Origin of the sequence: Bacillus tequilensis KCTC 13622 (genome assembly GCF_000507145.1) — a bacterium.
GTDB classification, from domain to species: domain Bacteria; phylum Bacillota; class Bacilli; order Bacillales; family Bacillaceae; genus Bacillus; species Bacillus tequilensis.
Genome location: NZ_AYTO01000039.1, coordinates 56,659 through 172,001, shown reverse-complemented (window position 1 = coordinate 172,001; position 115,343 = coordinate 56,659). Strand labels below are relative to the sequence as shown.

Sequence of the window (115,343 nt, the reverse complement as noted above, 5' to 3'; positions counted from 1 at the left end):
ATAGTTTTCATTTTTTTCATAGACATTCCGATGTAATATTCACAGGCGGATAACAGCAGCGCTTCTTTTGATTTAAAGTGCAAATAAAAAGCGCCCTTTGAGATACCGCATTCGCTGGCGATTTCCTGGATCGTCGTGGCAGCGAATCCTTTTTTCGCAAACAAATGAATGCTGGTTTTTATGATTCTTTCTTTTTTTTCATTCATGACGTGCTTCCCCTTAACCCTTGAAAAATTTAGTAAAATTTTCTGATATATGAGTTGACGTTGTTGCATTATAACGTTTAGTATTATATAGAATGACCAGTCAGTCAATAAAAAATGTAATGGAGGATATGATGAATCACGTTATTAATTTTGTTCTGAAAAACAAATTCGCTGTATGGCTGATGACGATTATTGTAACGGCAGCCGGCTTGTATGCGGGTATGAATATGAAGCAAGAATCCATTCCTGACGTGAACATGCCTTACCTGACAATCAGCACGACATATCCGGGCGCGACTCCAAGCCAAGTGGCTGATGAGGTGACCAAACCGGTTGAACAAGCGGTGCAGAATTTGGACGGGGTCAGTGTAGTGACTTCAACGTCCTATGAAAACGCATCGTCTGTCATGATTGAATATGACTATGAGAAAGATATGGACAAAGCGAAAACAGAAGCGGCTGAAGCATTAGATAATGTCAGCCTTCCTGATGACGCGAAGGATCCGGAAATTTCACGCTACAGCTTGAACTCCTTCCCGATTCTGACGCTAAGCGTGTCCAGCGATAAAGGCAACCTGCAAGACCTGACAAAACAAGTGGAAGACAGCCTCGTTCCTAAGCTTGAAGGCTTAGAAGGCGTTGCCTCCGTCCAAGTATCAGGCCAGCAGGTGGAAGAGGTTGAATTCTCTTTCAAAGAAGACAAACTGAAAGAATACGGCCTTGATGAAGATACGGTCAAGCAAGTGATTCAAGGTTCAGATGTGACAACTCCGCTTGGATTGTACACATTCGGAAATAAAGAAAAATCTGTCGTTGTCAGCGGCGATATTGAAACCATTAAAGATTTGAAGAATATGAGAATCCCGACGGCATCTGCTTCAAGTGCAGGCGGCAATGCAGCATCTCAAGCAGCGGCGCAAAGTGCACAAGCTGCTGCGGCCGCACAGGCGCAGCAAAGCGCAAGCACAGATGTGCCGACGGTCAAGCTTTCTGACATTGCCACATTGAAAGATGTGAAAAAAGCTGAATCTGTTTCACGCACAAATGGCAAAGACAGCATCGGTATTAACATCGTCAAAGCAAACGATGCGAATACAGTAGAGGTTGCCGATAATGTCAAAGCCGAGCTGAAGCAGTTCAAAGCAGACCATAAAGGCTTCAACTACAGCGCAACACTCGACATGGCTGAGCCGATCACACAGTCAGTTGAAACGATGTTAAGCAAAGCCATTTTTGGCGCGATTTTTGCGATTGTGATCATTCTCTTATTCTTAAGAGATATCAAATCAACATTAATTTCGATTGTTTCTATTCCATTATCACTGCTCATCGCACTTCTTGTGCTGCAGCAGCTTGATATCACACTGAATATCATGACGCTTGGCGCAATGACTGTTGCGATTGGACGGGTTGTCGATGATTCCATTGTTGTGATCGAGAACATTTACCGCCGCATGAGACTCAAGGATGAGCCGCTCCGCGGAAAAGCCTTGGTGCGTGAAGCGACGAAGGAAATGTTCAAACCGATCATGTCATCGACGATCGTAACAATCGCGGTATTCCTGCCGCTCGCACTTGTAGGCGGACAAATCGGTGAATTGTTTATCCCGTTTGCCTTAACGATTGTATTTGCGCTTGCCGCATCCCTGTTGATTTCGATCACGCTTGTGCCGATGCTCGCACACAGCCTGTTCAAAAAATCTTTAACAGGCGCGCCGATTAAAGCGAAAGAGCACAAACCTGGAAGACTTGCAAACATCTATAAAAAAGTATTGAACTGGGCGCTGAGCCATAAATGGATCACGTCTATCATCGCTGTTCTGATGCTCCTTGGAAGCTTGTTCCTTGTACCATTAATCGGTGCCAGCTACCTGCCGTCCCAAGAAGAAAAAACGGTACAGCTTACTTACAGCCCAGAGCCTGGAGAAACGAAAAAAGAAGCTGAAGATGAAGCTGAAAAAGCGGAAAAAATCCTGCTTGACCGCAAGCATGTCGATACCGTTCAGTATTCATTAGGCTCTGGCAGCCCGCTTGCCGGGGGAGATTCAAACGGTGCGTTATTCTATATCAAATATGAAAGCGACACGCCTGATTTTGATAAAGAAAAAGACAACGTGCTGAAGGAAATCCAAAAGCAATCTGACCGCGGAGAATGGAAGTCACAAAACTTCAGCTCTTCAGGCAATAACAACGAATTAACATACTATGTGTATGGCGATTCAGAAAACGACATTAAAGACACGGTCAACGACATTGAAAAAATCATGAAAGATGAAAAGGATCTGAAGAACGTAAACTCAGGCCTTTCAAGCACATATGATGAGTACACATTTGTCGCTGACCAAGAAAAATTAAGCAAACTCGGTTTAACGGCGTCTCAAATTTCTCAGGCCTTAATGACACAAACATCACAAAAACCGCTCACAACCGTGAAAAAAGACGGCAAAGAGCTTGATGTGAACATTAAGACTGAAAAAGACCAGTATAAGAGTGTGAAAGATTTAGAGAATAAAAAGATCACATCTGCGACTGGCCAGGAAGTCAAAATCGGCGATGTTGCAAAAGTGAAAGAAGGATCAACATCAGATACTGTTTCAAAACGTGACGGAAAAGTCTATGCAGATGTCACAGGTGAGGTTGCATCTGACAACGTCACAGCCGTATCAGCTGAGGTTCAGAAGAAAGTGGATAAGCTTAACCCTCCTGATAATGTATCGATTGACACAGGAGGCGTATCAGCAGATATTGCTGATTCCTTCACGAAGCTCGGTTTAGCGATGCTGGCAGCAATAGCGATCGTGTACCTTGTGCTCGTAATTACATTCGGCGGAGCACTCGCGCCATTTGCGATCCTGTTCTCATTGCCGTTCACAATCATCGGTGCCCTTGTCGGACTTTATGTATCAGGTGAAACGATCAGTCTGAACGCCATGATCGGTATGCTCATGCTGATCGGTATCGTTGTCACGAATGCGATTGTCTTGATTGACCGCGTGATTCATAAGGAAGCGGAAGGCCTGTCTACGAGAGAAGCGCTCCTGGAAGCCGGCTCTACACGACTCCGTCCGATCCTGATGACAGCCATCGCGACAATCGGCGCCTTGATTCCATTAGCGCTCGGCTTCGAAGGCGGAAGCCAGGTCATTTCTAAAGGACTCGGCGTAACGGTTATCGGCGGTTTGATCAGTTCAACGCTTCTGACACTCTTAATCGTGCCAATCGTATACGAAGTATTGGCGAAGTTCCGCAAGAAAAAACCGGGAACCGAAGAAGAGTAAGATGATATAACATATACCTCTTAGAATGGACGATGAATAATGCTCCATTCTAAGAGGTTTTTTCTTTCAAAGGAAAAAAGGTTCAGAATGGTTAAATCTTCTTCATCATAAAGAAAAGCGGACTTACCGAGTTATTACTGAACAATACAGAAAGGACATTCTCTAAATTCCCCCTTACAATAAATTGTTATACAAGATTGTCTTTTTAAGGAACTAGGTGTAAAACCATTGGATTTAAATATCTATATTTAGGGATTGCACTCAGATACCTTATATACACATAAGTTTGATGCCTGGCTGTTACTAAGAAGCTCTTGTGGTAACAGGAAATTCTACAGCTGCTTGTTGGATATTTGAAAACATTAATGCTTTTTCATTAGTTGAGACTATGGCTGCTGTTTAACAAAAATATCCTATGTTACACTTTGTTAAAGATAGAGATCTTTTGCATAATTAGGAGGTAATTATGAAACCTGAAGGAAATAGTGAGCAAAACCCTAAGGTAATAAAATGGCTAACCTGGATCATACCGATAGTAATTATAGGATTAATATTTCTTCTTAAAAATATTGAAAATCCCATCACTAATTTCTTATTTTATATTGTGTGTGCAGGTGTCATTATCTTAGTACTTTTCAGCATCATTAAAGAGAAAAAAGCAAAAAACAAATAAAAGCAGATTTTTACTTGCTCAGCTTGTCGATAATGGTTATGTCATCGGCAAGTATTTTTATGTCTGACTATAGAGGTTTACCGTGTTGTCGAAGTACCCAATCTGACTTGAGGGAATGTCCTCAAATGATCTCTTTGACTGGTACATGTGAAGGCAGTAAGGATTTTCCGCGTAAATTCATTTTCAATGTTGTTCGTTTCGGCTGACTAGTTCATGAATCCTTCACTCTTAATCATGCCGATCGCATATGAAGTATTGGCGAAGTTCCGCAAGAAACGGGAACGGAGCAAAAAAACAAAATCCTCGTATTTGTTGCCATACCTGCGCGTCTGTGCTCACGTAAAAAGACCTCCTGCTCAAACGCCGCTGTCACCGCATCGGTGGAACTCTGCTCTTCATAGACTACAAGGGTTTTCAATCAAGCTGAAAGGATGGAAAGAATGACAAAAGTACAAAACAAGAATCAGTTTTATGCGTTTTTACCTGTAAGATTATGTACATTTTGTTGCGATTTTTTTAACTCATAGTATAATTAAAGGTTGTTAGTGTAAAAATTGATCGGATACTCTTAAGTAGGATGATGAGATAATGAAACGTGCACGCATAATATACAATCCGACTTCGGGACGGGAGATTTTTAAAAAGCATCTTGCCCAGGTCCTGCAAAAATTTGAACAAGCCGGCTATGAAACCTCCACCCATGCGACAACATGCGCGGGAGACGCAACACACGCCGCCAAGGATGCGGCATTGCGTGAGTTTGACCTGATCATTGCGGCAGGCGGGGACGGAACGATCAACGAGGTCGTCAATGGGCTTGCGCCTTTAGACAACCGTCCGACAATCGGTGTGATTCCTGTCGGCACAACGAACGACTTCGCCAGAGCGCTCGGCATTCCGCGTGAGGATATTTTAAAAGCGGCAGATACGGTCATTAACGGCGTTTCCCGCCCGATTGATATCGGACAGGTGAACGGCCAGTATTTTATCAATATCGCCGGAGGAGGCCGTCTGACGGAGCTGACGTACGACGTGCCAAGCAAACTGAAAACGATGCTCGGCCAGCTTGCTTATTATTTAAAGGGAATGGAAATGCTGCCTTCACTTCGTCCGACAGAAGTCGAGATTGAATATGACGGCAAGCTGTTTCAAGGTGAAATCATGCTGTTTTTGGTCACGCTGACAAACTCCGTCGGCGGGTTCGAAAAACTCGCGCCGGATTCCAGCCTGAATGACGGCATGTTTGATTTGATGATACTCAAGAAAGCAAACCTTGCTGAATTTATCAGGGTCGCCACGATGGCGCTCCGCGGCGAACACATCAACGACCAGCACATTATTTATACAAAAGCGAACCGCGTGAAAGTCAATGTATCAGAAAAGATGCAGCTGAACCTGGACGGCGAGTATGGCGGCATGCTGCCCGGCGAATTCGTGAATTTGTATCGGCACATTCACGTCATCATGCCGAAGGAGAAAGCGGAACAGCTGGATGACTAAAACTTGGCTTGAATAGGCCAAGTTTTTCTTTCGCTTAAAACAAGAGGTGAACATACATGAAAATGAAACCCCCAGTAGAAAAAAATGAATACTACGACGTGACATTTGAGGATTTGACTCATGAAGGAGCGGGCGTCGCAAAGGTGCAGGGCTTCCCGATCTTCGTGCCGAACGCCCTGCCTGAGGAAAAAGCGCAAATCAAAGTGACACGCGTCAAAAAAGGCTTCGCTTTCGGCCGCTTAATCGAGCTGAAGGAAGAAAGCCCGCACAGAACGGATGCCCCGTGCCCGATCTACAAGCAATGCGGCGGCTGCCAGCTTCAGCACATGACCTATGAAGGCCAGCTCTTGTTTAAACAGAAACAAGTCAAAGACGTCTTAGAACGGATCGGCAAGCTGGATCTGTCCAACGTCACCGTGCACCCGACGCTCGGCATGGAAGACCCGTGGAACTACAGAAACAAAGCACAGGTGCCTGTCGGTGAAAGAGAAGGCGGACTCGTCGCCGGATTCTATCAGCAAAGAAGCCATGACATCATTGACATGAGCGCCTGCCTGATCCAGCAATCCAAAAACGACGAAGCCGTCCAAGCCGTCAAAGACATCTGTGCAAATTACGGCATCAAAGCCTACAACGAAGAACGCCACAAAGGCTGGCTCCGCCACATCATGGTCAGATACGGCGTCGTTACAGGCGAAATGATGATCGTCTTCATCACAAGAACAAACGACTTCCCGCACAAAGCGAGGATCATTGAAGACATCACAGCGCAATTCCCGCACGTGAAATCCATCGTGCAAAACATCAACCCAAACAAAACAAACGTGATCTTTGGAAACGAAACAAACGTCATCTGGGGCGAAGAGTACATCTATGACCTCATCGGAGACGTCAAATTCGCCATCTCCGCCAGATCGTTTTATCAGGTTAACCCAGAGCAGACAAAAGTGCTGTACGACAAAGCGCTTGAGTACGCGGAGCTTCAAGGGGAAGAAACCGTCATCGACGCCTACTGCGGCATCGGAACGATTTCTCTCTTCTTGGCGAAGCAGGCGAAAAAAGTGTACGGCGTCGAAATCGTGCCGGAAGCGATTGAAGACGCCAAACGAAATGCCGAATTAAACGGCATCACAAACGCTGAGTTCGCGGTCGGTGAAGCGGAAACCGTCATTCCAAAGTGGTACGAAGAAGGCATCACGGCCGATACGCTAGTCGTAGACCCGCCAAGAAAAGGCTGCGACGAAGCCCTCCTGCGCACGATTGTGGAGATGAAACCGAAGCGGGTGGTGTATGTGTCGTGTAATCCTGGCACGCTTGCGAGAGATTTGCGGGTGCTTGAGGATGGCGGGTATCAGACGCTTGAAGTGCAGCCTGTGGATATGTTCCCGCATACGAATCATGTGGAGTGTGTGGCAGTGCTAAAACTTAAAGAAGGCAACTAACCTCTATAGGGTGTTGCCTTTTTTTATAATTCAAGAAAAGCCTCAAGTTTCCATGTTTTTTTAAAGTCATTAATTTTGGATACGGGCTATTCAAGTGAGGTCATCATTTTGTGGATTTCGAACAGGGGTTGATCAGCATCATTGTTAAGATCAATGCGTTCACTCTTTTTTTAGAAGTTTATCCATATCGTTTATTATTGTAGACAAGTCATTTAGATTGTTTTGTTGTTCTTCGATTCTTTCAACAAAAAGTATATTTGTTTGATCGTGGCTATTTATTTTTTCTAAGAGGCTTACAATTTCTCTTGTTATGTAAGGCTTTTGTCTGGTCTGCATATAGAGTTTGAACATAATATTCTATCACCTTGTCACCTATTTCTTCAGAAAAAGAGACGCAGCCTAAGCTGCGTCTTGTCCTTAACCAAGCGTTCCGTTTTCTGCAATCGTTATTTCTTTGTCAAAGATGGCTTTGTCTGTTAGGGAGTTCGTTGAATCGTTTGCAGCTTTGCTTGTCATGTTTCTGGATGCCACATTTACTTCATTTCCTAAGGAAGAACTGATAAAGCTTACACCGATCAAAGCAACTACAGCGCACAACGTCAGTTTAAATTTCATACAAACAATCCCCTCTCTGAATTTGTTTGCGGGCATGAACCATCTTTTTGAAACAAATAACAGAATCATCCATCTGCCCAATTTCAGTATAAAACTTTGCGGCTAATAATGCCAACTCTTCCATATAAGGATATCCTTGGGATGTCTCTAATTTGTTGAAAACATTTAATAAAATGGACGCTTCTCCTTTTTTGATAAACAGCGCCTGCAACCCTTCAAACATAATTTTAAATAGGCCATCGCCGAATTTACATGCGAAGCGTACGCCTTTCCTGAAACAATCCATTGCCTGGTCTTGTTTACGTTGTAGAAAATAAATTAAGGCTAAATCGTGGTAAGCTTGTGTCAAGTTGTTGAAATTTGATTTTTTGAATTGGAGTATCGATTTCTCCATGTATTTGGCGGCTTTCGTCAATTCGCCCATTTTAAGATAACAATTTCCGATATTGAATAAAGCTTGGCCGTAAATCCGCTTGTTTTTGCTTTCAAGCAGCCGTGCGCCTTTGAGTGCCTGTTCAAGGTGAGGGAGCGCCTTTTCATGACTTTCTAGGTCATCGTAGTTTCCTGCGATCACAAAATGGCATTGTATGCGGCGGACTGAGTAAAGGTCGTGCGTTTTATAAATGTTATACGCCTGAGAAGAATAGTGCATGGATACGTGTGTTTGTTTCATATGATAAAACACTTCAGCCATTTTAAAATAAAATTCTGCCCGCTCAATTTCATCTGAAATATAGGGAATTGTGTTTTCCGCTTTTTGATAAAATGAAATGGCACTTAAGAAATTGCCCTCTTTGAATTCATACATTCCTTGAAAAAAGTAATAGTAGTATTCAACGAGTTTCTCCATTTTTCTGTTGCTGCCTTCAATTCTCTTCAAATAATCTGATAACTCCATTTGGTTTCCTTCAGATGGAATCACATAGTCAATCATAAGCTGATGACGGAATGTAATGAGCTGATAGTAAATCAGGAGGTCTTGGTCTTCCTCCATGATGTCAATGTCCCGTTCGATCTCAGCTATAAGCATTTCAGCATCTGTTACATTAAACTTTTGAATATGCCGGTTCCACTCATTAATTTTCATCCCAACGTGCGGAGACGAAATCGTGCCCAAACTCCTCACCCTTCCTCTTCTCACTAATTATGTAAATTTTATCAATACAGAAATTTAATAGGAAGGGGTTGAGAGACCGCAAAAAAATTTTCGGTGTGATCCGCAAAAGGCAGTTTGGGTGTTTCGCGTTATATTTGGTGTTGTGGAGGTTAGAGTGATCTCAATTTCTGAATTTTGGATTGCGGTTATTACGACTGAGCAGTTTTGTCATACTCTTTTAGCAGTTTTTCTGTCTTATGCATTTCTTTGAGCATTGGATTCATGTAGTCGTTAGCTGATTCAAGATATGCTCTTGTCAGAGTATCTAGTTTATTTTTAACTATAGAGAGGTCTTCTTCGAATTGTTCCTCTGTTGAATGTTGGATACATTCTTTTGTCTCTTCGTATCTTTTCAATATGTTTTTCACCATTGGAGCTGGATTCTTTTGATTGTTTGTTTTTATTGCTGTGATTGTTAAATTAATTTGTTTTATTAATTTTTTTCTTACTGTCAAAATGTTGCTCCTTTTATAAAGAGATATGAGATAAATATAAAACCTTAATATCCTCTGTATTAAAGAAAAGTCTAGAATCATCTAAAATCTCGTCGTATAGAAAACTTTAACCCATTCAGAAGCAATCAATTTATTTGTTGATCGGTTAACAAATTTTATAATAGGATTTGTTTTTTCGGTTTCCATAAAAGCCAACCTGAGAATATAAAATAGCCCAGCAGTAAAAAGCTGAGCTATTTTTGAATTATAAACCGAAGTAGTTTATTACAAACTGTTTATCATCCTCATCTTCAGGCAATATTCCTAAATTTTTATATTCCCACACTACTTGTCGTTGAGTACCGTTTAAGTCTGAGGCAATAACATCGGTGTAATCATAATCTATTGAAAACTTCCCGCTTCGTTCTAGATGCAAAGTGAGGTTTGTCCATAAGTCCTCATTGTTTGTTTTAAATTCATTTCGTAACTCTTCGAAATAATCATGCAATTCATATAGAAGTTCGTCATATATATCTTCATCAACATTAAAGTGCTCAGGAATATCGTGTGAATATATATATTCCTGATTTTGTGGAGTAGTAAAGAAGAAGTAAACTTCTGAAGAATCATCTAAAATTTCGGCATAAAGAGCAACCTTCTCCCACTCAGAGGGGATAATTTCATTTATTTGCTCAGCGATTTTTTGATATAGTACTCCCATCTTTTCAGTTTCCACAATATCAGCCTCCTGCTTGATTTTTTATTCTAACATTTTTAAATCTTTTATTTCCGATCTTATATTTGACCTTAAATAAATTAGGTCTTAAAGAGTCTCCACTATAAATAGGCTTAATTTCAATTGTTACTAATTTGGGAGGTTCTTCTTTAAGAGCCTTTGCCCATTCTTGCTCCATTTCATACCATTTCCCGCCGCTCCTATTAATCTGAGAATTCATCGGCACGATATTGTCAAACTGGCCTGAGCCTTTGAATTGGGTGGCGATTAAATGGCCTCCGTCATCGTCAGTCTTTCGGTCTTGGGGCTTTCCAGCATTCGACTGTGCATATTGGTTGCGTTTTGCTTCTCCCAGCTGCAAGTCTGCTTTGACACTTGTAATTCTACCATAGTTGTCAGTCGTGTACGTGTAGCCTTCTTTTGTTTTATAAACGATATTCGGCTTCAGCACTTTCTTTCTGCTCCATCTTGCGTAATGCTCGCCGTATTTGACGGTTACCGGCGGAACATGTGGCGCTGGAGTTCTTCTTCCGCTTGAAGAAGTTCCGTACGGTTTCGGCAGGATGACCTTGGCGAATTTTTGCAGTCCTTCTTTAAGCGTGACACCGTTGACTGCGTTGTAAGGAACGCCTGCCGGCACTAAATCGTGACGGGGATGATACGGGAGAATATCCGCAAGTGTGAGATCTCCGATTTGATTTAATTTGGTTTTGACGTGTTTTTTTGATACTTCTACGCCTGTGTTTACTTTTTGTTTGATGTGATCAACTGTTTGTTTTGAGACCGTTATGGCTTTTTGAGCTGTTGCTGATTTGCTTGCCGCTGTTTTGACTTTGGCCGTCACTTTGGCGGCTGTGCCAGTTTTTGAGACGGCTCCTACGCCTTTTGTGCCGACAATTGATGTGACAACAGTGCCAACCGCATATGACACCCATCTTGCTCTTGAGTAGGTGTCACCATTCACCATGTCTTTTTGATACGATTCTTCGATTGCCGCTGAAATGGCTTCATACGTTTTAATCGGGTGAGCCACAGCTCCTGTAATGGCTTCAACGGTTCCGCCCGGATCTGTGACCATATCCCACAGGCCTGTGACCGCATCCTTTCCGGAATCATAAAGACCGACGGCAACCCCTTTGAAGCCTGCTTCAAGTTCACGCGTGTTTTCAATTTGGGTGAAGTATCTTTGCTGTTCTGCTGTGAGATTTTTGTAGCCGATCGTTTTTGCCATTTCGTAGAATTCATCGGCATCCGCATAATCGTAGTTTTTCAGTCTTTCTTTTAATTTTTCAATCTCGCGTTCCTTCGCTTCCTCTTTCTTAACCTTCAAGTAAGCCTCAGTCCGCTTTTCAATGTCGCCTTTTTTCTTATGTATATCGCTCTCACGGTACGCTTTGGCGTTGTAGTGGATGGGTGTGGCGTTTTTGCCTTTGCCCGTTGCTTCTTGGAGCTTTTGGAAGTCGGATTTGATGAATTGTTCGTTTGGTTCTGACAGGGCGTATTCTGTCTTTAGGTCTTCGTCTAAGGCGTCCAATTTTTCCAGTGTTTTTTTGCGTTTGTCGTTGGCATCGGCCAGCTCGTCTTTGAAGGTTTCTGTTGAAAACAGGTCGAGCGGGAGGATGTCGTCGATATCGTTCAGGATGTCTTTCATTGCTTTTTTCTGTTCGGACATGATGGATTTTGATTTTTGATGGGCATTTGCCAGTTCGTGCTCCAGGAAGGATTCTTCGATGTATGCGTCTGAGAGGCCTTTGTCCTCGGCAGCTCCGGCGATGCTGTTGAAGAATGCGATTTTCATGTCAATGTAGTCGATCCATTGGTCGGTGACGCCTACATGGTCGTGGTAGAAGGCTTTGATGTTGCTGGCGCCTTTTCCTGAGAATTCGCTGTCACTGAGATCAGCGACGCTTTTTAACGCTTTTTTCAAGTTGACCATTTGCGTTCTTAGTTCTTTATACTCTTTTGCACGGTCTGTCGCTTCCGAAAGCAGTGTCTTCGCTTCAAATACTTTCATGACCATTTCCCTTCTTTTGTTCGCTCGATATCAAAATTTTACCACGGTGCGGGATGAGGGTGGGGGTGAGAACGTGTTTTGGTGGAAAAATGAGTCATTTGGCATATGTCTAAGTTTTGATATGATGATAGAGGATCATGGCTATAGCTATCAAATGTGGGATGCCTTGCTGAACGAGATATACGGCGTGCTGCAAAAGCAGCTTTCTGCTTCAGACATGGCGGCTTTAAAAATTCAACAGCGTCAATGGATAAAGGATAGGGATGCTGCGGCCCAGAAACGATATGATGAGGAGGGCGGGGGTTCATTATCCCGAGTCGTCCAAACGGAAGAGCTTGCTAAACAGACGAAAGAGCGCTGTTACGGGCTGGTGAATTCGTATATGAAATAGAATGTCATGGGACCCTTGCGTAAAGGGTCTTTTTTGCGGAGAAAAACAAATTGACAGGATGAAAAAGCAATTTCTTCCTTTTGTATTGTTTTCAAAATTTGGGATTGATAGAATATGACATATCTTATAGAAAAGGAGGGAAGCCGTTGAGTCAAGCTATACCGTCTTCGCGTGTTGGTGTTAAGATTAATGAATGGTACAAGATGATTCATCAATTCAGTGTTCCGGATGCTGAGATTCTGAAAGCGGAGGTGGAGCAGGACATTCAGCAAATGGAAGAGGATCAGGATTTGCTGATCTATTATTCTCTGATGTGTTTTCGGCACCAGCTGATGCTGGATTATTTAGAGCCGGGACAAACATACGGGAATCGCCCTACAGTGACAGAGCTTCTGGAAACGATTGAAACTCCTCAGAAAAAACTCACAGGCCTTTTGAAATATTACTCTTTGTTTTTCCGCGGCATGTATGAATTTGAACAGAAAGAATATGTGGAAGCGATCAGGTTTTATCGCGAGGCGGAGAAAGAGCTGCCGTTTGTGTCAGATGAAATCGAGAAAGCGGAATTCCATTTTAAAGTGGCGGAAGCGTATTACCATATGAAGCAAAACCATGTGTCGATGTATCATATTCTTCAAGCCTTAGACATTTATCAAAAACATCCCCTATACTGCATTAGAACCATACAAAGCTTGTTTGTGATCGCCGGCAACTATGATGATTTCAAGCATTATGAAAAAGCGCGCCCGCATTTAGAAACTGCGCTGGAATTGGCAAAGGACATTCAAAACGACCGGTTTACCGCCATTTCCTTGTTGAACATTGCGAATAGTTATGACCGATCAGGAAATGATCAAATGGCTATACAATACTTCCAAAAAGCGGTGAAACTAAGCAGAGAAACGGTCACTGATCTGCTTCCGAAAGTCTTGTTTGGCTTAAGCTGGACCTTATGTAAAGCAGGCCAAACGCAAAAGGCGTTTCAGTTTATAGAAGAAGGATTAGGCTGTATTAGAACATATCCAAAAACGGGGTCTCGCCATTTTTATAAAAAATTGTATCTGTTCTTGCAGGCCGTCTATAAAGAGAGTATTGATGAATCCAAAATCTTTGATATGTTGGCCTATTTCGAAAAAAAGAACCTGCACGCTTACATTGAAGCGTGTGCCCGCAGTGCTGCCGCTGTTTTTGAAAGCCGCTGTCATTTTGAATACGCCGCTGTGTTTTATCGAAAAGTGCTGAAAGCCCAAGAAGATATTCAAAAAGGAGAGTGTTTATATGCTTATTAAGAAAAAAGTGATGATGGGTCTTGCTGTTGCTCTGCTGTTCGGAAGCATTTCGTTTCCATTCCTGACAAACTCCGGCGGCTTTAAGGAATCAACGGATCGAAACACGACGTATATTGATCATTCCCCTCACAAACTGAGTGATCAGAAAAAAGCCCTTAGCTAGGGCTTTTTTCTTGCTTTACGGAAGATGCAGCAATTCCTTCTATTTCTAACGCAAGACACTCGAAACAACTAAACCATTTAAGGTATAATGGATAAAGTGAATCACAATATACAGATTGATATATATGAAAGAGAGTGGAACATCATGGGCCGTAAGTGGAACAATATTAAAGAGAAGAAGGCGTCTAAGGACGCAAATACGAGTCGGATTTATGCGAAGTTTGGCCGTGAGATTTATGTGGCGGCGAAGCAGGGCGAGCCTGATCCGGAATCTAACCAGGCACTGAAGGTTGTGCTTGAGCGCGCGAAGACGTACAGTGTGCCGAAAAACATCATTGAACGTGCGATTGAGAAGGCGAAGGGCGGCGCGGAAGAGAATTTCGATGAACTCCGTTATGAGGGCTTCGGTCCGAACGGATCAATGATCATCGTTGATGCGCTGACGAATAATGTAAACCGTACGGCGCCGGAAGTGCGTGCGGCGTTCGGGAAAAACGGCGGAAACATGGGTGTGAGCGGATCAGTTGCTTACATGTTTGATGCGACGGCTGTTATCGGTGTGGATGGCAAAACAGCTGACGAAGCGCTTGAAATTCTGATGGAAGCGGATGTCGATGTCCGTGACATTTTAGAAGAGGATGACAGTGTGATCGTATATGCCGAGCCGGATCAATTCCACGCGGTGCAGGAGGCGTTTAAAAACGCAGGCGTTGAGGAATTCTCGGTTGCCGAGCTGACGATGCTTGCGCAAAGTGAAGTGACGCTTCCAGATGATGCGAAGGAACAGTTTGAAAAGCTGATTGACGCGTTAGAGGATTTGGAAGACGTTCAGCAGGTATACCACAACGTTGATTTAGGTGAATAAGAAATGAGCAGGCTGTTTTTACGGCCTGCTTTTTTTGTCCTTGAAATTGTATGAGCTTTATATGGGCAGCCGTCTATACGATCTGACAGTTATTTTCATATTCTGGACTGTAACCTACGTGAAGGAGAGAGTGAATATGACTGATACTGATACAAGACAGATCTACGGCGGACCTGGCTTTGGCGCTTTTCCGGGCTATGGCATCGGCCGTCCTGGATTTGGCATGTACGGAGGGCTAGGCTATCCGGGATCCGGCATGTATGGGGGTTTCCCAGGATCCGGCATGTATGGGGGTTACCCAGGATCCGGCATGTATGGGGGTTTCCCAGGATCCGGCATGTATGGGGGTTACCCGGGATCCGGCATGTATGGGGGTTTCCCAGGATCCGGCATGTATGGGGGTTTCCCGGGATCCGGCATGTATGGAGGTTTCCCGGGATCCGGCGGTTATCCAAGCGGCTATGCGGGCTCGCCGGGAACTGTAAGTTATCCGAGCATGCATCATGAGAACGTTGGACATCACCATCATCATCATGACGGCAAAGATAATTATCATCACCATCATCATGATGGCAACTACGGCCACCATCATCAGCATCACCACGACGGCAACTACGGCCATCACCACCATCATCATGACGGCAATTATGGGCATCACCACCATCATCATGACGGCAACTACGGCCACCATCACCACCATATGGGTCACTGGGGAAAAGACGGCCATAAATAAAAGCTGTTTAAAAAGGAACACTCTTGGTGACCAAGGGTGTTTTTTCTAATTATTATTGACTGATCAGTCTGGAAAGTAGTAATCTTTGTTTAAGGAGGTGATGATCATTTGGGAAGGAATAAAGAATTTGATACAGCGCTTGTTCTGCACAGAGCGATAGAGGTTTTTGGGAAATATGGCTACGAAGGCACGTCGCTTCAGGAGCTGCTTTCTCATTTAGGCATTGCGCGCCAAAGTTTGTATGATACGTATGGAACGAAGCGTGATTTGTTTCTTTTAGCTGTGAAAACGTATCTTGAGGGAAAAAATGCTGCCGTGATCGAAAGGCTTGAGGCGCCTGGATCTGTAAAGGAAGCCATTCATGCTATTTTTCAGGAAGGTGTCAATGTCCTTAAAGATCCGGAACGTGCGAAGGCGTGCTACATCATCAACAGCGCGATTGAACAGATCCCGCATGATCCTGAGCTTGCCCGGTATTTTGAAGGACAGTCCAAGCAGCTTGAGGACGCTTTTTATCAGGCGCTTTTAAGAGCGAGGGATCAAGGAGAATTGACTGGAGAAGGCACTGATATATCAGCGCTTGCCCGTTATTTGAATCAGAGCAGGCTGTCTCTGACGTTTGTCGCTAAAGTGACGGCTGATCTGGACCGGCTTCAGGAGCATGTTGACGTGAGCTTATCTGTACTTGACTAACTATTTTTGGGTAAAGAATGCTTTGCCCATCTATGCACTTTTCGGACTGAATGGTCTAAAATAAAATATGAGGTGATGATGAATGCAGATGAATGAATTTGAAAAGGCATGTGACACATTGGGAAAGTTTATGGCGTATATGCTTGAGAAGGACATGAAGAGCTGGACGGAGCTTTGGGATGAGAATGCCGTATTTGAGTTTCCGTATGCGCCGGAGGGGTCACCGAAAAGAATAGAAGGAAAAGCGGCCATTTATGATTATATTAAAGATTATCCTAAGCAGATTCATCTTTCTTCGTTTACGGCTCCGACAGTGTACCGGTCAGCAGATACGAATACGATCATTGCGGAGTTTCAATGTGACGGGCATGTGATTGAGACTGGTCTTCCTTATCGTCAAAGCTATATCAGTGTTATCGAAACAAAAGACGGCCGCATTATGCATTATAAGGATTATTGGAATCCGCTTGTTGTAAAAGAAGCATTTGGAGGATCATTTTTACAAACAGAGGAGAGTGGAAAATGATGAAACAGAATCCGATTTTAATCACGGGCGGGACCGGTACAGTCGGCAGCCGAATCGCCAGCCGTTTACTAGAGCTCGGGTACAGGGTGCGGATTGCGAGCCGGAAAAAGGGAGAGCTTGCTGATGCTGAATATGTGTATTTTGATTGGAAAGACGCCTCCAGTTTTACGACAGCTTTGGAACAGATAAAACAGATCTATCTCGTTGCCCCGGTTGGTGTGCTTGACCCGGCTCCTTATGTGCTTCCCTTTTTAAAGGAGGCAAAGCGTCTCGGTGCAACGCGTGTCGTGATGCAAAGTGCGTCTGTTGTCTGTAAGAATGGCCCTGTGTTTGGCGCGCTTCATCAGGCGGTGTGCGAGTTTCCAGAATGGACGGTGCTGCGGCCTTCATACTTTATGCAAAATTTCATCAATGTCCAGCATCGCATGTCGATTCAAACGGAGGGGCGCATCACCACGGCTTCGGGTGAAGGAAAGCTTGGGTTTATCGACGCTGATGACATCGCAGAAACTGCTGTGCGAGCTTTGATTGATGATGTTCCTCATCAAACACATCATATTCTGACAGGGCCAGAGGCGCTGAGCTATGCCGAAGCGGCGGAGATCATTGGAGCTGCGGCGGGACGCCGGGTGGAGCATGTCAACATTTCTCGTTCCGAGCTGCAGCATAAAATGGAGGCAGGAGGTTTGCCGGCGGATTATGCCCATTTTATGGCGGATCTGGATGAAGCGATCAGGTATGGTGCAGAGCATCGGGTAACAGATACTGTGAAGCGTGTGACAAGAAAAGAACCTCGTTCACTGACTGAGTTTGCGGCTGCTCATGCTGCATACTGGCAACGTTGATTTTATTTTGGACTGATTGATCTAGAAAGACCTTCGGCTTTGCCGAAGGTCTTCTTTTTATTGATTGAATTGAAAAAGCTTAGCCGCATTTTCAGTGCCGATTTTATATCGGTCTGTTTCACTGATTGGACATTGGTCAAACCAAGATGAGATTTCTTCCATCGTTTCATACGGGTAGTCGACTGAAAATAAGATGCGGTCTGAGCCGACTTCTAACAATGTATCAATTAAGGCTTGTGTTCTGAACACGCCGCTGGTCGTGAGATAAAAGTTGTTGCGAAGGTATTCAGTCGGCGCTTTCTTATGGTTTCTATGGGTTTCAGGACGCTGATGGCGGAGTCTGTGTTCAACCCGCGGCAATGTAAACGGCAGGCCCTCTCCCAAATGTCCGAGAATCACAGTCAAATCAGGATATTCGTCGAAAAGGCCGCTGAGCATCAGGCGGATGGCATGTGTAGCTGTTTCAAAACCGAAGCCCCATGCTGAGCCGAGGAGACCTTCGTAGCCTTCATAGATGCGCTGCTGATGCGGCAGCGGGATACGCGGATGCAGATAGACGGGAACCTGCAGCTGTGCGGCTTTTTCCCAGAAAGGGCGCACTTGAGGCTCGTCTAAATATTGGGCGGTGTGTTCGTCGCCGATGTTGCTGTATCCGTTGACCAAGGCACCCAAAAAGCCGAGCTCGTTTACTGCCCGTTCGAGTTCCTTCGCGGCTTCTTCAGGATCTTGAAGCGGTACTGACGCAAATGCCTTAAAGCGGTCAGGATGCTTAGAAATGAAGAATTCCGAAGCGTGATCATTCATTTGCTTTGCAAGTTTCACCGCTCTGTCAGGATCAGTAATGCCTTCGATACCAGGCTGTGTCAATGAGAGAATTGACGTTTGGATGCCGTTTCGATCCATGTCTTCAATCCGTTTCTCGAATTCCTGCAATCGTGTTTGAACAGCGCTGAAATACTCATCGTCAGTAAAATTGTGGCTTCCTGTAGCCGGAAAGTCAGGAGATTCCCAATGCTCTTCTAATGCGATTTTTCCTTTCATGCAAAAGACTCCTCTCTTTATATAGCTTGTGAGCTCAGATGGAGTGCACTCATTTTAAGGAACGAAGCTTCGTTTAGGTCATTATTGAACATTATGTTCATTACTTTACATCATGTACAAGATGTACGTTCATGGTACAGTAGATTTTGAGAATAGGTCAATAAACAGAGAGCGCCCAAATGTATAGAAATAGACACATACGAATGATTTGTCCATAAGAAAATGAAAGTTAGACAGGGAGGAAAAAAATGTCTAAAAAGCATAAAGTTGATCCGAGAATCAGACGAACAAACAAATATTTAAGAGATGCTTTAATCACCCTTCTGAAAGAAAAAGATGCCAACTCGATAACGATTCAGGAAATTACGGAAAAAGCGGATCTGACCCGCGGCACCTTTTATTTGCATTACCAGGATAAACAGGATTTTCTGTTTCAAAGCATGACCGAGGTTCTCGATGATTTGATTCGGCAGGTAAAGCCGGAAACACCGGCCGAACCGGTCAGTATTGATGAGGATCATCCGCCTGTATCTTTTGTAAAGCTTTTTGAGTACATCCATGAACATGCAGAATACTTCCAAGTCATGCTGAGCGACAGAGGGCTGCCGCAATTCAGAAGCCTTATGACGGAGTTCGTTCAAAAACGAATTTACGAGGAATTGCTCTCATCGATTGAGGAATCTGAGAGCATGCTCCAGGTGCCGAAAGAGATACTCGTCAGCTATATCACGTCCGCTCATATCGGTGTGATTTGTTCCTGGCTGGAGAGCGGCATGAAGTACAGCCCGTTGTTTATGGCGAATCAATTAACACGTTTAACGCTGCTGGGCCCGCTCCGTATCGCGGGGATCGAGGAACAGGTGAAGCTTCCTTATTAAAGTTTCATTCATAATCATGGTTCCGGCTTCATACCTATTAAGGTCATTGCTTTTGAGAAAGGAGGAGCCGGAATGAAGGATATGCAGCCGTTTACGCCTGTCAAATCATACACACCCTTTCACAGCCGTTTTGATCCCTGCCCGCCCATAGGAAAGAAATTTTACAGAACGCCGCCCAATCTCTATATGACCTTTCAGCCTGAGCATATGGAGCAGTTTTCGCCGATGGAGGCTTTGAGGAAAGGCACCCTTTGGAAGGATCTCTATGATTTTTATGAAAACCCTTATCGAGGGGGAGACGTATATGGCAAAAAAGGTTGATGACGAATATTACCGACAGCTTGAACAAATCCAGGCCGCTGATTTTGTGCTTGTTGAGCTGAGCCTTTATTTAAATACACATCCTCATGATGAAGATGCGCTGAAGCAATTCAATCAATATTCCGGCTATTCAAGGCACTTAAAAAGACAGTTCGAATCCTCTTACGGGCCGCTTTTTCAGTTCGGCACAAGTCCTGCGGGAGAGGATTGGAATTGGGGTAAAGGGCCTTGGCCGTGGCAAGTATAAGGAGGTATGCCTGAATGTGGGTGTATGAAAAGAAGCTGCAATACCCTGTCAAAGTCAGTACGTGCAATCCGACGCTGGCGAAGTATTTGATTGAGCAGTATGGCGGAGCGGACGGCGAGCTGGCCGCGGCGCTCCGGTATTTGAACCAGCGTTATACGATTCCTGATAAGGTCATCGGACTTTTAACGGATATCGGCACGGAGGAATTCGCCCATTTGGAAATGATTGCGACTATGGTCTATAAGTTAACGAAAGACGCCACGCCTGAGCAGCTGCGTGAAGCGGGGCTTGGCGATCACTACGCCAATCATGATGGCGCGCTTTTTTATCACAACGCGGCTGGGGTTCCGTTTACTGCGAGCTATATTCAGGCGAAGGGCGACCCGATTGCTGATTTATACGAAGACATTGCGGCAGAAGAAAAAGCGCGGGCGACGTATCAATGGCTGATTGATATCTCGGATGACCCTGACTTGAACGATTCTCTGCGCTTTTTGCGTGAGCGTGAAATTGTGCACTCCATGCGCTTCAGAGAAGCGGTTGAGATTTTAAAAGAAGAGCGGGATAAAAAGAAAATTTTCTAATAGGCAGATTGGCCTCTCTTTCATACACCCTTTTACATACAGAGAAAATGGTCTGTTTTTGCGGTTTGGTCTGCATTATAATCAAGGTGTGTGCAAGCTTATTTTTGATTGGGAGGCCTTTATGTCATCTTTTACGATTACGAATGAAATGCTGACTGACGGAATTCGCGCGTGTCCGGCCGTGTATGAGGATGCAGAAGCGATTACGGGATTGCTTGTCCGAACAGCTGAATGGCTTCGGTACCGAGGTTCAACACAATGGAGCGGACTGCTGGAAGGCCAGGATACACATGATATAACGGGTTCGATTGAAAGCGGACAAGTGTTTGTGTTTAAAAAAGACGAAGAGCTTGCGGCTGTCGTGATGCTCTTGACGGAACCGAGCGAGTGGGACCGAAAGCTTTGGGGAGAGGATGGACATGGGGAGTCCATGTATTTGCACCGTCTCGCGGTCAGCCGCCGGTTTGCTGGGCAGGGGCTTGGCGCGCGCGTTCTTCAATGGGCAGAGACGGGTATACACTTTCCGGAGAAAACACGGATCCGGCTTGACTGTGTCGCTGATAATGACGCGTTGCACTCCTTTTATCGGCGTATGGGATATGAATTTATGGGTGCTGATGCATCCGGATATCATTTGTTTGAGAAGGAGATTTCGGCAGAATAAGCGTCCTTTGCAGGAGGCTTTTTTGTCTTTTTTAGAAAAGGGAGGGCTGGCGATGTGGCCAATTATTTTTGCAACAGGGATCGTCACGGCTTGTCTGTTCGCTGGCGTATCTGTTTTTTTACGGAAGAAGCTTCCTAGCAGGAGATGGCCGGAATGGATGTTGGCCGGGCTGGTTGTCCTTGGTATGCTTGCGATCTGGTACAGCCTCGTGTATGTACGCGGCTGGGAGGGGGCTGGGCTCGGAATGCTCGGATTCAATGTTATTTGCGGAGCGGCTGCGGGATATTTGATCGGAAGGGCCATTCTGCCATACATAAAAAAGTAAGGCGTGAGGCTGTCTCTCAGGATGTCGAATGTTTCACAGAGCGGCAGGGATTTTCTTTTGAAAGGAGAAGTACATAATACTTTTAAAAAAGAAAGCGATTTCCCTGATGGTTCCGTTTGTCACAGTGATGCAGAGCGGCTTTTTATGTGTCAAAGGACAATACAACGTTGAACGTACTGCTTGTTTCAGCAGGGGAGCTTTTCCGGTTTAGAAAAGCGATCGTTGACCATACTGATAGTATTATCAAGAAGTAGGTGCTATCAATATGGGTAATTATTTAAGTGTTGCGGTGGAACTGATATGCGGTTTAGGCATTTTATTTATCATTTTGAAACTTCTGGGAAAAACCCAATTTTCTCAAATTACACCGTTTGACTTTATTTCTGCTTTAATTTTAGGGGAATTGGTCGGAAATGCCGTCTACGATCATGAAATCAAGATCAAAGAAATTATTTTTGCTTCGCTGCTGTGGGGTGTGCTGATTTATATTATTGAATTTATTACGCAAAAAATGAAATCGTCACGAAAGTTCTTGGAGGGTGAGCCGAATATTGTCATTCGCAAAGGGGAACTTCAATATAAAGTATTGAAGAAAAACAAGATGGACATTAACCAGCTCCAAAGCCTTCTGAGGCAAGCGGGGAGCTTCTCGATTCAAGAGGTAGAATATGCGATTCTCGAAACAAACGGGATGATCAGCGTGCTCCCAAAATCCGACTTTGACAAACCGACAAATAAGGATTTGCAGATTCCTCAGAAGTCCGTCTCACTGCCGATCACTTTGATCATAGACGGAGAAATCGTCCAGGATAATCTGAAGGAAGCGGGTGTGGATGAACAGTGGCTGAAGCAGGAATTGAACAAGAAGAACATTGATAAGACGGAGGACGTGTTATTTGCAGAATGGCACAAAAATAAACCGCTGTATACCGTAACATACGAACAAAGCAGATCAACATGACGCTCATAAAAAAAGCTTGCGGCAAGGCGCAAGCTTTTTATTGATTGTATGTCCCTTGTTTGACAGCACGTACATGATACATGCTGACTTCAGTGCTGATCAGATAGTCAGGCTTTGGTTTGCCTTTGTTCGCTTTATGTCCGGCGATATGCGCATCGCTTTTTTCCCATTGCTTCCAGTGATCTTCAGATTCCCAGCGAATCATGACTACCACTTCCTCCTCACCGCGGCGGACGTTCTTTTCAAGGACTGTCACATCAATTAAGCCTTCTTGTTTTTCGATGATTCCTTCAGCGCTGAAACGTTCAATGACTTTATCTGCATGGCCTTCTTTTACCGTCATTTTTCTCAACTGAACAAACATTTGTCTCTCTCCAATCATTCTCATATATGAATAATTGTAAATGAAATTCATTCTCAGTGTCAAAGGGAGTGCAGGGCGAATCGAATCGCCGTGCGCAACAGTTTATTCCTTTAATAAAAACACATTCCCATCTTCGTCCTTAAATTGAACGAAAGTGCCCCAGTCCATTTGATTGGGCTCACCGAGAAATTCCACACCGTTTGCTTTCATGTTCTCGTATGTACCAAAGATGTCTTCACATTCAAACACGATCGAAGCCTTCATTTGCTCAGAGCCTTTCATCATGGCTTTCGGGTAAATAACTAAACGGGTCTCGGCTCCTTTTGGCGCAACCTCAAGCCAGCTTGCCCCAGGTCCCATCGGGTGGTCTGCCGCAATATCAAAGCCAACCTTCTCCGCCCAAAATTGCTTCGCTTTCTGCTGGTCTTCTACATATACAGCAACAGTGCCAATTTGTTTGATCATAGAGAAACCTCCAATTTGAAAGATAGTTATAATATAACCTGTTTACGGCAAAAGCAACATAAAAAATCAGCCGGGAAACCGGCTGATTTTCGATTAAAATGAGCAGCTCACAACATCGATCCGATTTGTGTCTAAGGCGAAATAAACCCAGCGGCGCCGTGAAGCATCCCAATAAAAGCCGCCGACGGATCTTCTGCCAAGGGTAATCGGGTAGAACCAAAATGAGCGTCCGTTGGTTAGCCAAACATAGGTAAACCGGAAGAGGCAGGGCCGAATGGTGACGGGTTCCACCAATAAAACGGCTCCTTGAGGGCCCAACGGTTTTTGGGGTTTCGCTGGGATTTGGGAAGGAGGAGGTCCCTGCGGCGCACTGACGCTGCCCGGAGAAGCGCCGCTGCCCATGCCGGGAGCAGGGCCGCCGCCCATCCCTGGCACCACGCTGCCGCCCATCCCTGGTACCACGCCGCCGCCCATCCCCGGCACCACGCTGCCGCCAGGCCATGGAGAACCAAAACCATTTGGATAACGGTATTCATATTCAAAAACAGGCCACGGCTCATAGAACTGACTGTCAAACATATAAGGATCAACATAATACATGTGATAACGTCCTTTCTCATTGTAAACTATACATTTGCAGTTTATGCGAAGGGACTTTATTTGTGCGTTGGCCTATGGGTGAAATTGGAATGCGCTCTGAGAGCAGAATCATTCGATTTTTCCCTAGTCTTATTCACAATTTCGATTTATCATTTTATAATGAAAGTGCTTCTATTACAAAAAAGGAGACAGACCGTGAATATCGATCAATTATTATATCAATATATCATAGACAACACTGCGGATATTACTGAGAAATGGTTCAGTTTGCGCTGCCAGCTAAAAGGAGAGCTATATTCCGCCGACCAATTAAGTGAAGAAACGAAAACGCTTTTAACCGAGCAACATACATTTACCAATATAACAATCGCAAGCGCATTTCTGGAGGATCAAACTGATTTTGAAGAAAACATGACAAAATGGGCGCAAAACGTTGCGAAAAACAGGGTAGAGCAGGATGTTCAAGTTCATGAGGTCGTGGAAGCCATATCAAATTCCAGAATCTCCTTCTGGGATGCGGTCGTTTCGTTTATCAAAGAGAATCAGGAGATTGTCACAAATGAGGATGCCGACCGATGGAACCGCATTGTCAATCAGTCGTTCGATAAGCTGATTATTGAGTTTTCCGAGCAGTATCAAAAATTTATGCTGCTGAGGCTCACATCTCAGCAGGAACTGATTTCGGAGCTTGGCTGCCCGGTGATTTCCGTTGCAGATGGAATCGGGATATTACCGCTTATCGGCTCCATTGATACAAAACGGGCACGGGTCATTTTGGAAACAGTGCCGGTCCGCTGTATCGAGAGAAAAATCACAAGCCTTGTCGTTGATCTTTCGGGTGTTCCAATTGTGGATACCATGGTGGCGCAGCAATTGTACAACCTGTCAAAAACGCTTTTCTTGCTAGGCATCAAAGCTGTATTTTCAGGGATTCGACCGGATGTGGCTCAGACATCCATTCAATTGGGACTTGATTTCAGTGAATATGAAACGTACGGCACGCTGAAGCAGGCATTAGAAAACATGGGTGTCCGCTGTATTGTTGAAGAATTGGAAGGAAACAAATAGGAAGTTTTCAGGCATATGATTGTCCGCCAACGGGTGATCATATGCCTTTTTGATTTAAACAGAAATCATCATTGATTTATCGAAAAAAACATAATATTATAATTCTTATAAGAATACTGTGAATTAAAACATATTCAACGAGGGGGAAGGTCTTTTGGTTTCAAAATCAACTATCGATCCGGAAGTGATTGAAAAAATAATCAGTTCGCTGGAAACGCTCGATTTCGGTACCGTTCAGATTACAGTTCATGATTCTCAGGTGACCCAGATTGAAAAAATAGAAAAGCACCGTTTTTCGCTGAAAAGGAAAGAATCAAAGTGATCGCATATGGGTGCTTGTTTTCATTAAATTCTCCTTAAAACATATACATATTTCATCCAATTTTTATATAATAGACCTTTAAGATCATTTTTTAGGAGGATTTTTGATATGCAAGCTACAGTTCACGAGAATAAGCAATCGATCATGCAGCGCATCTTGACAGTTTTTGTCTTCACACTGCTGATCGCGACTGTCGGTCTTTTTATCGGCCAATTTGTTCCTGTCGCTTTGATGCTGCCTCTTTCTATTCTAGAAGTGGGGATGATTATTCTGGCCTTCTGGATGCGCAGAAGAAAAGCGGTCGGGTACGCGTTTGTATATACATTCGCCTTAGTTTCCGGCATTACGTTATTTCCGATCGTCAGCCACTACGCCTCCATCGCCGGCGCCTATGTCGTGCTTGAAGCGTTTGGTTCTACATTTGTCATTTTTGCCGTTCTCGGTACAATCGGCGCAAAGATGAAGAAGGATTTATCCTTCCTGTGGTCATTTCTGCTGGTCGCGGTGATCGCGCTGGCAGTGGTTGGAATCTTCAACATTTTCAGCCCGTTAAACTCGGCGGCGATGATGGCGTATTCCGTGATCGGAACCATCGTCTTTTCCCTTTACATTTTGTATGATTTGAATCAAATCAAACACCGCCATATTACGGAAGACTTAATTCCGGTTATGGCATTATCGCTGTACCTTGACTTTATCAACTTGTTCATCAACCTGCTTCGCTTCTTCGGCATTTTGAACAGTGATGATTAATGAAAAAGCGCCTGTCTTTGGATAGGCGCTTTTTGCAGGTGGAGAGTTATTGGGAGTGCTGGGCGGTGTTGAGAGAAGGAGATTAAATAGGAAAAGTTCAGAAGGGATTCTGGACTTTTCTTATTTTGTATATTTAAGGAATTAAAATGATGATTTATTAGGTTATACTATAATCAAATTTATGGTTATTATCGGTGATATAGTTATAAAGAAGATATTAGTCTATTAAGTAATTAAACAGGTTCGCTTAATGTCGAAAAAATTGTTAAGAATGAGGGGGAAATATGGAAAAGCATAAAGATGTATTATTAGAGCAGGTTCAGGAATTTGAACTAGTATTTGAGAAATATTTTAAGGCATTTATGGAGTATTTAAAGGGAGGAATACTAAAAGATAGTGAGTATGTATTTAATCATCCTACTTTATTTCAACTTTCCAATAAGCTTCAAGTAGTTTATTTAAAACTACCTGCATATTTGAGAAAGCGGCTAATGGAACTTGAGTTCGAAGTTTTTCTGCATTGTAATAATATGGTCGATTTTTATTCGTTTAGAATTTTCTTATTAGAGAATCAGCGTTTTCAAAGAACGTCTACAATTGCCGAAAGAGTGACTTCTGAAATTGATTTAGCAAAACTACTGATAGAAAATGGCACATTTGAGACATACATAAAGTTACCAAAAAGAAATTTTGAATTTTATAGAGAGCAAGCTCAATATAAGATAATGAATGAATTATATGAAAAGAGACTTGAGTCAGAAAAAAATAAAGAAATATCAGCTCAGAATTATGCAGTTAATGAATCTGGAAATGGTTTAGAGAATGATAAAGAGCTTCCAAAAAAAGATGACTTTTTTGATACCGCAATGGAAAAAGTCGGAAGGGCAGGAACTATACTTGATTCAGCTGATAATATAGTTGGAAAGACATTTAATCTAATAAAAGCTTTAACCAATATAGGGAAACTTTTCTGATGATAACTACATTAACAGATATTGGATGAAATAAGTGTAAATAATTTGATGTGCATATTAAAATCTTTAATATGGTCTTACTAACTGAACTACATTTCTATAAACAAGAGAGAAGTACTTAGTACTCCTCTCACATCCCTTTATTCCGTATCCGCTCAATCACTTCATGCAGCCCCTCAGGCTTATAAAACTCCACCGGCGAACTGCCCTTCTCAAACGAAATCGTCTCGGCTTCAATCAGCGCGACATAGCGTCCGTTTACTTTTGCGAGATGAATTGAGTCGCCAAAATCCGCTAGCAACCCTTTAATCTCTGTTTCTCCGACTTTCATTTTCAGCTGGGCCTCTGGCGTGTGCTCGATGATTTGGGCGGAGGCTTCGATGACCTGATGGGTGTCGAGGCGTTCTTGGATTTCCCGTTTTTCGCTTGCTTCCCATATTTCGATATCGTGCTCAAACTGCTTGAGTTCTTCGCTGTTGTCTTCAAATGTCTCGTAGACGTGTTCCTGCACCATATTCATGACCTGGTTTTTCATGATTTCCGGCATCGATTCTCCGTACTCGACAAATTTCAGAAAGTCCTCAAAATAGCGTGCGTGCGAGGCCTGGTGGATTTTCAGCTCGCCTTCCTCAACCATTCCTTCCTCCGGCATGTACGGGTATTGAATGCTTTTCATATTTTTTGTCGTGATCGCCATTTCGACTTTTTTAATGAGAGAAGATCTGTCTGAAATGCGGGCGACCTTCGGCTCAAAATCACATTTCATAATGAAGACAAATGACTCGTCGAAGTATTTTCTCGGCACGGCTGAGGCGACGAGAAACACGCCGCCGCGGACGGCGCTCGTGTCGAGATATGTGCGGACGAACTGCTCGCTCAGCTCGTTAAAGTCTTCTTTTGTTTCCGCCAGACGCGCGCGGTTAAACATGTTGTAATTCGGGTTGGAATCGAGCTCGTGGCCGGGTTCGACGATAAAATGGCCGATTTTTGTCGGCACTTGCTCAGACTGCGGATGGCGCTCGGCTTTCCGTTTGACGATTTTTTTCAGCTCTCCGTCGAGAAAATCCTTCAGCTCGCTTTCTTCAAATTCAGCCGTATCAAGGGTTTGAAAATGCTTGAACTGCTTATTCGCCTGCTCATCCTTGCCTTCCACCTGTATGACATAAAAGGATAAAAACCGAATTTCAAAATCCATATATGAACTCACCTTATTCACGTATTGTACAGCTTCTCAAGTATAGAAAAAACGATGATTGTACGTCAATCAGGGAATAAGTGGACAAAGCCATGCCCTTTTTAAAAAATGGTGATCACACTAAACATCCGCGCATACAATAACCACAGTCCGCCCAACTGTCTGCAAAACCTATTTTTCGTTTTTGCTAGTTTATGTTATTCTTATACTCAGTATCTATTTCTTTTTTCCCCTGCACACACGACAAAAGAAATTCTTTTTTTATTTTCCGAGAAAAAATGTGAAACGAAACGAAGGGTTCTTTCGTCCAGTGTTTGGTTTGAAATGGATGTAATACAAATGGTATGGTGCAAAACATAAATATTCCGGCTTGCCCGGTGTATTTATTTGTTGTGTGATGCCTTGATTTTTTTTTGAAAGAAGGAATTGGAAGGCAGGATAAAGAGCAGGTAAATATGAATAAAGACTTAAAGTGATTTAAGAAAGTAGAGGTTGCCATGAAGAAACTTTTTTCTTACAAACTTAGCTTTTTTGTGCTGGCTGTTATACTGTTTTGGGCAAAAACGTATTTATCCTACAAGACTGAATTTAATCTTGGGGTAAAAGGCACAACTCAGGAGATCCTCCTGATATTTAACCCATTCTCAAGCGCCGTTTTCTTTTTAGGACTGGCTTTGCTTGCGAAAGGGCGTAAATCAGCCATTATCATGCTGATTATCGATTTCATCATGACATTTGTGTTATACGCAAATATTTTATTCTATCGTTTCTTTGACGATTTCTTGACATTCCCGAACATTAAACAGTCCGGCAACGTCGGAAACATGGGAGACGGGATTTTCAGTATCATGGCCGGACATGATATTTTCTATTTCTTAGATATCATTATTTTAATTGCGGTATTGATCTGGAGACCAGAATTAAAAGAATTCAAAATGAAAAAACGTTTTGCATCTTTAGTGATCCTTTCCGGGATCGCACTGTTTTTCATTAACCTGCACTTTGCGGAAAAAGACCGTCCGGAGCTGCTGACAAGAACGTTTGACCGCAATTATATTGTCAAATATATAGGTCTTTACAATTACACCATTTATGACGGCGTGCAGACGGCTCAAGCGGAAACGCAAAGAGCCTATGCGAGCAGTGATGACTTAACAAGCGTCGAGAATTATACGACGTCTCATTATGCGAAACCGAATGCCGAGTATTTCGGCTCTGCCAAAGGCAAAAACATCATTAAGATTCACCTGGAGAGCTTCCAGTCATTCCTGATTAATTACAAGCTGAACGGTGAAGAGGTGACGCCGTTCTTGAATAAACTCGCACACGGCGGGGAAGATGTGACGTATTTTGATAACTTCTTCCATCAGACAGGCCAGGGAAAAACATCTGATGCCGAGCTGACAATGGATAACTCGATCTTCGGGCTTCCAGAAGGTTCCGCGTTTGTGACAAAAGGCGAAAACACATACCAGTCGCTTCCTGCAATTTTAGACCAGAAGGAAGGCTACACAAGCGCTGTCCTGCATGGTGACTACAAATCGTTCTGGAACCGTGACCAGATATACAAACATATCGGTTATGACAAGTTCTTTGACGCAAGCACGTATGATATGTCAGATGAAAATGTCATTAACATGGGACTTAAGGATAAACCGTTCTTTACAGAATCGATTCCAAAACTTGAGTCTCTGAAACAGCCGTTTTACGCGCATTTGATTACATTGACAAACCATTATCCGTTTAATCTGGATGAAAAAGATGCGTCTCTTAAAAAAGCGACAACCGGTGATGACACAGTCGACAGCTACTTCCAGACAGCCCGTTACCTTGACGAGGCCTTAGAGCAATTCTTCAAAGAGCTGAAGAAAGCCGGCTTATATGACAACTCAGTGATCATGATTTACGGTGACCATAACGGTATTTCTGAAAACCATAACCGTGCGATGAAAGAGATTCTTGGAAAAGAGATCACAGGTTATCAAAATGCGCAGAACCAGCGCGTGCCGCTGATGATCCGAGTACCTGGCAAAAAAGGCGGAGTGAACCATACGTATGGCGGCGAGGTTGACGTCACGCCGACACTTCTGCATTTAGAAGGAATTGATTCTCAGAAATATATCAATTTCGGTACTGATTTATTCTCTAAAGACCACGATGATACAGTGGCATTCAGAAACGGTGACTTTGTGACGCCGAAGTATACATCTGTCGATAATATCATTTACGATACGAAGACTGGTGAAAAACTGAAAGCGAATGAAGAAACGAAGAATCTGAAAGCAAGAGTGAGCCAGCAGCTGAGTCTTTCAGACAGTGTCCTGTACAAAGACTTGCTGAGATTCCACAAACTCAGCGATTTCAAAGCTGTTGATCCATCTGATTATCATTACGGCAGGGAAAAAGAAATCAAATAAGACGAGAAAGAGCCTTGAGCGGGCGCAATGCCTTCGCTCAAGGCTCTTTTTTTTGGTTACATAACCAACTTGAAAAAATAGATTTCATTTGGTCACCAAGACCGCTTTTCTCTCATATCATTACAGTAGATTTTGAAACCGGTATTGAAGTCGGACAAATTATCGGGGAAACGTCTTGATAGATTGTAAAGATGTACCAGGTTTCGAACTCAATATTCATAGAGATGAGGGGTAGAGATGAAAGCGGTCATTCTCTGCGGCGGAAAAGGAACGAGAATGAGTGAAGTTACGAATGACATTCCTAAGCCGCTCGCCATGATAGGCGGCAAACCGATTCTATGGCATATTATGAAAATCTATCAGTACTACGGAGTAAACGAGTTTATTCTGCTTTTAGGCTATAAAGGAGAAAAAATCAAAGAATACTTTCTCGACTATGAATGGAAGCACAACAGCCTGACTCTTGACAGTTCTACGGGAGAGGTGCAGATGCTGGAGCAGCCTGAAACGTGGAAAATCACGTTTTTGGAGACAGGGGAAGACACGCTGACAGCCGGAAGAATCTTGCAGGCAAAAGACTATATCGGCGATGAAACGTTTCTGCTTACCTATGGGGACGGGCTGGCCAATATTAATCTTTTCCATCTCATCAGCTATCATCAGGAAAAAGGTGCTGCCGCGACGGTCACCGGCATTGACAAAGTCTCGCAGTTCGGCACCTTGACGGTGAAGGACGGCATGGCGAAAACATTTTCTGAAAAGACATCGAGTGACGGAATCATCAACGGCGGATTCTTCGTTCTCAGTCCCAAGGTTTTCGATTATTTGCCGAAGAACGGGAACACAATGTTCGAAGATGAACCGCTGAAGAACCTTGCCAAAGACGGAGAGCTTGCCGTGTACCGCCATTACGGATTTTGGACGGCTATCGATACGTATAAAAACCTTTTAGAAGTCAACAAGATGTGGGATCAAGGACAACAAGTATGGAAGGTATGGTGAACTGATTTGAGTTTCTGGAAAAATAAAAATGTATTTGTTACGGGGTGTACAGGTCTCTTAGGAAGTTACTTAGTGAAAGAGCTGATCGAACAGGGCGCAAACGTGACGGGACTTGTCAGGGATCATGTGCCTCAATCCAACCTTTATCAGGGGGAACATATCAAGAAAATGAATGTCGTGCGAGGGTCTCTTGAAGACTTGCCTGTCATTGAACGCGCGCTTGGCGAGTATGAAATTGATACTGTCTTTCATCTCGCTGCACAAGCGATTGTCGGCGTGGCAAACCGCAACCCGATTTCCACCTTTGAAGCGAATATTCTCGGCACGTGGAATGTTCTTGAAGCCTGCCGGAAGCATCCGTTAATCAAGCGCGTGATTGTCGCTTCAAGTGATAAAGCTTACGGCGATCAAGAAAACCTTCCGTACGATGAGAATATGCCGCTGCAAGGCAAGCATCCGTACGACGTCTCAAAAAGCTGCGCAGACCTGATCAGCCACACGTATTTTCACACATACGGGCTTCCGGTCTGCATCACGCGCTGCGGGAACCTGTATGGCGGCGGGGATTTGAATTTCAACCGTATCATTCCGCAGACGATTCAGCTTGTGCTGAACGGAGAAGCGCCTGAAATCCGCAGCGACGGCACCTTTGTCCGAGACTACTTCTATATTGAAGATGCCGTTCAGGCTTATTTGCTTCTGGCAGAAAAAATGGAAGAAAACAATCTTGCCGGAGAGGCCTTTAACTTCAGCAATGAAATTCAGCTGACCGTACTTGAACTGGTAGAAAAAATCTTGAAGAAAATGAACAGTGATCTGGAGCCGAAAGTGCTGAATCAGGGAAGCAATGAAATCAAACATCAATATTTATCCGCGGAAAAAGCAAGAAAGCTGCTGAATTGGACCCCGGCCTACACCATTGATGAAGGACTTGAAAAAACGATCGAATGGTATACGGAATTCTTCAACAAGTAATGTGAAACGAGGTGAACATCACTGTGGCCAGCGCGTATTGCACCGTTTTATCAAAAGGGAGATTATATCAGGCAGTCGCCTTATTTAAGTCGTTAGAGCAAGTTGATCAGGACAGTCCGATTTTTACGCTGTGCATGGATGAGGATACGCACCGCGTTTTACAGAAGCTTGCGATGAAGCAGCTGAACCTTGTGCCTGTGGCCGCCCTTGAAAATGAAATGCTCTTGAAGCTCAAGGAAACGAGAGATCAAAGCGAGTACTGCTGGACGATGAAGCCGATCTTTCTGCAAGCGGTGCTGAACAGCAATCCCGAGCTGGATCGTGTGACATATATTGACGGGGATCTCTTTTTCTATGCAGATCCATCACCAATTTTTGAAAACCAGCCGGACTGCTCGGTACTGCTTTCACGGGGGGATATCGTCATCCCTTCCTTTGAGAAAGAGCAGATTGACATGCTGCAGCGGCTTTTAGGCAAATATAACTCCGGCTTTATCAGCTTTAAGCATGATGATGCGGGTACGGATTGCTTGGAGTGGTGGAAGAATCGCTGTCTTGAGGAATGTAAAAATGCCCCGGGTGAAGGGAAATTCGGCGATCAGGGCTATTTGGATTATATGTCTGAGCTGTTTCCGAATGTGTGCGACATTACGACACCCGGTGTGAACATCGGCCACTGGAACTACGGTCAGCACACGTTTTCCTGGAAGGATGGCCGGATCGTTCTGGAGGATGGCAGCCCGCTGATCTTTTACCATTTCAGCGGATATCGAATCGTCAGCATGAATGAAATCAAACAGATTCATGAAACAACCCGCACAGACCTGCCGTTTGTGCATGAGCTGTACCAAGAGACACTGCCGCATATCATTCAGCATATCAAAACGTTAGACCCTGAATTTAACGGTTTTGCTTCAAAAGATGACAACAAATAAATGAGTAAATACAGGAAGTGAAATGAAGTGAAAGCAAGCGTTATTATTCCTGCATATAATTCAAAGGAACGTCTCTATAACAGCCTTCTGTCGTTAAACCAGCAGGAGTGCGATGAGGAATTTGAAGTCATTGTAGCGGACAATGGCTCTGAAGACGGGACGCTCTCGATGCTTGAGTCGTTTCAAGCGGATTTTCCGCTGATTTTTATACGGATTAAAGAAAACAGAGGCATCGCGTACGGGCGAAATCAGGCGCTTCGCAATGCCAGAGGAGATATCCTGATTTTCCATGACAGCGATATGCTTGCGGCAAAGGACCTTGTGGCAAAGCATATCAAAGCGCATGAGAATGAAGAGGATCTCGTCGTGTGCGGTTTGTTTTGGAAACGGATCTACAGTTTTTATTATGAACGGTTTGAAGACGAACATAAGGAACAGCTCGCAAAGCTCGTAGACGAAATGCCGAAGAAAGACAAACAAAAGCTGCTGAATGAAGCGGATATCAAGAACGGAAGCTTCCTGGACAAAAGCTTTGACCTCGATACCGACTTTATCCACGTGCTCAAACGGATTTTAGATGAGTACGGAGATGATTTGAAAGGCTATCATATGCCATGGCGTTTTTTTATCACGAATAATTCCTCTGTTAAACGCAAGCATGTGGTTGGCCTCGGTTTATTTGATGAAGGCATTGTACGGTACGGGTTTGAGGATTATGACCTCGGGATCAGGCTTCATCAGGCCGGACTGACGTTCAGGCTGCATCGAGACATTGTCAGTGTTCACCAGGAGCACCCGAGCAATTGTAAGTCTGTAGACGATATTCGGGCAAACATTGCCTATATGTGCGATAAATACAACAACATCAACTCCTTAGACGTTCATCTCGCTTTTAACGGGCCGTTCCCGCCTGACATGACAAACGGCATCATGACTGATATTCATAAGCTTTTGGAATCTCAGAAATACGACATGCTGCTGAATCTGTTTCTTGAGCTTCTCCATGTTGTCAAAGAGCGCAACATTGATCCGGATTGGCAAAAGAAAGCCCCAAGGGTGACGGCGAAAAACTTTGATTTGCAATCTGTCCGCAAGCTTCTGCCAAAAGCGAAGAAGAAGCTTGGCGTGAACGATTTTGCTAACGCGCTGTATGCGCTTGTCAACGATTTGCTGCACGTGGATCTTAGATAATTGGATGTGGTATGGTGAGTACATTTCATTTTTCAACGATAGTGTCAAGGACGCATATCTTTAAGCTTATGCCCATGATTCATTCTCTCCATGAGCATTGCGATGATTTTCATTTGTATGTGCTGTGTGTCGACCAGAAAGCGTATGAATTGCTTCAGCACGTGCCATGGGAGCATGTGACCTTTGTGCGGCTGCATGAAATGGAAGACCCGGAGCTGCTGAAAGCGAAAAGCAATCGAACGTTTCATGAATATTGCTGGACATTGAAGCCCGCTTTTTTGTTCCATGTCATGAGCAAGTGGAAGGACGCAGAATACTTTGCCCATATGGATACCGATCTGTTTTTCTTTTCTGATCCGGCACATCTTTTTGCAGAAAACCCGACGGCTTCTCTGTATTTGACTGATCACCGCAACTCGCCGCGGTTCATGTCCTATTATGAACGGACCGGCCGTTATAACACGGGCTTTGTCGGTGCCGGGAATACCGATGAAGCCTATGAAGCGGTGTGGCAGTGGAGACAGGACTGCATTGCCTTTTGTACGGTAGAGATGGATACGGAACGAAAGACGTACGGCGATCAAAGATATGTGGAGACATGGCCGGCGCAGTACAAGGGTGTGCATGTTGTCAAATCAATCGGAGCCAATACGGCGCTTTGGAATATCGAAAACTATAAGGTCGGGCAAAAGGACGGGCGCGTGTATCTAGATGAAACGCCGCTGATTTTCTATCATTTCTCGGGGTTTACACTGGTGACGGAAAAAGAGTTTAATCTTTGCTGGTACTACCGGATTGAAGATGAAGCGACAATTGAGATGATTTATATGCCGTATATTTTAAGTCTGAAGAGATGGATTGACGAAATACAGTCGGCGTTCCCCGGCTTTGCGGATGGCTTTATCCCGAAGCATGCAGTGCCTGACACTCATTTTATACAGCTGGATTAAAAAATCCCTGCCAAGCGGCAGGGATTTTTTAGCTATGCCATTCTCTCAGCTTCTGATCACTCGGCAATAGGAAGGCAAGGATGCCGAGAACAGGGAGAAAGGCGATGGCGAGCATTGTCGGGGTCAGTCCTGCGGCGTCAATCAGAGCGCCCAGGGCTACAGCGCCGATCGCGCCCATTCCGAAGGCGAGCCCGACGGTCAAACCGGACATTGTGCCGATTTTTCCAGGGACAAGCTCCTGTGCGTAGACAACCGTTACGGAAAAGCTCGACATCAGAACCAAGCCGATCAATGCGAGCACGCCATAGGCGAGCACCGGGCCTGCGAACGGAAGCAAAATCGCCAGCGGCGCCGAGCAGAGCAGCGAACCGAGAATCACGAAGCGTTTTCCGAATCGGTCTGCAAGCGGGCCGCCCAGAAACGTGCCGACAGCGCCGAACAGCAAAAAGACAAAAATATAGCTCTGCGCCTGCTGAATGCTTACGTGATATGTATCCATCGCGTAAAATGTGTAAAAGTTGCCGATCGCACTCGTATACCAAGAACGAGCAAAAATGAGAAAAATAATAATGATAAGAGCAGATACAACAGACTTGGTGATAGCCGTGTTGTCGGCCGTTTTCTTTTGTTTGCCGGACTTCTGGGCAAAATTTCCGAGACGTGCGGCGTACCATTTCGCGATATACAGCAGAAACATAACAGCGAGCGCGGCGACAAGCGTGAACCAAACGGCGCCGAATTGTCCGAGCGGTACAAGGATCAGCGCGGTGATCAGAGGCGCCATCGCCTGACCTGAGTTTCCGCCCACCTGATAGATCGACTGGGCGAGACCGCGTTTTGTGCCAGCGGCCATATACGCCACACGGGAGCCTTCCGGATGGAAAATGGCCGAGCCTAATCCGATGAAAAACACACAGCATAAGATCGTGACAAATGACGGGGCAAATGCAAGGCCCAAAATGCCGAGCATGCTCGCAGTCAGGCCGATTGGCAGCGCGTAAGGCCGGGGCTGTTTATCGGTATACCAGCCGACGACAGGCTGCATCACAGATGACACCATGTTTAATGTAAAAGCGATGATGCCGAGCTGTGTAAACGTCAGGCTCATGGAGCGCTCCAAAATGGGGAACATGGCTGGAATCACGGCTTGCAGCGAATCGTTGAGCATGTGGCAGATTCCGATGATAATCAAAATCGGATACACGGTGGTGCCGGGTTTTTGAACTGTTTTTTCTTTTAGCGGGGCGGCGATAGCCAAATGAGTTTCCTCCTTACACATATAGTCAAAGCATACCACCATATTATTCATAAGGTGAAGAATTTATCAAGAGGGAAAAAGACTCTTTGAAAAGAAACACCGTCAGCCTGATTAGCAGCTGACGGAATGTTCGATATTCAAAATGCGGTACAGCTCTTCAAGCTCGCGAATCTCATATGTTGGCATGATCTCTAATTCATTTTGCTTCAAGTCAGGGTTAAACCAGCAAGTATCAAGCCCGGCGAGCTGTCCGCCTTTCACATCAGCAGTGAGTGAATCGCCAATGATTAATGTGTGCTCCGCTGAAAATTGGGGTATCCGTGCAAACACGTAATCGAAATATTCCTTCATTGGCTTTTGGCACCCTGTGTCTTCAGATACGAAAATATCCTTGAAGAACGGGAACAATCCTGAATCACGGAGACGCTTATATTGCGTCTTAGACACGCCGTTTGTCACGATATACAAATCAAACTGAAGCTGCAGATTTGAGATGAGATCGAAGGCGCCGTCCATTAGCTGATGCCCTTTTTCAAGAAAACGGCGGTATTTTTGCTCAAGCAAAGCGCCGTCCGCCTCATAACCGTATTCCTTGAACAAAGCGGAAAAACGGGTGTTCACGACTTCATCTCGTGTAATCTTTCCTTCTTCAAAAGCTCTCCATAGGTTTTGATTGATTGTTTTATACTGCGTCTTCATTTCATCTGTTAAAGGAATATTTTAATCTTCAAACAGCAAACGCAGCGCCAATGCTTCTGCCGCCTTAAAATCAAGGATGGTATCATCTACATCAAATAATAGAGTGCGGTATTGTTTCATCAGTTGTCTCCCTTTCTGCATATGTACTGAAAGTATAGCACATAAAAAAAGGAAAAAGCCGGCGGGTGAGGCACCGCCGGCTGAAAAGGTTATTGATTTAGTAAGCTGTGTTTTCGTGAATACAGGAAATAAACCAGCGTTCCGACAGCGATCCAGATCACAAATGAAAGCCACGTGATACCGGGAAGGCTGTACATGAACCAAAGGCAGATGCCTGCGCTGATAATCGGCACGACCGGAACGAACGGCACTCTGAAGGACGCTTTGATTTCCGGGTGTTTCTTTCTTAACACAATGACAGCAATCGAAATGACCGTAAACGCGGCCAGCGTTCCCATGTTCACCAGATGGGCCAGTGTTCCGAGGTTAATAAACCCGGCGATTCCCGCCGCAACGATACCTGTCAGCCATGTGTTGCGGAACGGCGTTTTAAATGACGGATGAACCTTTGCGAACACCCTAGGCAGAAGGCCGTCTCTGCTCATGGCAAATGTCAAACGAACCTGAGCGTACAGCAAAGCGAGCATAACCGTCGTAATCCCGATAATGGCACCGACAGAAATAATTCCGGCAACAGCGTCCTGGCCGACGAATTTCAGCGCGAAGGACACCGGATCACCGACATTCAATTTCGTATAAGGCATCATGCCTGTCAGCACAAGCGATACCGTGATGTACAAAACGGTACAGACGGCAAGAGCTGTAATAATGCCGACCGGCATGTTTTTTTGCGGATTTTTCACTTCCTCGGAAGCGTTAGAAACCGCGTCAAATCCGAGATACGCGAAGAACACAGTTGCCGCGCTGACAATGACGCCTTTCATCCCGAATGGCATGAAAGGAGACCAGTTATCCGGTTTGACGTAACCAATGCCGACAATGATGAACAATAAAATGATCGCAATTTTCATCAGTACGATGACATTGTTAAAGCGTGTGCTTTCCTTGGCGCCTCTGCTGACAATCGCAGTGATGAGGAGAATGATCACTGCGGCCGGAAGATTAAACACGGCGCCCGGCGTGCTTCCAGGCGCTCCCGTCAGTGCGGACGGAAGATGAAAGTTGAAGCCGGCAAGCAGTGATTGAAAGTAAGAAGACCAGCCGGTGGCAACCGCCGACAGCGCAATAACGTATTCAAGCATGAGATCCCAGCCGATCAAAAAGGCGAGCAGTTCGCCGAGTGTCACATAGGAGTATGAGTACACGCTTCCCGAAATTGGAATCGAAGACGAAAACTCAGCATAACAGAAGGCAGCAAGAGCACAGGCGAGCCCTGCTAAAATAAACGATATGATGAGAGCGGGACCCGCTCCGGTTGCCGCCACTGTTCCTGTAATGACAAAAATCCCTGTACCGATGACACAGCCGATGCCAAGCAAGGTTAAATCAAATGCGCTCAACGTACGGGCAAGGCTTTTTGACTTGCTCTGCGCGCTCAATGTTTCAAGCGGTTTTTTTCTAAATAATGAACTCATCAAAGTTCCTCCTGAAAAATTCGAAATATTCTAATCATTATATGTAGTTCTCGTTGTATTATATTGTCGAAATTTGGCGCAGTCAATCACATATTTTCCTACTTTAAATGGTAGAAGCGAAAAAGCGTTGGCGTATCATAGAATAGTAATTTTTAGTAATATGATATTCAAGTTTATGCACGGCGAACCGATAGAAAAAATAGATTCGCCCATATTTTGACTTGAGGTTATAAAGGAGATGCTGACCATGTTTCAATATGAAGAGTTGAATAAACAGTTTATTGGCGGTAAATGGCAGGAGGGCAGCAGCCCAAATGTATTGGAAAACAAAAATCCTTATACCCAAAAAACATTCACAGCCTTCAAAAAAGCGACTGCTGACGATGTAGATGAAGCGTACAGGGCGGCGGCGCTGGCGAAGAAAAAATGGGATGCGGTCAATCCGTTCGAGAAAAGAACTATTTTAGAAAAAGCCGTTACGTATATTGAAGAGAATGAAGAAGCCATCATTTATTTGATTATGGAGGAGCTTGGCGGAACAAGGCTCAAAGCGGCCTTTGAAATCGGGCTTGTCAAAAACATCATAAAAGAAGCGGCAACGTTCCCTGTCCGCATGGAAGGAAAAATTCTTCCGTCAACAATAGACGGCAAGGAAAACAGATTATATCGTGTGCCGGCAGGTGTTGTCGGTGTCATCAGTCCATTTAACTTCCCATTCTTTTTATCTATGAAATCAGTGGCGCCCGCGCTCGGAGCCGGCAATGGCGTCGTGTTAAAGCCGCATGAAGAAACGCCGATCTGCGGCGGTACGCTGATTGCGAAAATTTTTGAGAATGCGGGAATTCCAGAGGGGCTGCTGAATGTCGTTGTCACTGATATTGCGGAAATCGGAGACAGCTTTGTCGAACACCCGGTGCCGCGCATCATCTCATTTACAGGTTCCACAAAAGTGGGCAGCTACATCGGCCAGCTTGCGATGAAGCACTTTAAAAAGCCGCTTCTTGAACTCGGCGGCAACAGCGCATTTATCGTGCTTGAGGATGCAGATATAGAATATGCGGTTGACGCGGCGGTGTTCAGCCGATTTACACACCAAGGGCAGATTTGTATGTCAGCCAACCGTGTGCTCGTTCATTCTTCTATTTATGACAAGTTCCTTGAGCTGTATCAGGCAAAAGTGGAAACGCTGAAGGTCGGTGACCCGATGGACCCAGATACGATTATCGGGCCATTAATCAACAGCAGACAGACGGACGGTCTGATGAAATCTGTAGAGCAAGCGATTGAAGAAGGCGCTGTTCCAGTGAAGCTTGGCGGATTTAACGGAACGATCGTAGAACCGACGATTTTAAAAGATGTAAAACCGTTCATGAGCATTGCCAAGGAAGAGCTGTTCGGGCCTGTCGTCTCCTTTATGAAATTTGATTCAGAAGACGAAGCGGTGGACATCGCGAACGAAACCCCGTTTGGCTTGAGCGGTGCCGTACATACGTCAAATCTTGAGCGCGGCGTGGCTTTTGCGAAGCGCATTGAAACAGGTATGATTCACGTCAATGACACGACCATCAATGATGAACCGAATGTGGCCTTCGGCGGTGAAAAGCAATCCGGCCTCGGCCGTTTGAACGGTGAATGGAGCCTCGAAGAATTTACGACACTGAAATGGATTTCGGTCCAGCACGAGAAACGCAGCTTCCCTTATTAATCAAAAGGAGTGAATGGAATTGAGCATAAGAACCGAAAAAGAAACCGCAGAACTTCTTGACGCGTTTATCAAAGTAGCCCCATATTTAAACAGTTTGGTACAGGATGATATTACAATCGGCATTTACGATACGGAAAAACTGCTCGTGAATATACCGGCCAAAACCTTTTCTCTGAACGTAAAAGCCGGCGATCCGCTGCAAAAAGGTGACATTATCACAGACGCCATCCGCAGCAATCAGAAGAAGGCGAGCATGGTTCCGAAAGAATTGTTCGGCTTCCCATTGATCGCGCGTGCCATCCCGCTCCACGACGAGAATGGAAAAGTGATAGGGGGCGTCGGCCTCGGAACGAGCCTTGAGGAGTCGTCAAAGCTTCATGATGTGGCGGAAAGCTTATCAGCTGTCGTTGAACAAACGGCTGCTGCCATTTCAGATATTTCTGAATCAATCAACGGGTTTTCATCTCAAATGACAGGCATTTCTTCTCAGGCGAAAAAGGTAAGTGAAAGCGCCGGTGAAATCGCTGATATTTCAGTAACCGTGAAAGGCATTTCTGACCAAAGTAATCTGCTCGGTTTGAACGCCGCGATCGAAGCGGCGAGAGCAGGGGAGTCAGGAAAAGGCTTCTCTGTCGTGGCAGACGAGATCAGAAAGCTAGCGACGCATTCGAAAGAAAATGTCGGCCAGATTGACCAGATTACGAAAAAAATCCACAGCCTGCTGAAAGGGCTGGAGGAATCGATTGAGTCGATTAATCAGCATACAGACGGACAAGCCGCTGCTGTTGAACAAATCTCAGCCACGATGCAGGAGATTTCAGGAAGCGCGCAGCATCTCGCAAAAATGGCAGAAAAAGCGCTTGAGGAAGAATAAGAGACCGGGGACAAATGTCCCCGGTTTCAGCGTGTCGGCAAACCCTCGCATTCGTTGTCAGACCTGCGCGTCGGTGCTCACGAATAAGGACATTCGCTCCGCTCCGATGCTCGCCCTTCCTAGAATTCAAGGGTTTTCAATCACGCTGAAAAGAGGACAAAAACCTAAAACGTTTTAGGCTTTTGTCAACAATCTGTGACCGGGGACAAATGTCCCCGGTCTTTTTCTATCCTGCATTTCCATGAAATTTGTTGACGTTTCACTAGTTTTATTCCAGCGGCTGATTTAAAATGTACACATGAACTTACGTGAGGATTGATAGGAACCATGAGCATACTAAAAGCGGAAAATGTATATAAAACATACGGAGATAAAACATTATTTGACCATATCTCCTTTCATATTGAAGAGAATGAGAGAATCGGATTAATCGGGCCGAACGGAACAGGAAAATCCACGCTGCTGAAAGTGATTGCCGGCTTGGAATCTATTGAAGAGGGAGACATCACGAAATCCGGCAGCGTAAACGTCGAATTTCTTCATCAAGACCCTGAGCTGCCTGCGGGGCAAACTGTGCTGGAGCATATCTACTCCGGTGAATCAGCTGTAATGAAAACCTTGCGTGAATATGAAAAAGCGCTGTATGAACTGGGGGTTGATCCCGAAAATGAACAGCGCCAGAAACATCTGCTGGCAGCGCAGGCGAAAATGGACGCGAACAACGCGTGGGATGCGAACACACTGGCGAAAACCGTTTTGTCTAAGCTCGGTGTTAACGACGTAACAAAACCGGTCAACGAGCTCTCAGGCGGTCAGAAAAAACGGGTGGCGATTGCGAAAAACTTAATCCAGCCCGCTGATTTGCTCATTTTAGACGAGCCGACGAACCACTTGGATAATGAAACAATTGAGTGGCTTGAAGGGTATTTAAGTCAATACCCCGGATCTGTGATGCTGGTGACGCACGATCGGTATTTCTTAAACCGTGTCACGAACCGTATTTATGAGCTTGAACGAGGCAGCCTCTACACATACAAAGGCAACTATGAAGTGTTTCTAGAAAAACGCGCGGAACGTGAAGCGCAGGCTGAGCAAAAGGAAACGAAGCGGCAAAACCTGCTGCGCCGCGAACTGGCTTGGCTCAGACGTGGAGCGAAAGCCCGCTCCACAAAGCAAAAGGCGAGAATTGACCGAGTGGAGACGCTTAAGGAGCAGAAAGGCCCTCAGTCATCGGGTTCACTCGACTTTGCGATTGGCTCTCACCGTCTTGGCAAACAGGTCATTGAAGCAGAGAATGTCATGATCGCTTATGACGGCCGCATGCTTGTCGACCGCTTTAATGAATTGGTCATACCGGGTGAACGGATCGGGATCATCGGGCCGAACGGCATCGGAAAAACAACGCTTTTAAACACACTTGCCGGCCGTCATGCGCCAGACGGCGGCCATATTACGATCGGACAGACTGTCAGAATCGGCTACTATACTCAGGATCATAGTGAAATGAATGGCGAGCTAAAGGTCATTGACTATATAAAAGAAACGGCGGAGATCGTCAAAACAGTTGATGGCGATATCATTACAGCTGAACAAATGCTGGAGCGCTTCCTCTTCCCGCGCTCGATGCAGCAAACGTACATCCGCAAGCTGTCCGGCGGGGAAAAACGCCGTTTATACTTGCTGCAGGTTCTCATGCAGGAGCCGAATGTCCTATTTCTCGATGAGCCGACGAACGATTTGGATACTGAAACATTAAGCGTCTTGGAAGATTATATTGACCAGTTCCCCGGCGTCGTCATCACCGTATCCCATGACCGTTATTTCCTTGACCGTGTCGTCGACCGTTTGATTGTGTTTGAAGGAAACGGTGTTATTTCCCGCTTCCAAGGCTCCTACAGCGACTATATGGAGGAGTCAAAATCGAAAAAAACCGCTGCTAAACCGGCTGCTGAAGACAAGCCGACCGAAGCTGAGCCGAAGAAAAAACGGAAAAAGCTTTCCTACAAAGATCAGCTTGAATGGGATGGCATTGAAGATAAAATCGCCCAGCTGGAAGAAAAGCATGATCAGCTTGAAGCTGACATCGCCGCAGCAGGCAGTGATTTCGGAAAAATCCAAGAGCTGATGGCTGAACAGGCGAAAACTGCGGAGGAGCTTGAGGCCGCGATGGACCGCTGGACAGAATTGTCCCTCATGATAGAAGAGCTGGATAGCTGAAAAAGCGCAGCCCGCAGAAGGCCTTGTTTTTTCACATAATGTACAAAAACGAGGCACCCTGCTTATGATAGGATGGAATCGTGTGTCAGCGTCACATGGAAAACTATTGGAGATGATGAAGTATGACATGGGTGATCGTGATGTTAATCCTCATGAGTTTGGTGAAAATTTTATTAACCTGTCTTCCAACAGGCGTCATAGAATGGCTGCTCAGCAAATTTGCGGTGCACGCCAAGCTGAATGACGAACATGCTGTTCTTTCACTAGATGGAAAACGTCTCGAGGGTGAAGAAAAGCAGAAAGTGATTGACCAATTTAACGAAGCTGTCTTTCTGGAGAAATATTATATTTATCCAGGTGACGAAGAGCGTTATTTGCATCCGGAAAATGGCGGCACGCCGCTGGTGATAGATACGAAAAAAGGCAAACATGATGTCAAGCTGTTTGTGTATCGCTACGACGACCATATCGACGTCGTGAAACAGTACAAGAAGAAAGTGATTGCGTATCAGTTGCTTTCTGAAAGCCTTCAAAAAGAGTCTCTGTCAGTGACAGGAAGTTTAGCTTAAATAGGAAAGTGAAAGACGGGTGCTTGATGCTGCCCGTTTTTTTTATGGCTTTTCAAAACTTAACGTTTACGTTAAGGTTCAAAAGGTGTATAATGGTAACAGAAACGGCGAAGGGGGATTTACCTTGGAATGGATGAAGATTGACGAAGTAGCAAAAAGAAGCGGACTGACGAAGCGGACCATCCGATTTTATGAAGAAATCGGCTTGATTCCGGCGCCTAAACGGACAGACGGCGGTGTAAGGCTTTATTCAGAGGATGATATGGAGGAGCTTGAGAAAGTCATCAGCACAAAAGAGGTGCTCGGTTTTTCCCTTCAGGAGCTTCAGCATTTCATGGAAACCAGCCGCCAGCTAGAGTTAAACAAAGAGGGGTATTTGTTGTCACTGGATCCTAAGGAACGGAAAGAAAAACTGGAGGAAATTCAGGAAACCCTGAATCACCAGCTGAATTTGATTGATGAGAAAATCCGCACATTCCAAAGCTTTAAAGAACGCCTGCAAGGCATGAAAGAAAAAGCGGAACGCGGCATTCAATCAATCGAATGAAAAGTTTGTTAAACGCTATTTTTGTAGCGTTTCTTTTAATGGAATAAAGATGGAGGTCAGGTCAAATGGATAAGACAAAACAAGTGAATCAGAAAACAGGCTTGCTCAGCCAGCCGAAAGCAGTATGGGCTGTCGCGTTTGCCTGTGTGATTTCTTTTATGGGAATCGGGCTGGTCGATCCAATTCTTCCGGCCATTGCCGCACAATTACATGCTTCACCTAGTGAAGTATCACTCTTGTTTACAAGTTATTTGCTTGTTACCGGATTTATGATGTTTTTCTCAGGAGCCATTTCCAGCCGCATCGGTGCGAAATGGACATTAATTCTCGGACTTATTTTTATTATTGTGTTTGCGGGGCTTGGCGGCAGCTCAAGCTCAATTGCTCAGCTAGTCGGCTATCGCGGCGGCTGGGGATTAGGTAATGCTTTGTTTATCTCAACAGCGCTTGCGGTTATCGTCGGCGTGTCAGTCGGCGGCAGCGCCCAAGCGATTATTTTGTATGAGGCTGCGCTCGGTCTTGGGATTTCTGTCGGACCGCTTGCAGGCGGAGAGCTTGGAAGCATTTCATGGCGCGCACCGTTTTTCGGAGTATCTGTCCTGATGTTTATTGCGTTAATCGCAATTTCTTTGATGCTGCCAAAATTACCGAAACCGGCGAAACGCGTCGGTGTGTTTGATGCGATGAAGGCGCTCAAATATAAAGGCCTTTTAACGATGGCGGTATCGGCATTCTTATACAACTTTGGATTTTTTATTTTGCTTGCTTATTCTCCGTTCGTTCTGGATTTAGATGAACATGGTCTTGGATATGTCTTCTTCGGCTGGGGCCTTCTGCTGGCGATTACGTCAGTCTTTACGGCGCCGCTCGTGCACAAAGCGCTGGGCACAGTGCGTTCGCTCGTCGTTCTCTTTATCGCCTTTGCGGCCATTCTCGTTATTATGGGGATCTGGACAGACCATCAGACTTTGATTATTACATGTATTGTTGTCGCTGGTGCTGTCCTCGGTATGGTGAATACGATCATGACAACCGCTGTGATGGGTTCTGCGCCGGTTGAACGCTCAATCGCGTCTTCAGCCTACAGCTCAGTCCGCTTCATCGGCGGCGCACTCGCTCCGTGGATTGCGGGAATGCTGTCAGAACACTTCACCGCAAGCACACCATATACAGTAGGCGGAATCGTCGTTTTTGTCGGCATGCTTGTCCTTCTCATGGGACGTAAACACCTTGCTGGGATTAAGACGGGGCATTAATAACGAAAGACACTGCGCATATGCAGTGTCTTTTTTAATCGTGGAGCCTCAGGCATTGGTGAGGCGAGAATGGGAATGTATCTGTTTATTTCAGAGGGGCTTATCAACTGATGCGTCATGCTGTCGGGGGAATATGAAAGCTTGGCGAACCAGGCGCTGTATCGATACGTTCACAGCGTAGCTTTTCTGTTGAATGGTTCACCGAATGGGTTGATGAGGAAGACGTTGAGCTTTTTGCCAAAAGAGCTGCCACTTGTTGAATTCACATCGCCAAGTGGCAGTAAAAAACCCGCCTGCTGAAGGGCGGGTTTTCTTCGATTTAAAGCACCTTCGTCGTCCAAGACTCGCAGTTCCACGTTTCTGTCGCGATATCCATATAAAACTCTGGCTCATGGGAAATCAGCAGAATCGAGCCTTTATATTCTTTGAGGGCGCGCTTGAGTTCTTCTTTCGCGTCGACATCCAAGTGGTTTGTCGGCTCATCTAGCACAAGCAGGTTTGTTTCCGAGTTAAGCAGCTTGCACAATCTGACTTTCGCTTTTTCGCCTCCGCTTAATACGGAGACGCGGCTTTCGATATGTTTTGTCGTCAGTCCGCATTTTGCCAGCGCTGCCCGGATTTCATACTGGGTATAAGAAGGGAATTCGCTCCATACCTCTTCGATGCACGTATTGTTGTTTGTTTCCTTGACCTCTTGCTCGAAATAGCCGGTAAAGAGATGTTCGCCGCGTTCAACCGAACCTTCAAGCGGCTGGATTTCGCCAAGCAAACTTTTCAGTAATGTCGTTTTTCCGATCCCGTTTGCGCCATAAAGGGCGATTTTTTGGCCGCGCTCCATCCGGAGATTGAGCGGACGTGACAGCGGGGAATCGTAACCGATCACGAGATCCTTCGTTTCGAAAATCAGCTTGCCTGACGTTCTCGCCGGCTTGAAATGGAATTCCGGCTTTGGCTTTTCTGCCGCAAGCTCGATCATATCCATCTTATCGAGTTTCTTTTGGCGGGACATCGCCATGTTTCTCGTGCTGACGCGCGCTTTGTTGCGGGCGACGAAATCCTTCAGCTCAGCGACTTCCTGCTGCTGCTTTTTGTACGCGGCTTCAAGCTGCTGTTTCTTCACTTCGTAGACTTCCATAAACTGATGGTAGTCGCCGACATAGCGTGTCAGCTTTTGATTTTCAACGTGATAAATCAGGTTGATGACGCTGTTTAAGAACGGAATATCGTGGGAAATCAGGATAAACGCGTTCTCGTATTCCTGCAGGTAGCGTTTCAGCCATTCGATATGCTGCTCATCAAGGTAGTTGGTCGGCTCATCGAGAAGCAGAATTTCCGGCTTTTCAAGGAGAAGCTTAGCGAGAAGAACCTTGGTGCGCTGTCCGCCGCTCAAATCAGTGACATCGCGCTCTAAACCGATATCACTCAAACCGAGGCCGCGGGCGATTTCTTCCACCTTGGAATCAATGATATAAAAATCATTGTTCGTCAGCGCGTCTTGAATGACGCCGACTTCTTCAAGCAGCTTCTCGAGCTCGTCGGGATCTGCTTCACCCATTTTGTTGTAAATCTCGTTCATTTCCTCTTCCATCGCAAATAAATAATGGAACGCGTCTTTCAGGACGTCACGAATGGATTTTCCTTTTTCCAGCACGGTATGCTGATCCAAATAGCCGACACGGACATTTTTTGACCACTCAACTTTCCCCTCATCAGGTTCAAGCTTTCCGGTAATAATATTCATGAAGGTCGATTTTCCTTCACCGTTTGCGCCGATCAGCCCGACGTGTTCGCCTTTTAGCAGGCGGAAGGAGACGTTATTAAAAATGGCACGGTCACCGAAGCCGTGGCTTAAATCCTTTACAGATAAAATACTCATATTTACACCTCTATCGTTTATCAAACACGCACAATCGGCGTGTAATATTCACCCTTTTGATTATAAAGGAGGAATCAGAATGTTGAAAGGTATAGGAAAGAAAAAGAAAAATTGCGTTCCGGGCGAGGTTTTGAGATACTATGGAATAGATTTCAGGAATTGAGGAGAACGAAAATGATGCAAACTTGGCCATTTTTACATAATGCACAATCATTTATACAAGAGAATTGGAATGCTTCCGGCTTTCAAAAGCCAACTCCTGTACAGGAGCAGGCAGCCCGCCTGATCATGGACGGAAAGGATGTCATTGCAGAATCGCCGACAGGAACAGGGAAGACGCTGGCGTATGCGCTTCCGGTTTTGGAACGGATCAAGCCTGATCAGAAGCATCCGCAGGCAGTCATTTTAGCGCCTTCGCGTGAGCTGGTGATGCAAATTTTTCAGGTGATTCAGGATTGGAAAGCGGGATCAGAGCTGCGCGCGGCTTCCTTAATCGGCGGGGCGAATGTGAAGAAGCAGCTCGAAAAACTGAAAAAACACCCGCATATCATTGTCGGCACGCCGGGCAGGGTGTTTGAACTGATTAAAGCAAAGAAACTCAAAATGCATGAAGTGAAAACAATCGTACTTGATGAAGCGGATCAGCTGATTCTGCCGGAGCATCGTGAAACGATTAAACAAATCATTAAAACGACATTAAGAGACCGGCAGCTTCTATGTTTTTCTGCCACGCTCAAAAAGGAAACAGAGGATGTGCTCCGCGAACTCGCGCAAGAGCCTGAGGTGTTGAAGGTGCAGCGAAGCAAAACGGAGGCTGGGAAAGTGAAGCATCAATATCTGATTTGCGAGCAGCGCGATAAAGTGAAGCTGCTGCAAAAGCTATCAAGACTTCAAGACATGCAGGCACTCGTATTTGTGAGAGACATCGGCAACCTGAGTGTATATGCGGAAAAGCTGGCATATCACCACGTTGATCTCGGTGTTCTGCACAGTGAAGCGAAAAAGATGGAGCGGGCGAAAATCATTGCCGCATTCGAAGACGGAGAATTCCCGCTCTTATTGGCAACTGATATTGCCGCACGCGGCTTGGATATTGAAAATCTGCCGTACGTGATTCATGCCGATATTCCTGACGAAGATGGCTATGTTCACAGATCAGGCCGAACAGGCCGGGCCGGAAAAGAAGGCAGCGTGCTGAGCCTCGTTACGAAACTGGAAGAATCAAAGCTGAAAAAAATGGCGAAGAAGCTTGGCGTGGAGCTGAGTGAAGCTGTTTATACAGGCGGAAAACTGAAGACAAAATAAAAAGGAGGGCGGAAAGCCCTCTTTTTTTGTTGTAAAATAATAGAAAAGACCATACGCGGGAGTGAGGAAATGGCTTCAATAGACAGATTTCAAATCATGAAGGAGTCTGAGCTGGAAATCCTTAAACACTGGTTTGAGAATGAGGATACCAGGCGGAGAATGGATGCGATGCTGCCATTAGAGGCGTGGTATGAACGAGTGAGTGAAGATGAAGACGATACGATCCTCATGGCATATGATGGACAGCTGACGGCGGGCATGGCCGTTATTGAGTTTGGAGAGAAGCAGACGTATATTGGATTGATTGTCAATCCTCTGTATCGGCTTCAAGGGTACGGAAAACAGATATTAAAAAAACTGCTGAACGAACCTGAATTTTCTCGTGTACGGGAATGGACTGCAAGCATCGAAGAAGACAATCAAATCAGTTTGGCTTGCTTTCAAGCAGTTGGCTTTAAACTGGAAGAAACGGAACCTGATGACGATGGGTATTTTACTTTGACTCTCCGCTGCTGACCTCGAATAAACACAACAAGGAGGGCGAAAAGCCCTCCTTGTTTTCATCAGTATATTAACTCGGATCAGTGACTTTGATCAGCTGTTTCCCTTTATTTTCACCTTTAAATAAGCCTAAAAACGCGTCAGGAATGTTTTCGAAGCCTTCTGTGATCGTTTCCTCGTAATGGAGCTTTCCATCTCTCAGCCATTCAGCCAGCTGTTTTGCCCCCTCAGAAAAACGATCAGAGTAGTCGCTTACGATAAACCCTTGCATGAGCGCCTTCGTTTTAATCAGCTTTGATTGGACACGAGGGCCCATGTCGTCTGCTTCGCTTTCCGCATTGTAGGAAGAAATCGCGCCGCACACCGGAATGCGGGCAAATTCATTGAGCAAGTTCATGACCGCATCTGAAATCGGCCCGCCGACATTGTCAAAATACACATCGATACCGTCAGGACAAGCGTCTTCAAGCGCTTTTTGGATATCATCAGCTGTTTTGTAGTTGATGGCTTCGTCAAATTGCAGCTTCTGTTTCAGATACGCGATTTTTTCATCAGATCCCGCGATGCCGACGACTCGCGCGCCTTTGATTTTGGCAATCTGCCCGACCGTTGAACCGACGGCTCCAGCTGCTCCGGAGACAACCACGGTTTCTCCTTCTTTCGGGCGCCCGATATCCAGCAGTCCGAAATATGCCGTCAATCCGGTCATGCCCAAAATGCCGAGATAGGCTGAAGCGGGAGCGAGGCTTGTATCTATTTTCCGCAAGGTAGACTCGCTCACAGCGGAAAATTCCTGCCAGCCGAGGTTTCCGATGACGATATCGCCTTTTTTCAGATGTTCGCCGTCTGACACGACCTCAGCGATGACTCCGCCAGAGAGCGCTTCATCCAAGGTGAACGGTTCAACATATGACTTTGTATCCTGCATACGGCCGCGCATGTAAGGATCAACCGATACATAAAGCGTTTTGACAAGCACTTCCCCTTGCTTCGGCTCGGGGACCGGAATGGTTTCAAAGCGGAAGTCTTCATGAACGGGAACGCCTTGCGGCCGTCTTGCTAATTGAATTTGCTGCTGAGATGCTGTCATTTTCATCCTCCTATCGCTTGATTGACACCACTGTAACATGGATAGGGGAAGAAATACAAAGCATACAAAAAAGGAGAGGGGGTTCCTCTCCTTTTCATTTCGCCCGTAATTTCGGGCACAGTCCCGTCGGCAGGCACATGGGCTTTTGGTCGATTGGGCTTCTCATAATGCAGCATTCCAAGCCGAAGACTTCACGGAAAAATGGCTGGGTAAACACATCTTCCGGTGTTCCGGCATTGTATATTTTTCCGTCCAGCACACTGATCAGATAGTCAGCATATTGAGCGGCTTGGTTTAAATCGTGGAGCACCATGACAATGGTGCGGCCATGATCGCGGTTCAGTTTTTTCAGCAGCTCAAGCACTTCAATTTGGTGTGAGATATCTAAATACGTGGTCGGCTCATCAAGCAAAAGCAAATCAGTGCCTTGAGCAAGCGCCATGGAAATCCATGCTCGTTGTCTTTGGCCGCCTGACAGGGCATCCAGCGTCCGATCCTTCAGCTCAATCATGCCTGTTGCTTCCAGCGCCCATCCCACCATGTCATGATCCTTTTGGGTATGCTTGGATAACAGCTTTTTGTGAGGATGTCTGCCGAAATAGCATAATTCCTCTACCGTCAATCCTTCAGGCGCCTGAGGAGATTGAGGAAGAATGGCCAGCTTTTTTGCGACTTCTTTTGACGGCTGGCGGTGTATATCTTTTCCTTCTAATAGCACTGTTCCGCTTTTTGGAGCCATCAGCCTGGCGAGTGATTTGAGGATTGTTGATTTCCCGCAGCCATTGGCGCCGATGAGCGCAGTGATTTTTCCTTCTTCTATCTGTAAGTCTACTCCGTCAATAATCACTGTGCTGTCATATGAAAGAGTGAGCTGGTCTGCAGCCAGTTTTCCCATGGTATCCTCTCCCTACTGTTTCCTCGCTTCGAATTTCAATAAATATAAGAAATAAGGCGCGCCGATCACGGCTGTCAATATTCCGGCCGGTATTTCAACCGGAGGCATGAGGCCGCGCCCTAACGTATCTGCAATTAATAATATAATAGCACCAATCAATGCTGATGCAGGAAGTAAATATTTAGCTTTTTCTCCAGTAAGCCGTCTGGCGATATGCGGAGCAAGCAAGCCGATAAAACCGATTGAGCCGACAACGGCTACACAGCTTCCCGCCAGCGCAACCGCGGTGAAAATCAGGATGAATCTCAGCCGGTTTGCGTTTTCACCAAGACCCTGCGTCAGTTCATCGCCAAGAGACATCAGATCCAGCTTCGGTATGAGAATGCAGACAATCGGAAAAAGAATCAAAAGCCATGGTACAAGCAGTTTGACCTCTTCCCAGTTTCTTCCCCAGAGGCTGCCTGTCAGCCAAATGAGCGCTGCATTCACGTCACCCGGAAACTTCACCATCATATATTGCATCCCGGCGTGGCAGACCGCGCCTAAGGCGATGCCTGATAAAGCCAGTGAAGAGGGCTGAATGCTCTTTTTTCGGGCTATCATTAATAATAGTACAGCAATAATGGCTGCTCCGGCAAATGCGGAGAACGGAAGCACGTACACCGGTGATTCAGGAAAGATCAAAATCACTGCCATCGCCGCAAGTCCTGATCCTTTAGAAATGCCGACAACGTCCGGGGAAGCGAGCGGATTTCGGATCACACCCTGTAAAATCGCTCCGGCCGCGGCAAGCCCGGCACCGGCCAAAATCGCTAATAGTATTCGGGGAAGACGGTATTGCTGGATGATGAATTCAAAGGAATGATCCAATCCAAGCAAATTCGTGACCACCGCATCCGGTGAAATGTATAATGCGCCGAAGCCGATGCTGATGACGGACAGAACGATCAGAATCACGGCCAATATGAGTATCGCCAGCAAGGGGCGTTTTTGTTTACTGGTTGTTTTCTTCATTTCAGATTTCGCCCTTTCCTTGCCAAATATAAGAAGAACGGTGTTCCGATAATCGCGGTGACGATGCCGACCGGTGATTCATAAGGAAATGCAATCCATCTGGCCAAAACATCTGCGTATACCAGCAAAATGGCACCGAACAGCGCCGAAAACGGGAGGACGTATTGATAATGTTCACCGATCAGCTTGCGGACAATATGCGGAACGAGCAGTCCGACAAAGCCGATCGGTCCCGCGACGGCTACGGAAGCGCCGGAAAGAATTAAGATGATAAAACTGATCAGAATCCGGATGCCGCTCATATTTTGCCCAAGCCCTTTTGCTGTTTCATCTCCGAGACCGAGAACAGAAACAGAACCGGAAAACACGAGAGCCAGTCCGATGCCGATGACAGAAAACGGGGCGATGGTCATGACATCCTGCCAGTTGCTTCCGTCTATCGCGCCTGTCATCCAATAAAGTACATCCTCACCCGACTCATTTAAAATAATGATGGCCTGAGTCATAGAGGAAAGGAACAAATGCACCGCCATTCCCGACAGCGCAAGCTTAACAGGCGTCATTCCGCCGGATGAGGCAATCATATACACAATCGCGCCGCCTGCCGCCGCACCCGCAAACGCGAATACAACGGAGGAATAGGGCGATTGCGGCAAAATGACGAGAGAAGCAACGACAAAAAGCGATGCGCCTGCATTCACACCGAAAATTTGGGGCGAAGCGAGAGGGTTTCTCGTCATGGCCTGCATCAGCGACCCTGCTACGGCCAGGCTGGCACCGACGAAAACGCCGATTAATGTGCGGGGAAGGCGAAGAGTAGAGATGATGAGCTGTTCCTTTGAACCGTCCCATACAAAAAGATATTTCAATGAATCTATGATGCCGATGTCTGAGGCTCCCACTGAAAGATTCAGCCCAAGCCCGAATATAAAAATGATCAATGCGATGATGAACATCATCAGTCTTGATGAAAAGCGCCGTTTGGCTGAATGATACAACAGTCTCACTTCCTTACTGCGTCTGGTTGCAAAAACGAAGAAGCAAGGATTCCCCCCTCGCTTCTCATTTGTCCTACTTATTATACACTTTTTTCAGCACGTCTTTGGCGCTTGTTTCACTAGACTTGATGCCTCTGAATCTTGTCCAAGTGTCACGGTCCGCATCATAGACTTGTCCGTTTTTCACCGCTTTTAGATTTTTCCAAAGCGGGTTCGTTTTCCACTCGTCTACAATGGTCTTGCCTTCGTTGGCTGAGATGAACAAGATATCAGGATCGATTTTGCTCAATTGCTCGAGGCTGACTTCTTGATAGGCCTTATCAGACTTCACAGCGTGTGTAAAACCGAGCATGTTAAAGATTTCTCCGTCATAGGATGATGACGTGTGAAGCTGGAACGAATCAGCTCTTGCAACCCCGAGAACAATGCTGCGGTTTTCATCTTTCGGAAGCTCCGCTTTTAGGCCGTTGATGACTTTGTTGTGCTCGGCAAGCTTTTCTTTTCCTTCATCTTCTTTATTTAATGCTTTAGCAATGGTTGTAAAGCTGTCGATCGTTTCGTCATATGTCGCTTCCCGGCTTTTTAATTCAATCGTCGGGGCGATTTGTTTCAGCTGTTTATAAATGTTTTTATGGCGTTCAGAATCAGCGATGATTAAATCAGGCTTCAAGGAGCTGATCACCTCAAGATTCGGTTCGCTGCGTGTACCGACAGATGTATAATCAATGGAACTGCCGACAAGCTTTTTAATCATATCTTTTTTGTTGTCATCGGCGATGCCCACTGGCGTAATGCCAAGGTTATGAACAGCATCCAAGAATGAAAGCTCAAGGACAACCACCCGTTTAGGTGTGCCGCTCACTGGCGTTTTTCCTTCTTCATGCTGGATCACTCTTGAATCCTTAGACTTGCTTTCGCCGCTTCCGCTGTTATTTTTGCTGGATGAACAGCCGGATACAATGAAGCAGGCAATCAATAAAACACTTATGATGGCAATCAACTTGTTAGAATAGGTGCGCATGTCATTCTTCCTTTTTTAGATTTAGTAATGAGAATCATTATCACATGTAAACACTATAATAGCATGGCTTATCGTGTCAATATTTTTTTAGTAAAGAAAGCTGCAATTTCACTGCTTTTTCATAAAAGCTTCATCAGGCACAAATAAATGGTATACTGCATTGCCGTGTCTCTGGGACAAAAACGCATTGGCGTTGGCTTTAGAGGTTTTAAGCATATCAGCGTTGACATATGGGAGGAGAGCGCCGAGATAGCCGGACAATTTCTTTTCTATTTCTTCTGCGAGTGCGAATTCAATATCACCGATATTCATGATAATGGAGAAAACAAAGTCGATATCAATTTGAAAATGTTCCTCGGCAAAGACTGCAAGCTCGTGAATTCCGGGTGAACCGCCGGATCGCTGATGGAAAATCTGTTTGACTAAATCACTTACAACCCACGCATTGTATTGCTGTTCTGGTGAAAAGTATTGCATTAGACATACCTCCTGCTCGTACAGATAAAGACAGCCATTCATGATCGTTTGCTCCGGGCAGCAGTTTCTCTACTGTTTTGACTTTTCTGAAAATATTTGCTTTCCTATTACTTTACCATGAGCGTAAAATAAATGGCTACTACCATTCTTCCTGTTTTCCTCTTCAATGTTCTGAAATCTGTTTTATCAATATGCGATCGGGTATAAAACAAATATAGAAAACATGAAGGAGGAATATCGGAATGAAACCAGTTGTAAAAGAGTATACAAACGATGAACAGCTCATGAAGGATGCAGAAGAATTACAGCAAATGGGTGTTGCGAAAGAGGATGTATACGTCTTATCTCACGACGATGACAGAACGGAACGGCTGGCAGACAACACAAACGCCAACACGATCGGAGCCAAAGAAACAGGTCTCAAGCACGCGGTAGGAAATATGTTTAATAAAAAAGGCGACGAGCTTCGAAATAAAATTCATGAAATCGGTTTTTCTGAAGATGAAGCCGCTCAATTTGAGAAACGTTTAGATGAAGGGAAAGTGCTTCTCTTTGTGACGGATAATGAAAAAGTGAAATCCTGGGCATAATGCAGGGACTAACCCAAAAGGCAAACTCCGGCCTTTTGGGTTTTTTTGCGGTCTTTGCGGCGGATGTTTTGCACAATGCCGCAATAAGATAGCGGTACATTTTCGGTTCAGGCTGTCCCTCAATTTGCTATTATATTTTCGTGAGAAATTGGAATAAAATCTCTCGAAATAGAAAATGGGGGTTCATAGTGAATGAAAAAAGTGATGTTAGCCACGGCGCTGTTTTTAGGGTTGACTCCGGCTGGGGCGGATGCAACTGATTTAGGCCATCAGGCATTAGGGTCAAATGATGGCTGGGGCGCGTATTCAACCGGCACGACAGGCGGATCTAAAGCATCGTCCTCGAACGTGTATACCGTCAGCAACAGAAACCAGCTTGTCTCGGCATTAGGAAAGAACACCAACACAACGCCAAAAATCATTTATATCAAGGGAACAATTGACATGAACGTGGATGACGATCTGAAGCCGCTCGGCCTAAATGACTATAAAGATCCAGAGTACGAGTTGGACAAATATTTGAAAGCCTATGATCCTGGCACATGGGGCAAAAAAGAGCCTTCGGGAGCACAAGAAGAGGCGAGAGAGCGTTCTCAGAAAAACCAAAAAGCACGTGTGGTGCTCGATATTCCTGCGAATACGACGATTGTCGGTTCGGGGACAAATGCCAAAATCGCGGGCGGAAACTTCCAGATCAAGAGTGATAACGTCATTATCCGCAATCTTGAATTCCAGGACGCCTATGATTATTTTCCGCAGTGGGACCCGACTGACGGCAGCTCAGGAAACTGGAACTCGCAATACGACAATATCACGATAAACGGCGGCACGCACATATGGATTGACCATTGTACATTTAATGACGGCTCCCGTCCGGACAGCACATCACCAAAGTATTTCGGCAGAAAATATCAGCACCATGACGGGCAAACAGATGCTTCTAACGGCGCGAACTATATCACGATGTCTTACAACTATTATCACGATCATGATAAAAGCTCCATTTTCGGATCAAGCGACAGCAAAACATCCGATGACGGCAAATTAAAAATCACGCTTCACCATAACCGCTACAAAAATATCGTCCAGCGCGCACCGAGAGTCCGCTTCGGACAGGTGCACGTATACAATAACTATTATGAAGGCAGCACAAGCTCCTCAGACTATGCCTTCAGCTATGCGTGGGGAATCGGAAAGTCCTCTAAAATCTATGCCCAAAACAATGTCATTGACGTGCCGGGACTGTCAGCTGCTAAAACGATCAGCGTGTTCAGCGGGGGAACGGCTTTATATGATTCCGGCACATTGCTGAACGGCGCGGAGATCAACGCATCGGCTGCAAACGGACTGAGTTCTTCTGTCGGCTGGACGCCGTCTCTGCACGGAACAATCGATGCTTCCGCGAATGTGAAATCGAATGTTATAGCTCAAGCGGGGGCGGGTAAACTACATTAAGAAAATGAAAAACACAAAGGGCTGCTCACCTTTGTGTTTTTTAATTAATTAAAATGTTTATTAACTTAGTTAAGTAGTAGAATGGGAAAGGGGATCGGAAAACAAGTATATAGGAGGAGACCTATTTATGGCTTCAGAAAAAGACGCAGGAAAACAGTCAGCAGTAAAGCTTGTTCCATTGCTTATTACTGTCGCTGTGGGACTAATCATTTGGTTTATTCCCGCTCCGTCCGGACTTGAACCTAAAGCTTGGCATTTGTTTGCGATCTTTGTCGCGACAATTATCGGCTTTATCTCCAAGCCCTTGCCAATGGGTGCAATTGCCATTTTTGCATTGGCGGTTACTGCACTAACTGGAACACTATCAATTGAGGATACATTAAGCGGATTCGGGAATAAGACCATCTGGCTTATCGTCATCGCATTCTTTATTTCCCGGGGATTTATCAAAACCGGGCTTGGTGCGAGAATTTCGTATGTATTCGTTCAGAAATTCGGGAAAAAAACCCTTGGACTATCTTATTCACTGCTGTTCAGTGATTTAATACTTTCACCTGCCATTCCAAGTAACACGGCGCGTGCAGGAGGCATTATCTTTCCTATTATCAGATCATTATCCGAAACATTCGGATCAAGTCCGGCAAATGGAACAGAGAGAAAAATCGGCGCATTCTTATTAAAAACCGGTTTTCAGGGGAACCTGATCACATCTGCTATGTTCTTAACGGCGATGGCGGCGAACCCGCTGATTGCCAAGCTGGCCCATGATGTCGCAGGGGTGGACTTAACATGGACAAGCTGGGCGATTGCCGCGATTGTACCGGGACTTGTAAGCTTAATCATCACACCGCTTGTGATTTACAAGCTGTACCCGCCGGAAATCAAAGAAACACCGGATGCGGCGAAAATCGCAACAGAAAAACTGAAAGAAATGGGACCGTTCAAGAAATCAGAGCTTTCCATGGTTATCGTTTTTCTTTTGGTGCTTGCGCTTTGGATTTTTGGCGGCAGCTTCAACATCGATGCGACCACAACCGCATTGATCGGTTTGGCCGTTCTTTTATTATCACAGGTTCTGACTTGGGATGATATCAAAAAAGAACAGGGCGCTTGGGATACGCTCACTTGGTTTGCGGCGCTTGTCATGCTGGCCAACTTCTTGAATGAGCTGGGCATGGTATCTTGGTTCAGTAATGCCATGAAATCATCTGTATCAGGATTCTCTTGGATTTTGGCATTCTTCATTTTAATTGTTGTGTATTTCTATTCACACTATTTCTTTGCAAGTGCGACAGCCCATATCAGCGCGATGTATTCAGCGTTTTTGGCTGTCATCGTGGCAGCGGGCGCACCGCCGCTTCTCGCAGCGCTCAGCCTCGCCTTCTTCAGCAACTTGTTCGGGTCAACGACTCACTATGGTGCTGGAGCGGCTCCAGTTTTCTTCGGAGCAGGCTACGTTCCGCAAAGCAAATGGTGGTCCATCGGATTTATTCTCTCGATCGTCCATATTGTCGTATGGCTTGTGATCGGCGGATTATGGTGGAAAGTACTGGGAATATGGTAGAAAGAAAAAGGCAGACCGCGGTCTGCCTTTTTTATTTTCACTCCATGTATAGAATAATGGATTTTGAAAAATGAGAAAACTCCCCACGGAAAATGGTATGATCTAGGTAGAAAGGACGGCTGGTGCTGTGGTGAAAAAGCGGTTCCATTTTTCCCTGCAAACAAAAATAATGGGGCTGATTGCGGCTCTGCTGGTTTTTGTCATTGGTGTGCTGACCATTACGTTAGCTGTTCAGCATACACAGGAAGAACGAAGGCAGGCTGAGCAGCTTGCGATTCAGACGGCGAGAACCATTTCCTATATGCCGCCGGCTAAAGGCGGACACGAGGCTGAGGCGCAAGAGGTCATTGAACAGATGAAAGAACAGACTGGTGCTTATGCCATTTATATTTTGGACGAAAAAGGAGACATTCAGAGCACTACGGGCAAAAGTGCCCAAATGAAGCTGGAGCGCAGCAGAGAAATGTTGTTTGGCGGCTCGCATGTTTCTGAAACAAAAGCGGATGAACGGCTGGTGATTAGAGGGAGCGCGCCGATTATGAAAGAGCAGAAGGGATACAGCCAGGTGATTGGCAGCGTATCCGTTGATTTTCTGCAGACGGAGACAGAGCAAAGCATTAAAAAACATCTAAGAAATTTGAGCGTGATTGCTGTTCTTGTGCTGCTCCTCGGATTTGCCGGTGCCGCCGCGCTGGCGAAAAGCATCAGGAAGGATACGCTTGGCCTTGAGCCGCATGAGATTGCGTCTCTTTATCGGGAGAGGAATGCAATGCTTTTCGCAATTCGGGAAGGGGTTATTGCTACCAACCGTGAAGGCGTCGTCACAATGATGAACGTGTCGGCGGCTGAGATGCTGAAGCTTCCCGAGCCTGTGATCCATCTTCCTATTGAAGACGTCATGCCGGGCGCCGGGCTTAAAAGTGTGCTTGAACAAGGAGACATGCAGCCAAACCAGGAAGTAAGTGTCAACGATCTAGTATTTATTATCAATACGAAAGTGATGACGCAAGGCGGGCAAACGTATGGGATTGTCGTCAGTTTCCGGGAGAAAACAGAGCTGAAAAAGCTGATCGACAAACTGACAGAGGTACGCAAATATTCAGAGGATCTCAGAGCGCAGACTCATGAATTTTCAAATAAGCTATACGCGATCTTAGGGCTGCTTGAGCTTGGCGAGTATGAGGAAGCCATTGATCTGATTAAAGAAGAATATGCGATACAAAATGAACAGCATGATCTCTTATTCCATAACATCCATTCACAGCAGGTGCAGGCCATTTTGTTAGGGAAAATAAGCAAGGCATCGGAAAAGAAGGTCAAGCTGTCTATCGATGAGAACAGCTCGCTTGCGCCTCTTCCTGCACATATCGGCTTGTCCCATCTCATTACCATTATCGGCAACTTAATTGATAACGCTTTCGAAGCTGTAGCTGATCAAAGTGTGAAGGAGGCAGTGGTTTTCATCACGGATATGGGGCATGACATTGTCATCGAAGTGTCGGACACAGGTCCGGGTGTTCCGCCTGATAAAATCGAAGCTGTGTTTCAAAGAGGCTATTCTTCAAAGGGGATGAAGAGAGGCTACGGTCTGGCCAATGTTAAGGATTCAGTGCATGAACTGGGCGGCTGGATCGAACTGGCGAATCAAAAAACCGGCGGTGCGGTATTCACTGTATTTATACCGAAGGAGAAACAAAGGGGGAATCCATTTGATTCACATCGCGATTGCGGAGGATGATTTTCGGGTTGCGCAAATCCATGAGAGATTAATTGAACAGCTTGATGGATTCAAGATTATCGGCAAGGCGGCAAACGCCAAAGAAACAATGGCGCTTTTGGAGGAACAAAAGGCAGAATTGCTTCTGCTGGATGTTTATATGCCGGACGAGCTGGGGACATCATTAATTCCTGAGATACGAAGCCGTTTTCCCGAAGTGGATATTATGATCATCACAGCGGCAACAGAAACCCGTCACTTACAAGAAGCGCTCCGGGCAGGGATAGCCCACTATTTGATCAAACCCGTAACGGCTGATAAGTTCAGGCAGGTGCTGCTCCAGTATAAAGAAAAAAGGAAGCTGCTTTTATCTCAGCCAGAGGTCAGCCAATCCATGATCGATCATATTTTTGGGAACGGTGTGAAGGCATCTTTGCCGGTTGAGGATTTGCCGACAGGCATTAATTCAATTACACTGCGGAACATTAAGGAAGCGCTTCTGAATGCGTCAGAAGGAATGACAGCGGAAGAGCTTGGGGAAAAAATGGGGGCGTCACGAACGACTGCCCGCCGCTATGCCGAGTACCTTGTGTCAAAGGAAGAAGCAAGAGCCGAACTTGAATACGGGATTATCGGCAGGCCGGAGAGAAAATATTATTTGGCGGCGGATGAGATATGAATAGAAGTATACTTCTATTCATTGCGCTATTACTCTTTATGCAGGGTGATATCCGGCAGGCGGCTGCGCCGCGCCTGCCGGACGGGCCGATTGAAATTGTCGTCCCCGCCGAGCCTTCTGGCGGCTGGGATGTCACAGCACAGGCGATCCAATCCGTTCTGCGGCAGAAGCAGATCGTGAAGGGCGATGTTCGTATCGTCTATAAGCCCGGCGGCGGGGGAGAGAAAGGCTGGAAATATGTCAACGATAGCAGTAAACGGATCATCAGCATGACGTCCAGTTTAATCCTGAGCAACGACCTTCTCAGACAAAGCAAATTAAAAATGAGCGATTTTACGCCGCTTGCCATTCTCTCCAAGGAATGGCAGGCGGTTGCCTTGCCAAAAGAATCGTCGTTAACAAACGGCAAGGATTTACTGAATGAGATTAAGATGAATCCAGGCAAGGTGAAAATCGGCTTTGCACCGGGGTTTGGCAATGATGATCAGCTTTCGTTCGTCAGAGCGGCGGATATGTACGGCATTGATCCTTTTACCATTCAATTTTTGCAGTATGACAGCAGTGAACAGCTCATTCAGGCGCTGATCAAACATGAGATAGAAGCAGCTTCAATGACCGTGTCTGAAGCGAAAACATATGAGCGGCGCGGCGATCTCACGTTAGCTGCTGTAACGTCTGATAAAAGACTTCCCGGTTTTCCGGATGTACCGACGTGGAAGGAGCAGGGGATCCCGTTTGTGTTTTCTCATTGGAGAGGGGTTTTGGGCCCGAAAAATATGTCTGAAGAAGAGATTTCATACTGGGACCAAGCTCTAAAGAAGGTCACATCCTCACCCGAGTGGAAGCGGAAAATAAACGATCAGGACGGGGAAAGCTTTTATTTGAACAGCAGGGAAACGAAACGGTTTCTTGAACAGCAAACAACTTTTTATCAAAGCATTATGACAGGAAATTAAGATTCCGGAATATCCGGGATCTATTTGTCGTGATCTAAATTGATCAAAAAGAACAAAACGGTTTTAAAAAATTAAAAATACAAAAAAACCAAATTATTTACTTGCGGTTGGTTTTCCCATACGATGGCAAAAAGGCAAGATAAAAAGGGAGAAAAAATGTAAGCGGATTCATTTTAGGGGGGATGGATGTGTTAGCAATTTTGGGCTTTCTCATGATGCTTGTATTTATGGCATTGATCATGACAAAACGGCTTTCTGTTTTAACAGCATTGGTTTTGACGCCGATTGTGTTTGCGCTGATCGCCGGATTTGGATTTACTGAAGTCGGGGACATGATGATTTCGGGGATTCAGCAAGTCGCACCGACTGCGGTCATGATTATGTTTGCGATCTTATATTTTGGAATAATGATTGATACAGGCCTGTTTGACCCTGTGGTTGGCAAAATCTTAAGCATGGTCAAAGGCGACCCATTAAAAATTGTTGTTGGGACAGCGGTTCTTACGATGCTCGTCGCCTTGGACGGAGACGGTTCGACAACGTATATGATTACAACAAGCGCGATGCTTCCGCTCTATTTGCTGCTCGGCATCCGGCCGATTATCCTGGCGGGAATCGCGGGAGTCGGCATGGGGATCATGAACACGATTCCGTGGGGAGGCGCGACGCCGCGGGCGGCGAGCGCGCTGGGGGTTGATCCGGCTGAGCTTACAGGGCCGATGATTCCTGTCATCGCAAGCGGGATGCTTTGTATGGTTGCGGTTTCGTATGTGCTTGGAAAAGCGGAACGAAAGCGCCTTGGCGTGATTGAATTGAAACAGCCGGCTAATGCCGATGAACCGGCGGCTGCGATTGAAGATGAATGGAAGCGGCCGAAGCTTTGGTGGTTCAATTTATTGTTAACGCTTTCTTTGGTAGGATGTTTAGTATCGGGTAAAATCAGTTTAACCGTACTGTTTGTCATTGCGTTCTGTATCGCGCTGCTTGTGAACTATCCAAATCTTGAGCATCAGAGACAGCGGATCTCGGCGCATTCCAGCAACGTTCTGGCCATAGGCTCCATGATTTTTGCGGCGGGGGTTTTTACGGGGATTTTGACAGGCACCAAAATGGTTGATGAAATGGCGATTTCGCTTGTGTCGATGATTCCTGAACAAATGGGCGGACTGATCCCGGCGATTGTGGCCTTAACAAGCGGTATTTTTACATTCCTAATGCCGAATGACGCGTATTTCTACGGGGTGCTGCCGATTTTATCAGAAACAGCTGTCGCATACGGTGTGGATAAAGTGGAAATTGCCAGAGCTTCTATTATCGGCCAGCCAATTCATATGCTGAGTCCGCTTGTCCCATCCACGCATTTGCTTGTCGGGCTTGTTGGAGTTTCTATTGACGACCATCAAAAATTCGCATTGAAGTGGGCGGTTCTCGCGGTGATCGTCATGACGGCTATCGCTCTATTGATCGGTGCGATTTCTATTTCCGTATGATAATTCAGGACTAATGACACACACTAACGGTATACAACAATTCGGAGGTGTCATGATGAGTGATCCTTATATGCCGCTGACTTCAGTCAGAAGCGGCACGGGGTTCGAAGCGGCAAAAGGGGTATACGGGTTGACCGTGCAAATTGCGAATGTCTATTTTATTCAGCTGCCCTCTGAACCCCGCTCATTTGTTTTAATTGATGCCGGTATGCCTCAATCAGCCAGCATGATTGTCAATGAAGCCCAACAAAGATTCGGCGACGATTTTCAGCTGAAGGCGATGATCCTCACACATGGGCACTTTGACCACATCGGGGCGATAGAAGAAATCCTTGAGCATTGGGATGTTCCTGTCTATGTCCACTCCAGGGAAATGCCTTATGTCACAGGAAAAGACGATTATCCTCCGGCCCGTCCTGACAGCAAAAGCGGGCTGGTCGCCAAGCTGTCGCCGCTGTTTCCCCGGCACTCCATCGATATTTCCTCACATGTGCAGGCGCTGCCGGAAGACGGCTCCGTTCCTTTTCTTGACGAGTGGATGTGGATTGCGACCCCGGGACACACGCCCGGCCATATTTCATTATTCCGCGAGGACGGACGCGTGCTTGTGGCAGGGGATGCTGTCATTACAGTGGAACAAGAGAAAATGGCAGACGTCTTGATTCAAAAGCAAGAGCTTCACGGGCCGCCGGCTTATTTCACGCCTGACACAGAGACGGCTGCCGGATCTATTCAGAAGCTTGCCGGCCTTGAACCGGAAGCGCTGCTGACGGGGCACGGCATACCGATGACCGGCAAAAACTTTCGAAGCGACTTAACTGAATTGGCAAATCGCTTATCGTCTCTTTGACACCTGCACATGTGCGGGTGTTTTTTATTGTCTTTTCAAGAAGATAAAGAAAAATCATTTGTCTTACCGCTTAAAAACGATACAATGAAAAGCATGAAGCGATTTGAAGGAGAGAGTTTGTTGGAAGAAAAAGAAATACTCTGGAACGAAGCGAAAGCGTTTATTGCCGCATGCTATCAGGAATTGGGGAAGGAGGAGGAAGTGAAAGACCGTCTCGATGACATCAAAAGTGAAATTGCCCGGACCGGAAGCTATGTGCATACGAAGGAAGAAATCGAGCACGGTGCGAAAATGGCTTGGAGAAACAGCAACCGCTGCATCGGCAGATTGTTTTGGAATTCGCTGAATGTCATCGACAGACGTGACGTCCGGACGAAGGAAGATGTGCGAGACGCCCTCTTTCATCACATTGAAACCGCAACCAATAATGGTAAAATCAGACCGAGCATTACGATTTTCCCTCCGGAAAAGAAGGGTGAAAAACAAGTGGAAATCTGGAATCATCAGTTAATCCGGTATGCCGGATATGAATCAGGCGGAGAAAGAATCGGCGACCCGGCTTCACGTTCCCTGACCGCAGCCTGTGAGCGGCTCGGCTGGCGCGGAGAGCGAACCCATTTTGACCTGCTGCCGCTCATTTTTCGCATGAAAGGCGATGAGCAGCCAGTCTGGTATGAGCTGCCGCGTTCACTTGTGATTGAGGTTCCAATCACACATCCTGAAATCGAAGCGTTTTCTGATCTGGAGCTGAAATGGTACGGCGTGCCGATTATTTCTGATATGAAGCTTGAGGTCGGGGGTATTCATTATAATGCCGCACCGTTTAACGGCTGGTATATGGGCACAGAGATCGGCGCGAGAAACCTGGCGGATGAAAAGCGATATGATAAGCTCAAAAAAGTGGCGTCCGTTATCGGGATTTCTACAGATTACAACATGGAGTTATGGAAGGATCAAGCGCTTGTTGAATTGAATAAAGCTGTGCTGCACTCGTATAAAAAGCAAGGTGTCAGCATTGTTGACCATCATACAGCTGCAAGCCAGTTTAAACGGTTTGAAGAACAGGAGGAAGAAGCGGGCAGAAAGCTGACGGGGGACTGGACGTGGCTGATTCCGCCGATTTCACCCGCTGCCACTCATATTTTCCACCGGTCCTATGACAACTCAATCGTTAAACCGAATTACTTTTATCAGGATAAGCCTTACGAATAAACAATGGAAAATCGATGATGGCCTTCGAGGCTGCGGGATTCAGTGACAGAGATGTCGGTAACCTTTGAGAAAGGGCTGCCTTTCTTTACGGCTTCAAGAAACGATTGTAAGGCGTTTTCCGGGCCTTCTGCCAAAATCTCAACCCGGCCGTCATCGCGGTTTTTGACCCAGCCGGCCAGTTTTCGCTTATCGGCTTCCATTTGAACAAAATAGCGAAAACCTACACCTTGAACCCGGCCGTCTGCAACGATTCGGTATTGAAGCATGTAAAAACCACCTTTTCTTTTTATGATAATCAATCATTTTACAACCTGTAAAGGGGATGTGTTTGTATGAAGCCAGCGCATTATTCTGTCCTCTCTCTTAATCTGGGAAAGCCGCAGACGCTTGAGTATGACGGCAAGAAAATCGAAACCGGCATCATGAAGCGGCCGGCTGATTCCGCTGTCATGCTGTATCGGACGAATTTTGAAGGAGACGGACAGGCGGACCTCATCAATCACGGCGGGCCTGATAAGGCTGTCTGTGTCTACCCGGCCGCGCATTATCCGTTTTGGGAAGAGTTCCTCTCAAGACCGCTGCCCAGCGCCGCATTTGGTGAAAATCTGACGATCGCGGGCCTGACTGAGGAGACCGTTTGCATCGGGGATGTGTTTCAGCTTGATGAAGCCGTTGTTCAAGTCAGCCAGCCGCGCCAGCCGTGTGTAAAGCTTGCGAAAAAGTTTGGCGTAAAGGAAATGGTGCTGAAGGTTCAGCAAACCGGCTACACCGGCTTTTATTTTCGCGTTTTGGAAGAGGGCAGGGTGGCTCCCGGCGCCAAACTTGAATTGCTGTCCAGAGGGGAGAAAGCCATATCCGTCCAATTTGCCAACCGCATCAACTACCATGATGCAAAAAATCTCGCTGCCATTGAACGGATTTTAAGTGAAGATGCACTGTCGGCAAGCTGGAGATCGTCCTTTATGAAAAAAAGGGACAGGCTGCTGCCGGTTGAATAAAAAAAAGCCGCGCATATCAGCGTGCGCGGCTTTCAATGTTTAAGATTGTTTTTTCTTTGTTTCGAGCAGGTTGGCAAGAAAATAGGTTTTATAGCTTTGAAGCTTTCTTCCTTCATGGTGCGTGATCCCCTGCTTTTTTAATTCTGCCACATACCAGCCTTTACTGCCGTAATGCATGTCAGAAAACTCCTTTCCCTATCTCTCCCAATGGAGAGGATTTTACCAAACGATTGGCATTGTAACATCCATAAAAAGATGCTGAAAAGAGGTGCGGGAAAAACTGAGCCTTTCGCACTATCTGTACGAATGTTCTTCTGTATGTATATGCGGAGCAAAAGCTGAATATGATTTAATGGCCGGTTAGTTTCATCATGACAACGCCAAATGTCATAATGCTGAACACAATGCCGATATATGTGAGCATTCCGTTTTTTTTCTTCACGCCGTAAACGGTTATCATAATGCCTTCAATAAAGAAAATAATGCCGAAAATAATAAACCACATGCAAATAAAGGCTCCTTTCACAGACATAATAGTAGTGTAGCATATCTGGAGGAGCCGGGCTGTGACAATATCAAGAAAGCCGGGCAGCATATGCGCCCGGCTCGTGTGTTTATTGTTTATCAACCAATTTGACCAGCAGCTGTGCCAAATGTTTTTTCTCATCTTCGTCCGCAACGCTCCAAAGCTCCTGCAGCAGCATTTCTTCACTGTTTTGCGGCTCTTCATGCTTTGCGAGGCGGTCTCCCAGGATCGCGGCGCTTTTCACAAGCTTGCCGTCATCCAATCCCAGCTTCTTGCCTCGGTTCACTTGTTTGCTCAGATAGTCTTTAAATTCCTCAAAGTCTTGTAAAATTTCTTCTTTTGTTGTGCCGTGCATGGCATCCATTTCGTTTTTAATTTGGATTTTTTCTTGATCTCTGTTCATGGCTATACCTCCTCCAGCAGAATAGTGATGGTTTACCTGTAATGGGAGGAGGGTAAACCTTCCGGCAGCCCGGAATGTGTTTTACAGTTTTGTCAGGATAATCGGTTCGTCTTTTGTAATGACGATCGTGTGTTCAACTTGGGCAACCAGGCTTTTATCCGGTGTCTTGAACGTCCAGCCGTCTTCAGCTTCAACAATCGTTTCCGCTTTCGTTGAAATAAACGGTTCAAGCGCGATGACTGTGCCGTTTTTGAAAAGCGCGTTATCAAATGGATCATAGTAGTTCATGATGTGGTTCGGCGCTTCATGCAGGCTTCGGCCGATTCCGTGGCCGGTCAGGGTTTTGATGACGGTAAAGCCTTGAGAACGTGCCTCATGATAAACGGCTCTCCCGATTTGGTTTTGGCGCTTTCCTGCTTTTGCCTGCTGCAGCCCTTTTTGAAAAGCGTTTTCCGCGCATTGGCAAAGCTTATGAAGGCGTTCTTCTCCTTCACCGAGCACAAATGAGATGCCTGTGTCGGAATAGAAGCCGCCAAATTCAGCGGAGATGTCAATGTTCACAAGATCTCCCGCTTTTAAAATTTTGGAGGTGCTTGGTATACCGTGAGCCACTTCATCATTTACGCTGATGCATGTCACACCCGGAAAGTCGTATTCCTTCTCAGGAGCTGAAACAGCGCCATGCTCATCAAGCACCGCTTTTCCGATCAGGTCGAGGTCTTTTGTGCTCATGCCGGGCTCTGCTTTCCGTTTCATTTCTTCACGCGCAAGCGCCACGATTCTTCCGATTTTTTTCAGGCCTTCTAATTCTTGATCGTTTGTTACAATCATCTGTCATTCCCGCTTTCTTTTTAAATAATCTAGTTTAAGCTTACCACAACTGTCTTAAAAATAGGAAACACACGGACCTGGGAAAAAAGAAGTACCCTGGGGGAATTGGTATAGATCACTAAATATCCTGTATGGTATATTTGAAAAAAAAGGGATGAGGGGGATGGGTATGCTTTCATTTTTACAAAAGCTTGGGAAGTCATTTATGCTCCCGATTGCGGTACTGCCTGCTGTGGGAATTATCCTTGCGCTTGGCAGAGAGGATGTATTTAATATCCCGTTTGTCTATCAAGCGGGGACGGCGGTTTTTGATCATCTGCCGCTTATTTTCGCGATCGGAATCGCCATCGGCATTTCAAAGGACAGCAATGGAGCCGCGGGTTTATCAGGGGCGATTTCGTATCTGATGCTTGACGCGGCGACAAAGACAATTGATAAAACAAACAATATGGCGGTTTTTGGGGGAATCATCGCCGGATTAATTGCCGGTTACACGTATAACCGTTTCAAGGATACAAAGCTGCCTGAGTATCTTGGATTCTTCAGCGGCAGGCGGCTTGTGCCGATTATTACAGCCATTATTACGATCATTTTAGCCGGCCTATTCGGAGTCGTCTGGCCGCCGATTCAATCGTGCATAAACTCGTTTGGAGAGTGGATGCTGGGACTCGGAGGCATCGGGGCGGGCATATTCGGCCTTTTCAACAGGCTGTTAATTCCGCTTGGCCTTCACCACGTGCTGAACAATATATTCTGGTTCCAGTTCGGAGAGTATAACGGAGTGACAGGAGATCTGGCGCGCTTTTTCGCAAAAGATCCGACTGCGGGCACATATATGACCGGATTCTTCCCCATCATGATGTTCGGTTTGCCGGCGGCTTGTCTGGCTATGGTGGTAACTGCAAAGCCGTCAAAACGGAAAGCGACGGCGGGAATGATGATCGGGTTTGCCCTGACTGCGTTTATCACAGGAATTACAGAGCCGATTGAGTTTGCATTTATGTTTTTATCTCCGCTTTTATACGTGGTTCACGCGGTCTTAACTGGGCTGTCTTTATTTATCGTCAACTGGCTTGGCATCCGTTCAGGTTTTTCTTTCTCCGCTGGAGCCATCGATTATGTGCTCAGCTACGGAATAGCAGAAAAACCGCTGCTTCTGCTTCTGGTAGGTATATGCTATGCGGCAGTATACTTTATTGTGTTTTATGTGCTGATTAAGGCGTTGAATTTAAAAACGCCGGGACGGGAGGATGATGACATTGATGAAGTGCTGGATGAAAACACCGTTCAGGATATCAATGAAAACATCATGCTGAAAGGGCTCGGCGGAAAAGAGAACCTTCAAATCATTGATCATTGCGCCACAAGGCTGAGGCTGACTGTGAAAGATACCGCTTTAGTGGATGAAGCGCTGCTAAAGAAAGCCGGCGCAAAAGGGGTCGTTAAATCAGGCGGGCAATCGGTCCAAGTGATCATTGGGCCAAATGTGGAATTTGCCGCTGAGGAATTGAGAGCTGCGGTAAAATAAAAAAGCGGAGAGGGCATCCTCTCCGCTTTTACTTATTTATCTTCACCATCTGTTGATGTTTTGGAAGAATCCTCGCCATGTTTTGTGTAATCGTAATCGGAAGGGTTCACCTTCTTAAAACCTTTCGGCTCGTAGAAACGCAGCAGGTCTCCGTTTATGATTTTATCGGACATTTCAAGTTCCTTCTTGACGAGGGAGTCTTCTGACTTGTCGACTTCGGATTCATCAAGTTCTTTTCCGGTTTTCGTATCGTAATACTTGCCAGATACTTTCGTATATTTTGGTGAAATAAAGTCTCCGTTACGGAACGGAATCACTTCACGGTGTTCTTTCGATAAAATATCAGAACCGGACATCAGATAGTCTTTCGTATCCACTCCGAGCAAATGCAGAATGGTCGGAGCCACATCGACGTCTCCGGCATATTTATGAACTTTTTCGCCCTTCACGCCGGCAGCGTGGATAAAGAGCGGCACCCGTTGAAGCTGAGTGTTGTCATAATCAGTGATTTCGTCCTTGCCAAGCACTTTGGCCATCGCTTTATTGTGGTTTTCAGAGATACCGTAGTGGTCTCCGTACATCACGATAACCGATTTATCGTATAACCCGTCTTTTTTCAGGTCATTGAAGAATTGCTCAATGGACTGATCCAGGTAATGGGCTGACTGGAAGTAGTTGTTGACGACAGAGTCGCCAAAGTCTCCAGCCGGGAAGTCTGTATCGCCCTCATCCATTCCGAATGGGAAATGGTTGGACAGGGTAATGAACTTCGTATAGAACGGCTGCGGCAGGCTTTCCAACAGCGGCATTGATTCTTTGAAGAACGGTTTGTCCTTCATGCCGTAGTTTTTCGTGTTTTCTTCGTTCATGTCATAGTAAGCAGAATCGAAGAATTTATCGATGCCTTCCGCTTTGTACATTTCGTTACGGTTCCAGAACGTCTGTGTATTTCCGTGGAACGTAGCAGACGTGTAATTCTTAGATTTTAGAATCGCCGGAGCAGATTGCAGTGTGTTTTGCGCTTTGTTTACGAAAACTGAACCTTGAGCCAGCGGGTACAGAGAGTTTTCCATCATAAATTCCGCATCGGATGTTTTACCTTGTCCCGTTTGTTGGAAAAAGTTATCAAAGTAGAACGTCTCGTTATCATGCGCCAGTTTATTTAAGAACGGTGTGACTTCTTTGCCGTCAATTTTATAGTCGATAATAAACGACTGTAAAGATTCAAGAGAAACGTAAATCACGTTTTTTCCTTCAGCTTTGCCGAAATACACGTTATTCGGCACGTCATAATTGGCTTTCATGTAGTTTTCTACGTCCGTTACGTCGCTGGAATCGGCAAGCGCGCGCTGGCTGTTGGATTTGATATTCTGCACAGCGTCATAAATCGTGAAATTGTACGTTCCCAAGTATTTCACAAGATAGTTTCGGTCGAATGATCTTGTCAGCAATTCAGGACGGTCTGATTCCGCAACTGCCAAGTTGATTAAAAACACAAGAATCGAAGACGCAAGAATGATTCGGAACGATTTTTTACTGGGCGTTTCGGCAGGTTTTTTCATTTTGATCGCCAAGATGATCAAAATAATCGTATCGATAAAGTAAAAGGCGTCAGTCGGTCTCATCAGCGAAAATGCGCTGTCACCGAGTTGGCCGCCGTTTGCTTTAGCCTGCATCATGACCGGAATTGTAATAAAATCATTGAAAAATCTGTAGTACACAATGTTTGCGTACAGTAAAAAAGACATTAAAAAATGAATCACTATAATGGCTGTCTGCTGTAATTTTTTCTTGAACAAGAGTCCAAAGCCAAGAAAGAACAAGCTTGAGCTGAGAGGATTCACAAAAAGCAATATTTTTTGTATCGTGTTGTCTATTCCTAAATTGAAGTTCAGGATATAACCGACATACGTTTTGATCCATAACAGGACGACCGCAATTAGGAAGAAGGTCAGTCCTCTTTCTTTTATAAATGTTTTCATTGTTACACTCCTTTTTTCCGATCACAGTTCGAGCGAAACGATAGAAAAAACGAACGTATCCAATATAACACGAATCAGCAGATTAGAAAAGTGAAAATCGCACGATGGGGAAAGTGGCGAAAAACGCTGTCGACTCAACGTTTCGCCTTCATATTGCCAAATGTAAAATAAGGATTATTCCTAGAAATAAAGGAATAAAATGGTATTGAGACCGTTGTGTGATAACATATAAGCTATAAATGAAAAGAGGTGGAATGATGGATTTTTCCCACATTGTGTCTGAAGATAAAATTAAGCGCGCCATCAAAGACGGGAAATTTGAAAACCTGCCGGGGATGGGAAAGCCGCTGCCAAAGGATGACGCGGCACACTTGCCGGAGTCGCTCCGCATGGGTTATCGCATGTTAAAAAATGCGGGAATGACAGAGGACGAGGGCGCGCTCAAAAAAGAGCTCATGACCTTAGACCATTTAATCGCAAAGTGCTATAACGAAAAAGAACGCGAGCAATTAATCAGAAAAAAAACTGAAAAGCAGATGAAGCTTGATAAGCTTGTCGACAAGAAAGGCATGTTTTCAAAGCCTGCGTCCGCTTTTTATAAGAATAAAGTATATGACCGGCTTGGACGAAGCAGACCTTCCTCAAGCTGATTTTTCTTGTCTGGGGATGGCGATTGATAAAAGCCATCCTCTTTTTGTTCCAGCGGTCGCTGTCTAAAGGTTTATGTTTATCGGTGTGCGGGGAAATGACTCATAAACGAAAAGGGTGATGGGATGGAACAACTATTGGAATGGGTAACGCGTATATCTGATTGGCTATGGGGCCCGCCGTTAATCATCTTGCTGACTGGGACGGGACTGTATTTCACCATTTTGCTGAAATGCTTTCAATTTCGCTATCCTTTATATATTTTTAAACAGACAATCGGCAGCGTAGGAAAAAAGCCGAAGGGAGAGGGAACAGTCACACCGCTTCAAGCGTTGACATCAGCTCTTAGCTCAACAATCGGAGCGGCGAACATTGTCGGTGTGCCTGCCGCAATAATGTTCGGCGGACCCGGTGCGGTTTTTTGGATGTGGCTGATTGCCATATTCGCAATGGCAATTAAGTTTTCTGAAAGTGTGCTTGCTGTTCATTACAGAGAAAAAAATGAGCGGGGAGAATTTGTCGGGGGACCGATGTATTACATAACAAAAGGGCTGCGCATGAAATGGCTCGGCGTATTTTTTTCTGTTGCGCTGATCATTGAGCTGATCCCTAGCATCATGGTTCAAGGGAATTCGGTTTCAGTCTCGCTTGCCGAAACGTTTTCTTTCAATAAAATATACGCGGGAATTGCCATTGCGTTTTTGATCGGGTTAGTGGTCATAGGAGGGGTCAAGCGGATCGGGAAAGTAACAGAGCTTGTCGTGCCGCTTATGGCAGGGGCATACGCAGGAGCAGGTTTCCTGATCGTTCTCATGAATCTGTCATCAGTGCCGGCCTTTTTCTCTCTCATCTTTTCGAACGCGTTTACCTCTTCTTCAGCAGTTGGGGGATTCGCAGGTGCTGCGCTTGCTGAAACCGTTCGCTGGGGATTTGCCCGCGGGCTGTATTCTAACGAAGCCGGAATGGGAACAGCTCCGATTGCACATGCCGCGGCCATGACTGACCACCCTGTCAGGCAGGGGTTCTGGTCTGTGATCGGCATTGTCATTGACACCTTGATCATCTGCACCACCACTGCTTTTGTTGTCCTTGCATCCGGTGTCTGGACAGGGAAAAACGCCTTACATGACCCGGCAGCATTGACAACGGCTGCGTTTCAGCACTATTTTGGTGCTGGCGGAGGGTACTTCGTTTCGATTTCCCTCGTTTTCTTTGTTGTATCGACCATTATGGTTGTCATTTTTTACGGTGTGAAGCAAGCTGAATTTCTGTTCGGGCGGCTGGCAGGACATGTGCTCAAATTCATTTATTTAGCCGCTATTATCATAGGTGCCGGAGGCGGAGCAAAAGCCATCTGGGGCTTTCTGGACTTAGCGTTAGCTTTTATTCTCGTACCAAATGTGATTGCGCTGTTGTTATTGAGCAGAAAGGTCAAAGAACTATACACCGAATTTTTCACATCCGAACAGTATTACCTAAAAGATAGAGGGAAAATGAAACAGAACCAAGTTTATCAGACAAAAGAAGCCAAAAATTCTTAGTGTTTTGCTTTGGCGCCGAACATCGCCTTCGCTTTCATGATCAAATAGATGAATAAAGGCAGCAGAAGGGAAATCACTACATTAATGATCGGCTTTATTCTGTTAAAGTCGATCAGCTGATTTGTATTGAGGAAGAACCAAAAGCTGCATACGAGCGAAAACATACCAGCCGGTGTGTATATGGCTTTTTGATCGATTTTTGAGTGTAAAAGGGAAAGTCCGTATACCACGATATAAAGCGATCCGGCTATCTTTACCATAATCACCGGAATCCATAAGGCCGCGATGATCAGGTCTGAGCGATCGAGAAAATCAGTAATGCGGATTTGCCTGATCACCATATAGGCTGGATCAAAGAAAGTAGATGTCAGGTTTGGGCCAAAGACAGAAATTGAACAAAATAACATGACGGCAAGCAATGAAGCGCCCAGCAGGATTGCGATAATGGAATGTTTCAGCGGGATGCTCCTGCTTGAGAAGAGGAGCGGAAGAATGATCAATTCCCCCATTGTCCCAAACGAATAAAATCCTGATTGAAGGTACTGGATCGGACCTTCAAAGACCGGTGTCAAGTTTTGCAGTTCAATTTGTGTGACCAGCGTAAATGGAAGTAGCAAGACCAGAGTGCCGAATGGAAATAAGAAAATCTGCGCCATTCTGGTCAACGTTTCTTTGCCTTCTCTGGCAATACATATCGCAACAAAGATAATAACGGCGCCAAGCACGGTCATCGGTGTTCTCGGGAGAAATAAAATGTTAATCAAATTGATGAAAAAACGGATATCATGAGCGTTGATTAACAGGAAATACAATGAGAACAGTAAAATAATAAAACGGCCGGCGATTGGCGAGGAATCGCTTAGCAGCTCATAGATATTTTTATCGTGATGCTTTTTCATCAGCCTGTGCATAAGCCAAAGTGCTGGAATCACTGTGAGAACGCCGAGGATGTAGCTGTGCCAGGCGTTTTGTTTTGCCGATTCGATCATGAGGATCGGGGCATGCTTCAATCCGACCGCTAACGTATACAGCGCTCCGAAAAATAATCCTTGATATGCAGAGGTCTTATTCATAAAGCACGTCCTTTCTTTCATGTTTAAAACGGAATATATTTAAACAGGTATCCCAGCCGCGGAAGCAGGGGATTCACTCTCATATAAATCCACAAAAAAGCACTTCCTGCGATCAGCAGGCTGAAGACCCATTTTGTTGCAGTGTTAGCAGAACGAAAATTCTTCCATTCGTATGCGTAAATGGCAATGCACACAATCACTGTCTGTATGATATAGCTGATCATTCTGACGCACACCTCCATTAATGGCTGATTGTTTTATACAAGACACCGCCTTGCTCAATCGTCACAATGGGAATGACGTGAATCTCCATGTCCTTGTAAACTTTATCCCATTTCATTTCCTGCAGATTCTTCGTGTCCATACTTCTGATGGTCTGGTCTTGAAAGCCGGCCGGATCTGCCTCGAGCTTTTGCAGCCGGTGAACGGTGCTGATGACATTTTCCTTTAAAGCTCTGTTTAAAGCTTTTTGTATGATGTAAAATTGGTCATTTTCTCTCATCTCATAGGTGGATTGGTTTTCCATAATAATTCCTTTGGCTCTGACCTCAATTGTCATCGACAGCTTTCCGTTTTTTTCAGCCGCATGAAAGGAAGCTTTGGACTGTTGAAGCTGAATGGACGCTTTTCCCATTTGATTCGGGAGGTCTAGTATGAATTCTGGCTGCCGGGCTTGATTCAGCAAAATCTGGGCGGTTGTCATATGTTCATCTTTAAAAATATCCACTAATTTGTCCTTTTTAAAGATGGCAAGTCCGTCAATTTTTAAATTAGATTTCCCTTTCCCTCCGGGTTTTGTTTTAGATCCGCTAATGACCGGTGCATATGGGTCGCTTCCTTTTTCTAATAGGTCAGACATGAACCTGCTTAAAAAAACAGGGCGCTTCGAAGCCATAATGGCCAGCTCGCGAATCATTTCCGCCGGAAACTGTTCCAGCTGCACATCAGTGTTTAAAATGTCCCGCGCCTCGCCCTGGCTGATTAAAATCAGCGCCGTTAATCTGTTTTGCGGATTTCGCGATAAAATATCAAAGACTGGCGCGACGCCTTCTCTCGCCATAGCTTCTCCAATAACGACCGTACGTCTGTGGGACGTATTGATCGTCCGGGACAAGGAGGTTTGCAGTTTGTTGTTCGCTTCCCTGATCGTGGTACCGGAGGCTGAATCTACATACCATGTTTCCGAGCCGGCAGTCCCTCCGCCTCCCCCTGTTTGTCCGCCCAATTGGCCAACCAAGGGAATCTGCATGGCTATTCGGTACTGATCTTTTTTCTTATCAATGGCTGAGCTGACAACGAACGCGATGTCATTGATTTCCGTCCGGTCCCAGCACCCTGCGAGAAACATACAAACGAGAAACAGCGCAACACACTTATATATTATTTTCTTCATCTTGAGGGTCCTCTCTTTTCGCTCCCTTCTGCCCCTTGCCGCGCGAATACGTGCCCGGTCTTCTGATCATCGTCCACCACGGCGCCCGGATAAATATATCTTTTACTTCATCACGTTTAAACGGAGAAATCCCTGATAAATAAGGAATGCCGAAAGATTGAAGCTTACATAAATGAAGCACTAAAATAATCGTGCCGAGCATGATGCCGAATATCCCGAAAATACTCGCCAAAAACATAAGCGGGAAACGAAGCATTCTGATAGAGATGGCTAAATTAAAACGCGGAATGGTAAATGACGCGATCCCTGTTAACGATACGATAATCACCATGGGGGCAGACACGATTCCCGCTTCAACGGCGGCCGTCCCGATGACAAGGGCGCCGAGAATGCTGACGGTCTGGCCGATGGTTTTCGGAAGGCGCACGCCCGCTTCACGGAGAGCCTCAAAAGAAATTTCCATAATCAATGCTTCCACGATGGCGGGGAAAGGAATCGGTTCACGGGAAGATGCCACGCTGAACATTAAGTTTGTCGGCATTAAGTCCTGATGGTATGTAATAACGGCGACATAAATAGCCGGCAAATAAAGAGCAACGACTAAAAACATATAGCGAAGCCAGCGGATCAAGTTAGACATCAAATAACGCTCATAGTAATCTTCACTGGCCTGCATCAGCTGCCAAAACGTGATCGGCCCTGTTATGACAAAAGGCGTATTATCTGTGAAAATGGCAAATCGGCCTTCGAGAAGCTGGGCGGAGACGGTATCCGGCCTTTCCGTATATTGCAGCTGGGGGAAGGGCGAGTATGTGTCGTCTTCGATAAACTCTTCAATATATCCGCTTTCTAAAACAGCATCAATCTTGATCTTTTTGATTCTTTTCTTCACTTTTTCAATGACTTTCGGATCGGCAATCCCGTCAATATAAGCCAGCACAATGTCGGTTTTGGTTTTCGTGCCGATTTTAAACGAAATCATTTTAAGCTGAAGCGTTTTGACGCGAAAGCGCACGAGAGCGGTATTGACCCTGAGGCTTTCAGTAAAGCCCTCTCTCGATCCTCTGATGGTCGATTCTGTTATCGGTTCTTCAATGCTTCTTCTTTGGCCGCCTTTTATTTTTAAGATCAGGCATTTTGAATGTCCCTCGGCAAATAAAACCGCGTTTCCCTCAATAATGGATTCAGCCACTTTGCTTACACTTGTTTCTGATGCAACGCTTGCAATCGATAGTGTATTTTGCAATGCCTCTTCATGCTCTTCTATCTGATCCATCAAATGCCTCAAGAAAGGGCGGAGGGCGTGATCCTGAATATGTTCAGATTTTACAATCCCTTCGATATAAACAATAAATCCGCACAGCCCGTTTCCAAAGTCAAATTGTCTGAATACGATGTCTGAGCAGCCTTCTGTTAATAAGGTCAGCATATCGAGGTTTTCCTTTAAATCGGGAGAGATTGGTCTGTCCTGGTTGTCTTCAAGCTCTTTGATGAGCTGAAGCGTTTTGTCGCGTTTATTCATGAGGCTCACCCTGCTTTTTCAATGTCTTATCCAAAAAATGTTTGTGACTTTTAGGGTATCCTTGTCTGTTTTAGATATTCCCGAAATAGGATGAAAGCGCTATAAAAAAACATTGACTGCATGTATATACAAGAATACAATAAACTTATGATTTGTATATACAAGTTATGAAAACGGATACGGAGGGGTTGGCATGGGGGAACTGAACAAATCGGCACGGCAGATTGTTGAAGCAGTCGGCGGTGCTGAAAATATTGCAGCGGCAACTCATTGTGTGACACGTTTGCGCTTTGCGTTAATAGATGAAAGCAAAGTTGACCAAGAGATGCTTGATCAAATTGACGCAGTAAAAGGATCGTTTTCGACAAACGGGCAATTTCAGGTCGTGATCGGCCAAGGAACCGTCAACAAAGTATATGCAGAATTGGTTAAGGAAACGGGGATTGGGGAGTCAACAAAGGATGAAGTGAAGAAGGCTTCTGAAAAAAATATGAATCCTTTGCAGCGTGCCGTGAAAACGCTTGCAGATATATTTATTCCTATATTGCCTGCGATTGTGACGGCTGGTCTCTTGATGGGGATCAATAACATTTTAACGGCGCAGGGCATTTTCTTCAGCACAAAATCAATTGTGCAAGTCTATCCGCAGTGGGCGGATCTCGCGAATATGATTAACCTGATTGCAGGCACGGCCTTTACGTTTCTGCCTGCGTTAATCGGCTGGTCTGCCGTCAAACGGTTCGGCGGCAATCCGCTCCTTGGCATTGTCCTCGGCGTGATGCTCGTGCATCCTGATTTGCTGAACGCGTGGGGTTATGGTGCCGCTGAACAAAGCGGTAAGATCCCAGTATGGAATTTGTTCGGACTTGAGGTGCAGAAAGTCGGCTATCAGGGACAGGTGCTCCCGATTTTGCTGGCCTCCTATTTGCTGGCGAAGATTGAAACGTTTTTAACAAAACGCACTCCTGAAGGCATACAGCTGCTCGTTGTCGCGCCGATTACGCTTCTCGTCACAGGCTTTGCCTCTTTTATTATGATCGGTCCAATTACATTTGCGATCGGAAACGTGCTGACTTCGGGGCTTATCTCGGTGTTTGGCTCTTTTGCCGCACTGGGCGGTTTGTTATATGGCGGTTTCTACTCGGCACTCGTGATTACCGGCATGCATCACACGTTTCTTGCAGTTGACCTGCAGCTCATCGGCTCAAAGCTCGGCGGCACATTTTTATGGCCGATGCTGGCGCTTTCTAATATCGCACAGGGCTCGGCTGCGCTGGCTATGATGTTTATCGTGAAGGATGAGAAACAAAAGGGCCTTTCCCTCACATCAGGGATTTCAGCTTATCTCGGCATTACAGAGCCGGCCATCTTCGGGGTGAATCTGCGATACAGATTCCCGTTTATCATTGCGATGGTCAGCTCAGGGCTTGCGGGAATGTACATTTCCTCTCAAGGTGTACTGGCAAGCTCCGTCGGTGTCGGCGGCGTGCCGGGGATTTTCTCAATCATGAGCCAGTACTGGGGCGCGTTTGCGATCGGAATGGCGATTGTATTGATCGTGCCGTTTGCCGGCACATACGCGTATGCCAGATTCAAACGAACATAACCAATGGGGAGCGGGACGTGTTTTAACGTTCCCTTTCCCATTTTTACTCTAAAAAACGGTGGTGGAGACAGTTGAAAACAGAACAAACGCCATGGTGGAAAAAAGCTGTGGTCTATCAAATTTATCCGAAAAGCTTTAACGATACGACGGGAAACGGTGTCGGCGATCTGAACGGCATTATTGAAAAGCTTGATTATTTAAAAACACTTCAGGTGGATGTCATTTGGCTGACGCCGATTTATGATTCTCCGCAGCATGATAATGGGTATGACATTCGTGATTATTACGCGATTTATCCTGAATACGGGACGATGGAGGACTTTGAGCGGTTAGTGACAGAAGCACATAAAAGAGACCTGAAAGTCGTCATGGATATGGTCGTCAACCATACATCAACAGAGCATAAATGGTTTCAAGAGGCGATCTCTTCACAGGACAGCCCGTACCGCGATTTTTATATATGGAAAAAACCGCGGGAAAACGGTTCTGTCCCGACAAACTGGGAGTCAAAATTCGGCGGCTCGGTATGGGAGCTTGACGAAGCGTCAGGCCAATACTATTTGCATCTGTTTGATGTGACGCAGGCTGATTTGAATTGGGAAAATGAAAAGGTCAGAAAGCATGTCTATGACATGATGCATTTTTGGTTTGAAAAGGGAATAGACGGCTTCAGGCTTGATGTCATCAACTTGATTTCTAAGGATCAGCGCTTTCCGGATGCAGAAGACGGAGGCGACGGCCGTTCCTTTTACACGGACGGGCCGCGGGTGCACGAATATCTGCATGAAATGAACGAAAAGGTGTTTTCACATTATGACAGTATGACGGTCGGTGAGATGTCTTCAACGACGGTAGACCATTGCATCCGTTATACAAATCCTGAAAATAAAGAACTCGATATGACATTCAGTTTCCATCATCTCAAGGTTGACTATCCAAACGGCGAAAAATGGGCTTTGGCGCCGTTTGACTTTTTGAAGCTGAAAAAGATCTTATCCGAGTGGCAGACGGGGATGCATGCGGGAGGGGGATGGAACGCTCTGTTCTGGTGCAATCACGATCAGCCGCGCGTTGTATCGAGATATGGAGATGATGGCGCGTACAGGGTGAAATCGGCAAAAATGCTCGCTACCTCCATTCATATGATGCAGGGCACGCCTTATATCTATCAGGGCGAAGAGCTGGGAATGACCAATCCGAAGTTTAAGGATATCAGCTCCTACCGGGATGTCGAATCGCTGAACATGTATCGCGCCCTCAAGAAAAAAGGGATAGCTGACCACGAGATTACAGCGATTTTACAGGCGAAATCCCGTGACAATTCCAGAACGCCTGTCCAGTGGAATGATACGGAGAATGGCGGTTTTACAACCGGCACGCCATGGATACCGGTCGCCGCAAACTATCGGGAAATCAATGCCGAAGCCGCGCTGAAGGACCAAAACTCGGTGTTTTACCATTATCAAAAGCTGATTCAAATTCGCAAAACATATGACATTGTGACAGAGGGGACGTATGAGTTAATCGCAAAGGATGATCCGAGCATTTTTGCGTATCTCAGACATGGCGGCAATGAAAAGCTGCTCGTCATCAATAATTTCTACGGGACAGAGGCAGCCTTTACACTGCCGGATTCATTAGCGCCTGACGAGTGGAATGCAGAGGTGCTGCTGACGAACGATGGGGTGAGGGAAGGACTGCAGAACATGACGCTCCGCCCGTATGAGTCCATTGTTTATCGTTTAACGAAAGCGTGTTAAACTAAGCTGGGTGGTCCATAATGAAGGTGAATAAATTCATCGCAATCTATAAAGACATCTCACAGGAAATTGAAGCCGGCCGATGGAAGGCGGAGGAGATTCTTCCGTCTGAACATGAGTTGAGCGCACAGTACGATACATCTAGAGAAACGGTCCGTAAGGCGCTTCACATGCTTGCGCAAAACGGCTATATCCAGAAAATCAGGGGGAAGGGCTCTGTCGTTCTCAACCGTGAAAAAATGCAGTTTCCCGTCTCAGGCCTTGTCAGCTTCAAGGAGCTCGCGCAAACGCTTGGCAAAGAAACGAAAACAACTGTACACAAATTCGGACTGGAGCCTGCGTCAGAGCTGATCCAAAAACAGCTCCAGGCCAATCCGGATGACGACATCTGGGAAGTCATCAGATCCAGAAAGATTGACGGGGAACATGTGATTTTGGACAAAGATTACTTTTTCAGAAAGCATGTCCCTCACCTGACGAAAGAAATCTGTGAAAACTCCATATATGAATATCTAGAAGGAGAACTCGGTCTTTCGATCAGCTATGCCCAAAAAGACATTGTCGCCGAGCCGTGTACGGACGAGGATAGGGAGCTGCTCGATTTACGCGGCTATGACCATATGGTCGTGGTGAGAAACTACGTCTTTTTGGAGGATACGAGTCTGTTTCAATATACGGAAAGCAGACACCGTCTCGACAAATTCCGTTTTGTCGATTTTGCGCGGCGGGGGAAATGAGAGAGGCGCCTGCCTGCGGCAGCGCGCTTTTTTGTTTAGTATCAAAATTGATACTATCCAACAAAAATGTGCGTACTTTTACTTTTTATCATAATGGCTACAATAGAGATGAGAGTAACTAAAAGGAGAGGTGTTTCACATGGCAGATGTAAAGAAACAAATTCTGGACGCATACAATTTCAGACATGCGACAAAGGAATTTGACCCGAATAAAAAAGTATCAGACAGCGATTTTGAATTTATTTTAGAAACAGGAAGACTTTCACCGAGTTCACTCGGCCTTGAGCCTTGGAAATTCGTGGTGGTTCAAAATCCGGAATTCCGCGAGAAGCTTCGCGAATATACATGGGGCGCACAAAAGCAGCTTCCGACAGCAAGCCATTTCGTCCTGATTCTTGCACGTACCGCGAAGGATATCAAATATAATGCGGACTACATCAAACGTCATTTAAAAGAAGTCAAACAAATGCCGCAAGACGTGTCCGAAGGCTACATCAGCAAAACAGAAGAATTCCAGAAAAACGATTTGCATTTGCTTGAAAGCGACAGAACATTGTTTGACTGGGCATCAAAACAAACCTATATCGCGCTTGGCAACATGATGACTGCCGCTGCGCAAATCGGCGTTGATTCCTGCCCGATCGAAGGCTTCCAGTATGATCACATTCACCGCATTCTTGAAGAAGAAGGCCTTCTGGAAAACGGCAGCTTCGACATTTCTGTGATGGCGGCATTCGGTTACCGTGTAAGAGACCCTCGTCCGAAAACAAGATCTGCTGTTGAAGATGTTGTGAAATGGGTGTAAATAAAGAAAGCTGCTCGCTTAGCGAGCAGCTCTTTTTTATGCCTGATTTGCTTTACTCTGTTTTCTTCTCTGATACAAGTACAATACCGTTCCGAGTGCACTGATCAGAAATCCGGCCAAAAGGATGGAGTACATGGATGTGGCTGTGTCCGGAAGCAAGCCGCCAGCCGGGCCGTCAGTGCCTGATCCGCTTGATCCGTTTCCACCAGTGCCGTTTGTCGGATCCGTGCCGGGAGGTGTCTGATTTCCTCTGTTTCCATCAGTCGGCTGTTTTCCGCCCGGTTTGTCAGAGCCTCCTCCATTGCTGCCGTCATCACCGCCTGTCGGCTGATCGGACGGAAACGCCGGCGGTTTGTCATTCGAACCGGAATTTAAAATCGTGTATTCGCTGAAGTGGTTTGTGTATCCTGTAACGATATCATCTTCCACTGATCCGTTTTCTGTTTTTTTGAAAGCTTTCTTTTTCCGGTCGACATGGTAAATGGCCGGATTATGAGCTTCTTCAATGTCAAACATGCGAAGCGAAAGCTGAACGGGCTCTTTGAATGATTTTATTTCTTTTCCTTTTTGCCTCACTGTAAAGTCATACACATCTGCAAGTGAAACATCCAATTCTCCCGTTGACGTAATTCCGATTGCGGTATCCGCGGTTTTGAGGTTCGCCATGGGCAGTTTCATGCTGTACCAGTAGTTGAACACCGTCAATGAAGAATCTGATTTTCTTTCTTTCAACAGTTTGATCTGGTCTTTTTTTACTTTAAGATTGATAGGCTTCTCTTGTGATCCTTCATGTGTTCCGTAATAGACAAACGGCGTGTTGGCATTTTTAGCGTAAATCGCAAATTTGTCTTCATCAAGTGTCCAGCTGCCGTCCTTCTGCTTTGTCGGCAGGAATACTTCTTTGATCCGTCCTTCAACTTTAGGAGAGACCTTGTTTCCTAGTTTTTTCAGCTGTTCGGTGAAAATCTCATAATCAACGTAGCCAAGGTCTTCACCATGGGACGCTTCTGTAAAGACAGAATATCCGTCTCCTCCGGCACCGACAAAATGATTCGTTGCCACACGGAAGGTATCATCCGTATGTAGATCAGCTTTGTCTCCGTTAGGCAATTCAATTTTCACGTCTAACACACGGTGTCCAGGTTCGTTGTTTAATGTAAAGGTATATTCAATTCCGGCCACCTGAGGGAAAGCGCCGCCTCCGTTTTCCACATTGCTTAAGCCTTGTTCAAGGGCCTCTTTAATTTGCTTTCCGGTTAAGTCGGCCACGTAAAGCGTATTGCCGAACGGCATCACGTTCAGCACCTCGCCGAGTGTAATATCACCTTTGTCAATTCCGGCTCTGATGCCGCCGCCATTTGTTATCGCTATTCTGGCGCCGGCTGCTTCTTTCGCTTTTGCCAGCATGCCGTCCGCGATGAAGTTTCCGAGGTTCGTTTCCTTCGTGCGCACATGCTCACGCTGGCCGTCAAGCGCTACATCCGTGTAGCCGACTTTTTCATTTTTCACGTCTTCTAATTCACTTTTGAACTGATCGAGCTCTTGTTTGGCTTCTGCATTTTCTTCTGTATGCTCATCAATCGGCAGCACGCTCAGATTTGATTTGTCTGTTTGCACAACGCCATTTTTATCAAACGCGACATCGACGCGCCCCAAGAATTGGCCGTATTCTTTGGCTTGTGCCACGATTGTCGGCTCTTCGTTGTTTACGACTTCCATTTTGTCAACGAGGGTGTGGGTGTGTCCGCCGATGATCAGGTCAATGCCTTTCACTTTTTTCGCCAGCTCAAGATCACGGTTATGACCGATATGGGTCAAAGCGATAATTTTATTTACTTTTTCATCTTCCTGTATCGTTTTGACTGTGTTTTGCGCGGTTTCAAACGCATCATGAAAGACGATGCTTTTACCCGGGCTTGATGTGGTGGCTGTATCTTCCGTTGTCAGTCCGAATACGGCGACTTTCTCACCGTCAACGTCTAACAGAATGTAAGGGTGGATGCCGGGCGCCTTCTTTTCACCCGCCCTAAAGGTTTGCGGCTTTTTGACAAATGATTTCAGCTTGGGCTCATTTGACACATCTACGTTTGCGCTGACGACCGGAAATGCAGGCGCTTCAAAGTGATAGCGGTTCGCCGGATCAACGGTCGCGCTGTTTCCGCTTAGAAAATCAGAAAGCACTGTCGGGCCTTTATCAAATTCGTGGTTTCCGAAGGTCATGGCATCATAGCCCATCATGTTCATCATTTTCAAATCGGCTAAACCGTTCCATTTTGTAAAATACAGATCGCCGGAAAATACATCTCCCGCATCAAGGAGAATGTTGTGGTCTGTTTTGCTTCGCACTTCGTTGATTTTCGTCATTCGTCTCGCCGCGTCATCGAGATGGGCGTGCGTATCATTGGTGTGCATGACGGTCAGATCCCACAGTCCATCTTTAGGCGGATCAGGATTTGAATCATCATCGAATTGCAGCTTATACACACCATAGCCTTCATTCACAGACTCACCTACATAAGCGACATCGTCCGCTTTATCGGCAAAAGGCTTCGCCAAAAGCGAGGATTCAAATGTTACATTCGTTCCGGAAACGGGCACGATTGACCAGTTGTTGTCCGCTTTTGGATTGACTGTTTTTTGTTCAATCATGTAATCCATCAGCACCTGTCTGTTTTCAACAGCGGAGCCGTGGACAATCTTATCGCTCGTCAGGTGAGGGAAGCCGCCGCCACCGGACGCACGATAATTATTGGTGACCACAAGAAATTCCTGGCTTGGGCTGATCGGCTTGCCATCGTAGGAAAGGTTGACGATCCGGGATGAGTCCGCGTGAATGACTTTTCCGTTCTCATTGTATTTCGCCGGTTTTGTCACATCGACCTGATATGTGACGCCGTCAATCACGTCAAAATTATAGGAGCGGAAATTGTCATTCAGCAAGGCTTGATCGCCGCCTTTTGACGGATCAATTTGATTGAATTGGCCTGCCGACATGTCCAGCCAGTCCTTGACTTCGCTGCCTGTCAGCTTGACGATCTGAACGGTATTATCGTAAAGATACAAGTCACCGACATTTTTTATGGCAAGATCTCCGGCCGGAATGTTCGTATAGTAATTGGCTCCGTTTCTGCCGCCTGCTTTAAACGGCGCCCCTGCGGACAAAATCGGGAGGTCCTTGTATTTGGTATCCTTCATTTCCTTTTCGGCGTACCATTTTTGCGCATCGGTCACGATCTGGATGGAGGGATCATCTTTGACCTGTGCAAAGTAGCTGTTAATGTCTGCTTTTGTTTTGCCGACTGGTTTTCTGATATATTCCAATGTGTTTTGGTGGGTTTGCCGGATGGTGTTTGTGACTGTTTTATTTCTGGATGTGACAGTGCCGGCAATGGGTTCAATACTGCCTTTGGAATCCGCGACCTTCCATGACCCGTCTGTCTTTTCAAGTTTGAGGTCAATCACGCCTAAATATTTGCCCCAGCTGCTTGGCATGACGACCGGAATGCCGTTAATCGTCCCTTTTTCAACGTCAAATTTTGCGGCACCCGCGTACTCGGCGGAAGGGAAGAGTCCGTGCTGATGGCCCGAGATGATCGCGTCAATGCCTTTCGTTTTGGCGGCAAGATCCAACACGGCGTTTTCTGCGCCGGATGATTGCGCCTGTTTTTCAATGCCGGTGTGGGCGAGGGCGATAATGACATCCGCGCCTTCCGCCTTCATTTTCGGGATCGTTTCATTGGCTGATTCTACGATATCCTGCACCTGCACCTGACCCTCGAGATTCTTTTTGTCCCACGTCATGATTTGCGGCGGGACAAAGCCTATGTAGCCGACTTTTATTTTCTGTTCATTGCCGTTTTCGTCAGTGACGGTTTTTTCTTTTATGACATACGGCGTATATCGGTTTTCACCGCTTGTGGTTTTGACGTTGGCATTGACAATCGGGAAATCGGCTCCCTTGATCGTGCCGTCGAGAAAATCGAGCCCGTAGTTAAATTCATGATTGCCCAGTGTGCCGGCGTCGTATTTCAGCGCATTCATGACGCTGATGATCGGGTGGGTTTTCGCGCCCGAGATAATGTCTTCTTTTTCATATTTCACCGCGTATTCGCCCAGCGGATTCCCTTGAATCAAGTCGCCGTTATCGACGAGCAGGGTGTTTGGGTTTTGCTCACGGTGCTTTTGGATCAGCTGGGCCGTTCTCGCCAGCCCGAAATCCGCCGTTTCTTTGTCGCTGTAGTAATCATAATCCATCATGTTGGCATGAATATCAGTCGTGGCCAAAATACTCAGCTGCACCTGAGGAGTCTCGCTTTCTTCTGCATGAATGGGTGGGGTTGGGAGGATTAAACTAAGTATCATAATTGGGGGCAAAAGAATACGGAGAATGTTGCCGACGTGTGTTCGTCTTTTCTGTATTCTCACCAGTTTTCCACCTTTCAACGAAATTTATGTTACAGCTCCTATTGTAAGAATATTTTGTAACTATTTGTAGGTGTTTCTTTATGATTATTGTAAAAGGGAGGAAAATGAGTATTATGTATCAGCATCAAACGACAGGTGTTGGGTATTTATACTTATCGTTTGCCCGATCTGCGGAATGTTTATTTTAGTGTGGCTGGGGTAGAGTGTTTTATGTAGACATATTAAAGCAGGAGGTAATGAATCATGGGGAAAAAAATTGCAGTTGTTTTGACAGATTATTTTGAGGACAGTGAGTATACTGAGCCGGCGAAAGCCTTTAAAGAAGCGGGACATGAGCTGACTGTGATCGAAAATGAAAAAGGAAAAACAGTAAAAGGCAAGCAAGGGAACGCGGAAGTGACAGTTGACGCGTCCATTGACGACGTGAACCCTTCCGACTTTGACGCGCTTTTGATTCCCGGAGGATTTTCACCAGACCAGCTTCGTGCGGATGACCGTTTCGTCCAATTTACAAAAGCATTTATGACTGACAAAAAACCGGTATTTGCGATTTGTCACGGTCCGCAGCTCTTAATCAATGCGAAAGCGCTCGACGGCCGAAAAGCGACAGGTTATACGTCCATTCGGATTGATATGGAAAACGCGGGCGCCGACGTTGTGGACAAGGAAGTTGTCGTTTGCCAGAATCAACTGGTGACAAGCCGAACACCGGACGACATTCCGGCATTTAATCGCGAATCTTTGGCATTGCTTGAGAAATAAGAAAAACGGACGCTCCCGGGCGTCCGTTTTTTGTTGCTTAAGCTTCGACACCTGTCAGTTTCTTGTATCTGTAATACAAGAAGGCGGCCGCGGCCGTTCCGATGACTGCTATGCCAAAGTCGAACATAAAAATATGGGCGATGCCTCCCGCTTTTGCAATGAGCCCGGTGGCAATCGGCAGCAGAATCGATGCGATGCTTGAAGCGGTCGCTACAATTCCGGTAACGGTTCCTTTTCGCTTCCAGAAAAGCTCTGTCATAAGCGTAATGGTAATTTGAAACACACCCGCGGTCGAAAAACCTAAGAAAAAGGCGGTGATATCCAGCACAACTGGCACGTGAACCGTCAGCATGACCGCGAGCGTACATAAAGTAATAATAGGATATAAGAGCGTAATCATGACTGGCTTTACCCATTTTTTCAGCAGAAGGGCTAATAATAAAACGGATGTCAGAGATCCTATGCTGTAATAGCTCAGTAATTGCACGGATGCTGATTCAGCCAGACCGGCTGCCTTTTGCGCGTAGCTTGGGAGCCAGATTTGTGAAACGGTAAATAGAGCCGTTGACGTAAAACCGATGATGATCAGTGCGATGCCTTCTTTCTGAAAAACAGGCTCAGACAAGAAAGCGGAAGATGCCTGTTTGCCGCTGCTAGCCGGCTTCTTCTGTTTCTTAGGGAACGACAGTGTTGATAAGTAAACGATATTCAGCGCATAGACCGCTGCCGGCAGATAAAAAGCAAATCCGTAAAACAGGCTGTTGTCTGCTAAAAATGTGATTAGAAGCGGCAAAAGTGCGGCTCCGACAGACATAAAGGCTTTAACCAAGACATTCGCCGAGCCGGAAGCAGCCGGGAAGAGCTCGGTTAAGGCCGGATATGTTCCGGCGTCCATTGCTGAATTAGCGATTCCGGCTAATAGGGCAAACACAAATGCCAATTCATAGTTCGGAGATAAAGGAATACCGACTAAAAAAACGGCCATAATTCCCGCAGAAGCGACTACAAGCGGTTTTCTGCCGATTTTATCTGATAAAACCCCGGAAATGCCGTATGTCAGAAGCTTGCCGAACCCGATAGCGGCAATGACATAACTGATGCCGGTCGGATCGGTATTCCACTGTTTTGTTAGAGAGGACATATTGGATGCGAGAATGATGTTGACCATGCCCAGAAAGAAGTAGTTGATATACATTCCGGATGCTGTTTTGATAGATGTCGTTTTCATGCTTGTACTCCTTCAAATCTTATTCGAACATGTGTCTGATGTTCAATTACGCAATGATAAAAAAGACTCGCCGAGTTCCCGGCCAGTCTCCAATTATTTACGAAGTGAGGCTAATTCTTGTGCGATTGCCTGCATTTCACTTGGGCTGAATGATTGTTTTTTCATCACCATGCTGTGAAGGTACGTGAGGTCTTCAATCTTTTCATCACTGAAATCCTCCGCCTTGATCACGCCGACGTTCAGCATGTTCAGCTTTTGGGAAATCTCTTCAATCATTTGAGTTAATGTTTCTGTATTTGGGCTGGACAAGTGGTTCCATCCTTTCTTTCGCGTTATTCGATAAGTTTTATTCTAACAGAATTCGATCAGAAAAAAACCCTATTCTAAAAGCAGGTCGTTGATTGCAAAAAAGTGGAGACATCAGTTGAAAAGGAAATGAACATCCTACTAAGATATTCATGAAGGTTTCTTTTTAAAGAAATATGGGCAAAGAATAGGGAGGTTGTACAGCATGGTAAGCGTGTTATTTGTTTGTTTAGGAAACATTTGCCGGTCTCCGATGGCAGAAGCGATTTTTCGGGACTTGGCAGCCAAAAAAGGATTAGAGGGGAAAATCAAGACGGACTCAGCCGGTATCGGCGGCTGGCACATCGGCAATCCGCCGCATCAAGGAACGCAGGAGATATTGCGAAGAGAAGGGATCAGCTTTGAGGGCATGCTGGCGCGCCAAGTCAGCGAACAGGATCTGGCCGATTTTGATTATATCGTTGCGATGGACGCAGAAAATATCGGTAGCCTCAGAAGCATGGCGGGTTTTAAGAACACGTCGAATATCAAAAGGCTCTTGGACTATGTTGAAGATTCAGATCTGGCTGACGTTCCCGATCCTTACTACACAGGGAACTTTGAAGAGGTAAGCCGATTAATCAAATCGGGCTGTGAGCATCTGCTTGCGTCCATTCAAAAAGAAAAACAATTGTAAGTGAAAGGAGAATTTGCATGAACCACGAACGTTTAATGCTGAAAGGAATATTTCTCGGAGCTGCGGCAGGCGCGGCGCTATCACTGCTCCATAAGCCGACAAGACAGGCATGCGGCATGAGATGGCTGACATGCAAGCATAAACTTTCACTGTACAAAAGCAATCCGGAACTGTTGAAAAACAACGTCATCACAAAAGTGGATGAGGCCAAGAAGCTGGCCCAAACGCTGTCAGAGGAAGTCAGCTTTGTGAATCAGCAGGTGAAAGAGCTGAAGAAAACCACACCGCAAGTGATGGAGCTTGTACAAGAAACGAAAGAGCATTTTTCAAAAAAATGATCAAACATGCGAGGTGAGACGACATGAACTTTTTGAAAGAGCTTTTCAGCAGATACACCCTTCATGAGGGGCAAAGCAAATCAGCGGAGCTGGCGTATTTTTTTCTATTGTCGCTGTTTCCGTTTTTGATTTTTATGCTGACGCTCACCGCGTATCTTCCGATTTCCACCGATGATGTTCTGGGAGTTGTCGAACAATACGCTCCCGGCAGCGCGATGTCCCTCGTTGAATCCATTACCCATCAAACGTTAAATAATCGAAATGGCGGATTGCTGTCATTCGGGATTATCGCGGCTTTATGGTCTGCGTCTAATGGAATGAACGCCATCGTCCGATCGCTAAACCACGCGTATGATGTGGAAGAAAACCGCTCTTTTATCATTGTTCGTCTAACCTCAATTTTCCTGACGATCGCCATGGTATTTACGATTTTAGTGGCCCTGCTTCTGCCGGTGTTCGGCCGGGAGATTGGAAGGCTCGCTTCTGACTTTGTCGGCGCGTCGGATCTGTTTTTATCCGTGTGGGCCGCAATTCGCTGGGGTGTCAGCCCGCTTATCCTTCTGATTGTTTTTTCCGCCCTGTATGTGATTGCGCCGAACAAAAAGCTGTCTCTCCGGTTTGTCATGCCGGGTGCGGTTTTTGCGACCATCGGCTGGATCGTGGTCAGCACACTGTTTTCATTTTACGTCAGCACGTTTGCGAACTATAGCGCAACATATGGGAGCATCGGGGGAATTATCGTCCTGATGATTTGGTTTTACTTAAGCGGAATTTTAATTATTCTGGGAGGAGAACTCAACGCTCTTTTACATAAACGTAAAAAGCTTCCTGATGAAAATCCCTATCATTAGCGCATCCTATAAACGAACTTCAGTTCAAAAAAAAATCGGGGGGCTATCGTGATGACCAAGCATACGAAAAAAGGCGGAAGCCACAATAAACAAAATTCGAAAAGCAAATCAGGCAACAAAACAAGCGGAAGCGCCAACGGACAAAACGGCTATCATTAGCATAAAAGCCTCCTGACACCATGTCAGGAGGCTTTTTAATTAAGAGGATGAAGAATAGGTGTCAGCCTGTGACCAGCATTTCGGTTTGCCAAGCACAAGGGCAAGCCACACACCACTAAGCGTGAGGGTAATGAAATAAAACAAGTTTGCGCTGTCAAATGCCTGCATATACCAGCCGCCGGCGATTGGCCCAAGGATGCTGCCGAGACTGAATGTAATGCCGCAAAGCAGGTTTCCTGCCGGCAGCAGATGGGGAGGAAGCAGATCTGTCATGTAGCTGATACCCAGTGTAAAGGTTGATCCGACAGCCATGCCTGCAATAAAAAAGCAGCTGCCGATGACGTAAGGGGAAGGGAATACGCCGGCGATGAAAAAGCAGATCGCCCCTGTCAGCAAAATCACAAGCAGCACGTTCCGCCGCCCGTATGTATCGCTGAGGATGCCGAGCGGAAACTGAAAGATAATGCTTCCGATTGCAAATGCGGGAAGGATCAGTGCCACCGCGTCTACTGATATTCCAAGCCTGAGCGCGTATACCGGAAAGCTGCCGTTCAGCGCCGTTTCCAGAAAGCCGTAGCCGAATGTAGGCATAAAGGCCACCCAGCCAAACAGCATGGCTTGATAAAACCGCCTGAAGCTGTTGTCTGCTTTGGTTTCGTGAGGGCTGGTTTCCGGGTATGCATTTTGTAGAAAGAAAACAAAAAGCCACGCAAACAGGCTGAAGCAGCCGGACACGAGAAAAGGCAATGCCGGGCTCAGCTTGACAAGCGGAACCATAAACGGGCCGGCAGCAAAGCCAAGGCCGAAGGAGAGCCCGTAAATCGACAGGTTTCTACCACGATTTTGTTTTGATGACATGGAGGTCACCCACGTTTGTGTGGAAAAGTGAAGCATGTGGTCGCCAATTCCGATGAACAGACGAAGCAGGAACCAGATCCAAACTGACTGAAGCCAAATAAATCCGAACAAGCTTAAAATGACTACGCTCCCGCCAATGACGATCAGCGGCTTGAATCCGAGCTTTCTGAGCGGCGCTTCCATAAATGGCGAAGCCAAAAGCACGCCGATATACAGCCCGGTCGCATGCAGGCCGTTGATGGCGGCCGATTCCCCGTTTGTTTCAAAAATAATTGAGATGACAGGCAGCAGCATGCCCTGTGAAAACCCGGAAATGGAAACGAGCAAGACAAGGATAAAGAAATGAAATCGTGACATCGTGTCAGTTCTCCTTATGTGGTATCTATGTTGATCGTACAATGTTTTCCAAAAGCCGGCAACCTGAAAAAAGCCTAGATCACGGTGAACATTTGCCCTCGTGTAATCATCAAGGTTTTTGTGAAGAATAAAATAAAACAAGTCATAAAAAAGGAGCCATATCACCATGAATCGTATCTTTTTTATTTTAGTGGCGGCGGGTGTTCCGCTTTCTGTGATTGGCAGTTTCATGCACTGGCCTTCAGCGGTTCTTTTTGCCGTTTATTGCATAACGATTATTGCGCTTGCAAGCTATATGGGAAGAGCGACAGAATCACTGTCCATCATTGCAGGACCGAGGATCGGCGGTTTGTTGAACGCCACCTTCGGGAATGCGGTTGAGCTGATCATTTCCCTTTTTGCATTAAAGGAAGGCCTGACCGGAATCGTGCTTGCCTCTTTAACCGGTTCAGTGCTGGGAAACCTCTTGCTTGTCGCGGGCTTATCGTTTTTTATCGGCGGTTTAAAATATAAGCGGCAGGAGTTTAATATCCATGACGCACGCCATAATTCAGGGCTTTTGATTTTTGCCATCATTGTCGCCTTCGTGATTCCCGAAGTATTTTCTATTGGAATGGGAGACGCGAGCAAGCTCAATTTAAGCATCGGCATCAGCATCATCATGATTCTGTTATATGTCGCGGCGCTGTATTTTAAACTCGTCACCCACCGCGGCGTTTATCAGCCGAACAATGCTGTCCAGCATGAAGAAGAGGAGCAGCCGGAATGGTCAGGGAAGGTTGCGACGATTGTTTTGTTTGCGGCAACGATTGTCGTGGCATACATATCCGAAAACCTGGTCCACACGTTCCATTCAGTGGCTGAACAGTTCGGCTGGAGCGAGCTGTTTATCGGGGTTATTATCGTTGCGATTGTCGGAAATGCCGCGGAGCACGCGTCAGCCATCATCATGGCCTATAAAAATAAAATGGACATTGCGGTTGAAATCGCAGTCGGTTCCACATTGCAAATTGCTATGTTTGTCGCACCGGTCCTTGTGATCTGCTCTATCTTTTTTCCGACAAGCATGCCGCTTGTATTTACACTGCCGGAGCTTGTGGCGATGGTGTCATCGGTTCTCTTGATGATCGCGATTTCGAATGACGGGGATTCCAACTGGTTTGAAGGGGCGACACTGCTTGCCGCATATGTGATTGTCGCGATCGGCTTTTTCCTTCTTTAACCTGAAAAAATGATGGATAACAACAAAGCGGGATGAAAAGACTAAGGGAAAATGCCATAGAAAGAGTGATATGATGAAAAAGCTATTTCATTCCACACTTATTGTGTTGTTATTCTTTAGTTTTTTCGGCGTTCAGCCCATCCACGCGAAAAAGCAGTTTAAGGTTCCTAATTCTGTCGCGAGCATTTCGAAGGAAAACACGTATCCGAACGCTTCACAGGATCAGCCGATGCTTCAGCCGAGCAAGCTGGCGAAGGAATTGCTCGAGCATTCCGAGGTGAAGATTGAAAACCCTCATCTCATCAAAATGCTGAATGAATCTAACATATCCGGCACACCGCTTGCGGTGGGCTATCGGGCGACAATATTTCTTGGGAAGTGGGCGCTCGGCTATGAATCAAATGAAACAGTGGCGAATTGGGAGTATAAAAAAATCAATACAAACCGCGCGGATAACCGCGGCGGAAAAGAAACAGCTGAAATGCATTATGTTCAAGAACAGCAGTACAAAGTGAAGGGCGGCCTGACGGCTAAGGTTCCAAATGCTGAAGATGTCAAAAGCATGATGATGATGGAAGCAATGAAAAAAACCAACCTTCCGCTTGCATTTGAAACGGTCGTCGGAGCGGGCACAAAACGGGATCAAATTTATAAAGTCGCACCTAAGAAACTTGGTTATCTAAACGCATACGCACCGGCAGTGAATGAAAAAGGAAAAGTAACATACGGAGAAGTGTACTTAGTGCTGAAAGGGAATAAACGAAAACTTGTCGTGAAAAATGTAACATCACAGGGGATCGGCGCCTGGATTCCAGTTCAAGACCACGTCACATATGGCTTTCAGCTTTCCTCACTGCCAAAATAAACAAAAAACTGATTCCGACTCGGAATCAGTTTTTTGTTTATTGGGTTCTCTCGATTCGGACCGCTTCCTCAAGCATTTGCACATTGTTTTGGTACAGCTGGCGAACGAGAACCCGTCTCACAGCAAGGCTGGCTCTGAAATAATCCTCATCTCTTACCATGCCTTTAACCGTAAATTCGACGCCGCGGTTGATTTTATTCAATGCGGTGATGCCGTGGATTTGAAACGGTTCTGTCGGATTGCCGAATTCATCCCGTTTCAATGAATCCCGAAGCTCTTCATTCAGCATGTCACAAGCCTCTTCCAATACGCTGTACACGCGGTCGGGATCTTCTTTAAAGCTGATGAGAAAGGATTCGGTGATCCTCATAAAATCGATATTATAATTTTCTATCTGTCTGACCTCACCGTTGCTGATGGTAAGCAGCTTCCCGCTCCATTCCCGGATTTGCAGAGAGCGAAGGCCGATTTCCTCCACTGTCCCGTTAAACAAATTGTTGACGGTGACATAATCGCCTTTGTGCAGCTGACGTTCATAAATTAAGAACACACCTGCCAGCACATCCTTAATCAGAGATTGGGCGCCAAAGCCGATGACGATACCTGCTACGCCCGCCCCGGCTAATATCTTGCCGAAATCATGCACAAATAAAGAAATAACATAAAAGATAAAACCAATCGTCGCCGTATACTGGGTGACAGAACGGACCAAGCTTTCAATCGTTTGTTCCTTTTTTTCTTCAATAAAGTCCGTCCGTTTAAAAAACAGCTGTACCAGCCGGTTAATGATAAAAACCCCGATCCAAAGGATAACGGCAACGAGGAGAATATCGACGATTTTATTCTGGAAAATCTCCGTAAGTGTTTCTTTCATCCACATCTAACTCCTGGCTTGACGTTTTGTGAAATCCGTATCCTGATAATAACTGTTTTTGACAAGAACATTCGGCCCGAGGCATCGGACATTCGGGCAGTGGCAATTCAGCTCTTTCGCAAGCTTCGTCTCTCTCCATTTTTCATAGGCGGAAGGGAGGCTGTCCGTCTGAATATTGCCAAGCGGCGGTGTATCGCCAAAATCGGTCACGATAATGTTTCCGTCAAAAATATTCACATTCAGTCGGGAACGGCCGTCAGGGTCATTTCTCACTGTGACGTTTTTCGCCGCGCGAAGCCGGCGAAGCAGCTTTTGATCCTCTTCGTCCGAACTGCAGGCATAAAACGGCAGTGTTCCGAACAGCATCCACGTCTTTTCATCACGAATATCCAGCAAGCGGTGAATGGCCTGTCTCATCTCTTTGAGGCTGAGAGAATCAAGAGCGCTCGCGAAATCGCTCGGATACATCGGATGAACTTCGTGACGCTGACATTTCATATCTTCTGTGATTTGGCGGTGAATATGCTCAATATGCGGAAGTGTTCGTTTATTCAGCATCGTTTCCGCAGATACCATTACCCCGGCATCCACGAGCGTGCGGCTGTTTTCGATCATTTTTTCAAAATAGCGCGCGCGCTGCTCGAAGGTCGGTTTTCTGTCCATCATGGCAAAGCCAATCTCGGCAAAATCCTCAACTGTGCCCCAGTTGTGAGAAATATGCAGGACATCAAGATACGGAATAATCCATTCGTATCGTTCAATATCAAGAGTCAGGTTGGAATTGATTTGTGTCCGCACACCGCGTTCGTGGGCGTATTTCAATAACGGCACGACATATTCCTTTACTGATTTTAACGAAAGCATCGGCTCTCCGCCTGTAATGCTGATGGATCTGAGGCGCGGAATTTCCTCCAGCCGTTTTAACAGAAGATCTATTGGCAGAGCATTCGGGTCTTTAGGCTGCAATGTATAGCCTACAGCGCAATGCTCGCATCTCATATTGCACAGTGTCGTCGTTGTGAATTCAACGTTTGTCAGCTGCATGTCTCCATACTGGTCAACATCCATATAGGCTTCCCAAGGGTCAAACTCGGGTGTAATCGGCCGCAGCTTCGTGTTTTGTGTCATGACTATCTAACTCCTTTATAAATGGGCATACTAACGCTGCCAACAGTTAATTTTAGACCTGATTTAACAAGTTCGCAAGTAGCGGAGTAATTGAAAAACGGCAAAAAATGAGCTACCATAATAAAAAATGAATGGAGGAACACAATGGGGAACGCCGTAAACAATAAAGATCAGCAGATTGATTATTTAAAGAACAGACTTGACATGTTTATGAACGTCATCGATTCATTAGACCCTGAAGCAACCGACGTTGAAGATATAGACAGGCTCATCAGCATGCTTGATGATCTGGAAGCCAAATACGAACGCTTTAAAAAAGATTGGGAATAAAACCGCGTCCGCCGCGGTTTTTTATATTGGCATAAAGCAACAGTATAAAACAAAGCTCCTATCTGTAAAATAAGAAAAAAATGCAGAAGGAGCGCTGGCCATGAAGTGGATGTGTTCAATATGCTGTGCCGCCGTCTTGTTTGCCGGAGGCGCGGCGCAAGCGGAAGCGGTGCCGAATGAGCCGATCAATTGGGGCTTTAAACGAAGTGTCAATCATCAGCCGCCAGATGCCGGAAAGCAGCTGAACAGTTTAATTGAAAAATACGACGCGTTTTATTTAGGGAATACAAAAGAAAAAACGATTTACTTAACGTTTGATAACGGCTATGAAAATGGCTATACGCCAAAAGTGCTTGATGTCTTAAAAAAGCATCGCGTAACAGGAACGTTTTTTGTCACCGGGCATTTCGTAAAGGACCAGCCTCAGCTGATCAAACGAATGTCAGATGAAGGCCATATTATCGGCAACCATTCCTTTCACCATCCGGATCTGACAACAAAAACAGCTGACCAGATTCAAGACGAGCTTGATTCAGTCAACGAAGAGGTTTACAAAATTACGGGAAAGCAGGACAACCTGTATTTGCGGCCGCCGCGCGGCGTGTTCAGTGAGTATGTGCTGAAAGAAACGAAACGCCTCGGCTACCAAACCGTTTTCTGGTCGGTCGCTTTTGTTGATTGGAAGATCAACAACCAAAAGGGGAAGAAATACGCTTACGATCATATGATCAAGCAGGCCCACCCAGGAGCCATTTACCTGCTTCATACCGTATCAAGGGACAATGCCGAAGCACTGGATGACGCGATTACAGACCTGAAAAAACACGGCTACACTTTTAAAAGCCTTGATGATCTGATGTTTGAGAAAGAAATGAAGCTGCCGTCTTTATAACGAGAAGAGCCTCTCTTGAAATGGAGAGGCTTCTTCGGCTTGTAGAAAAAACGATGTTTTTTCTACAAGCTTTGTCGGGCATGCGTCTGTGAGAAGACTTGTTCACTCACATTTCGTTTTCCCCTCAATCTGCAATAGCGAAGCCCATGCAGTTGTTTTGAATCTGCAAGCTTCGCTCTATTTTTTCTTTTCTTTTTAAATAAAATAAGCGGCTCAAGTGAGGGACGGCCTTTGTTTTCACTGTATTGATCAATTTTTCGAAGCGGGTGATCCTCTTCGACGAGTTGGTCAAGCAGAACAAACTCGGCTGTGTTTTGAGAAGAGTTTCTTGTTTGGAACATGAGAAAGACACCGTCCTTTTCAGTCTTTCTTTTATTACAGGGGAATGGATATTTTAAGGGGAAAATAAAGGCTGTCGAGATTTTCTCGACAGTCTGAGCCTTCTCATAGAGAGGGGTTTTTAACTAGTGTTTTAGAATACTTTTTAGTAACAAGAGTTGACTGACTATTTTGTAATTAGTTTAATAAGATCTTTATTTTATTACTCTAAGATTGTTATACTAATAACTAACATATTTTCTAAATTGGAGGACTATTGTTATGAAAGGGAAAAAGATCATCATTTGTTTATTGGCCATCTCTATTATTTTCATAGTTGGCTTTTATTTTATTCAAAATAATGAAACTCCTGATTCAGTGAAAAAATTTAATACTGAACAGGAAGCCTTACAGCATGCTAAACAAGAATCACCTTATATTACTGACTTTATAGATGAAACAAAGGAAATTGATAATGAAAAAGTTGTGATATATACATTTGAAAAAAATAAACAAATGGGTATAGGAACAGGAACATTGGCATGGAAAGATAAAAAAGTGACGTGGGTAAAGAACGGGAATGATATAGTAATTGATAGTAAGAATAATAAGGCTGATATTTCAGGTGATGTAAAGTCTTATTCAGGTAAAAAGTATAAATTATATGCAGGAGTTAAGAAAACAAAAAATCTAAAAATTGAAACTCAGACAGATGATAATGTAACTCCTCATGTGGATAAGAAATCAGGAATATATTATTTGTTAATTCCTAGTATAAATTGATTATATTTGGTTTACAAAATAACCCTTATTTGGTAACATTTTTAATGTGTTATTAAAATAAGGAGGGTGTATATGAAAAAGAAAGTTGCATTTTTGATTGCTGTTTGTGTGGTATGTTTGATGATTTTTGGAAATCCTACGAAAGGATTTGCAGCTGAGCAAAATACTATCAATCTATCTGATTCAAATGTTGAGAAATTTTATGATGAGGAACAAAATGCAGTAATTGCACCATTCAAAGCGACCGAAAATGGTCTTGTACCTGTTTCAAAAGAGGAATATGAAAAAGCGACTAAAACAACAGAAAACGAAGATTTAGAGAATGAGTTTGTTGTTTCTGAGGAAAATAACGTCGAGCCAGAATTTAATGCCTATGCTGACGTTGATATTAGAACTTGGCATTATAAAGAGAAATCAGCCACTAAATATTATGGAGATCCTATTAAAGTTTCAGCATCAATTAAGTGTACTTCATCATCGTGTAGAGTAGATAAACAATGGCAAGCTACTGTATCTAAGTCTTACAGTGTTAATGCTTCATCTGAAATTAAAGCTATAAACTATGGTGCTAGTTTTAATTTTACGTCAGCAAAATCTAGTTCTAGTACATATTCCTTTACAATAAAAAAAGGTCAATCAGGATATATAGCTTTTAAACCATACAAAAGAAAGTCTACAGGTACCTTAACGCAGTATTCTACAATGCATGGTAAAATCAGTAGCAAATCAGCCTACGGAAGATCAGCAATTAAGTTGAAAACTGGAGAAGCTGATGGATACTATTCTTTTGTTTTTACTAAAAAATAGTATGATAGATCTTTTATAGAGGAAGGTAAAAGTAATACCCTCGCCCAAAATGCCCTTCTCATATGATATGATCCCCCTCATAGTAGACCTATGGAGGGGATTTTTTTATAAGGAAAATAAGGAAAACTTAGATATTCACTTTAAGAAAAAAATTGTTGATCTTCATCTCAATGATGGGATGGGTTAGCAGTATGTAAATATATTCATTTTTACAACCATCAACGATTCCAAAAGAAGTTAAACAACCTGAGCTCATATCAATACAGGACTCAGGCTGCTTAGTGCCTTTTTAACACTGTCTACCTGACAGGGGTCACTCCTAAAAAAGGAGAGGCTCCTTTTATTATTTAATACATTTAATCAGCGCGGCCCAATCAAGATCTCCGAAGCCTTGTTCGATCCCGCTTTCAAAATGGCTCTTAGCCAGCTCGGCAAGAGGGAGATTTGCAGAAACCTGCTTTGCGGCGGCGAGTGCCAAATTGGTATCCTTCAGCCCTAAAGACATTTTGAAGCCGGCCGGCTCAAATGTCTGCTCAGCCATGATGGTTCCGTAATTTTGATAGACTGGAGAGCCAAAGAGCGCGCTGGCGATTTCTAAAAATTGTTTTTGTTCTAAGCCGTACTTTTCCATCATTAAGAAGGATTCAGATAACGCCTCCAGCATGGACACAAGCAAGAAATTGATGCTGATTTTGGCCGCATTTGCCGTCTTGCTTTCTTCGCCGACGTCAAATACCTGCTGGCTCAGGCTGGCAAGCAGAGGCTTGGCGGTTTGCTTCGCTTCCGCCGGTCCGGCTGTTATGATGCGAAGCGCGGCTTTTTCGGCGGCATCCGGTCTGCCAAGGACGGGAGCGGCGAGAAAGAATTGTCCTTTCTCTGCATGAGCCGCAGCGAGTTTTTCTGAGAATTCAACACTGATCGTGCTCATCGAGATGTGAATGCCTTTCTCTGCCAATCCTTCAATCAGCCCGTTCTCTCCGAAGGTCACGGCGCTGACAGAATCGTCATCTGAAAGCATCGTGATGACAATATCAGCGGTCTTTGCCGCCTGGCGCGGCGTATCAGCTGCCTGTGCTCCTTCTGATACAAGTTCTTCCGTCTTTTGTTTCGTCCGATTATATACAGTCAAATTGTAGCCTGCCTGAAGCACGTTTCTGGCAATAGGCTGTCCCATATTGCCAAGTCCGATGACAGCAATTTTCAATGTGATCACTCCCTGAACGTTTTTTCCATTATAAACAAAATGAACATCGTATGCATGGGAATGTGCTTGCCAACATAAAAAGAACAGCTTTCTGCTGTCCTCATTTAAATATATTGAACCATCCTTTATGTACAAACCACATCAGCATGCCAATCACAAGCGCAGCCATCAGGCCGAGCACGGCGAAATACCCGTATTCCCAGTGAAGCTCCGGCATGTTGTCGAAGTTCATGCCGTATACACCGGCAATAAAAGTGAGCGGGATGAAAATGGTCGAGACGATCGTCAATGTCATCATAATCGCGTTCATGCGGTTTGAGTTCAGTGTCACATAGCTGTCGCGCAAGTCGGACGTCATGTCACGATTGGATTCCACAATCTCAGACAATTTTAACAAGTGATCGTATATGTCGCTGAAGTAGGCTTTCGTTTCCCGCTGCTCTTTCACATGGTCTAGGCTTAAAATCCGATAGAGCAAATCACGCATCGGAATGATCGTCCGTCTCAGATGCAAAAGATCTGTCCTGAGTTCAAACACCTCATTCATCAGCGTTCCATACGTTTTGTGAGGACGGCTTTCTTCAATTTCGTTCAGCCGGTCTTCAATTTTGTAAACGAGGGGAAAATATTCATCGACCAGCTGATCCATGATCATATAAGAAATATGCCCGGGGCCTTTTTTCAATATGTCCGGTGAAGAATATAAACGCTCTCGGACTTTGGCAATACCGGGCGTTTCGTGCAAATGAAAGGTAACGACAAATTTTTCGCCTTGAAAAATATCGACTTCTTCCGTTGCAAGCGTTTCATGATTCAGCGCGTGAATGACGTAAAAGCGATAGCCGTCATAATGGTCAAGCTTTGGCCGCTGCATATGCTGGAAGCAATCCTCAATGGCAAGCGGGTGAAAATGAAAAAAATCTCTCAATAACGCCGTTTCCGTATCCTCCGGGCCGTAAAAATCAACCCAGTACCATGCGATATCAGGCTGTTCCACTCGTTCGATCGGTATATTTTTCAGCAGCTGATGCTCTGTTGTTATTGCGGTAATGTTGATCATAGACAACCCCCCACCTGACATTATATCATGGGGCCTTTTTGAGAAAAGTATACGGTGTTCTCTGCCTATTTCCAGCGGCGTGCTATACTGAACAAAAAAAGGAAAAAAGGGTGAATTTCATGTGGAAGGAAAACATATCCGTCACACCTCCGTATCACTTTGACCGCGTACTGGACAGACTGTCTTTAGATCCACTCAATGCGGCAGATAGAGAAGCGCGGAACATTCGCGTGCCGATCAGAAACCAAGCGGGAGACGTATGTATTGTAAAGGTACAGGCGGTAGGACATGCCGATGAGCCCGAGTTCCTCGTCAGCGGGGAAACGGATCAGGAAGAAATGATGAAGGAGATCAAACGGATTTTTCAATGGGAAAATGATTTACAGCACGTTCTCGACCATTTTTCGAAAACGAGCCTGTCCGCCATTTTTGAAGAACATGCCGGGACGCCGCTTGTATTAGACTACAGTGTGTACAACTGCATGATGAAATGCATCATCCACCAGCAGCTCAATCTTTCCTTCGCTTACACGCTGACAGAACGGTTTGTCCATACGTTTGGCGAGCAGAAGGACGGCGTGTGGTGCTATCCTAAGCCGGAAACGATTGCGGAACTCGATTATCAGGATTTGCGCGATCTGCAATTCAGCATGCGAAAAGCGGAATACGCCATTGATACATCAAGGATGATTGCAGAAGGCACACTCGACCTATCAGAGCTGCCGCATATGAAGGATGAAGGCATCATGAAGAAATTGATCAAAATCAGGGGCATCGGCCCGTGGACCGTGCAAAACGTCCTTATGTTCGGCCTTGGCCGCCCAAATTTATTCCCGCTTGCCGATATCGGTCTCCAAAACGCAATCAAACACCATTTCCAGCTGGACGACAAGCCTGCAAAGGATGTCATGCTGGCGATGAGCAAGGAGTGGGAGCCTTATTTGAGCTATGCGTCTCTGTATTTATGGAGGAGTATTGAATAGAAAACGGCTGCCTTTTCGGCAGCCGCTGCGATTAATCGAGCTTCACTGTGATGCTTTGGCCTGAATCGGCACTTTTAACAGGGGAAAACGCAATTTTTAATTGATGAATATCTTCCGCTTTGCCGCTGTATACAGCTCCTATTACACCTTCGTTTTCTGTGTGCGGAGCGAAAACGTGCTCATTGTCCTTCAAGATATTATTATCAGCAACTTTCAGCTTTTGCCCGTCATCTGTTTCTACTGATTCAATACCCTGCCAATCAACTTGTGTATCTCCTGTATTTTCTGCTTTATAAGTGATTTGAATGTACCGGAGCGGTTCAGACACTTTTTGATCTGTCATTCTTTTAAAGAGCTTCAGCTGGTAAGGACTGATATTGGTACGCGCCAGTAATTTGACTTGATCGACAGTAATCGTTAAGGGCTTCATTGCTGCTTGTTTCTGAACATCGGCAATTTTGTCTAATGTAACAATTTCTCCATTGTCCTCAGTGGATGTTTCACCAGGCTTGGTCAAGATTTTTTTTCCGCTGTTTTGGCTTGAACCATCTGTTTCATTGTCGCTATCCAATGGTTTATTGCTTTCCTGAACCAGCTGGTTGTCCAAATCAACAAATCGAATGGTCGGTTCACTTCCTTCATAATAAGAGGAATGCTTATACAATGCACGAAGAAACTGATCAAAGAGAATTGCCAAGAGACCGTTTTCCATCGATTTTCCGTCTGAGTTGTTAAAAGTGATAACCACGGTATTGTTTTTTATTTCCACTTTTTTAACCACTTTTTCTCCATCGGAATTGGTTTCTGTCATTTTTTCAAACGCGCCGTTCAAATCCTTTTTGGAAATGTGGATTTTTTTCCAATCTTCTTTGGTGATACTGTTAAAGTCCTTTTTCAGCAAATCTAGATTTTTGCTTTCGTCTTCTGCTGTTTTTTCTGTTTTTGCAGAAGTCGCACTGTTGTCGTTTCCGCATCCTGCCGCGCTGAATAATAATCCTAATGCGCAGACAGCGGTTAGAAATTTCTTCATTTTATCCCTCTTTTATGTAATAGTCATAAACTGTATCGGCTGTCTTGAACGATTATTGAGTAAAATTGGAAATGTTTTTGAAAAATATGAAGGAATCCAGATAAGCGTGTTATACTAGAAAGATGTGAAAAAAACATTTCACTTTCTGCCATCTGCAGAAAGCTTCATATAGAAACGGAGAGAACAACGTGAACCAACAAAAGAAACAGGCGCCCGTCGAACTGAAAGTCGGACAAACCTTTCCGCTGACGATTAAGCGTCTCGGCATTAACGGCGAAGGTGTCGGCTACTTTAAGAAAAAAGTCGTTTTTGTGCCCGGCGCGCTTCCCGGTGAGGAGGTTGTTGTGCAGGCCACAAAGGTTCAGCCGAAGTTTTCGGAGGGCCGCATTAAAAAGATCCGCAAGGCGTCGGAGCACCGCGTAACACCGCCTTGTCCTGTATACGAACAGTGCGGCGGCTGTCAGCTTCAGCACCTTGCATACAGTCAGCAGCTTCGGGAAAAACGCGACATCGTCATCCAGTCACTTGAACGCCATACGAAGTTTAAAGTGGAAAACATGGAAATCAAAGAAACAATCGGCATGGATAACCCGTGGAATTATCGCAACAAAAGCCAATTCCAAATCGGTCGCTCGCAAAGCGGCAGCATCATCGCCGGCTTATACGGCCTTGAATCCCATGACATCGTGCCGATTAAAGACTGTGTCGTCCAGCATCCGGCAACAAACAAAACAACAGGCATTGTCCGCCGCATTTTAGAGGACTTCAATGTGTCTGTTTATAATGAAAGAAAACGAAAAGGCGACGTTCGCACGATTGTGACGAGAGTCGGCTTTGAAACAGGAGAAGTGCAGGTCGTGCTTGTAACCGCAAAAGAAACCCTTCCTCACAAGGAAGAAATCGTCAAAGCGATCCAAAAGCGCCTGCCAGAGGTCAAATCCATTATCCAAAATGTAAACGGAGCGAAAACCTCAGTCATTTTCGGTGAAAAATCAAAGCCGCTTGCCGGAAAAACAGTGATCCAAGAGGTGCTCGGCGACGTATCCTTTGAACTGAGCGCACGCGCCTTCTTCCAGCTCAATCCGGAGCAAACCGTCAAGCTGTATGACGAAGTGAAAAAAGCGGTGCAGCTGACAGGAAAAGAAAAAGTTGTTGACGCGTATTGCGGCGTCGGCACGATCGGCATGTGGGTAGCGGACGGAGCGAAGGAAGTCCGCGGCATGGACGTCATCAAGGAATCAATTGATGATGCCAAGAAAAACGCTAAAAAACACGGCATGGCAAATGCCACATACGAAACAGGAACAGCCGAGCATTGGCTCCCAAAATGGACGAAAGAAGGCTTCCGCCCGGACGTCGTCATCGTTGACCCGCCAAGAACCGGCTGTGACAGCACATTCCTGGACACGATCAAAAAAGTCAAACCGAAACGCTTTGTCTACGTTTCCTGCAATCCATCCACACTTGCGAAAGATTTGCAGGCACTGTCGAAGGACTACCGCGTCGAATATATTCAGCCTGTGGATATGTTTCCGCAGACGGCCCATGTGGAAGCTGTGGCGAAGCTTGTATTAAAATCGTCTCATTAAAAAAATGATTCCTAATCAGATCTGGATTCGGCAAAATGCACATCGCCGATTTCCGGGTCTTTTTCATGCACAGTGGCGGCCTGTTGTCTTTTATATAGGCATGAACAGAACCCCAGCTATTGATAAGAAATTTTCTGGGACATACAATAGAAACCTGTATCCCTATGACCCAAGTTGCTTTTTGTTAACATAGTTAAGGTTTCAATGTTCAAAATTCACTATCGTTTGATAAGAAGGGCTTCAGCGTGCTATAAGTGTAAAAGAACATTTTGCTTTTTCATTTTGGAATAATATTTAGACTTGTATCCATATTGAAAGGATTTGAATTGGTTATGATAGATAATTTCTGGCGTGAACTGCCACGGCCTTTTTTTGTACTGGCACCGATGGAAGATGTGACAGATGTTGTGTTCCGCCATGTCGTGAGTGAAGCTGGCAGACCGGATGTGTTTTTTACAGAGTTTACAAACTCGGAAAGCTATTGTCACCCAGATGGGAAGGATAGTGTGCGCGGCCGTTTGACTTTTACAGAGGATGAACAGCCAATGGTTGCTCATATTTGGGGAGATAAGCCTGAAAACTTTCGTAAAATGAGCATTGGCATGGCGGAGTTAGGGTTTAAGGGACTAGATATCAATATGGGCTGCCCTGTGCCTAATGTGGCGGGGAATGGAAAAGGAAGCGGCCTGATTTGCCGTCCTGAAGTTGCAGCCGAATTAATTCAAGCAGCGAAAGCAGGAGGACTGCCAGTAAGTGTGAAAACCAGGCTTGGCTACACGGATATAGACGAATGGCGCGGCTGGCTGACACACATATTGAAGCAAGACATTGCGAATCTTTCCATTCATCTGCGTACAAGAGCGGAAATGAGTAAAGTAGATGCGCATTGGGAACTCATCCCAGAGATTAAGAAACTTCGTGATGAGGTGGCACCAGATACACTTTTGACAATAAACGGTGATATTCCTGACCGTCAAACTGGTTTGAAACTTGCTGAACAATACGGTGTTGATGGCATTATGATAGGGCGCGGCATTTTTACCAATCCTTTCGCCTTTGAAAAGGAGCCGAAAGAGCACAGCAGTAAGGAATTGCTTGATCTTTTAAGACTGCATCTGGATCTTCATGATGAATATTCAAAAGAAGAAGCTAGAGCATACAAGCCCCTTCCTCGCTTTTTCAAAATTTATCTCCGCGGATTCCGAGGAGCAGGTGAATTACGAAATCAATGCATGAACACAAAGTCAACAGATGAAGTGCGTGCATTGCTCGATGACTTTGAGAGAAAGTATCTTGATGGGGCAGAGTAACAGCAGTGCTTGCTTCAAAAAGGCTGTTAAAATAAAGGGGGTTGTAACTCAACTAAAATAAACCTGGATTTCGGTAAAACCAACAATTCCGATTTCCGGGTCTTTTTCCAGTCTGGCTTTTACGATTGATATTTAGAAACGACATAAAGGGGAGAAAAAATGAAACGACTATGCATCATCCCCTGCGGCAAGAAAAAAATATGGGACATCCATCCAGATAAAGGGCCGGTAAGAGCGGAAGACGCTTATCTCAGCCCGTTTCATCAGGCGTGCGAGCGTTATGCGAAAGCATTTTTCGATGAGTGGGTGATTTTGTCGGCGAAGCATGGGTTCCTGCGTCCAGATGATATCGTTCCCGAAAATTACGATGTCACTTTTGGAACCGCTCATTCAGACATCATGGCAGCGGACGAGCTGTGCCGTCAATTTCATGACAAAGGCTTTTCTGACATCGAAGAGCTTGTCATGCTTGGCGGGAAAAAATACCGAAGCGTCCTAAACGCGGTCATCGGAGAGCATCAGCGAATCAGCTGGCCGCTGTCATCGTACAAAGGCATTGGCTACATGCTTCAAGCGCTGAACCGGGCGGTTGAAGAAAAGCATGAATTGCAGCACGTGCATCTGAAGAAAAGAGTGTGAGCATGAAAAAACTTGTGATTGGATTGCTTGTCATTGCGGTATTTGGTTGCGGACTATATATCTATCATGTATGGTTCGGTGATCCACTTGCGAAAAATACCGCAGAGCAGAAGCTTATTTCTTATGTGAAACAAACTTACCCCAATAAGGACATCAAGATCACAGATGGGGTATATGACGTTAAAACCTCTCAATATGTGTTCCAAGCAAACACCCAATCTCATCGTTATCCAATGTGTACGAAGGGGTATCTTCATCCTAAGGTCACCTGCGATGGCATTGAAGAAGCGTATACCGAATCAGTAGCAAAATATCTAAACCAAGAAGCATCAAAGGAAATCGAAGCCGATCTGAAAAAAGCGGTTCCGCAAGTTATAAAAGTTGAAGCTGCTATCAGCATTGAAAACGGCCAGTTCACATTAGATACAAAATGGAACAAACAGCTGGCCGAAAAAGCGCCTATGAGCATGACGATTCAGTTAGATGCCAGCGGATCATCAAAAACAGATGCCGCACAGCTGGCCGAAATGGTTAGAAAAACGCTAAATGAAAAGGGATATACATACTCAAACGGCACGATAGACTGTATGGAGAAGGACGGGGACGGCGGTTTCGGTTATGTCAAATATTCAATTGATTTTCTTCCGAAAACAGCCATTCAGACAAACGATGCAGAAGAATGAAGCAGTGAAAAGATTTCCGAGGAAATAAATACGTCGATCATTGTCAAAGACTGGGTGAGGCCCGGTCTTTTTTGTATACCATAAAATGAGACAAATGGATCAGATCGAGACAAAATGAGACACTTGTCTCAAACTGTCTCCAATTTGAAAACGAGAAGACTGATTTTACGGGCTCAAAAGGCTGGCACACTTCTTGCATTTATAAATGTGAACCCTAAATAGAAGGAGGCGCACAAAATGGAATTGTTAAAACGAGAAGGCTTGTCATTAACTGAGGAGAAAGCGCTGTGGATGTACCAAAAGATGCTGGAAATCAGGGGATTTGAAGACAAAGTGCATGAACTGTTCGCGCAGGGAGTGCTTCCCGGATTCGTTCATTTGTATGCCGGTGAGGAAGCGGTAGCGGTAGGGGTGTGCGCTCATTTACATGATGGCGACAGCATTACAAGCACGCACAGAGGGCATGGCCATTGTATCGCCAAAGGCTGTGATCTGGACGGCATGATGGCGGAAATTTTCGGGAAAGCGACCGGACTATGCAAAGGAAAAGGCGGCTCTATGCATATTGCCGATCTCGATAAAGGCATGTTAGGGGCAAATGGAATCGTCGGTGGCGGATTTACGCTCGCATGCGGATCAGCGCTCACCGCTAAATATAAACAGACTAAAAATGTAAGCGTTTGCTTTTTTGGCGACGGAGCAAACAACCAAGGTTCCTTCCACGAAGGGATGAACTTAGCAAAAGTGTGGAACCTCCCTGTCGTATTTGTTGCTGAAAATAATGGCTATGGCGAAGCCACCCCATTTGAGTACGCGTCAGCCTGTGATTCAATTGCCGACCGGGCGGCCGCCTATAACATGCCGGGGGTCACGGTGGACGGAAAAGATATTTTAGCAGTTTACCAGGCAGCCGAGGAAGCGATAGAACGAGCAAGAAACGGCGGAGGTCCGTCTTTAATTGAATGTATGACCTACAGAAACTACGGCCATTTCGAAGGAGATGCCCAAACCTATAAAACCAAAGATGAGAGAACTGAGCATCTGAAGGAAAAGGATGCGATTCAAGGCTTTAAAAACTACTTGTTAAAAGAAACAGATGCCAAAAAGCTGTCAGACATTGAACAGCGTGTCAGTGAATCGATTGACAAAGCCGTTTCGTTCAGTGAAGACAGTCCATATCCAAAAGAATCAGAGCTGCTGGCAGACGTCTACGTGTCATATGAAAAAGGGGGAATGTGAGATGGCGAGAGTCATAAGCATGTCAGACGCGATCAATGAAGCAATGAAGCTTGCGATGAGAAGAGACGAGAATGTGCTTTTGATCGGTGAGGATGTCGCCGGGGGAGCGGCGGTCGATCATTTGCAGGATGATGAAGCGTGGGGCGGTGTATTGGGGGTTACAAAGGGTCTCGTACAGGAATTCGGGCGCAGCCGAGTGCTGGATACACCGATTTCTGAAGCGGGCTACATGGGTGCGGCCATGGCTGCGGCATCTACCGGTCTGAGGCCGATTGCCGAGCTGATGTTTAATGATTTTATCGGCACATGCTTTGACCAGGTGATCAACCAAGGGGCAAAATTCCGCTATATGTTCGGCGGAAAAGCGCAAGTGCCGATTACTGTCCGCACCACATACGGAGCGGGATTCCGGGCCGCCGCTCAGCATTCGCAGACGCTGTATGGCCTGTTTACCAGCATCCCGGGCCTGAAGACGGTTGTTCCGTCCAATCCGTATGATGCCAAAGGACTGCTGCTGGCGGCAATCGAAGACAACGATCCGGTGTTCTTTTTTGAAGACAAAACGTCCTACAGCATGAAGGGCGAGGTGCCGGAAGATTATTATACAATCCCGCTCGGAAAAGCGGATATCAAACGTGAAGGCAGCGACATCACGCTGTTTGCAGTCGGCAAGCAGGTTAATACCGCTCTTGAAGCGGCGTCAAAGCTTTCAGAAAAAGGCATCGAAGCCGAGGTGCTCGATCCCCGCAGTTTATCTCCTTTGGATGAGGAAGCGATTTTCACGTCGTTAGAAAAAACAAACCGGCTGATCATCGTTGATGAAGCCAATCCGCGCTGCAGCATCGCCACAGATATTGCTGCGATTGTCGCCGACAAGGGCTTTGATTTGCTTGATGCGCCGATAAAGCGGATTACAGCGCCGCATACACCGGTGCCGTTTTCGCCAGTGCTTGAAGATCAATATTTACCAACACCAGATCAAATTGTCAGCGTCACGCTTGAACTGCTTGGCGAGCCGGCAATGAATTAAAGGGGGGACACAAATGGCGGTAAAAGTAGTGATGCCGAAATTGGGAATGGCGATGAAACAAGGGGAAGTATCGATATGGAATAAAAAAGTAGGCGATCCGGTTGAAAAGGGAGAAAGCATTGCCAGCATTCAATCGGAGAAAATTGAAATGGACATCGAGGCGCCTGAAAATGGAACGCTGATCGATATCAAGGTGAAAGAGGGAGAAGAGGTTCCGCCCGGCACAGCGATCTGCTATATCGGGAACGCTGATGAATCGGTGCAGGAAGAGGCGAAAGAGCCTGCTGCAGCAGACAGTGAGCCGCCAGCCGTCGAGCCCGCAAAACCAGAAAGCAAACCTTCAGCTATTAAAAAAGAACGAATCAAAATATCTCCAGTCGCCAGGAAAATCGCGGAAAAAGCAGGATTAGACGTGAAACAGCTGAAAGGCACAGGACCAGGCGGGCGAATCGTGAAAGACGATGTAACAAAGGCGCTTGCTGAACAGAAAAAAGATCAGGCAGAGCCCGTTTCTGAGCAGAGGGCGCAGGAAACACCGGTGGCAGGCATGAGAAAAGTCATTGCGGCCAGAATGCAGGAAAGCTTGGCAAACAGTGCGCAACTGACAATTACGATGAAGGCTGATATCACCAAGCTGACAGCCCTTCAGAAACAGCTTTCGCCAACTGCGGAAGAGCGGTACGGCACGAAGCTGACGATCACTCATTTGGTATCAAGAGCGGCCGTTCTCGCCCTGCAGGCTCATCCTGTGCTGAACAGCTTTTATAAAAATGAGCGCATCATCACACATCCTTATGTGCACCTCGGCATGGCCGTAGCCTTGGAAAATGGCTTAGTTGTGCCTGTGATCCGCCATGCTGAAAAGAAATCACTGATTGAACTGGCTCAATCCATTTCGGAAAACGCCAAAACAGCACGCGAGGGACGTGCGGGAAGTGAAGAACTGCAAGGCTCAACCTTCTCTATTACAAACCTTGGCGCTTTTGGCGTCGAGCATTTCACACCGATATTAAATCCGCCGGAAACAGGCATCCTCGGCATCGGAGCAAGCTATGACACGCCAGTGTATCAAGGTGAGGAAATCGTCAGAAGCACGATCCTGCCGCTCAGCCTGACATTTGATCACAGAGCCTGTGACGGCGCCCCTGCCGCTGCCTTCCTGAAGGCGATTCAAACGTATTTAGAAGAACCGGCAGCTTTAATTTTATAGGAAAAGCAGGTGAAAACGACATGACACTAGCCATTATCGGCGGCGGACCTGCAGGCTATGCGGCTGCAGTCTCCGCGGCACAGCAGGGCAGGAACGTGCTGCTGATTGACAAAGCCCGCCTTGGGGGCACCTGCCTCAATGAAGGCTGCATCCCGACGAAGTCTTTGTTAGAAAGCGCAAACGTTCTTGATAAAATCAAGCATGCTGACCGCTTTGGAATCGAACTTCCGGCAGGTGCGATATCGGTTGATTGGAACAAAATGCAGACCCGCAAACAACAGGTTGTCAGCCAGCTCGTCCAAGGCGTTCAGTACCTAATGAAGAAAAACCAAATACAGGTTGTGAAGGGGACGGCCTCCTTTCTTTCTGACAAAAAGCTCCTGATTGAAGGAGAGAACGGAAAAGAAATCAGAGAGGCGGACCAAATATTAATTGCATCCGGATCAGAGCCGATCGAGCTGCCATTCGCCCCGTTTGATGGCGAATGGATCATCGACAGCAAGGACGCGCTTTCCCTTTCTGAGATTCCGTCTTCGCTTGTCATTGTCGGCGGCGGTGTCATCGGCTGTGAATATGCCGGGCTGTTTGCCAGACTGGGATCGAAGGTAACTATCATCGAAACAGCCGGCCAGCTGATCCCGTCTGAAGATGAAGATATTGCCCGGCTCTTTCAAGAGAAGCTCGAGGAAGACGGTGTGGAAGTGCATACCTCATCCCGGTTAGAGCGGGTGGATCAAACGGCCAAAACGGCAATATGGAAAAGCGGGCAGCGAGAGTTTAAAACGACGGCCGATTATGTACTGGTGTCGATCGGCAGAAAACCCCGTCTTGACGGCTTGCAGCTGGAACAGGCCGGCGTTGATTTTTCTCCAAAAGGCATTCCTGTGAACGAACACATGCAAACCAATAGGGCTCACATTTATGCGTGCGGAGACGCAATCGGAGGCATTCAGCTGGCGCATGCGGCTTTCCATGAAGGCATCGTTGCCGCATCACATGCTTCCGGAAGGGATGTCAAAATCAATGAGAAACATGTGCCGCGCTGCATCTATACATCACCGGAAATCGCGTGTATCGGAATGACAGAACAACAGGCAAGAACCGTATACGGGGATGTGAAGATTGGCGAATTTCCTTTTTCCGCAAACGGCAAGGCGCTTATTAAACAGCAAGCGGAAGGTAAGGTCAAAATCGTGGCGGAGCCGGAATTCGGCGAAATCGTCGGTGTCTCGATGATTGGCCCTGATGTGACCGAACTTATCGGCCAGGCGGCTGCGATCATGAATGGTGAGATGACCGCTGATATGGCGGAGCATTTTATCGCCGCCCATCCGACACTGTCTGAAACATTGCACGAGGCGCTGTTAAGTACGATCGGGCTTGCAGTGCACGCATAACGCGGGAAAAAGCAGACGCAGAGAATACAAAGCGTCTGCTTTTTTATTGTTGAAAGCGCTTTATTTTTCCCCTACAATAGATGGAAACGGCGTGTAAGGGAGGAGCGATCAAGGAAATGAATTCGATCCCAAACGATTTGCAAACCTGGAAACGTTTTGTGAAAGACGGTGTGCTTGACGAAGCCCGATTAAGAAAACGGATCGCCGAGTCATGGCATCGCTGCAAAAAAGCTGAGGTCAATCCTTATTTAGAAAAAGGCCCGAAGGTTTTACAGCAAACCGAGCTGGATCACCAGTCGAAAAAGCATTCATTCTTCCTGACGACCGCACAGCCTTACCTTGACAAACTGCTGCCCGCCATAAAAGAAATGGAAATGGTGGCACTGTTAATTGATTCAGACGGCGTTGTTTTGGCATTGGACGGCCATCCTCGCGCGCTTTATGAAGCCAAACGCATCAACTTTGTCGAAGGCGCATGCTGGACGGAAACGGCTGTTGGAACAAATGCGATCGGCACGGCGCTCCATATTAGTGAGCCGGTTGCCATACAAGGGTCAGAACATTACTCCGTCGCATCCCATCACTGGAACTGTTCAGCCGCACCGATTCACCATGAGGATGGCAGCCTTGCAGGTTTGATTGATATATCGTGTCCGGGAGCAGGCGCGCATCCTCATATGCTCGGTATTGCCACAGCGATCGCCTATGCCGCGGAACGGGAACTGGCATCGAAAAGCCGTGAGAAAGAGCTTGAGCTGATCGGACGTTTTGGAGAGAGGGCTGCATCCCATGTGCCGATGGTGCTCTGCAATACCAAACAGCACATCATCAGCGCAAGCGTACCGATTCGAACCTCAATACCGGATTGGCAGGGCCGGCACCTGTATGAGCTGAAGGAAAGGGGCTTCTCAATCGAAAAAGCCGTCACCATAGGAGATGGCGGCACTTGTTTTTATCTCTCGGAGCAAAAGAAAAAGACGGCGTTTCGATTCAATGGAGTCATCGGGCGAAGCGGACGATCGCAAGCAATGCTGAAGAACCTTGAACGGGCTGCGGCGGCGGATGCAACAGTCTGCCTGTCGGGGGAAACCGGTACGGGGAAGGAAGTCGCGGCCCGCGCGCTTCATGAGAACAGCGAGCGTCGGCATGGCCCGTTTGTTGCTGTCAATTGCGGAGCGATACCGTCTGACTTGATTGAAAGCGAGCTGTTTGGCTATGCGGAGGGCGCTTTTACGGG

The 115,343-nt window shown here is 45.7% G+C and carries 114 protein-coding genes and 4 pseudogenes (2 of these 118 only partly in view); 76 read left to right on the top strand and 42 right to left on the bottom strand.

Going from position 1 to position 115,343, the window contains the following annotated elements; all coding sequences use genetic code 11:
• A pseudogene (locus V756_RS0117580) lies at positions 1–206 on the bottom strand (TetR/AcrR family transcriptional regulator); it reaches 692 nt to the left of the window's first position.
• 131 nt (positions 207–337) lie between these two features.
• On the opposite strand from V756_RS0117580, the gene srfP reads away from it, so the two are divergent.
• The 4 genes from srfP (at position 338) to rlmD (V756_RS0117560) (ending at position 7,099) form a co-directional block, all read left to right on the top strand.
• Positions 338–3,484 (top strand): surfactin resistance protein SrfP, encoded by a 3,147-nt coding sequence (gene srfP, locus V756_RS0117575; protein ID WP_024715825.1) that lies wholly within the window; start codon positions 338–340, stop codon positions 3,482–3,484.
• Positions 3,485–3,950: 466 nt separating this feature from the next.
• Positions 3,951–4,157, top strand: a complete 207-nt coding sequence (locus V756_RS0117570; protein WP_024715824.1) for a hypothetical protein — start codon at positions 3,951–3,953, stop codon at positions 4,155–4,157.
• Between the two features lie 588 nt (positions 4,158–4,745).
• On the top strand, positions 4,746–5,657 hold the full coding sequence (locus V756_RS0117565) for a diacylglycerol kinase (RefSeq protein WP_024715823.1): 912 nt from the start codon (positions 4,746–4,748) through the stop codon (positions 5,655–5,657).
• A 56-nt stretch (positions 5,658–5,713) separates the two neighbouring features.
• Positions 5,714–7,099, top strand: coding sequence for a 23S rRNA (uracil(1939)-C(5))-methyltransferase RlmD (gene rlmD / locus V756_RS0117560; RefSeq protein WP_024715822.1), 1,386 nt, complete (start codon positions 5,714–5,716; stop codon positions 7,097–7,099).
• A gap of 417 nt (positions 7,100–7,516) precedes the next feature.
• On the opposite strand, the gene V756_RS0117550 is transcribed toward rlmD (V756_RS0117560), so the two are convergent.
• From V756_RS0117550 to yeeF, 5 genes are all read right to left on the bottom strand, one after another.
• On the bottom strand, positions 7,517–7,714 hold the full coding sequence (locus V756_RS0117550; RefSeq protein ID WP_024715820.1) for a hypothetical protein: 198 nt from the start codon (positions 7,712–7,714) through the stop codon (positions 7,517–7,519).
• Positions 7,704–8,831 carry a Rap family tetratricopeptide repeat protein gene (locus V756_RS0117545; RefSeq protein ID WP_024715819.1) on the bottom strand — a complete coding sequence of 376 codons (1,128 nt, stop codon included), beginning with the start codon at positions 8,829–8,831 and terminating at the stop codon, positions 7,704–7,706. Before V756_RS0117545 ends, V756_RS0117550 begins: the two co-directional genes overlap by 11 nt.
• 188 nt (positions 8,832–9,019) lie before the next feature.
• A complete protein-coding gene (locus V756_RS0117540; RefSeq protein WP_024715818.1) occupies positions 9,020–9,325 on the bottom strand; it encodes a hypothetical protein in 306 nt (101 codons plus the stop codon).
• Between the two features lie 244 nt (positions 9,326–9,569).
• Complete coding sequence (locus V756_RS0117535) at positions 9,570–10,040, bottom strand: antitoxin YezG family protein (protein WP_024715817.1); 471 nt, start codon at positions 10,038–10,040, stop codon at positions 9,570–9,572.
• A gap of 4 nt (positions 10,041–10,044) precedes the next feature.
• Positions 10,045–12,054 carry an LXG family T7SS effector deoxyribonuclease toxin YeeF gene (yeeF, locus tag V756_RS0117530; protein WP_024715816.1) on the bottom strand — a complete coding sequence of 670 codons (2,010 nt, stop codon included), beginning with the start codon at positions 12,052–12,054 and terminating at the stop codon, positions 10,045–10,047.
• 73 nt (positions 12,055–12,127) lie between these two features.
• On the opposite strand from yeeF, the gene V756_RS0117525 reads away from it, so the two are divergent.
• The 8 genes from V756_RS0117525 to V756_RS0117490 all read left to right on the top strand — a co-directional run bounded on the left by V756_RS0117525 (position 12,128) and on the right by V756_RS0117490 (position 17,558).
• Complete coding sequence (locus V756_RS0117525) at positions 12,128–12,445, top strand: lysozyme inhibitor LprI family protein (protein ID WP_024715815.1); 318 nt, start codon at positions 12,128–12,130, stop codon at positions 12,443–12,445.
• A gap of 146 nt (positions 12,446–12,591) precedes the next feature.
• Positions 12,592–13,734: a response regulator aspartate phosphatase RapH gene (gene rapH, locus V756_RS0117520; RefSeq protein ID WP_024715814.1), complete on the top strand. Its 1,143-nt coding sequence runs from the start codon at positions 12,592–12,594 to the stop codon at positions 13,732–13,734.
• Positions 13,724–13,897: a phosphatase RapH inhibitor PhrH gene (phrH, locus tag V756_RS1000000124170; RefSeq protein WP_024715813.1), complete on the top strand. Its 174-nt coding sequence runs from the start codon at positions 13,724–13,726 to the stop codon at positions 13,895–13,897. The genes rapH and phrH overlap by 11 nt, the downstream gene beginning before the upstream one ends.
• A 144-nt stretch (positions 13,898–14,041) precedes the next feature.
• On the top strand, positions 14,042–14,761 hold the full coding sequence (locus tag V756_RS0117510) for a YebC/PmpR family DNA-binding transcriptional regulator (RefSeq protein ID WP_024715812.1): 720 nt from the start codon (positions 14,042–14,044) through the stop codon (positions 14,759–14,761).
• A gap of 136 nt (positions 14,762–14,897) precedes the next feature.
• Positions 14,898–15,494 carry a hypothetical protein gene (locus V756_RS0117505; protein WP_024715811.1) on the top strand — a complete coding sequence of 199 codons (597 nt, stop codon included), beginning with the start codon at positions 14,898–14,900 and terminating at the stop codon, positions 15,492–15,494.
• Positions 15,495–15,602: 108 nt separating this feature from the next.
• Complete coding sequence (locus V756_RS0117500) at positions 15,603–16,187, top strand: TetR/AcrR family transcriptional regulator (RefSeq protein ID WP_024715810.1); 585 nt, start codon at positions 15,603–15,605, stop codon at positions 16,185–16,187.
• A gap of 82 nt (positions 16,188–16,269) precedes the next feature.
• Positions 16,270–16,713, top strand: a complete 444-nt coding sequence (locus V756_RS0117495) for a nuclear transport factor 2 family protein (protein WP_024715809.1) — start codon at positions 16,270–16,272, stop codon at positions 16,711–16,713.
• Positions 16,710–17,558 (top strand): NmrA family NAD(P)-binding protein, encoded by an 849-nt coding sequence (locus tag V756_RS0117490; protein WP_024715808.1) that lies wholly within the window; start codon positions 16,710–16,712, stop codon positions 17,556–17,558. Before V756_RS0117495 ends, V756_RS0117490 begins: the two co-directional genes overlap by 4 nt.
• 57 nt (positions 17,559–17,615) lie before the next feature.
• Here V756_RS0117490 and V756_RS0117485 read toward each other — a convergent pair whose 3' ends face one another.
• Positions 17,616–18,599, bottom strand: a complete 984-nt coding sequence (locus V756_RS0117485; protein ID WP_024715807.1) for an amidohydrolase family protein — start codon at positions 18,597–18,599, stop codon at positions 17,616–17,618.
• A 248-nt stretch (positions 18,600–18,847) separates the two neighbouring features.
• Between V756_RS0117485 and V756_RS0117480 the strand changes: the two genes are divergently transcribed.
• The 7 genes from V756_RS0117480 (at position 18,848) to V756_RS0117450 (ending at position 22,579) form a co-directional block, all read left to right on the top strand.
• Positions 18,848–19,477: a TetR/AcrR family transcriptional regulator gene (locus tag V756_RS0117480; protein WP_024715806.1), complete on the top strand. Its 630-nt coding sequence runs from the start codon at positions 18,848–18,850 to the stop codon at positions 19,475–19,477.
• 72 nt (positions 19,478–19,549) lie between these two features.
• Entirely contained in the window at positions 19,550–19,798 is a 249-nt protein-coding gene (gene cotJA / locus V756_RS0117475) for a spore coat-associated protein CotJA (protein WP_024715805.1), read from the top strand.
• Positions 19,782–20,045: a spore coat protein CotJB gene (gene cotJB / locus V756_RS0117470; protein WP_024715804.1), complete on the top strand. Its 264-nt coding sequence runs from the start codon at positions 19,782–19,784 to the stop codon at positions 20,043–20,045. Before cotJA ends, cotJB begins: the two co-directional genes overlap by 17 nt.
• Before the next feature lie 14 nt (positions 20,046–20,059).
• Entirely contained in the window at positions 20,060–20,629 is a 570-nt protein-coding gene (gene cotJC / locus V756_RS0117465; RefSeq protein WP_003219494.1) for a spore coat protein CotJC, read from the top strand.
• A 121-nt stretch (positions 20,630–20,750) separates the two neighbouring features.
• The gene (locus V756_RS0117460; RefSeq protein WP_024715803.1) at positions 20,751–21,293 is read left to right on the top strand and encodes a GNAT family N-acetyltransferase; all 543 of its coding nucleotides are present in this window, start codon (positions 20,751–20,753) and stop codon (positions 21,291–21,293) included.
• A gap of 52 nt (positions 21,294–21,345) precedes the next feature.
• Positions 21,346–21,618, top strand: a complete 273-nt coding sequence (locus V756_RS0117455; RefSeq protein ID WP_024715802.1) for a YesK-like family protein — start codon at positions 21,346–21,348, stop codon at positions 21,616–21,618.
• Positions 21,619–21,883: 265 nt separating this feature from the next.
• Positions 21,884–22,579, top strand: a complete 696-nt coding sequence (locus tag V756_RS0117450; protein ID WP_024715801.1) for a DUF421 domain-containing protein — start codon at positions 21,884–21,886, stop codon at positions 22,577–22,579.
• A 37-nt stretch (positions 22,580–22,616) separates the two neighbouring features.
• Here V756_RS0117450 and hmoA read toward each other — a convergent pair whose 3' ends face one another.
• The 3 genes from hmoA to V756_RS0117435 form a co-directional block, all read right to left on the bottom strand.
• Positions 22,617–22,943 carry a heme-degrading oxygenase HmoA gene (gene hmoA, locus V756_RS0117445; protein WP_024715800.1) on the bottom strand — a complete coding sequence of 109 codons (327 nt, stop codon included), beginning with the start codon at positions 22,941–22,943 and terminating at the stop codon, positions 22,617–22,619.
• Between the two features lie 102 nt (positions 22,944–23,045).
• Positions 23,046–23,408 (bottom strand): VOC family protein, encoded by a 363-nt coding sequence (locus V756_RS0117440; RefSeq protein WP_024715799.1) that lies wholly within the window; start codon positions 23,406–23,408, stop codon positions 23,046–23,048.
• 93 nt (positions 23,409–23,501) lie between these two features.
• The gene (locus V756_RS0117435) at positions 23,502–24,008 is read right to left on the bottom strand and encodes a hypothetical protein (protein WP_024715798.1); all 507 of its coding nucleotides are present in this window, start codon (positions 24,006–24,008) and stop codon (positions 23,502–23,504) included.
• Between the two features lie 195 nt (positions 24,009–24,203).
• On the opposite strand from V756_RS0117435, the gene V756_RS0117430 reads away from it, so the two are divergent.
• From V756_RS0117430 to V756_RS0117415, 4 genes are all read left to right on the top strand, one after another.
• A complete protein-coding gene (locus V756_RS0117430) occupies positions 24,204–25,076 on the top strand; it encodes an STAS domain-containing protein (protein ID WP_024715797.1) in 873 nt (290 codons plus the stop codon).
• A gap of 154 nt (positions 25,077–25,230) precedes the next feature.
• Positions 25,231–25,398 (top strand): YezD family protein, encoded by a 168-nt coding sequence (locus V756_RS01000000122710; RefSeq protein ID WP_014476089.1) that lies wholly within the window; start codon positions 25,231–25,233, stop codon positions 25,396–25,398.
• Between the two features lie 108 nt (positions 25,399–25,506).
• Positions 25,507–26,151 (top strand): Bax inhibitor-1/YccA family protein, encoded by a 645-nt coding sequence (locus tag V756_RS0117420; protein WP_024715796.1) that lies wholly within the window; start codon positions 25,507–25,509, stop codon positions 26,149–26,151.
• Between the two features lie 284 nt (positions 26,152–26,435).
• The gene (locus V756_RS0117415) at positions 26,436–27,125 is read left to right on the top strand and encodes a hypothetical protein (protein ID WP_024715795.1); all 690 of its coding nucleotides are present in this window, start codon (positions 26,436–26,438) and stop codon (positions 27,123–27,125) included.
• A 130-nt stretch (positions 27,126–27,255) separates the two neighbouring features.
• On the opposite strand, the gene V756_RS0117410 is transcribed toward V756_RS0117415, so the two are convergent.
• Positions 27,256–28,320 (bottom strand): DUF3900 domain-containing protein, encoded by a 1,065-nt coding sequence (locus V756_RS0117410; RefSeq protein ID WP_024715794.1) that lies wholly within the window; start codon positions 28,318–28,320, stop codon positions 27,256–27,258.
• A 497-nt stretch (positions 28,321–28,817) separates the two neighbouring features.
• On the opposite strand from V756_RS0117410, the gene ltaS1 reads away from it, so the two are divergent.
• From ltaS1 to V756_RS0117375, 6 genes are all read left to right on the top strand, one after another.
• Complete coding sequence (gene ltaS1 / locus V756_RS0117405; RefSeq protein WP_024715793.1) at positions 28,818–30,737, top strand: lipoteichoic acid synthase LtaS1; 1,920 nt, start codon at positions 28,818–28,820, stop codon at positions 30,735–30,737.
• Between the two features lie 237 nt (positions 30,738–30,974).
• A complete protein-coding gene (locus V756_RS0117395) occupies positions 30,975–31,739 on the top strand; it encodes a glucose-1-phosphate cytidylyltransferase (protein ID WP_024715792.1) in 765 nt (254 codons plus the stop codon).
• Between the two features lie 6 nt (positions 31,740–31,745).
• Positions 31,746–32,714 (top strand): GDP-mannose 4,6-dehydratase, encoded by a 969-nt coding sequence (locus V756_RS0117390; RefSeq protein WP_024715791.1) that lies wholly within the window; start codon positions 31,746–31,748, stop codon positions 32,712–32,714.
• 23 nt (positions 32,715–32,737) lie between these two features.
• Positions 32,738–33,649: a glycosyltransferase family protein gene (locus V756_RS0117385; RefSeq protein ID WP_024715790.1), complete on the top strand. Its 912-nt coding sequence runs from the start codon at positions 32,738–32,740 to the stop codon at positions 33,647–33,649.
• Between the two features lie 27 nt (positions 33,650–33,676).
• Positions 33,677–34,840: a glycosyltransferase family 2 protein gene (locus V756_RS0117380; RefSeq protein WP_024715789.1), complete on the top strand. Its 1,164-nt coding sequence runs from the start codon at positions 33,677–33,679 to the stop codon at positions 34,838–34,840.
• Positions 34,841–34,854: 14 nt separating this feature from the next.
• Positions 34,855–35,790, top strand: a complete 936-nt coding sequence (locus V756_RS0117375) for a putative nucleotide-diphospho-sugar transferase (protein WP_024715788.1) — start codon at positions 34,855–34,857, stop codon at positions 35,788–35,790.
• A gap of 28 nt (positions 35,791–35,818) precedes the next feature.
• On the opposite strand, the gene V756_RS0117370 is transcribed toward V756_RS0117375, so the two are convergent.
• The 3 genes and pseudogenes from V756_RS0117370 to bcaP form a co-directional block, all read right to left on the bottom strand.
• Complete coding sequence (locus V756_RS0117370) at positions 35,819–37,048, bottom strand: MFS transporter (protein WP_024715787.1); 1,230 nt, start codon at positions 37,046–37,048, stop codon at positions 35,819–35,821.
• A 111-nt stretch (positions 37,049–37,159) separates the two neighbouring features.
• Positions 37,160–37,867, bottom strand: a pseudogene (locus tag V756_RS01000000122705) (YjjG family noncanonical pyrimidine nucleotidase).
• 89 nt (positions 37,868–37,956) lie between these two features.
• The gene (bcaP, locus tag V756_RS0117360; RefSeq protein ID WP_024715786.1) at positions 37,957–39,342 is read right to left on the bottom strand and encodes a branched-chain amino acid transporter BcaP; all 1,386 of its coding nucleotides are present in this window, start codon (positions 39,340–39,342) and stop codon (positions 37,957–37,959) included.
• Positions 39,343–39,589: 247 nt separating this feature from the next.
• On the opposite strand from bcaP, the gene yfmT reads away from it, so the two are divergent.
• The 6 genes from yfmT to V756_RS0117330 all read left to right on the top strand — a co-directional run bounded on the left by yfmT (position 39,590) and on the right by V756_RS0117330 (position 46,510).
• Complete coding sequence (gene yfmT / locus V756_RS0117355) at positions 39,590–41,047, top strand: benzaldehyde dehydrogenase (RefSeq protein WP_024715785.1); 1,458 nt, start codon at positions 39,590–39,592, stop codon at positions 41,045–41,047.
• A 13-nt stretch (positions 41,048–41,060) separates the two neighbouring features.
• Entirely contained in the window at positions 41,061–41,921 is an 861-nt protein-coding gene (locus V756_RS0117350; protein WP_032682146.1) for a methyl-accepting chemotaxis protein, read from the top strand.
• Positions 41,922–42,248: 327 nt separating this feature from the next.
• Positions 42,249–44,138, top strand: coding sequence for an ABC-F family ATP-binding cassette domain-containing protein (locus V756_RS0117345; RefSeq protein WP_024715783.1), 1,890 nt, complete (start codon positions 42,249–42,251; stop codon positions 44,136–44,138).
• Positions 44,139–44,260: 122 nt separating this feature from the next.
• Positions 44,261–44,707, top strand: a complete 447-nt coding sequence (locus V756_RS0117340; protein ID WP_024715782.1) for a YfmQ family protein — start codon at positions 44,261–44,263, stop codon at positions 44,705–44,707.
• 124 nt (positions 44,708–44,831) lie between these two features.
• Positions 44,832–45,254 (top strand): MerR family transcriptional regulator, encoded by a 423-nt coding sequence (locus tag V756_RS0117335; protein WP_024715781.1) that lies wholly within the window; start codon positions 44,832–44,834, stop codon positions 45,252–45,254.
• A 65-nt stretch (positions 45,255–45,319) separates the two neighbouring features.
• Positions 45,320–46,510, top strand: coding sequence for an MFS transporter (locus V756_RS0117330; RefSeq protein ID WP_024715780.1), 1,191 nt, complete (start codon positions 45,320–45,322; stop codon positions 46,508–46,510).
• A gap of 170 nt (positions 46,511–46,680) precedes the next feature.
• Here V756_RS0117330 and V756_RS1000000124000 read toward each other — a convergent pair whose 3' ends face one another.
• Together V756_RS1000000124000 and V756_RS0117325 are read right to left on the bottom strand one after the other, a co-directional pair.
• Positions 46,681–46,851, bottom strand: a complete 171-nt coding sequence (locus tag V756_RS1000000124000) for a hypothetical protein (protein ID WP_155906239.1) — start codon at positions 46,849–46,851, stop codon at positions 46,681–46,683.
• On the bottom strand, positions 46,830–48,386 hold the full coding sequence (locus V756_RS0117325) for an ABC-F family ATP-binding cassette domain-containing protein (protein ID WP_024715779.1): 1,557 nt from the start codon (positions 48,384–48,386) through the stop codon (positions 46,830–46,832). The genes V756_RS1000000124000 and V756_RS0117325 overlap by 22 nt, the downstream gene beginning before the upstream one ends.
• Before the next feature lie 174 nt (positions 48,387–48,560).
• On the opposite strand from V756_RS0117325, the gene V756_RS0117315 reads away from it, so the two are divergent.
• The gene (locus V756_RS0117315) at positions 48,561–49,691 is read left to right on the top strand and encodes a DEAD/DEAH box helicase (RefSeq protein ID WP_024715778.1); all 1,131 of its coding nucleotides are present in this window, start codon (positions 48,561–48,563) and stop codon (positions 49,689–49,691) included.
• Between the two features lie 69 nt (positions 49,692–49,760).
• The gene (locus V756_RS0117310) at positions 49,761–50,207 is read left to right on the top strand and encodes a GNAT family N-acetyltransferase (protein ID WP_024715777.1); all 447 of its coding nucleotides are present in this window, start codon (positions 49,761–49,763) and stop codon (positions 50,205–50,207) included.
• Between the two features lie 55 nt (positions 50,208–50,262).
• Here V756_RS0117310 and V756_RS0117305 read toward each other — a convergent pair whose 3' ends face one another.
• From V756_RS0117305 to V756_RS0117280, 6 genes are all read right to left on the bottom strand, one after another.
• Complete coding sequence (locus tag V756_RS0117305) at positions 50,263–51,282, bottom strand: NADP-dependent oxidoreductase (protein WP_024715776.1); 1,020 nt, start codon at positions 51,280–51,282, stop codon at positions 50,263–50,265.
• Between the two features lie 94 nt (positions 51,283–51,376).
• Positions 51,377–52,177: a Fe(3+)-citrate ABC transporter ATP-binding protein YfmF gene (gene yfmF / locus V756_RS0117300; RefSeq protein WP_024715775.1), complete on the bottom strand. Its 801-nt coding sequence runs from the start codon at positions 52,175–52,177 to the stop codon at positions 51,377–51,379.
• Positions 52,178–52,189: 12 nt separating this feature from the next.
• Positions 52,190–53,191 (bottom strand): Fe(3+)-citrate ABC transporter permease YfmE, encoded by a 1,002-nt coding sequence (gene yfmE, locus V756_RS0117295; RefSeq protein WP_024715774.1) that lies wholly within the window; start codon positions 53,189–53,191, stop codon positions 52,190–52,192.
• Positions 53,188–54,189: a Fe(3+) dicitrate ABC transporter permease FecD gene (gene fecD / locus V756_RS0117290; RefSeq protein ID WP_024715773.1), complete on the bottom strand. Its 1,002-nt coding sequence runs from the start codon at positions 54,187–54,189 to the stop codon at positions 53,188–53,190. The genes yfmE and fecD overlap by 4 nt, the downstream gene beginning before the upstream one ends.
• A 73-nt stretch (positions 54,190–54,262) precedes the next feature.
• On the bottom strand, positions 54,263–55,210 hold the full coding sequence (gene yfmC, locus V756_RS0117285) for a Fe(3+)-citrate ABC transporter substrate-binding protein YfmC (protein ID WP_024715772.1): 948 nt from the start codon (positions 55,208–55,210) through the stop codon (positions 54,263–54,265).
• A 108-nt stretch (positions 55,211–55,318) separates the two neighbouring features.
• Positions 55,319–55,687 carry a DUF3212 family protein gene (locus V756_RS0117280; protein WP_024715771.1) on the bottom strand — a complete coding sequence of 123 codons (369 nt, stop codon included), beginning with the start codon at positions 55,685–55,687 and terminating at the stop codon, positions 55,319–55,321.
• Between the two features lie 242 nt (positions 55,688–55,929).
• Here V756_RS0117280 and V756_RS0117275 point away from each other — a divergent pair, with 242 nt between their 5' ends.
• From V756_RS0117275 to nosA, 9 genes are all read left to right on the top strand, one after another.
• Positions 55,930–56,277: a YflT domain-containing protein gene (locus V756_RS0117275; RefSeq protein ID WP_024715770.1), complete on the top strand. Its 348-nt coding sequence runs from the start codon at positions 55,930–55,932 to the stop codon at positions 56,275–56,277.
• 192 nt (positions 56,278–56,469) lie between these two features.
• Positions 56,470–57,732, top strand: a complete 1,263-nt coding sequence (locus V756_RS0117270) for a pectate lyase (RefSeq protein WP_024715769.1) — start codon at positions 56,470–56,472, stop codon at positions 57,730–57,732.
• A 127-nt stretch (positions 57,733–57,859) separates the two neighbouring features.
• Positions 57,860–59,296, top strand: a complete 1,437-nt coding sequence (locus V756_RS0117265; RefSeq protein WP_024715768.1) for an anion permease — start codon at positions 57,860–57,862, stop codon at positions 59,294–59,296.
• A 127-nt stretch (positions 59,297–59,423) separates the two neighbouring features.
• Positions 59,424–61,034, top strand: coding sequence for a two-component sensor histidine kinase CitS (yflR, locus tag V756_RS0117260; RefSeq protein ID WP_024715767.1), 1,611 nt, complete (start codon positions 59,424–59,426; stop codon positions 61,032–61,034).
• Complete coding sequence (gene citT, locus V756_RS0117255) at positions 61,006–61,692, top strand: two-component response regulator CitT (RefSeq protein WP_024715766.1); 687 nt, start codon at positions 61,006–61,008, stop codon at positions 61,690–61,692. Before yflR ends, citT begins: the two co-directional genes overlap by 29 nt.
• Entirely contained in the window at positions 61,689–62,648 is a 960-nt protein-coding gene (locus V756_RS0117250) for a tripartite tricarboxylate transporter substrate binding protein (protein ID WP_024715765.1), read from the top strand. The genes citT and V756_RS0117250 overlap by 4 nt, the downstream gene beginning before the upstream one ends.
• A gap of 188 nt (positions 62,649–62,836) precedes the next feature.
• Positions 62,837–64,138, top strand: a complete 1,302-nt coding sequence (gene citM, locus V756_RS0117245; protein ID WP_024715764.1) for an Mg(2+)/citrate complex secondary transporter CitM — start codon at positions 62,837–62,839, stop codon at positions 64,136–64,138.
• Between the two features lie 55 nt (positions 64,139–64,193).
• Positions 64,194–64,988 (top strand): MBL fold metallo-hydrolase, encoded by a 795-nt coding sequence (locus V756_RS0117240; RefSeq protein ID WP_024715763.1) that lies wholly within the window; start codon positions 64,194–64,196, stop codon positions 64,986–64,988.
• Positions 64,989–65,108: 120 nt separating this feature from the next.
• Complete coding sequence (gene nosA / locus V756_RS0117235) at positions 65,109–66,200, top strand: nitric oxide synthase (RefSeq protein ID WP_024715762.1); 1,092 nt, start codon at positions 65,109–65,111, stop codon at positions 66,198–66,200.
• Here the strand turns inward: nosA and V756_RS0117230 are convergent.
• Positions 66,191–66,466, bottom strand: coding sequence for an acylphosphatase (locus tag V756_RS0117230; protein WP_024715761.1), 276 nt, complete (start codon positions 66,464–66,466; stop codon positions 66,191–66,193). The genes nosA and V756_RS0117230 overlap by 10 nt on opposite strands.
• A gap of 66 nt (positions 66,467–66,532) precedes the next feature.
• On the opposite strand from V756_RS0117230, the gene V756_RS0117225 reads away from it, so the two are divergent.
• Complete coding sequence (locus tag V756_RS0117225) at positions 66,533–67,198, top strand: MOSC domain-containing protein (protein ID WP_024715760.1); 666 nt, start codon at positions 66,533–66,535, stop codon at positions 67,196–67,198.
• 39 nt (positions 67,199–67,237) lie between these two features.
• Here the strand turns inward: V756_RS0117225 and V756_RS01000000122695 are convergent, their stop codons facing one another.
• The 4 genes from V756_RS01000000122695 to map form a co-directional block, all read right to left on the bottom strand.
• Entirely contained in the window at positions 67,238–67,375 is a 138-nt protein-coding gene (locus V756_RS01000000122695; protein ID WP_003239885.1) for a YflJ family protein, read from the bottom strand.
• Positions 67,376–67,547: 172 nt separating this feature from the next.
• A complete protein-coding gene (locus tag V756_RS01000000122690) occupies positions 67,548–67,703 on the bottom strand; it encodes a hypothetical protein (RefSeq protein ID WP_032682145.1) in 156 nt (51 codons plus the stop codon).
• 109 nt (positions 67,704–67,812) lie between these two features.
• Positions 67,813–68,127 carry a DUF3243 domain-containing protein gene (locus V756_RS0117210; protein WP_024715759.1) on the bottom strand — a complete coding sequence of 105 codons (315 nt, stop codon included), beginning with the start codon at positions 68,125–68,127 and terminating at the stop codon, positions 67,813–67,815.
• 81 nt (positions 68,128–68,208) lie between these two features.
• Positions 68,209–68,958 (bottom strand): type I methionyl aminopeptidase, encoded by a 750-nt coding sequence (map, locus tag V756_RS0117205; RefSeq protein ID WP_024715758.1) that lies wholly within the window; start codon positions 68,956–68,958, stop codon positions 68,209–68,211.
• 169 nt (positions 68,959–69,127) lie between these two features.
• Between map and nagE the strand changes: the two genes are divergently transcribed.
• Positions 69,128–70,486, top strand: a complete 1,359-nt coding sequence (nagE, locus tag V756_RS0117200; RefSeq protein ID WP_024715757.1) for an N-acetylglucosamine-specific PTS transporter subunit IIBC — start codon at positions 69,128–69,130, stop codon at positions 70,484–70,486.
• 32 nt (positions 70,487–70,518) lie between these two features.
• On the opposite strand, the gene ltaS is transcribed toward nagE, so the two are convergent.
• Positions 70,519–72,468 (bottom strand): lipoteichoic acid synthase, encoded by a 1,950-nt coding sequence (gene ltaS, locus V756_RS0117195; protein ID WP_024715756.1) that lies wholly within the window; start codon positions 72,466–72,468, stop codon positions 70,519–70,521.
• Between the two features lie 104 nt (positions 72,469–72,572).
• Between ltaS and V756_RS1000000123680 the strand changes: the two genes are divergently transcribed.
• The 3 genes from V756_RS1000000123680 to V756_RS0117185 all read left to right on the top strand — a co-directional run bounded on the left by V756_RS1000000123680 (position 72,573) and on the right by V756_RS0117185 (position 74,657).
• Positions 72,573–72,677: a hypothetical protein gene (locus tag V756_RS1000000123680; RefSeq protein ID WP_081719908.1), complete on the top strand. Its 105-nt coding sequence runs from the start codon at positions 72,573–72,575 to the stop codon at positions 72,675–72,677.
• Between the two features lie 48 nt (positions 72,678–72,725).
• The gene (locus V756_RS0117190; protein WP_024715755.1) at positions 72,726–73,118 is read left to right on the top strand and encodes a DnaJ family domain-containing protein; all 393 of its coding nucleotides are present in this window, start codon (positions 72,726–72,728) and stop codon (positions 73,116–73,118) included.
• Positions 73,119–73,241: 123 nt separating this feature from the next.
• Positions 73,242–74,657 carry an alanine/glycine:cation symporter family protein gene (locus V756_RS0117185; protein WP_024715754.1) on the top strand — a complete coding sequence of 472 codons (1,416 nt, stop codon included), beginning with the start codon at positions 73,242–73,244 and terminating at the stop codon, positions 74,655–74,657.
• Here the strand turns inward: V756_RS0117185 and V756_RS0117180 are convergent.
• The 4 genes from V756_RS0117180 to V756_RS0117165 are packed head-to-tail and all read right to left on the bottom strand — an operon-like array spanning position 74,654 to position 78,645.
• A complete protein-coding gene (locus V756_RS0117180) occupies positions 74,654–75,730 on the bottom strand; it encodes an endospore germination permease (RefSeq protein ID WP_024715753.1) in 1,077 nt (358 codons plus the stop codon). The genes V756_RS0117185 and V756_RS0117180 overlap by 4 nt on opposite strands.
• Before the next feature lie 23 nt (positions 75,731–75,753).
• Complete coding sequence (locus V756_RS0117175) at positions 75,754–75,954, bottom strand: hypothetical protein (protein ID WP_024715752.1); 201 nt, start codon at positions 75,952–75,954, stop codon at positions 75,754–75,756.
• A gap of 17 nt (positions 75,955–75,971) precedes the next feature.
• The gene (locus V756_RS0117170; protein WP_024715751.1) at positions 75,972–77,123 is read right to left on the bottom strand and encodes a Ger(x)C family spore germination protein; all 1,152 of its coding nucleotides are present in this window, start codon (positions 77,121–77,123) and stop codon (positions 75,972–75,974) included.
• Positions 77,104–78,645: a spore germination protein gene (locus V756_RS0117165; RefSeq protein WP_024715750.1), complete on the bottom strand. Its 1,542-nt coding sequence runs from the start codon at positions 78,643–78,645 to the stop codon at positions 77,104–77,106. The genes V756_RS0117170 and V756_RS0117165 overlap by 20 nt, the downstream gene beginning before the upstream one ends.
• 193 nt (positions 78,646–78,838) lie before the next feature.
• Here V756_RS0117165 and treP point away from each other — a divergent pair, with 193 nt between their 5' ends.
• The 4 genes from treP (at position 78,839) to V756_RS0117145 (ending at position 83,553) form a co-directional block, all read left to right on the top strand.
• Positions 78,839–80,251, top strand: coding sequence for a PTS system trehalose-specific EIIBC component (gene treP, locus V756_RS0117160; protein WP_024715749.1), 1,413 nt, complete (start codon positions 78,839–78,841; stop codon positions 80,249–80,251).
• Positions 80,252–80,322: 71 nt separating this feature from the next.
• Entirely contained in the window at positions 80,323–82,011 is a 1,689-nt protein-coding gene (gene treC, locus V756_RS0117155) for an alpha,alpha-phosphotrehalase (protein WP_024715748.1), read from the top strand.
• A 20-nt stretch (positions 82,012–82,031) separates the two neighbouring features.
• Positions 82,032–82,748 carry a trehalose operon repressor gene (gene treR, locus V756_RS0117150; RefSeq protein ID WP_024715747.1) on the top strand — a complete coding sequence of 239 codons (717 nt, stop codon included), beginning with the start codon at positions 82,032–82,034 and terminating at the stop codon, positions 82,746–82,748.
• 139 nt (positions 82,749–82,887) lie between these two features.
• On the top strand, positions 82,888–83,553 hold the full coding sequence (locus tag V756_RS0117145; RefSeq protein ID WP_024715746.1) for an NAD(P)H-dependent oxidoreductase: 666 nt from the start codon (positions 82,888–82,890) through the stop codon (positions 83,551–83,553).
• A gap of 36 nt (positions 83,554–83,589) precedes the next feature.
• Here V756_RS0117145 and V756_RS0117140 read toward each other — a convergent pair whose 3' ends face one another.
• Positions 83,590–87,978 carry a multifunctional 2',3'-cyclic-nucleotide 2'-phosphodiesterase/3'-nucleotidase/5'-nucleotidase gene (locus tag V756_RS0117140; RefSeq protein WP_081719907.1) on the bottom strand — a complete coding sequence of 1,463 codons (4,389 nt, stop codon included), beginning with the start codon at positions 87,976–87,978 and terminating at the stop codon, positions 83,590–83,592.
• Positions 87,979–88,221: 243 nt separating this feature from the next.
• On the opposite strand from V756_RS0117140, the gene yfkM reads away from it, so the two are divergent.
• Entirely contained in the window at positions 88,222–88,740 is a 519-nt protein-coding gene (yfkM, locus tag V756_RS0117135) for a general stress protein 18 (RefSeq protein ID WP_024715744.1), read from the top strand.
• A 37-nt stretch (positions 88,741–88,777) separates the two neighbouring features.
• Here the strand turns inward: yfkM and V756_RS0117130 are convergent, their stop codons facing one another.
• Both V756_RS0117130 and V756_RS0117125 read right to left on the bottom strand, forming a co-directional pair.
• Positions 88,778–89,968: an MFS transporter gene (locus V756_RS0117130; protein WP_024715743.1), complete on the bottom strand. Its 1,191-nt coding sequence runs from the start codon at positions 89,966–89,968 to the stop codon at positions 88,778–88,780.
• A 93-nt stretch (positions 89,969–90,061) separates the two neighbouring features.
• Positions 90,062–90,277: a DUF1128 domain-containing protein gene (locus V756_RS0117125; RefSeq protein WP_003223104.1), complete on the bottom strand. Its 216-nt coding sequence runs from the start codon at positions 90,275–90,277 to the stop codon at positions 90,062–90,064.
• 202 nt (positions 90,278–90,479) lie between these two features.
• Between V756_RS0117125 and V756_RS0117120 the strand changes: the two genes are divergently transcribed.
• From V756_RS0117120 to V756_RS0117110, 3 genes are read left to right on the top strand one after another with little or no spacing between them, the layout of a single operon-like run.
• Complete coding sequence (locus V756_RS0117120; protein ID WP_024715742.1) at positions 90,480–90,950, top strand: low molecular weight protein-tyrosine-phosphatase; 471 nt, start codon at positions 90,480–90,482, stop codon at positions 90,948–90,950.
• 17 nt (positions 90,951–90,967) lie between these two features.
• Positions 90,968–91,288, top strand: coding sequence for a hypothetical protein (locus V756_RS0117115; protein WP_024715741.1), 321 nt, complete (start codon positions 90,968–90,970; stop codon positions 91,286–91,288).
• A 23-nt stretch (positions 91,289–91,311) separates the two neighbouring features.
• Positions 91,312–92,139 (top strand): YihY family inner membrane protein, encoded by an 828-nt coding sequence (locus V756_RS0117110; RefSeq protein ID WP_024715740.1) that lies wholly within the window; start codon positions 91,312–91,314, stop codon positions 92,137–92,139.
• Between the two features lie 198 nt (positions 92,140–92,337).
• Here V756_RS0117110 and V756_RS0117100 read toward each other — a convergent pair whose 3' ends face one another.
• Positions 92,338–93,513, bottom strand: a complete 1,176-nt coding sequence (locus V756_RS0117100) for an MFS transporter (protein ID WP_024715739.1) — start codon at positions 93,511–93,513, stop codon at positions 92,338–92,340.
• A gap of 166 nt (positions 93,514–93,679) precedes the next feature.
• On the opposite strand from V756_RS0117100, the gene cax reads away from it, so the two are divergent.
• Complete coding sequence (cax, locus tag V756_RS0117095; protein WP_024715738.1) at positions 93,680–94,735, top strand: calcium/proton exchanger; 1,056 nt, start codon at positions 93,680–93,682, stop codon at positions 94,733–94,735.
• Positions 94,736–94,805: 70 nt separating this feature from the next.
• The gene (locus V756_RS0117090) at positions 94,806–95,600 is read left to right on the top strand and encodes a YfkD famly protein (RefSeq protein ID WP_081719906.1); all 795 of its coding nucleotides are present in this window, start codon (positions 94,806–94,808) and stop codon (positions 95,598–95,600) included.
• A gap of 37 nt (positions 95,601–95,637) precedes the next feature.
• Here V756_RS0117090 and mscC read toward each other — a convergent pair whose 3' ends face one another.
• Both mscC and yfkAB read right to left on the bottom strand, forming a co-directional pair.
• A complete protein-coding gene (gene mscC / locus V756_RS0117085) occupies positions 95,638–96,480 on the bottom strand; it encodes a mechanosensitive ion channel protein MscC (RefSeq protein ID WP_081719905.1) in 843 nt (280 codons plus the stop codon).
• On the bottom strand, positions 96,481–97,602 hold the full coding sequence (gene yfkAB / locus V756_RS0117080) for a radical SAM/CxCxxxxC motif protein YfkAB (protein ID WP_024715735.1): 1,122 nt from the start codon (positions 97,600–97,602) through the stop codon (positions 96,481–96,483).
• Between the two features lie 144 nt (positions 97,603–97,746).
• Here yfkAB and V756_RS0117075 point away from each other — a divergent pair, with 144 nt between their 5' ends.
• Both V756_RS0117075 and pdaA read left to right on the top strand, forming a co-directional pair.
• Complete coding sequence (locus tag V756_RS0117075) at positions 97,747–97,932, top strand: SE1561 family protein (RefSeq protein ID WP_003223132.1); 186 nt, start codon at positions 97,747–97,749, stop codon at positions 97,930–97,932.
• Between the two features lie 100 nt (positions 97,933–98,032).
• Positions 98,033–98,824, top strand: a complete 792-nt coding sequence (gene pdaA / locus V756_RS0117070; RefSeq protein ID WP_024715734.1) for a delta-lactam-biosynthetic de-N-acetylase — start codon at positions 98,033–98,035, stop codon at positions 98,822–98,824.
• 62 nt (positions 98,825–98,886) lie between these two features.
• On the opposite strand, the pseudogene V756_RS1000000124600 reads toward pdaA, so the two are convergent.
• Positions 98,887–99,026 (bottom strand): annotated as a pseudogene (locus V756_RS1000000124600) (transposase); the annotation flags it as partial.
• A 398-nt stretch (positions 99,027–99,424) separates the two neighbouring features.
• Between V756_RS1000000124600 and V756_RS0117060 the strand changes: the two are divergent.
• From V756_RS0117060 to V756_RS1000000123675, 3 genes and pseudogenes are all read left to right on the top strand, one after another.
• On the top strand, positions 99,425–99,925 hold the full coding sequence (locus V756_RS0117060; RefSeq protein ID WP_024715732.1) for a hypothetical protein: 501 nt from the start codon (positions 99,425–99,427) through the stop codon (positions 99,923–99,925).
• 72 nt (positions 99,926–99,997) lie between these two features.
• The gene (locus tag V756_RS0117055; protein WP_024715731.1) at positions 99,998–100,732 is read left to right on the top strand and encodes a DUF6060 domain-containing protein; all 735 of its coding nucleotides are present in this window, start codon (positions 99,998–100,000) and stop codon (positions 100,730–100,732) included.
• A gap of 195 nt (positions 100,733–100,927) precedes the next feature.
• A pseudogene (locus V756_RS1000000123675) lies at positions 100,928–101,014 on the top strand (IS3 family transposase); the annotation flags it as partial.
• 61 nt (positions 101,015–101,075) lie between these two features.
• Here V756_RS1000000123675 and V756_RS0117045 read toward each other — a convergent pair.
• Together V756_RS0117045 and corA are read right to left on the bottom strand one after the other, a co-directional pair.
• On the bottom strand, positions 101,076–101,936 hold the full coding sequence (locus tag V756_RS0117045; protein WP_024715730.1) for an NAD(P)-dependent oxidoreductase: 861 nt from the start codon (positions 101,934–101,936) through the stop codon (positions 101,076–101,078).
• 100 nt (positions 101,937–102,036) lie between these two features.
• Complete coding sequence (gene corA / locus V756_RS0117040; RefSeq protein ID WP_024715729.1) at positions 102,037–102,996, bottom strand: magnesium/cobalt transporter CorA; 960 nt, start codon at positions 102,994–102,996, stop codon at positions 102,037–102,039.
• A 119-nt stretch (positions 102,997–103,115) separates the two neighbouring features.
• Between corA and V756_RS0117035 the strand changes: the two genes are divergently transcribed.
• Positions 103,116–103,979, top strand: coding sequence for a DNA-3-methyladenine glycosylase family protein (locus tag V756_RS0117035; RefSeq protein WP_024715728.1), 864 nt, complete (start codon positions 103,116–103,118; stop codon positions 103,977–103,979).
• A gap of 31 nt (positions 103,980–104,010) precedes the next feature.
• Here the strand turns inward: V756_RS0117035 and V756_RS0117030 are convergent, their stop codons facing one another.
• Entirely contained in the window at positions 104,011–105,009 is a 999-nt protein-coding gene (locus tag V756_RS0117030) for a hypothetical protein (RefSeq protein WP_024715727.1), read from the bottom strand.
• 188 nt (positions 105,010–105,197) lie between these two features.
• Between V756_RS0117030 and rlmD (V756_RS0117025) the strand changes: the two genes are divergently transcribed.
• From rlmD (V756_RS0117025) to acoR, 9 genes are all read left to right on the top strand, one after another.
• Complete coding sequence (gene rlmD, locus V756_RS0117025; RefSeq protein ID WP_024715726.1) at positions 105,198–106,598, top strand: 23S rRNA (uracil(1939)-C(5))-methyltransferase RlmD; 1,401 nt, start codon at positions 105,198–105,200, stop codon at positions 106,596–106,598.
• A 332-nt stretch (positions 106,599–106,930) separates the two neighbouring features.
• Complete coding sequence (locus tag V756_RS0117020; RefSeq protein ID WP_024715725.1) at positions 106,931–107,908, top strand: tRNA dihydrouridine synthase; 978 nt, start codon at positions 106,931–106,933, stop codon at positions 107,906–107,908.
• Between the two features lie 159 nt (positions 107,909–108,067).
• Entirely contained in the window at positions 108,068–108,547 is a 480-nt protein-coding gene (locus V756_RS0117015) for a DUF6884 domain-containing protein (protein ID WP_024715724.1), read from the top strand.
• A 2-nt stretch (positions 108,548–108,549) separates the two neighbouring features.
• Positions 108,550–109,230, top strand: coding sequence for a YfjL-like protein (locus V756_RS0117010; RefSeq protein ID WP_024715723.1), 681 nt, complete (start codon positions 108,550–108,552; stop codon positions 109,228–109,230).
• A gap of 237 nt (positions 109,231–109,467) precedes the next feature.
• Positions 109,468–110,469 carry an acetoin:2,6-dichlorophenolindophenol oxidoreductase subunit alpha gene (acoA, locus tag V756_RS0117005; protein ID WP_024715722.1) on the top strand — a complete coding sequence of 334 codons (1,002 nt, stop codon included), beginning with the start codon at positions 109,468–109,470 and terminating at the stop codon, positions 110,467–110,469.
• Between the two features lies 1 nt (position 110,470).
• Positions 110,471–111,499 (top strand): acetoin:2,6-dichlorophenolindophenol oxidoreductase subunit beta, encoded by a 1,029-nt coding sequence (gene acoB / locus V756_RS0117000; protein ID WP_024715721.1) that lies wholly within the window; start codon positions 110,471–110,473, stop codon positions 111,497–111,499.
• A 13-nt stretch (positions 111,500–111,512) separates the two neighbouring features.
• Positions 111,513–112,709 carry a dihydrolipoamide acetyltransferase family protein gene (locus tag V756_RS0116995; RefSeq protein WP_024715720.1) on the top strand — a complete coding sequence of 399 codons (1,197 nt, stop codon included), beginning with the start codon at positions 111,513–111,515 and terminating at the stop codon, positions 112,707–112,709.
• A 20-nt stretch (positions 112,710–112,729) separates the two neighbouring features.
• The gene (acoL, locus tag V756_RS0116990; protein WP_024715719.1) at positions 112,730–114,106 is read left to right on the top strand and encodes an acetoin dehydrogenase complex dihydrolipoyl dehydrogenase; all 1,377 of its coding nucleotides are present in this window, start codon (positions 112,730–112,732) and stop codon (positions 114,104–114,106) included.
• 116 nt (positions 114,107–114,222) lie between these two features.
• Positions 114,223–115,343, top strand: the 5' portion of a protein-coding gene (gene acoR, locus V756_RS0116985; protein WP_024715718.1) for an acetoin dehydrogenase operon transcriptional activator AcoR. The gene runs 697 nt beyond the window's last position; the window shows 1,121 of its 1,818 coding nt (coding positions 1–1,121); its start codon is at positions 114,223–114,225; its stop codon lies beyond the right edge, outside the window.

Bases quoted from the DNA above. Each gene is read 5' to 3' on its own strand.
- V756_RS1000000123680 (WP_081719908.1), top strand. From the start codon at position 72,573: ATGGGGAAAGTGGCGAAAAACGCTGTCGACTCAACGTTTCGCCTTCAT.
- V756_RS0117350 (WP_032682146.1), top strand. From the start codon at position 41,061: ATGGAATTGAGCATAAGAACCGAAAAAGAAACCGCAGAACTTCTTGAC.
- V756_RS0117565 (WP_024715823.1), top strand. From the start codon at position 4,746: ATGAAACGTGCACGCATAATATACAATCCGACTTCGGGACGGGAGATT.
- V756_RS0117415 (WP_024715795.1), top strand. From the start codon at position 26,436: ATGGAAAAGCATAAAGATGTATTATTAGAGCAGGTTCAGGAATTTGAA.
- acoA (WP_024715722.1), top strand. From the start codon at position 109,468: ATGGAATTGTTAAAACGAGAAGGCTTGTCATTAACTGAGGAGAAAGCG.
- V756_RS0117455 (WP_024715802.1), top strand. From the start codon at position 21,346: ATGTGGCCAATTATTTTTGCAACAGGGATCGTCACGGCTTGTCTGTTC.
- mscC (WP_081719905.1), bottom strand. From the start codon at position 96,480: ATGTGGATGAAAGAAACACTTACGGAGATTTTCCAGAATAAAATCGTC.
- V756_RS0117305 (WP_024715776.1), bottom strand. From the start codon at position 51,282: ATGACAGCATCTCAGCAGCAAATTCAATTAGCAAGACGGCCGCAAGGC.
- ltaS1 (WP_024715793.1), top strand. From the start codon at position 28,818: ATGAAGAAACTTTTTTCTTACAAACTTAGCTTTTTTGTGCTGGCTGTT.
- V756_RS0117230 (WP_024715761.1), bottom strand. From the start codon at position 66,466: ATGCTTCAATACCGAATCGTTGCAGACGGCCGGGTTCAAGGTGTAGGT.
- V756_RS0117550 (WP_024715820.1), bottom strand. From the start codon at position 7,714: ATGAAATTTAAACTGACGTTGTGCGCTGTAGTTGCTTTGATCGGTGTA.
- yfmT (WP_024715785.1), top strand. From the start codon at position 39,590: ATGTTTCAATATGAAGAGTTGAATAAACAGTTTATTGGCGGTAAATGG.
- V756_RS0117495 (WP_024715809.1), top strand. From the start codon at position 16,270: ATGCAGATGAATGAATTTGAAAAGGCATGTGACACATTGGGAAAGTTT.
- V756_RS0117120 (WP_024715742.1), top strand. From the start codon at position 90,480: ATGGTAAGCGTGTTATTTGTTTGTTTAGGAAACATTTGCCGGTCTCCG.
- V756_RS0117450 (WP_024715801.1), top strand. From the start codon at position 21,884: ATGGGTAATTATTTAAGTGTTGCGGTGGAACTGATATGCGGTTTAGGC.
- V756_RS0117570 (WP_024715824.1), top strand. From the start codon at position 3,951: ATGAAACCTGAAGGAAATAGTGAGCAAAACCCTAAGGTAATAAAATGG.
- V756_RS0117280 (WP_024715771.1), bottom strand. From the start codon at position 55,687: ATGCAATACTTTTCACCAGAACAGCAATACAATGCGTGGGTTGTAAGT.
- V756_RS0117210 (WP_024715759.1), bottom strand. From the start codon at position 68,127: ATGAACAGAGATCAAGAAAAAATCCAAATTAAAAACGAAATGGATGCC.
- V756_RS0117240 (WP_024715763.1), top strand. From the start codon at position 64,194: ATGAGTGATCCTTATATGCCGCTGACTTCAGTCAGAAGCGGCACGGGG.
- yfmE (WP_024715774.1), bottom strand. From the start codon at position 53,191: ATGAAGAAAACAACCAGTAAACAAAAACGCCCCTTGCTGGCGATACTC.
- V756_RS0117395 (WP_024715792.1), top strand. From the start codon at position 30,975: ATGAAAGCGGTCATTCTCTGCGGCGGAAAAGGAACGAGAATGAGTGAA.
- ltaS (WP_024715756.1), bottom strand. From the start codon at position 72,468: ATGAAAACATTTATAAAAGAAAGAGGACTGACCTTCTTCCTAATTGCG.
- V756_RS0117145 (WP_024715746.1), top strand. From the start codon at position 82,888: ATGGCAGATGTAAAGAAACAAATTCTGGACGCATACAATTTCAGACAT.
- V756_RS0117325 (WP_024715779.1), bottom strand. From the start codon at position 48,386: ATGAGTATTTTATCTGTAAAGGATTTAAGCCACGGCTTCGGTGACCGT.
- treP (WP_024715749.1), top strand. From the start codon at position 78,839: ATGGGGGAACTGAACAAATCGGCACGGCAGATTGTTGAAGCAGTCGGC.
- V756_RS0117505 (WP_024715811.1), top strand. From the start codon at position 14,898: ATGACTGATACTGATACAAGACAGATCTACGGCGGACCTGGCTTTGGC.
- yfkAB (WP_024715735.1), bottom strand. From the start codon at position 97,602: ATGACACAAAACACGAAGCTGCGGCCGATTACACCCGAGTTTGACCCT.
- V756_RS0117275 (WP_024715770.1), top strand. From the start codon at position 55,930: ATGAAACCAGTTGTAAAAGAGTATACAAACGATGAACAGCTCATGAAG.
- V756_RS0117170 (WP_024715751.1), bottom strand. From the start codon at position 77,123: ATGAAGAAAATAATATATAAGTGTGTTGCGCTGTTTCTCGTTTGTATG.
- srfP (WP_024715825.1), top strand. From the start codon at position 338: ATGAATCACGTTATTAATTTTGTTCTGAAAAACAAATTCGCTGTATGG.
- V756_RS0117175 (WP_024715752.1), bottom strand. From the start codon at position 75,954: ATGATCAGCTATATCATACAGACAGTGATTGTGTGCATTGCCATTTAC.
- corA (WP_024715729.1), bottom strand. From the start codon at position 102,996: ATGATCAACATTACCGCAATAACAACAGAGCATCAGCTGCTGAAAAAT.
- cotJB (WP_024715804.1), top strand. From the start codon at position 19,782: ATGGCAAAAAAGGTTGATGACGAATATTACCGACAGCTTGAACAAATC.
- map (WP_024715758.1), bottom strand. From the start codon at position 68,958: ATGATTGTAACAAACGATCAAGAATTAGAAGGCCTGAAAAAAATCGGA.
- V756_RS0117010 (WP_024715723.1), top strand. From the start codon at position 108,550: ATGAAAAAACTTGTGATTGGATTGCTTGTCATTGCGGTATTTGGTTGC.
- acoL (WP_024715719.1), top strand. From the start codon at position 112,730: ATGACACTAGCCATTATCGGCGGCGGACCTGCAGGCTATGCGGCTGCA.
- V756_RS0117420 (WP_024715796.1), top strand. From the start codon at position 25,507: ATGCAAGCTACAGTTCACGAGAATAAGCAATCGATCATGCAGCGCATC.
- V756_RS0117410 (WP_024715794.1), bottom strand. From the start codon at position 28,320: ATGGATTTTGAAATTCGGTTTTTATCCTTTTATGTCATACAGGTGGAA.
- pdaA (WP_024715734.1), top strand. From the start codon at position 98,033: ATGAAGTGGATGTGTTCAATATGCTGTGCCGCCGTCTTGTTTGCCGGA.
- yeeF (WP_024715816.1), bottom strand. From the start codon at position 12,054: ATGAAAGTATTTGAAGCGAAGACACTGCTTTCGGAAGCGACAGACCGT.
- V756_RS0117435 (WP_024715798.1), bottom strand. From the start codon at position 24,008: ATGTATTATGTTGATCCTTATATGTTTGACAGTCAGTTCTATGAGCCG.
- V756_RS0117180 (WP_024715753.1), bottom strand. From the start codon at position 75,730: ATGAATAAGACCTCTGCATATCAAGGATTATTTTTCGGAGCGCTGTAT.
- yfkM (WP_024715744.1), top strand. From the start codon at position 88,222: ATGGGGAAAAAAATTGCAGTTGTTTTGACAGATTATTTTGAGGACAGT.
- V756_RS0117310 (WP_024715777.1), top strand. From the start codon at position 49,761: ATGGCTTCAATAGACAGATTTCAAATCATGAAGGAGTCTGAGCTGGAA.
- V756_RS0117315 (WP_024715778.1), top strand. From the start codon at position 48,561: ATGATGCAAACTTGGCCATTTTTACATAATGCACAATCATTTATACAA.
- treR (WP_024715747.1), top strand. From the start codon at position 82,032: ATGAAGGTGAATAAATTCATCGCAATCTATAAAGACATCTCACAGGAA.
- V756_RS01000000122690 (WP_032682145.1), bottom strand. From the start codon at position 67,703: ATGTGGTTTATTATTTTCGGCATTATTTTCTTTATTGAAGGCATTATG.
- V756_RS0117330 (WP_024715780.1), top strand. From the start codon at position 45,320: ATGGATAAGACAAAACAAGTGAATCAGAAAACAGGCTTGCTCAGCCAG.
- rlmD (WP_024715822.1), top strand. From the start codon at position 5,714: ATGAAAATGAAACCCCCAGTAGAAAAAAATGAATACTACGACGTGACA.
- V756_RS0117225 (WP_024715760.1), top strand. From the start codon at position 66,533: ATGAAGCCAGCGCATTATTCTGTCCTCTCTCTTAATCTGGGAAAGCCG.
- V756_RS0117270 (WP_024715769.1), top strand. From the start codon at position 56,470: ATGAAAAAAGTGATGTTAGCCACGGCGCTGTTTTTAGGGTTGACTCCG.
- V756_RS0116995 (WP_024715720.1), top strand. From the start codon at position 111,513: ATGGCGGTAAAAGTAGTGATGCCGAAATTGGGAATGGCGATGAAACAA.
- V756_RS0117165 (WP_024715750.1), bottom strand. From the start codon at position 78,645: ATGAATAAACGCGACAAAACGCTTCAGCTCATCAAAGAGCTTGAAGAC.
- phrH (WP_024715813.1), top strand. From the start codon at position 13,724: ATGCTTATTAAGAAAAAAGTGATGATGGGTCTTGCTGTTGCTCTGCTG.
- V756_RS0117185 (WP_024715754.1), top strand. From the start codon at position 73,242: ATGGAACAACTATTGGAATGGGTAACGCGTATATCTGATTGGCTATGG.
- V756_RS0117090 (WP_081719906.1), top strand. From the start codon at position 94,806: ATGATGAAAAAGCTATTTCATTCCACACTTATTGTGTTGTTATTCTTT.
- bcaP (WP_024715786.1), bottom strand. From the start codon at position 39,342: ATGAGTTCATTATTTAGAAAAAAACCGCTTGAAACATTGAGCGCGCAG.
- V756_RS01000000122695 (WP_003239885.1), bottom strand. From the start codon at position 67,375: ATGCATTACGGCAGTAAAGGCTGGTATGTGGCAGAATTAAAAAAGCAG.
- V756_RS0117015 (WP_024715724.1), top strand. From the start codon at position 108,068: ATGAAACGACTATGCATCATCCCCTGCGGCAAGAAAAAAATATGGGAC.
- V756_RS0117100 (WP_024715739.1), bottom strand. From the start codon at position 93,513: ATGTCACGATTTCATTTCTTTATCCTTGTCTTGCTCGTTTCCATTTCC.
- V756_RS0117020 (WP_024715725.1), top strand. From the start codon at position 106,931: ATGATAGATAATTTCTGGCGTGAACTGCCACGGCCTTTTTTTGTACTG.
- V756_RS0117130 (WP_024715743.1), bottom strand. From the start codon at position 89,968: ATGAAAACGACATCTATCAAAACAGCATCCGGAATGTATATCAACTAC.
- V756_RS0117030 (WP_024715727.1), bottom strand. From the start codon at position 105,009: ATGAAGAAATTTCTAACCGCTGTCTGCGCATTAGGATTATTATTCAGC.
- V756_RS0117110 (WP_024715740.1), top strand. From the start codon at position 91,312: ATGAACTTTTTGAAAGAGCTTTTCAGCAGATACACCCTTCATGAGGGG.
- V756_RS0117440 (WP_024715799.1), bottom strand. From the start codon at position 23,408: ATGATCAAACAAATTGGCACTGTTGCTGTATATGTAGAAGACCAGCAG.
- V756_RS0117510 (WP_024715812.1), top strand. From the start codon at position 14,042: ATGGGCCGTAAGTGGAACAATATTAAAGAGAAGAAGGCGTCTAAGGAC.
- V756_RS0117490 (WP_024715808.1), top strand. From the start codon at position 16,710: ATGATGAAACAGAATCCGATTTTAATCACGGGCGGGACCGGTACAGTC.
- V756_RS0117035 (WP_024715728.1), top strand. From the start codon at position 103,116: ATGTGGAAGGAAAACATATCCGTCACACCTCCGTATCACTTTGACCGC.
- V756_RS0117060 (WP_024715732.1), top strand. From the start codon at position 99,425: ATGAAAGGGAAAAAGATCATCATTTGTTTATTGGCCATCTCTATTATT.
- hmoA (WP_024715800.1), bottom strand. From the start codon at position 22,943: ATGTTTGTTCAGTTGAGAAAAATGACGGTAAAAGAAGGCCATGCAGAT.
- V756_RS0117460 (WP_024715803.1), top strand. From the start codon at position 20,751: ATGTCATCTTTTACGATTACGAATGAAATGCTGACTGACGGAATTCGC.
- V756_RS0117190 (WP_024715755.1), top strand. From the start codon at position 72,726: ATGGATTTTTCCCACATTGTGTCTGAAGATAAAATTAAGCGCGCCATC.
- V756_RS0117075 (WP_003223132.1), top strand. From the start codon at position 97,747: ATGGGGAACGCCGTAAACAATAAAGATCAGCAGATTGATTATTTAAAG.
- yfmF (WP_024715775.1), bottom strand. From the start codon at position 52,177: ATGGGAAAACTGGCTGCAGACCAGCTCACTCTTTCATATGACAGCACA.
- V756_RS0117055 (WP_024715731.1), top strand. From the start codon at position 99,998: ATGAAAAAGAAAGTTGCATTTTTGATTGCTGTTTGTGTGGTATGTTTG.
- V756_RS0117340 (WP_024715782.1), top strand. From the start codon at position 44,261: ATGACATGGGTGATCGTGATGTTAATCCTCATGAGTTTGGTGAAAATT.
- cotJA (WP_024715805.1), top strand. From the start codon at position 19,550: ATGAAGGATATGCAGCCGTTTACGCCTGTCAAATCATACACACCCTTT.
- V756_RS0117115 (WP_024715741.1), top strand. From the start codon at position 90,968: ATGAACCACGAACGTTTAATGCTGAAAGGAATATTTCTCGGAGCTGCG.
- V756_RS0117345 (WP_024715783.1), top strand. From the start codon at position 42,249: ATGAGCATACTAAAAGCGGAAAATGTATATAAAACATACGGAGATAAA.
- V756_RS0117265 (WP_024715768.1), top strand. From the start codon at position 57,860: ATGGCTTCAGAAAAAGACGCAGGAAAACAGTCAGCAGTAAAGCTTGTT.
- cotJC (WP_003219494.1), top strand. From the start codon at position 20,060: ATGTGGGTGTATGAAAAGAAGCTGCAATACCCTGTCAAAGTCAGTACG.
- V756_RS0117485 (WP_024715807.1), bottom strand. From the start codon at position 18,599: ATGAAAGGAAAAATCGCATTAGAAGAGCATTGGGAATCTCCTGACTTT.
- nagE (WP_024715757.1), top strand. From the start codon at position 69,128: ATGCTTTCATTTTTACAAAAGCTTGGGAAGTCATTTATGCTCCCGATT.
- V756_RS0117250 (WP_024715765.1), top strand. From the start codon at position 61,689: ATGAATAGAAGTATACTTCTATTCATTGCGCTATTACTCTTTATGCAG.
- yfmC (WP_024715772.1), bottom strand. From the start codon at position 55,210: ATGCGCACCTATTCTAACAAGTTGATTGCCATCATAAGTGTTTTATTG.
- acoB (WP_024715721.1), top strand. From the start codon at position 110,471: ATGGCGAGAGTCATAAGCATGTCAGACGCGATCAATGAAGCAATGAAG.
- cax (WP_024715738.1), top strand. From the start codon at position 93,680: ATGAATCGTATCTTTTTTATTTTAGTGGCGGCGGGTGTTCCGCTTTCT.
- V756_RS0117480 (WP_024715806.1), top strand. From the start codon at position 18,848: ATGTCTAAAAAGCATAAAGTTGATCCGAGAATCAGACGAACAAACAAA.